Here is a 114,307-nt window from a genome sequence, read left to right as displayed (position 1 = left end):
TGGACCGCGTCCACTTCGACCACATGTCGGTCTACGTCGGCCGGGGCGTCGGCGGCGGCTCCCTGGTCAACGGGAGCATGGCGGTCACCCCGCCCCGCGCCTACTTCGCGGAGCAGTTCCCCACCGTCGACGCCGCCGAGATGTACGGCACGTACTTCCCGCGCGCCCGCGCCGCCCTCGGCGTCAACACCGTCGACCCCGCCTGGTTCGAGTCGACGGACTGGTACCGCTTCACCCGTGTCTCCCGCAGGCACGCCGAACGGGCCGGCCTGCGCACCACCTTCGTGCCGAGCGTCTACGACTTCGGCCACATGCGGCGCGAGGCGGCCGGCACCGCCCCCAGGTCGGCGCTCGCCGGCGAGGTCATCTACGGCAACAACCACGGCAAGCGCAGCCTCGACCGGACCTACCTCGCCGCCGCCCTCGGCACGGGCGAGGTCACCCTGCACACCCTGGAGAAGGTCCGCGCGGTCGGCAGAGCACCGGACGGCACCTGGATCCTGACCGCCGACCGCCTCGACGACACCGGCCGGGTCGTCGGGACCAAGGAGTACGGCTGCACGTACCTCTTCCTCGGCGGCGGCAGCCTCGGCACCACCGAACTGCTGCTGCGCGCCCGGGAGACGGGCACCCTGCCCGACCTGCCCGCGAGCGTCGGCACCGGCTGGGGCACCAACGGCAACGTGATGCTCGGCCGGGCCAACCACCTGTGGGACACGGTCGGCGCCGACCAGTCGACCATGCCGGTCATGGGCATCGACGACTGGGCCAACGCCGCCAACCCGGTTTTCGCCGAGATCGCCCCGCTGCCGACGGGCCTGGAGCACTGGGTGAGCCTCTACCTGGCGATCACCGGGAACCCGGAGCGGGCGTCGTTCTCCTACGACACCGCCTCGGGCGCGCTGCGGCTCGGCTGGACGGCCGCGCACAGCGCGGTCTCCGTCGCCATGGCCAGGAAGCTGTTCGACCGCATCAACGCGGCCAACGCCACGATCTACCGGTACGACCTGTTCGGCCCCGGCAGCAAGGTCTTCGCCGACGACTTCACCTACCACCCGCTGGGCGGCTGCGTGCTGGGGAAGGCGACCGACGACTACGGCCGGGTGAAGGGATACTCCCGCCTCTACGTCACGGACGGCTCGCTCGTGCCCGGGTCGCTCGGGGTCAACCCCTTCGTCACGATCACGGCGCTCGCCGAACGCACGATGGCGCGGGTCCTCACCGAGGACACCGCGCCATAACCGGCCCCGTGCGGGTTACGTCGCGTAGATCGCCTCGATCTCGTGTGCGTAGTCCTTCGCCACCACGTTCCGCTTCAGCTTCAGCGAGGGCGTCAGGTGGCCCGACTCCTCCGTGAACTGGGAGGACAGAATGCGGAACTTCCGCACCGATTCCGCCTTCGACACCGCGGCGTTGCCGTCGTCGACCGCCGCCTGGATCGCGGCCAGCAGGTCGGGGTCCTCGCACAGCGACGCCGCGGTGGAACCCGCCGGCTTGCCGTGCTCCGCGCACCAACGGCCCAGGAACTCCTCGTCGATGGTGATCAGCGCGCCGACGAACGGCCGCCCGTCGCCCACCACCATGCACTCCGCGACCAGCGCGTGGGCCCGGATGCGGTCCTCGATCACGGCCGGGGCGACGTTCTTGCCGCCCGCGGTGACGATGATCTCCTTCTTGCGGCCGGTGATCCTGAGATAGCCGTCCTCGTCGAGCGTGCCGATGTCGCCGGTGTGGAACCACCCATCGGCCAGCGCCTCCGCGGTCGCGCCGGGGTTGTTCCAGTACTCCTTGAAGATGTGCTCGCCGTGCAGCAGCACCTCGCCGTCGTCCGCGATCCGGATCACCGAGCCGGGCAGCGGCTGGCCGACCGTGCCGATCTTCTGCCGGTCCCAGGGGTTGAACGCGGTGGGCGCGCAGGACTCGGTCAGACCGTAGCCCTCCAGGACCGTGAAGCCGATGCCGCGGAAGAAGTGCCCGAGCCGCTCGCCGAGCGGGGCGCCGCCGGAGATGGCGTACTCGCCCCGGCCGCCGAGGACCGCGCGGAGCTTGCTGTAGACGAGCTTGTCGAACACCTTGTGCTTGACGCGCAGGCCCAGGGACGGGCCCGAGGGGTCGTCCAGCGCCTTGCTGTAGGCGATCGCCGTGTCGGCGGCCTTGTCGAAGATCTTGCCCTTGCCGTCGGCCTGCGCCTTGGCGCGCGCGGAGTTGTAGACCTTCTCGAAGACGCGCGGCACGCCGAGGATCAGCGTCGGGCGGAACGCGGCCAGCTCGTCGGTGAGGTTCCTGATGTCCGGCACGCAGCCCAGCTTGATCGGCGCCATCATCGGCGCGATCTGCACCAGCCGCCCGAAGACGTGCGCGAGCGGCAGGAAGAGCAGCACGGAGCACTCGCCGGTACGGAACAGCGGCCGCAGCCGCTCCACCACGTTCCCGCAGTCCGCGAAGAAGTTGCGGTGGGTCAGCACGCAGCCCTTGGGGCGGCCGGTGGTGCCGGAGGTGTAGACGATGGTCGCCGGGTCGTCGGCCTTGGCGACGGAACCGCGCTCCTCGACCGTCTCGTCCGTGACGTCCTGGCCGAGCCGGCCCAGCTCGTCGAGGCCGCCGCCCTCGATCTGCCACACGTGCTTGAGCGCCGGCAGCCCGTCGCGCACCGACTCGACGGCGGCCGCGTGGGCCGGCGTCTCCACGACGCAGGCGGTCGCCCCCGAGTCGCCGAGGATCCAGCGCACCTGCTCCGGCGAGCTGGTCTCGTACACCGGCACGGTCACCCCGCCCGCGCTCCAGATCGCGAAGTCGAGCAGCGTCCACTCGTAGCGGGTGCGGGACATCAGGCCCACCCGGTCGCCCGGCTGGACCCCGGCGGCGATCAGGCCCTTCGCGGCCGTGTGCACCTCGGCGAGGAAGGCGGTGGCCGAGACGTCCTGCCAGGCGCCCCCCACCTTGCGGGCGATCACGGCGACGTCCGGGTGCTGCGCGGCGTTTCTGCGGACGATGTCGGTCAGGTTCCCGTCGGCGGGGACCTCGTACAAGGCCGGAAGGCTGAACTCGCGCAAGACTGCTGCTCCTCATAGGGCGCCGGCGCCACGACGGTGTGTGCTGCGACGGTGCGGTCCAAGGCTCGGGCAGGTGCTCGGGCACTCACTTGTTGAAATGCAGAGCACGACTGGACTGCCCGGACGTTACCCGCCGGTATGGCTTCTCCGACAGGGGGTCCCGTCGAGATGTTCGCTGCGTCACACAGTTGGGTATTCCTTCGCGCACAGTAGTCCACGGGCTGAATCACTGGCCAGTAACCGCAGGTAGGACCGCCACTGTTCACGTATGCGGCACACGCTTACGCTTGATCGTCATGGCACCCACACCCGCCGCAGACAGAAGGACGCGCGTGCACGTGGTCAGCGACGTGCACGGCAACGCCCGCGACCTGGCCCGCGCCGGCGAGGGCGCCGACGCGCTGATCTGCCTGGGCGACCTCGTCCTCTTCCTCGACTACGCCGACCACTCGCGCGGCATCTTCCCCGACCTGTTCGGCGTCGAGAACGCCGACCGCATCGTCGCGCTGCGCACCGCCCGCCGCTTCGAGGAGGCCCGGGAGTTCGGGGCCCGGCTGTGGGCCGGCATCGGCGCGGACCGGGCCTCGGTGATCGAGAAGGCGGTGCGCAAGCAGTACGCGGAGCTGTTCGCCGCCTTCCCCACTCCTACGTACGCCACCTACGGCAACGTCGACATGCCGCACCTCTGGCAGGAGTACGCCGGCCCCGGCACGACCGTCCTCGACGGGCGGCGCGTCGAGATCGGCGGACGGGTCTTCGGCTTCGTGGGCGGCGGCCTGCGCACGCCGATGCGCACGCCGTACGAGATCAGCGACGAGGAGTACGCGGCGAAGATCGAGGCGGTCGGGGAGGTCGACGTGCTGTGCACGCACATCCCGCCCGAGGTCCCCGAGCTCGTCTACGACACCGTCGCGCGCCGCTTCGAACGGGGCAGCCGGGCCCTGCTGGACGCCATCCGCCGCACCCGGCCCCGCTACTCCCTCTTCGGGCACGTGCACCAGCCGCTGGTACGCAGGATGCGCATCGGGTCGACCGAGTGCGTGAACGTGGGGCACTTCGCGGGGACCGGGAAGCCCTGGGTGCTGCAGTGGTGAGGACGCCCCGGGCGGGGTGAGATCGGCGGGTCCCGTGCGCGGTAGCCTTCACGCTGCACACAGTGCGCACGACGACCTCTCACCGGCCCGCATCTGGAGGAGCCACGGCGATGGCGGAACACACCAGCTCGAGCATCACCATCGAGGCGGCCCCGGCCGATGTCATGGCGGTCATCGCCGACTTCGCGCGCTACCCGGACTGGACCGGCGAGGTGAAGGAGGCGGAGGTCCTCAAGACCGACGCCCAGGGCCGGGCCGAGCAGGTCCGCCTCGTCATGGACGCCGGTGCCATCAAGGACGACCAGGTGCTCGCGTACACCTGGACCGGTCAGAACGAGGTCTCCTGGACGCTGGTGAAGTCCCAGATGCTGCGCTCCCTCGACGGCACGTACCTGCTGAAGCCGGCGGGGGCGGGCGGCACGGAGGTCACGTACGCGCTGACCGTCGACGTCAAGATCCCGATGCTCGGCATGATCAAGCGCAAGGCGGAGAAGGTCATCATCGACCGGGCGCTGGCGGGGCTGAAGAAGCGCGTGGAGTCGGGCACATAGGGGGCGCGCCGCGGGAGTGTCCGTGCTCTGCCGGGTGCGGGCGCGCCGGGGCCGGTCGCGCACGCGGCGGAGCCGCACGGTCCGCACGGTCTCGCGCCCCTCGGGGCGCGGCGGCACCGGTACCGTTCACCCCCATGCGCACCCTCCTGATCACCGGCCCCGGCGGCAGCGGTCGTACCACCCTCGCGGCCGCGACCGCCCTGGCCGCGGCGGCGCGGGGCACCGACACCCTGGTCCTCGGCACCGACCGCACCGACACCCTCGGTGCCGCCCTCGGCGTGCCGACCGGCCCGGTCCCGGTCGAGGCCGCCCCGCACCTCACCGCCTGGCGCCCCGACCCCGCGCGGGACTTCCGCCGGGACCTCACCGCCCTCCAGGAGCGCGCCTCCTCCGCCCTGGACCTCCTCGGCGCCTCCCGGCTCGACGCGGAGGAACTCACGCCCCTGCCCGGCGCGGAGGAACTCGCCCTGCTGCGCGCCCTGCGCGACGCCGCGCTGTCGGAGAAGCACGAGCTCCTCGTCGTCGACCTGCCCCCGGTCCCGCAGGCCCTCGCCCTGCTCGCCCTGCCCGAGGAACTCCGCCGCTACCTGCGCCGCCTGCTCCCGCCGGAACGGCAGGCCGCCCGCGCCCTGCGCCCCGTCCTGGGCCGGCTCGCCGGGGTCCCGATGCCCGCGGAGTGGCTGTACGAGACGGCCGCCCGCTGGGACGTGGAGCTGGCCGCCGTGGAGGCCGTCGTCGCCGACCGCGACACCGTCGTACGGCTGGTCGCCGAGCCCGGCCCGGCCGGCGCCGACGCCCTGCGCACCGCCGGCCTCGGCCTCGCCCTGCGCGGGCTGCGCACCGACCTCGTGGTCGCCAACCGGGTCCTGCCCGAGGCCTCGGCGGACACCTGGCTGGCCGGCCCGGTCGCCCAGCAGCGCAAGGCGCTGGACGAGTGGCGTGAGTCCCACGACGTCCGCACGGTCGCCCACCTCGGCCGCGACCCGCGCGGCGGCGACGACCTCGCCGCCCTGGCCGTGCCCGGCCCCGACGCGAACGCCCCGGCCGCCGAGTGGCCCGTCACCGACCGGCTCGGCGAGGACGGCGTGCTCGTCTGGCACATCCCGCTGCCCGGCGCCGTACGCGAGGAACTCGACCTCGTGCGGCGCGGCGAGGAACTCGTCGTCACGGCGGGCCGCTTCCGCCGGATCGTCCCGTTGCCTGCGGCGCTGCGCCGCTGCACCGTCGCCGGGGCCGCCCTGCGCGACGGCGCGCTGCGCATCCGCTTCGCCCCCGATCCGAAGCTGTGGCCGCGGGCCCGGTGACGAAGGCCGGTGCGCCCGCCCCGGCCGCTCCGGCCGGCCGGCCCGTTCGGGTAACGTCGTAGGGACGAACCGTAGGCAGGAGTCCGTCATGAGCGAACAGCTCCCCCCGTCCGGTGACGCCCCCGACGAGGCCGTGGACGAGACGCGGGCGACCGACGCCGACGCCTGGGCCACCGCGTGCGCCGAGGACCTCGAAGCGGAGAAGGCCCGCCGGCGCACCGAGTACGGCCCGCCCCCCGGGTCCGCGGCCGAGGAGCTGAAGAAGCTCGTCGACGCCGTCGCGGACCGGCTCTCGGGCCTGCAGTCGCCGCTGTTCGGCGCGGTCGCGGGGCCCGCCGCCCAGCAGGTCGTGCGGCAGGTCGTCGAACAGGCCCGGGCCGCCGTGGAACCGGTCGTCGAGCGCAATCCGGACGTCTTCGACCACCTGGCGGCCGCCGGGAACGAACTGCTCGCCGCCTACCGCTCCGCCGTCCAGGCCCAGGAGCGCCGCTGGACCGGCCGCGACGACCAGGACGACCCGCGCGACCCGCACGAACGCCGCGACCCGGGTGACGATACAGGCCCGGGCGAGCGCATCGACCTGGACTGAGCCCGCGGTTCCGGCCGAGCGGCCCCGGCGCGGTGCCGCCGGAGCGTGCCCACCGGGCGGACGACAGGAACCCGAGGGCAAGGGCTCGGGTACCGTTGGCCGTAGCGGGGCTCGACCGAAACTGAGGGATTCATGGGACTCACCATCGGCGTCGACATCGGCGGCACGAAGATCGCGGCCGGCGTGGTCGATGAGGAAGGCAACATCCTCTCGACCCACAAGGTGCCGACCCCGGGTACGCCCGAGGGCATCGTGGACGCCATCGCCTCGGCGGTGGACGGCGCACGCGTCGGACACGACATCGTCGGCGTGGGCATCGGCGCCGCCGGCTACGTCAACCGGCAGCGCTCCGAGGTCTACTTCGCGCCCAACATCCACTGGCGCAACGAGCCGCTCAAGGAGAAGGTCGAGGCCCGTGTGGGCCTCCCGGTGGTCGTCGAGAACGACGCGAACGCGGCGGCGTGGGGCGAGTACAAGTTCGGTGCCGGCAAGGGCCACCGCAACGTCATCTGCATCACGCTCGGCACGGGCCTCGGCGGCGGCATCATCATCGGCAACAAGCTGCGCCGCGGGCACTTCGGCGTGGCCGCCGAGTTCGGCCACATCCGCATGGTGCCGGACGGCCTGCTGTGCGGCTGCGGCTCGCAGGGCTGCTGGGAGCAGTACGCCTCGGGCCGGGCGCTGGTGAGGTACGCCAAACAGCGTGCCAACGCCACCCCGGAGAACGCCGAGATCCTGCTCGGCCTGGGCAACGGCACGCCCGACGGCATCGAGGGCAAGCACATCTCCATGGCCGCCCGCCAGGGCGACCGGGTGGCCGTCGACTCCTACCGCGAGCTGGCCCGCTGGGTCGGCGCGGGCCTGGCCGACCTCGCCTCCCTCTTCGACCCCTCGGCGTTCATCGTCGGCGGCGGCCTCTCCGACGAGGGCGAACTGGTCCTGGGCCCGATCCGCAAGTCCTACAAGCGCTGGCTGGTGGGCGGCAACTGGCGCCCGGTGGCCGAGGTCCGCGCCGCGGAACTGGGCAACAAGGCGGGCCTGGTGGGCGCCGCCGACCTGGCCCGGGAGCCCGACCCGATCATGTAGGACGCCCCTGCCCGCTTCCGGGGCGCGGGCAACCGCGCGATCAGCCGCACACGACCGGCACGCGCGCACCGGCCCGCGCCCCGAGCCCCGGGGCGTAGATTGATCACATGTCGCTGCTCCCCAACTCCCGTACCGAACCCGACGGTTCCGCGGTCATCAGGGTCCTCGGCTACAACATCCGTTCCCTGCGGGACGACACGGAAGCCCTGGCCCGTGTCATCAGGGCGTGCGAGCCCGACCTGGTGCTCCTCCAGGAAGCCCCCCGCTTCTTCCGCTGGCGCAAGAAACTCGCCCGGCTGGCCCGGGCCTGCGACCTGGTCGTCGTCACCGGGGGCGCCACCACCACGGGCCCGGCGATCCTCAGCTCGCTCCGGGTCGGCGTCGAACGCACTCAGGACGTCCTCCTGCCCCCCACCCCCGGCCTGCACCGCCGCGGCTTCGCCACCGCCGTCGTCCGCGTCGCAGGCGCCCGCCTCGGCGTGCTGAGCTGCCACCTGTCCCTGCAGAAGGACGAGCGCTACCAGCAGGCCGGCCTCCTCCTGGACCGGCTCGCCGGGCTGGGCGTGGAGCACGCGATCGCCGGCGGCGACCTGAACGAACGCCCCGACGGCCCCGCCTTCCGCCGCCTGGCCGGCACCCTGACCGACTGCCGGGTCGCGGCCCCCTGGGGCGGCGAGCACACCTGGACCCCCGCCGACCCCTACCAGCGCATCGACGCGATCTTCGCGACCGGGGGCATCGAGGTGCTGGGCTGCGGCGTGCCGACCGGCCTGCCCGGGGTGACCGGGACGGACCTGGAGGCGGCCACGGACCACCTCCCGGTCCTGGCCGCCCTCAGAGTGCCGGCGGCCTAGACGACCGCTCCCCGCCCGGGGTCGTCGTCCTCCTCGTCGTCCGTGCGCATCCGCATCACCAGCGTCGCGCACCCGCCGATGAACCCGCCGATCCCCAGCGTGGCCAGCCACCAGGTCATGTCCCAGCCGAGCAGCACGGCCAGCAGGAGCAGCACCGGGCCGCCGAGCACCCCGAGCCAGGCGAACTTCGCCGTCGGGTCCGCGTTCGGCAGCGGCGGCGGCTCCGGCGGTACGAAGTGGCCCTCGTCGTCCGCGTCGAAGTCGTCCTCGGTGGGCTCGGGCGTGGTGTAGTCGCGCGGGCCGACGCCGGGCGCGAAGGAGACCGAGCCGCCCAGCGGCCCGGCCGGCTTGTCCGGCCGGTCCGCCGACGGCTTCGGACCCGGCCCGTCCGGCTCCCCGGGCTTCCCTGCCTCCGCGGGGGCCGTCCCGGTCCCGGCGGCGGTGTCCACCCGGTCGTCGTTGGTCGGGGACTCCAGCAGCGCGAGGTCCTCGACCGACTTGAACGGCTTGGCACCCGGCGGGTCCGGCGGCTCCTCGCCGTACCCGGCGACGATCGCCGCCCAGGCGGCCTCCTCGTCGAACGGGGCGCCCTTCTCGTCCGGCTCGCGGCCCTCGCGGTCGGAGTCGTGCTCAGCCACCTGCGGTCGTCCCTTCCTTGCCGAGACCGGGCTCCTTGACGAGGCCGGGCGCGAGCCGGCCGAGGAACGCGAGGCTCTCCTCGTGGATCCGGTCCGCGTCATGGTCCAACGTGGCGACGTGGTAGCTCTGTTCCAGGATGACCTCCCGGACGTCCGTCGACGAGATGCGGCTGAGGACACGGGCCGAGTCGGCGGGCGGCACGACGTGGTCCTGCGGGCTGCGCAGCAGCAGCACCGGCTGGGTGACCTGCGGCAGCTCGCGGTCGACGATCCGGAAGAACTGGCGCAGCGAGTGCGCCGCGTGCAACGGCACCCGGTCGTAGCCCAGCTCGCGGCTGTCCGGCTTGGCGATGTCGCTGGCGATGCCCTTCGTCGCCGGGACGAGGTGGCGGACCACCGGCAGGGCGTGCGCGGCCAGGCCGTGCACCTTGTTCGCCGGGTTGACGACCATCACGCCGCTGACGGCGTCGCCGTGCCGGGCGGCCAGGCGCAGGGCCAGGGCGCCGCCCATGGACAGACCGGCCACGAAGACCTTCGCGCGGCGCTCGCGCAGGGCGCGCAGCTCGCGGTCCACCTCCGCGTACCAGTCCTGCCAGCCCGTGATCCGCAGGTCCTCCCAGCGGGTGCCGTGCCCCGGCAGCAACGGCAGCGAGACGGTCAGGCCGTGCTCGGCGAGGTGCTCCGCCCAGGGGCGCAGCGACTGCGGTGAACCGGTGAAACCGTGGCAGAGGAGGACGGCGACCTCCCCGCCCTCGTGGCGAAACGGCTCGGCTCCGGCAAGGACCGGCACCTTCGGCCTCCAGGTCGTGAGAAGGGACGGACACGATCACGAATCGTCACGGAACGTCATGGAAGGGGTCGCACGTCGTTCGCGGGACCTTCACCGTACGCGACCGCACTGACACCGACCAGGGCCGTCGGCGCCTTTGACGGCGCTCCGGGTTAAGGTCTGACCGACACATACAGGAGGCACTCGGTTGTTGTACGGCGCGATGAAGGTCGCTGTTGGGGGACCGCTCAAGGTCGCCTTCAGGCCCTGGGTGGAAGGCCTGGAGAACGTTCCCGCCGAGGGCCCCGCGATCCTGGCGAGCAACCACCTGTCGTTCTCCGACTCGTTCTTCCTGCCCGCGGTCCTGGACCGCAAGGTCACGTTCATCGCGAAGGCCGAGTACTTCACCACGCCCGGGGTCAAGGGCCGGCTGACGGCCGCCTTCTTCAAGGGTGTCGGCCAGCTGCCCGTGGACCGCTCCGGTGCGCGCGGCGCGGGTGAGGCCGCGATCAGGAGCGGCATCGAGGTGCTGGAGCGCGGCGAGCTGTTCGGGATCTACCCGGAGGGCACGCGCTCGCCCGACGGACGGCTCTACCGGGGCAAGCCGGGCGGCCTCGCGCGCGTGGCGCTCGCGACCGGCGCGCCCGTCCTCCCGGTCGCCATGATCGACACGGAGAAGATCCAGCCGCCCGGCAAGGTGATGCCCAAGCTGATGCGGCCCGGCATCCGCATCGGCAAGCCCCTGGACTTCGGCCGCTACCAGGGCATGGAGCACGACCGCTTCGTGCTGCGCGCGGTGACCGACGAGGTCATGTACGAGATCATGAAGCTCTCCGGCCAGGAGTACGTCGACATGTACGCCACGGCCATGAAGCGGCAGCTCGCGGAGGCGGCGAAGGCGGAGAGGGAAGCCGACAAGGCGGCCCGGGCCGCGCTCGCGCGGGCGGAGAAGGAACAGGCCGAGAAGGAGAAGGCCGAGAAGGAGAAGGCCGAGAAGGCCGCGAAGGACCAGCAGACCGGGGAGCCGCGGACCTAGCCCCGCACGGGGCGGGCCGGGGGGTGGGGGACATGGCCGGACGCGAGCGCGTGATGAGGATGTCGGTCGAGCAGCCGCTGTGGCGTGCGCTGACGGCCTACCGGGTGCTGACGATGCTGTACGCGGTCGGCCTGTTCGCCACCGCCTACGAGGAGTTCACCCGCCCCTGGCTCGCCGTCGCCTACTTCGCCGTGCTGGCCGCGTGGACGCTGGCCACCCTGCCCCGGGTCGCGAACGCGGCCCGCTGCACCAGGCGGTTCCTCGCCGCCGACCTGACCGTCGCCCTCACCGGCATCCTGCTCACGCCCGTCGCCGACGCGCACGAGCGGGTCCAGGCGGGCGGCCCGACCCTGCCGTCGATATGGACGGCCGGTGCCGTCCTGGCCTTCGCCATCAAGGGCGGCTGGCGCTGGGCGGCCCTGGCCAGTGGCCTGGTGGCCGTCGCCAACCTCATCGAGCGGGGCAGCCCGGCCCGCGACACCGTCCACAACGTCATCCTGGTCTGCATCGCCTCCATCGCCATCGGCTACGTCGTCGAGGTCGCCCGCGCCTCCGAGCGCACCCTCGCCCGCGCCCTGGAGATCGAGGCCGCGACGCGGGAGCGCGAGCGCCTGGCCCGGGACATCCACGACAGCGTGCTCCAGGTGCTGGCCATGGTGCAGCGGCGCGGTGCGGTGATCGGCGGGGAGGCGGCCGAGCTGGGCCGGATGGCCGGCGAGCAGGAGGTCGCCCTGCGCACCCTGGTCTCCGGCGGTCTTGTGCCCGTCTCCCGGGTCTCGGAGGACGCGGCCCAGGGCGCGCTCGTCCGCGCCGTCGAGGACGGCCCGGACGGGGACCACCCGGACGAGGACGATCCGGCGGGCGGCGGCCCGGTCGACCTGCGCGCCCTGCTCGCGCCGTACGCGGGCGCCAGGGTCAGCCTGGCCGAGCCGGGCGCGCCCGTGCCGCTGGCTCCGGCCGCCGCCCGGGAGGTGGCCGCCGCGGTCGGGGCCGCCCTGGACAACGTCCGCAAGCACGCCGGGGAGCAGGCGCGCGCCTGGATCCTGGTCGAGGACGAACCGGACGAGGTGATCGTCACCGTCCGGGACGACGGGCCCGGCATCCCCGAGGGGCGGCTGGCCCAGGCCGAGGGCGAGGGGCGGCTCGGCGTCGCCCTGTCGATCCGCGGCCGGCTGCGCGACCTCGGCGGCAGCGCGGAACTGGTCTCGGTGCCGGGCCAGGGCACGGAGGTCGAACTGAAGGTACCGAAGAACGTGACGGACGCGCGGGGGAAGGCGGAGCGGCGATGACGGACGGCGGCGGGGACCGGCGGCACCCGGTCAAGGTCATGGTGGTCGACGACCACCCGATGTGGCGCGACGCGGTCGCCCGGGACCTGGGCGAGTCGGGCTTCGATGTGGTCGCGACCGCCGGCGACGGCGACCAGGCGGTGCGCCGCGCCAAGGCCGCGGTCCCGGACGTCCTGGTGCTCGACCTGAACCTGCCCGGCAAGCCGGGCGTCCAGGTCTGCAAGGAGGTCGTGGCCGCCAACCCCGCGCTGCGGGTGCTGGTGCTGTCCGCGAGCGGCGAGCACGCCGACGTGCTGGAGGCGGTGAAGTCCGGCGCGACGGGCTACCTGCTGAAGTCGGCCTCCACCGAGGAACTCCAGGACGCGGTCCGCCGCACGGCCGCCGGCGACCCCGTCTTCACGCCCGGCCTCGCCGGACTGGTCCTCGGCGAGTACCGCCGCCTGGCCTCCGAACCGGCCCCGGCGCCCGACACGGACGAACCGAAGGCACCCCGGCTCACCGACCGCGAGACCGAGGTGCTGCGCCTGGTCGCCAAGGGCCTGAGCTACAAGCAGATCGCCGAGCGCCTCGTCATTTCCCACCGCACGGTGCAGAACCACGTCCAGAACACCCTGGGCAAGCTCCAGTTGCACAACCGCGTCGAACTGGTCCGGTACGCGATCGAGCGCGGCCTCGACGACGAGTGAGAGGCACGTCACACTGACCTTTCGTCAGGCACCTGCGGCGAAGGGACTGTTCCATGCGCGTCGGAGTACTGACCGGAGGCGGCGACTGCCCCGGCCTCAACGCCGTCATCCGCGCCGTCGTCCGCAAGGGCGTGCAGGAGTACGGCTACGAGTTCACCGGTTTCCGGGACGGCTGGCGGGGCCTGCTGGAGAACGCCGCCGTCCCGCTCGGCATCCCCACCGTGAGGGGCATCCTGCCCCGCGGCGGCACGATCCTCGGCTCCTCGCGGACCAACCCGCTGAAGCAGGAGGACGGCATCCGCCGGATCAGGGAGAACCTCGCCGCGCTGCGGGTCGAGGCGCTCATCACGATCGGCGGCGAGGACACCCTGGGCGTGGCCGCCCACCTGTCCGACGAGCACGGCGTGCCCTGCGTGGGCGTCCCGAAGACCATCGACAACGACCTGTCGGCCACGGACTACACCTTCGGCTTCGACACGGCCGTCGGCATCGCGACCGAGGCCATCGACCGGCTGCACACCACCGCCGAGTCCCACATGCGGGTCCTGGTCGTGGAGGTGATGGGCCGGCACGCCGGCTGGATCGCCCTGCACTCGGGCCTGGCCGGCGGTGCCAACGTCATCCTCATCCCCGAGCAGCGCTTCGACGTGGAGCAGGTGTGCGACTGGGTGACGTCCCGCTTCCGGGCGTCGTACGCGCCGATCGTCGTCGTCGCCGAGGGCGCGATGCCCAAGGACGGGGACATGGTCCTCAAGGACCAGTCGCTGGACTCGTTCGGGCACGTCCGGCTGTCCGGGGTCGGGGAGTGGCTCGCCAAGGAGATCGAGAAGCGCACGGGCAAGGAGGCCCGCACGACCGTCCTGGGGCACGTCCAGCGCGGCGGCACCCCCAGCGCGTTCGACCGCTGGCTCGCCACCCGCTTCGGCCTGCACGCCGTCGACTGCGTCCGCGACGGCGCCTTCGGCATGATGGTCGCCCTGCGCGGCACGGACATCGTCCGCGTCCCCCTCGCGGACGCCACGGCCCGCCTGAAGACGGTGGACCCCGCCCTGTACGAGGAGGCCGGGGTCTTCTTCGGCTGACCCCGGGGCCCGCGGTGCCGGCCGGGGCGCGCGGCCCCGGCCGGCCGGGTCAGAGCGACGGCGCGCCCGTGCCCCGCAGCTGCGCCACCAGCTCCCGCACCACCCGCGCCCCGTTGAGCGTGAGCACCGACTCGGGGTGGAACTGCACACCCGCGAACCCGGGCCCGCGCAGCGCGTGCACCTCGCCGTTCGCGGCGCGGGAGACCTCGACCCCGTGGGCCGCCAGCTCGGTGGCCGTCTCGTCGTCGCAGCGGGCCACGTAGCTGTTGTAGAACCCGACCGTCTCGGGCCGCCCGAACAGGTCGATCTCCGTCTGCGCCCCCTGGTACGGCACGTCCTTGCGCACGATGTCCAGCCCCAGCTCGGCCGCGATCAGCTCGTGCCCGAGGCAGACGCCCAGCACCCCCTGCCGCTCGGCCCGGATCACCTCGGCGGTCAGCGAGCGCAGGAACCGCATCTTCGGATCGGCCGGGTCGGACGGGTCGCCCGGCCCGGGGCCCAGCACCACCGGGCCCTCGTGCGCGAGCACCGCCTGTCGCAGCCCCGGCTCGTCGTACCGCCGCACGCTCACCGCCAGGCCGCCGGAGCGCAGCACGTGCGCGAGCATCGCCGTGAAGGTGTCCTCCCCGTCGACGACCAGGGCGTGCCCGGCGAGTTCCCCGGAGCGCTCCTGCATCCGCAGCCAGAACGGAGCGAGCGAGGCCCGGCGCCCGTCCAGGGCCGCACGCACGCGCGGATCGTCGGCGAGCCGTGCGCGCGCGTGCTCGGCACGCGGCCGCGGCGGCCGTACGCCCAGGGCCGCCAGCACGCCGGCCGCCTTGGCGTGGGTCTCGGCGACCTCGCCCGCCGGGTCCGAGCCGCGTACCAGGGTCGCGCCGACCGCCACCCGCAGGTGCCCGCCGGCGGAGATGTCGGCGGTGCGGATGAGGATGGGGGAGTCGAGGGTCTGCGCGCCTCCCGCGTCCCGGCCGAGGAGGGCCAGCGCGCCGGCGTAGTAACCCCGGCCGCCGGTTTCGTGCCGTCCGATGACCCGGCAGGCGTTCTGCACCGGCGAGCCGGTGACGGTCGCGGCGAACAGGGTCTCCCTCAGCACCTCCCGCACGTCCAGCGAGGACTTCCCGCGCAGCTCGTACTCGGTGTGCGCGAGGTGGGCCATCTCCTTCAGCCGGGGCCCGACGACCACGCCGCCCATGTCACCGACGGCGCACATCATCTTGAGCTCCTCGTCGACGACCATCGACAGCTCCTCGGTCTCCTTGCCGTCGGCGAGGAAGTCCAGCAGGTGCTCGGGCGTCGGCCCTTCGGCGGGGTAGCGGTAGGTGCCGCTGATCGGGTTCATGACGACCGTGCCGCCGGACATCCGCACGTGGACCTCGGGACTGGCCCCCACCAGCGTGCGGTCGCCGGTGTGCACGACGAACGTCCAGTAGGCGCCCCGCTCGCCCTCCAGCAGCCGCCGGAACAGCGCGAGGGCGTCGGCCCGCCCGAACCCGGGGATCTCGCCCCGGTAGGTCCGCCGGATGACGAAGTTGGCGCCCTCGCCGCGCCCGATCTCCTCCTCCAGCACCCGCCCGACGATCCGCTCGTACTCCTCGTCGGCGACGTCGAAGCCCCCGCCGTCGACGCGGACGTCGTGCACCGGCAGCTGTTCCAGGGCCTCGGCCAGCGGGACGGTGTACGACTCCTCGGGCGTCAGGGCCAGCAGGGGCGTGCCGTCGTCGCGGACGTCGAAGCCGCGCTCGCGGATCTGCCGGAAGGGCACGAGCGCGAGGCTCTCGTCGGGGAGGCCGGCCAGCCGCTCGTGGGCGGCGACGGGGCCGATCAGGACCTCGACCAGCGCGTGGTCGTGGCCCGGGGTGCGGCGGTGGAGCAGGGCGAACGGACGGGGATCGTCCGGCAAGCCGAGCAGGTTCATGGGTCCGTGCTCCTTCTCGGAGAAACTCAGAGGGAGAGGAACGGACCCCGGAAACACCGAAGGCCGCCCCTCGGGCGGCCTTCGCGACGTCGTGGGTACGCGCAGTCAGCGGGCCGCCGGATGAGCGGTCCACCACCAGGTCTGGGTCGAGTGCGCGAACATGCCGGGCACCCTACCCCATGTCCGGGGGCGTGCCCGGTGTCTCACTTCCTGGGCATGGGTCTGGACCCCCGACACGACCCCGTAATGTTGAGACCGTGACCGTGAACGCTAAGACCAGCGCGAGTGCTGGCAACACCTGGCGAGACCTGCCCGCGGCGCAGCAGCCCGAGTACCCCGACCCCGAGGCTCTGCGCGCAGTGATCGCGGACCTCGAGTCGTATCCGCCGCTCGTCTTCGCGGGCGAGTGCGACCAGCTGCGCGCCCGGATGGCGGCCGTCGCCAAGGGAGAGGCGTTCCTCCTCCAGGGCGGCGACTGCGCCGAGGCCTTCGACGCGGTGTCCGCGGACCACATCCGCAACAAGCTGAAGACCCTGCTCCAGATGGGCGCCGTGCTGACGTACGCCGCGTCCGTGCCGGTCGTGAAGGTCGGCCGGATCGCCGGCCAGTACTCCAAGCCGCGCTCGAAGCCGACCGAGACCCGCGACGGCGTCACCCTGCCCACCTACCGCGGTGACTCGGTCAACGGCTTCGACTTCACCGAAGAGGCCCGCGTCCCGGACCCCGAGCGGCTGAAGCGGATGTACCACGCCTCCGCCTCCACGCTGAACCTGGTGCGCGCCTTCACCACCGGCGGCTACGCCGACCTGCGCCAGGTCCACGCCTGGAACCAGGACTTCGTGAAGTCGTCCCCGTCGGGGCAGCGCTACGAGCAGCTGGCCCGCGAGATCGACCAGGCGCTGAACTTCATGCACGCCTGCGGGGCCGACCCCGAGGAGTTCAAGACGGTCGAGTTCTACGCCTCGCACGAGGCGCTGCTGCTCGACTACGAGTCCGCCCTGACCAGGGTCGACTCGCGCACCGGGCAGCTGTACGACGTCTCCGCGCACATGGTGTGGATCGGCGAGCGCACCCGGCAGCTGGACCACGCGCACATCGAGTTCGCCTCCAGGATCCGCAACCCGATCGGCATCAAGCTGGGTCCGACGACCACGGCCGAGGACGCGCTGCAGTACATCGAGCGCCTCGACCCGGAGCGGGAGCCCGGCCGGCTGACGTTCATCGTCCGCATGGGCGCCGACAAGGTCCGCGACAAGCTCCCCGAGCTGGTCGAGAAGGTCACCGCGTCCGGCGCGACCGTGGCCTGGGTGACCGACCCGATGCACGGCAACACCTTCGAGGCGGCCTCCGGGCACAAGACCCGCCGCTTCGACGACGTGCTCGACGAGGTCAAGGGCTTCTTCGAGGTCCACAAGGCGCTCGGCACGCACCCGGGCGGCATCCACGTGGAGCTCACCGGCGACGACGTCACCGAGTGCGTGGGCGGCGGCGACGAGATCTTCGTCGACGACCTGCACCAGCGCTACGAGACGGCCTGCGACCCGCGGCTCAACCGCAGCCAGTCGCTCGACCTGGCGTTCCTCGTGGCGGAGATGTACAGGGACCAGTAGCGGGTCCGCCTGTTACCGGGCATCGACTGGGGCGCGGATCACATGCGATCCGCGCCCCTCCCGGCTTTTGTGCCTCTCACCCGGCGGGTAAGGTTAGGTTAGCCTCACCGATCAACGGGGCGGCAGCAGAGAACGACCCCGTCGGGAGGTGGACCGCGTGTACGTCTGCAGTTGCTTCGGGATCACCGAGCAGCAGGTCAAGCAGCACGCGGACGGCGGCGCCTGCACTCCCCGCCAGATAGCCTCCGCCTGCAAGGCGGGCACGGACTGCGGGTCGTGCGTGCGCCGGATCCAGGCGATCCTGGGCAGGGGCGCCTGCCCCCGCCGTGAGCTGGCCGACCGGGGCGAGCCGGTGCTCGCGGAGCTGGAAGACGCCGCCTGACGCCGGTCCCCGGCTAGCTCGGCTGCTCGATCTGCTGGGCGATGTACAGCGCCTCGCCGAGCTTGTCGATCAGCTCCAGCTGTGTGTCCAGGTAGTCGATGTGGTGCTCCTCGTCGGCGAGGATCTCCTCGAAGAGGTTCGCGGACGTGATGTCGCCCTTGCTGCGCATCACCTCGATCCCGCGCTTGAGGCGGTCGATGGCCTCGACCTCGATCTGCCGGTCGGCCTGGAACATCTCGGTGACCGTCTGGCCGACCCGTACGTGGAAGAGCCGCTGGTAGTTGGGCAGCCCGTCCAGCATCAGGATGCGTTCGGTGATCCGGTCCGCGTGCTTCATCTCGTCGATGGACTCTTCACGCGTGTACTTGGCGAGCTTGGTCCAGCCCTTGTTGTCCTGGATCCGGTAGTGCAGCCAGTACTGGTTGATCGCCGTCAGCTCGCCGGTCAACTGCTCGTTCAGGAATTCGAGGACCTCGGGGTCGCCCTGCATCGCAGAGGCTCCTTCCAACGCGGGGGAACTGCCAGGTTGCGCCGCATGATTTCACCGGTGACGAAGATCGTCCAGTAAGTCTTCACTTAGTAAGTAAGGGCATGCTTAGTTCCAATTGCCCGAGTTTGCGGTGCCCCGGGTCAGGGGCACCGGCCGAGGTCTGTCAGGATGGAGTCATGGGTCAGCCGCTGGGACACGCATCGGGAGAAGGGCGCGACGCGGCAGGAGAGACGCAGCCCGGCCTCCCCCCGGGGCAGCGGGTGCAGCGCGGCTGGCCGGTCACGCACTACGGGCCCGTCCCCAAGTTCCGGCCCGAGCGCTGGGAGTTCCGGGTCTTCGGCGCCACCGCCGACGGGGGCAAGCACTGCTGGTCCCACGAGGAGTTCACGGCCCTGCCGCACACCAGCGTCGTGGCCGATCTGCACTGCGTCACGAAGTTCAGCATGCTGGGCGCCGAGTGGGGCGGCATCCCCGCGCGCACCATCCTCGACCTCGCCCCGCCCGCGGACGACGTCACCCATGTGATGGTGTGGGCCGAGTACGGATTCAGCTCCAACCTGCGGCTGTCCGACTTCGCGAACGAGCGGGTGCTGTTCGCCACCCACAAGGACGGCGAACTCCTCACCGCCGAGCACGGCTTCCCGCTCCGCCTGATCGTGCCCCACCTGTACGCCTGGAAGGGCCCCAAGTGGGTGCGCGGCGTGGAGTACATGACCGCCGACCGGCGCGGCTTCTGGGAGGAGCGCGGCTACCACAACATCGGCGACCCCTGGCGGGAGCAGCGCTACTCGTACCAGGAGGGGCCCGGGGACGGCCCCGAGCTCTGACCCCGCGCCCGCCCGGAGCGTCAGCCGTCGCGCAGTTTCTTCAGCCGCTCCACGTCTGCGGCGTGCCCCTCCTTGCCGCCCGGCGTCTCGATGACCAGCGGCACGCCCTCGGTCGCGGGGTGCGTCATCAGCGCCCGGAACGGGTCCTCGCCGATGTGGCCGAGGCCGATGTTCTCGTGCCGGTCCTTGTGGCCGCCCACCACGTCCTTGGAGTCGTTGGCGTGGATCAGCTTCAGCCGGCCCTCCCCGACCGTGTCCACCAGCAGGTCCAGCGTCTGGTGCATGCCGCTCGGGCCGGTCAGGTCGTGGCCCGCCGCGAAGACGTGGCAGGTGTCCAGGCACACGCCCAGCATCGGATGGGCGTCCAGCGCCTCGAAGTACGGGCCGAAGTCCCACGTCCGCGAGCACAGGGAGGCGCCCTGCCCGGCCGTCGACTCCAGCAGCAGGAACGGGTCGTCGTCGTGGGTCAGCTCGTCCAGCAGCGGCAGCAGGTGCTCGCGCACCTGCTTCAGCGCCACGGACCGCTCCCGGCCGCCGGTCGCGCTGCCCGTGTGCACCACCACGCCCCGCGCGCCGATCTCCCGCCCCCGCCGCAGCGCGTGCCGCAGCGACTCCGCCGACCGCTCCACGGTCGCCTCGGTGTGCGAGCCGAAGTTGATCAGGTAGGGGGCGTGTACGTACACGGGGATGGACGCGGCCTCGCACGCCGCGCGGAACGCCTCGTCCTGCTGCGGGTTCCCGGCCGGTGTGGCCCAGCCGCGCGGGTTGGCGACGAAGACCTGGACGGTCTCCGCCTTCAGGTCACGGGCGTACGACAGGCCGACGCGGTGGAGCCCGCCGGCCACCGGGACATGGCCGCCCACGGGGTTGCGGATCGGGCCGGACAGCTGATTGTTCACCCGTTCAGGGTGTCATGTCCCCGGCCGTGCCCCGGCCACGGGCGGGGGCGCCCGGCCGTCACCTGATCTCGATCGTGATCGACGAGCCCTTGGGCGCCGTCTCGCCGCCCTCGACCGACTGGCCCTTGACGGTGTCGCCGAACAGGCCGAGCAGCCCGCGGTCCTCGTCGACCCGGAACCCGGCGCCCTCCAGCGCCCGCCTGGCCTCGCCGACACTGTCGCCGACCACGTCCGGCACCTCGACCATCTCGGGGCCCTTGGACAGCGTCAGGGTGACCGTGTCGCCCTCGGCCGCCCGGCCTCCGGGGCCGGGGCTCTGCCGCACGACCTGGCCCTTGCCGAACTCCGAGGAGTGGACCCGCTCGGCGGCGATGCGCACCTTCAGACCGGCTTCCGCCAGCTCGGCCCGGGCGTCGGCCTCGTCGTCACCGGTGACGTCCGGGACGTCCACGGGGCTGCCCTTGCTGACGACGAGCGCGACGGCCGTGCCCGCGCGCACCTTCGTGCCGTCCGCCGGCCGCGCCGAGACCACCGAGCCGCGCGGCACGTCCTCGCTGAACTCCCGCGTGACCATGCCCGGCTCCAGCCCGTCCTGCTTCAGCAGGGACCGCGCCTCGTCCAGCTTCCGGCCGGCCAGGTCGGGCACCCGCACGGTCTCGGGGCCGTCCGAGACGGTGATGCTCACCGCGTCGTTGCCGCGGATGCGCGTCCCGGCCTCGGGGTCGCTGCTGATGATCCGGCCGCGCTCGACGGTGTCGCTGTAGGCGTGCTCGACCTCGCCGAGCTCCAGACCGGCCTGAGCCAGCCGCTCCTCGGCCTGGGCCTGGGTCTTGGCCAGCAGCGGGGGGACCTCGGTGAACTGGCCCGAGTTGATGTACCAGATGCCCGTGCCGAGACCGAGCACCAGCAGGACGGCCACCACGATCGTCATCGGGCCGCGCCGGGGCCCCGTGCGGCGCCGGGGCGCGGGCGGCGGGGAGGCGAAACGGCTCGTGCGGTCGAGCTCCGCCCCGGGCGCCTCGTCCTCGTCGACCGGCAGCGGGCGCGGTGTGGTCAGCGCGCGCGGGATCACGCTCGTGCGGTCGTCGGCGTTGTCGTGGCCGGCCGCGAGCGCCTGGGGCGGCACGGAGTCCAGCTGCTCCTCGCTCAGCCGGCCGCGCCCGTCGCGGACCTGCGCGAGCAGGGCCACCGCGTCGTGGGGCCGGATCTCCGGCGTGCGGGCGGTCGCCGAGGCCACCATCTCGTCCAGCTCGTAGGCCAGGCCGGGGACGGCGGCCGAGGGCGGCGGGACGTCCTCGTGCAGGTGCTTGTAGAGGATCACGGCGGGGGAGTCCCCGTCATGCGGCTTGTCGCCGGTCAGCATCTCGTAGAGCATCACGCCGCACGCGTAGACGTCGACGCGGGGGTCGGCCGTGCCGTTCTCTATCTGCTCCGGGGCGAGGTACGAGACCGTGCCGAGCACCGTGCCGGTGGTGTTGGTCACCGTGTCCACCGCCCGGACGAGTCCGAAGTCGGCGACCTTGACCCGGCCGTCGTCCCCTATCAGGACGTTCTCCGGCTTCATGTCGCGGTGCACGAACCCGGCGCGGTGCGCGGCGCCCAGGGCGGCCAGCACCGGCTCCAGGATGTCCAGGGCGGCCCGCGGCTGCAGCGCCCCGCGCTCGCGCAGCACGTCCCGCAGGGTGCAGCCCGCGACGTACTCCATGGCCAGGTAGACGTACGAGCCGTCGGTGCCCTGGTCGAAGACCTGCACCACGTTCGGGTGGGCCAGCCGGGCGACCGACTTCGCCTCACGGATGAACCGCTCGACGAACGAGGCGTCGACCGCGAGGGAGGGGTGCATCACCTTGAGCGCGAGGATCCGGTCCAGGCGGGTGTCCACGGCCCGGTAGACCGTGGCCATCCCGCCGACCGCGATCCGCGCGTCGACGCGGTACCGGCCGTCGAGCACCTGCCCGACCAAGGGGTCCTGAAGGGTCGTGTCCACGCAGGGGAGTCTACGAGCCACGACCGGCAGCCCCGTCCGCCCGGCGGATTCGGGGCGGGACTGCAGCCGTCCTGTGACGTGTCCCCTACCGGAAGGCGGGACGCTCCGGATCGAGCGCGGCCAGGCCCTCCGCGGGCGACGACGCCTGCGCGAAATGCCGCCGCGGGATCCGGCCCGCCCGGTGGGCCAGCCGCCCCGCCTCCACGGCGTGCCGCATGGCGTCGGCCATCAGCACCGGCTCCTGCGCCCGCGTCACGGCCGAGGCGAGCATCACACCCGCGCAGCCCAGCTCCATCGCCAGCGCCGCGTCCGAGGCCGTCCCGGCCCCCGCGTCCAGGATCACCGGGACCCGCGCCCGCTCGACGATCAGCTGGAAGTTGTGCGGGTTGCGGATGCCGAGCCCGGAGCCGATCGGCGAGCCGAGCGGCATGACCGCCGCGCAGCCCACGTCCTCCAGCTTCCGCGCCAGCACCGGGTCGTCGTTGGTGTACGGCAGCACCGTGAACCCGTCGTCGACCAGCGTCTCGGCCGCCTCCAGCAGCTCGATCGGGTCCGGCAGCAGCGTGCGCTCGTCGGCGATGACCTCCAGCTTGATCAGGTCGGTGCCGAGGGCCTCGCGCGCGAGACGGGCCGTGAGGACGGCCTCGCCGGCGGTGAAGCAGCCCGCGGTGTTGGGCAGCACCCGGATGCCGAGCCGGTCGAGGACGGACAGCACCGAGCCGTGCACCGAGGGGTTCACGCGGCGCATCGCGACCGTCGTCAGCTGCGTCCCGGACGCCACCAGCGACCGCTCCAGCACGTCGAGGCTGGGCGCCCCGCCCGTGCCCATGATCAGCCGGGAGGTGAAGGTCGTACCCCCGAGGACGAAGGGATCGTCGGCCATGGTCAGCCTCCTTGGACGGCGGTGAGGACCTCCACGCGGTCTCCCTCGGAGAGGGGCGTGGACGGCCACTGGGCGCGCGGGACGACGGTTTCGTTGAGGGCGGCGGCCACTCCCGAGGGCGACGCGGTGAGCGACCGCACGACGGCGTCGAGAGCCGTGCCGGGCCGGACGTCCCGGGGCTCCCCGTTGACGGAGATGTTCATGCGGGCTGCTCCGTGAGTGCGGTGACGGTACTGAAGCGCTTGGGGGTGAACGGGCGGGCCTCCTCGGGGAGTTCGCCCGTGGTCAGGGCGTGCGCCAGGGCGTCGCCGGTCACCGGCGTGAGCAGGACGCCGTTGCGGTGGTGCCCGGTGGCCAGCAGCAGGCCCTCCAGACCGGTCGGGCCGAGCAGGGGCGCGTTGTCGGGGGAGCCGGGACGCAGCCCGGCCCGGGTCTCGGTGAGCGGCAGCTCGGTGATGCCGGGGACCAGCTCGTGCGCGTCGCGCAGCAGCTCGTAGACCCCGCCCGCGGTCACGGTGGTGTCCCAGCCGAGCTCCTCGCTGGTCGCCCCGACGACCAGCTCCCCGCTCTCGCGCGGCACCAGGTAGACGTGGCTGCCGCGCACCACCGCGCGCACGGTCCGGCTCAGGAACGGCCCGTGCCGCCCCGGCATCGTCAGCCGCAGGACCTGCCCCTTCACGGGCCGTACGGGCGGCAGCACTTCCGGTGGGACGCCCGCCAGGCGTCCGCTCAGGCTGCCCCCGGCGAGTACCACCTGCCCGGCGCCCAGCCCGGTGCCGTCGGCCGTGACGGCACCGGCGGCCCGCTCCCCGGCGACGGTGAGCCGCTCGGCCCACACCCGGTGGAAGACCACACCGGCCCGCTCGCAGGCGGCGACCAGCGCCCCGGCCAGCCGCCGGGGGTCGACCTGGTGATCGCCGTCCACCCGCAGGCCCCCGCGCACGCCCGGCGCGAGCATCGGCTCCAGGCGCCGGCACTCGCGCCCGGACAGCCACTGGGAGTCCAGGCCCGACTGCCGCTGCAGGGCGTGCAGCTCGCGCAGGTGGGCCCGGTCGTCGGCGTCCAGGGCCACGGCGAGGGTGCCGCAGCGGCGGTAGCCGAGGTCGTGGCCGGTCAGCTCGGTGAGCTCGGCCGCGAAGTCCGGGTAGCGCCGGGCGGAGGCGAGGTTCAGGCCGAGCAGGGTCTGCTCGCCGTAGTGCAGCTCCGTGACGGCGGCCAGCATCCCGGCCGCCACCTGCGCGGCCCCGCCGCCCGGCTCGGGGTCCACCACCGCGGTGGCGAGCCCGCGCTGCGCGGCCCGCCAGGCCGTGACCAGTCCGATGATCCCGCCCCCGATGACGAGGACGTCTGAGGTTCGCGTACGCGACATGGGCGTCCAGCCCCTCCCTTCGCCGGCATGACCCGGATCAGGTTCGTACGGTCGGAGGCCGCCAGCCTCCCTCTCAGCCCGGTGCGTCCGGGCTCCCGCGAGTCTTTGCGTGAGCCACCCTAGCCGGACGCCGCGGGGGGCAGTAAGGGAGCCTCCCCCGCGGATCCGGCCGCGGCGGCGTCGTAGGCGGCCCGTTCCGGGGTATGCGCAAGGACGGACCCGGGCGGCGGGACGGGCGCTGTGGAGCAGGTCACGGCGCAGGAGCACTGACTGACGGAATGTCAGTTGACTATGGTGATTAGGTGAGCGAGCAGACGCAGGAACCAGGGTCGTCCGGGGCACGGCGCGTGGTCGTGGCGGGCGCGGGCATGGCCGGTGTGCAGACCGCGGTCGCGCTGCGGGAGCGGGGCTTTCCCGGCGCGGTGCTCCTGATCGGCGCCGAGCCCCACCAGCCCTACGACCGGCCGCCGTTGTCCAAGGCCGTCCTGCTCGGCAAGTCCGAGGGCTCCGCCTTCGACGTCGACTTCGAGGCCCTCGGCATCGAGCTGCGACTCGGCTGCGAGGTGCTGGGCGTGCGCCCCGCCGAGCACGAACTGGACACCGAGGACGGGCCCGTGCCCTACGACGTCCTGGTCGTCGCCACCGGTGCCGAACCGGTCCGGCTCCCGGGCGCGGAGGGCGTGCCCGGCGTGCACCTGCTGCGCACCCTGGACGACGCGGAGCGGCTGCGCCCGGTCCTCGCCCGCCAGCAGGCCATCGTGGTCGTCGGCGCGGGCTGGATCGGCGCGGAGTTCGCCACCGCCGCGCGGGAGGCGGGCTGCGCGGTGACCGTGGTGGAGGCCGCCGAACGGCCGCTCGCCGGGGCGCTGCCCGCCGAGGTCGCCGCACCGATGGCCGGCTGGTACGCCGACGCGGGAGCGGTGCTGCGCACGCACGCGCGCGTGGAGCGTGTCGAGCCCGGCGCGGTCCTCCTGGACGACGGTTCGCGGCTGCCCGCGGGCGCGGTCGTGGTCGGCATCGGCGCCCGCCCGGCCACCGCATGGCTCGCCGGCTCCGGGATCGAGCTGGGCGCGCACGGCGAGATCGTGGCCGACGAGCACCTGCGCGCGTCCGTGCCGGACGTGTACGCGGTCGGCGACTGCGCCTCCTTCCCCTCGGGGCGGTACGGCGAGCGCCTGCTGGTGCACCACTGGGACAACGCCCTCCAGGGGCCGCGCACGGTCGCGGCGAACATCGTCGGCCGGGCCACGGGCGAGACGCCGGCGGTCTACGACCCGGTCCCGTACTTCTGGTCCGAGCAGTTCGGCCGGTTCGTGCAGTACGCCGGGCACCACGCGGACGCCGACAGGACCCTGTGGCGCGGCGACCCGTCCGGTCCGGCCTGGACGGTGTGCTGGCTGCGCGGCGGGCGCCTGGTCGCGCTGCTGGCGGTGGGCCGTCCCCGGGACCTGGCGCAGGGGCGCCGTCTGATCGAGTCGGGCACGCCGATGAACCCGGTGTTGCTGGCGGACCCGGCGCGGCCGATGAAGGCGGCCGTGGCGTAGGGCCCGCGGCCGGTGCGGCCGTGGCGTGGGGCCCGCGGCCCGCTGTCCGGGCGGGTGCCGGGCCCGGCGCGTCCGCCCGGGTGGACCGGGCCGGCTTCCGACTGTCAGTGGCGGATGGCAGGCTGGTTCCCGTGACCGAGATTGACGCAAAGATCGATGCTCTCGTCCCTGCCTGGCTCACCCTCCCCGACATCGCCGAACAGTTCGGCGTCGAGGTGACGCGGGTGCGGCAGCTGGTCAAGGAGGGCCAGCTCATCGCCGTACGCCGCGGTGAGAACCGCGCGCTGCACGTCCCCGCGGACTTCATCGACGGGGACAAGGTCGTCAAGGGCCTGTCCGGGACCCTGACGCTCCTGCGGGACGACGGCTTCACGGTCGAAGAGATGCTGGAGTGGCTCTTCACCCCCGACCCGTCCCTGCCCGGCACCCCGGCGCAGGCACTCCGTGAGAACCGCGGCACGGAGGTGAAGCGCCGCGCCCAGGCGCTCGCGGTCTGACCGACCCCGACCGAACAACCGTCCGGCGCCGTGCGAGCGGGGCCGGACCCGAACAACCGCCCGTAGGGGGCCGTGACCCGTGGGGTCACGGCCCGGGGACCAGCCGCGCCCCTTCCGGGCCCAGGGGGGTGTCCCGGCCGGCCGGGGGACAGGCGTAGGGTGCCCGGGGCGTCGTGGCGGACAGGCGGCCTGCCCGTACCGTGCGCCCCCGTGCGGCCACCGGCGTACCGCACACACGGGTACGGCACCGGCGCAGCGCACGCACGCCCACAGCGCCGACGCACCGCACACCCGTACGGCACCGACGTCCCGCGGGCGCACCCGCGGCACCGACCTCCAGGGGGACATCCATGCCCGGCACCGCCACCACCACCGCCCGCGCCCGGCTCGCCGACGCCCGGGTCTACCTGTGCACCGACGCCCGCAAGCGGCAGGGCGATCTCGCCGAGTTCCTGGACGCCGTGCTGACGGGCGGTGTCGACATCGTGCAGTTGCGCGACAAGGGCATGGAGGCCGCCGAGGAGCTGGAGCACCTGGCCGTCTTCGCCGACGCCTGCGCCCGGCACGGCAAGCTGCTCGCGGTCAACGACCGCGCGGACGTCGCCCACGCCGCCGGCTCGGACGTGCTGCACCTCGGCCAGGGCGACCTCCCGGTCCCCGCGGCCCGCGCGATCCTCGCCGACGACGTCCTGATCGGCCGCTCCACCCACGCCGAGTCCGAGGCCGCCGCGGCCGCCGCCCAGGACGGCGTGGACTACTTCTGCACCGGACCGTGCTGGCCCACCCCCACCAAGCCCGGCCGCCACGCCCCCGGCCTGGACCTCGTCCGGTACACCGCGGCCCTCGGCACCGACCGCCCCTGGTTCGCCATCGGCGGCATCGACCTGACCACGCTCGACCAGGTCCTGGAGGCGGGCGCCCGGCGTGTCGTCGTCGTCCGGGCGATCACCGAGGCCGACGACCCCGGCGCGGCGGCGGCCGAGTTCGCCAAGCGGCTGCGGCAGGAGTAGCCCGGGCGGCTCCTCCCGGAAGCGCGGTCGCGGGGCGGACCTGTTCCTGTTCAAGGGGCGGACCTGTCCAAGGGGTGGACAGTAAGTAGACAAATAGGGCAAACCGCGGCGCCCGGTTGGGGGACCGTCCGCCCCTGGCTAACCTGCCGATATGGCCCTCGGCACCGCATCCATCAGGTCGGACCACGCGCGCACCGTCCGTGACATGCTCGCGACCGGCAAGACGACGTACTCGTTCGAGTTCTACGCCCCGAAGACGCCGAAGGGCGAGCGGATGCTGTGGAACGCGCTGCGGCGCGTCGAAGCCGTGGCACCCGACTTCGTCTCCGTGACCTACGGCGCCGGCGGCTCCACCCGCGCGGGCACGGTCAAGGCGACCGAGGCGATCGCCTCCGACACCACCCTCACGCCGATCGCCCACCTCACCGCGGTCGACCACTCGGTGGCCGACCTGCGCAACATCATCGGCCAGTACGCCGACGCCGGGATCCGCAACATGCTCGCCCTGCGCGGCGACCCGCCCGGCGACCCGATGGGCGAGTGGGTGCCGCACCCCCGCGGCCTCGCCTACGCCGCCGAACTCGTCGAACTGATCAAGGCGTCCGGCGACTTCTGCGTGGGGGTCGCCGCCTTCCCGGCGATGCACCCGCGCTCCACGGACTGGGACACCGACGTCCGTCACTTCGTCGACAAGTGCCGCGCGGGCGCCGACTACGCCATCACGCAGATGTTCTTCCACCCGGAGGACTACCTCCGGCTGCGCGATCGCGTCTCGGCGGCCGGCTGCGACACCCCGATCATCCCCGAGGTCATGCCGATCGCCAGCGTGCGGACGCTGGAGCGGATCGGCTCCCTCACCAACGCCGCGTTCCCGGTCGCCCTGAAAGAGCGGATCCTCACAGCACAAGACGATCCGGCCGCTGTACGCTCCATTGGGATCGAATTCGCCACGGAGTTCTGTGCGCGGCTGCTCGCCGAGGGTGTGCCCGGCTTGCACTTCATCACGCTCAACAACTCCACCGCGACGCTGGAGATCTACGAGAACCTGGGCCTGCACGACCGACAGCAGGCCTAGACCGTTCGCACCGGTATACGACACACTGCGTAGCGGCCACTGGGAGAGGGGCGTACATGGGCTGGGCGGTCCTCTACATCGCGTTCGGCATCGTCGCGCTGTGGCTGCTGGGCGAGGTGCTGCTGCAGTACAAGGCGCGGCTGCGCTGGCGGCTGCTGGCCTTCGTCGGCTTCCTGGGCGTCGTGGTCGGCGTGCTCATCCCGTCCGTCGTCGTGATCGGACTGGGCGCGGCCGCCTTCGCGGTCGGGCAGACCTATGTCACCCTCTCCTTCCGCAGCGGCTTCTCGGCCGGCTGGGCGATGAACGCCCCGATGCTGGGCGGCAGCAAGCGCCGGCGCGGTGAGCGCGGCCGCCAGGAACCGACCCTCGAGGTCTCCGGCCTGGAGGCGGCCGACGGCGGCTACGGCGACGACGCCGGTGACCACCGCCGCGACACCGGCGCCTACGGCCACGACGACGACTACGACCGCGACGACGTCTTCACCCCGGCCCGCCCCGCCCGGGAGACCGCGGCCGAGGCCACCGCCGTCTACGAGCCGCAGCCCGTGCCGGAGGACACCGGCTCCTACGGGCTCTACGGCGACAACGGCTACGCCCAGCCGGGCGACCCGTCCCACGGCCAGTACGCCGCCCAGCACACCGACCCGTCCCACGCCTACGACTACTCCGGCTACGGCCCGCAGCAGGACTACGACGCGGGCGGCCGGCAGCAGTACGCCGCCTACTCCGACCCGTACATCGGCTCCTCGAACTACGGCCAGACCCCGTACGACACCGGATACGGCGACCAGCAGTACTACGGCCAGCAGCAGCCGTACGGAACGGACCAGTACGCCGGGACGTACGGCGGCGAGACCCCGCCCGGCGGGGTGTGGGTGCCGCAGCAGCGCAACACCGACGAGTACGGGCAGGAGCTGCCGCCCGAGCAGGCCTACCCCTACCAGGGCGGCGGGCAGCAGCCGCACGGCAACGGCTTCGACGAGCAGTACCGTTTCTGAAGCGCCCGGACCCGGGAACCGGGCCGGTCACTGAGAGCCACGGAAGTCCGGCCCCTCCACGATCAGTCCCGCCACCAGCGCGCCCGACATGCCCGCGTGCGGCAGCCCGCCGCCCGGGTGCGCCCAGCCGCCCACGGCGAACAGGCCGGGCACGCGCGTGCTGTTGGACGGGTGCAGCAGCCGCCCCCCGGACGCCGCCAGCGCGGGCACGGGCACGGCGCCGCCCTCCGCCCCCGTCTCCTCGGCGGTGTCGGCCGGAGTGCGCACCTCCTGCCACAGGAGGCGGTCGCGCAGGTCGGGCAGGGCGCGTGCGGCGGCGCTGACCATGCGTGCGGCGAGAGCGTCCCAGGGTCCGTCCAGCCGTGCGGGCACCACCGACGTCAGCGTCACCGCCTCGTGGTTCTCCGGTGCCGACCGCGGATCGCCGGGCCGCAGGACCGTCACGGTGGGCTGCGTGTCCCGCGCCGCCGCGCCGGACAGGGCCGCCAACTCCGCCTCCCGCTCCGGGGCGTGCACCACCGTGCGGTGGGCCGTGCCCTCGGGGCGTGCGCCGCGCAGGGCGAGCAGGACGGTCAGCCGGCCGGCCGTGGCCGGCCGCGGCGGCACCTCGCCGCCGGACCGCACCCCGTGGCCCGCCGTCAGCCGCTCCAGGACGCCGGGGGCGATCCCGGCGACCACGAAGTCGGCCTGGGCGACCGTCCCGTCGGACAGCTCGACCCCACAGGCCCGGCCGTCCTTCTCCCGGACGGCCGTGACGTCGGCGCCGAAGTGGAACTCCACCCGCCGGGCCACGCACCGCTCGTACACCGCCCGGGCCAGCTCGCGCATCCCGCCGCGCACGTACCAGGTGCCGAAGGCGTGCTCCATGTACGGCAGGACGGCCGCGCTGGCCGGGGCGGTCCGGGGGTCCAGACCCCAGGCGAGGGCGTACCCCTCCAGCAGGGCCGTGAGCCGGGGATCGCGCAGCTCCCAGGCCCCGACCTCGGCGAGCGTGCCGGCCCGGCGGGTGCGCAGCAGGCGCTTGTGGGGCACCGCCGGGTAGGGCTCGCGCTCGGCCAGCACCTGCCAGTTGGGCCACAGGGGCTCCTCCAGGAGGGGGCGGCGGGTCCGGTCCCAGGCCTCGCGGGCCCGCACCAGGAAGTCGCCCCACCGCTTCCCGGCACCCGCGCCGAGAGCCTCGTCCAGGGCGGCGACGACACCCGCGCGGGAGGCGTTCGGCAGCGACACCGCCGTGCCGTCCGCGAACACGTGCCGGGACGAGGGGTCGACCTGGACCAGCTCGACGCACGCCTCCAGCGGCTCCTTGCCGGTCTTGACGAACAGGTCGCGGTAGACGGCGGGCAGCGGCAGCAGGCCGGGCCCGGTGTCGAAGGAGAAACCGTCGCGCTCGAAGCGGCGCAGCGCTCCGCCGTACGTGTCCGTCCGTTCGTACACCGCCACCCGGTGGCCCGCGACGGCCAGCCGGGCGGCGGCCGCCAGCGCGCCCATCCCGGCGCCGATCACCGCAATCCGTGCCATGCCAGGGACTTTATCGGCCGCCCCGGCGGGCCGGCCGGGCCACCCGGCGAGTACGGGCGCGGACGCGTTCGGGACCAGGCGGCGGCACAGCGCCGTGGGCCCGCGCACGCAGGACTGAGTACTCGTACCTAGTGGGGGAGTTGAGTACGCGCGCGGATGGGGCGGGACCCGCGTGCAGGAGAGAGTGGAGACACGGAGAGGGGCTCGGCTCCGGCACCGGCGACACGGGGCGCCGGAACGGGGCCGGCCCGCGATCCGCTCCTTCCGCCGACGGCGTGTCGGCGGGAGCGAGGCACGGGGGAGAACCGGGGGACGACCGCAACGGGGGCCCTGCGGGGGGACGCACGGGGGAGCAGGGGAAACGGGGGAGCACGGAAGGCGCCGGTTCGAGGTGGCCCGCGGGGGACGCGGCCACAGCGGACCGGCGCTTTCGTCCGGGCACCGGCGGCGCCGTCAGCGGCAGCCGCTGACCCGCCCCTGGAGCAGCCGCGACAGCGCCGCGTGGACGTCGTCCAGGGAGCGCTCCGGCTGGAAGGACTTCCAGTCGAGCGCCGCCACCAGGACCATGCCGACCAGGGCCGCCGCCGTCAGCGGCACATCGATCTCCTCGCTGAGCTCACCGTTGCCGACACCCTCGCGCAGGACGCCCTCCACGACCGCGACGGCCTCCTGCCGCACCACCATCAGCGTCGACTGCCAGGCCCGGTTGGTGCGCCACAGCTCGGCCACGTACAGCTGTGTGAAGGCCGGGTAGCGGTCGATGAAGACCAGGCCCGCGCGGATCATCGCGTCCAGTGCGTCGACCTTGCCGCCGCCGTCCCGGGCGGTGCGCTCGGCCGCTTCCCGGAGCGAGGCGGTGAGGAGGCCCACCCCGTGCCGCAGCAGTTCCTCGAAGAGGACGGACTTGCTCGCGAAGTTGTAGTAGACCGTGCCCTTCGCGACCCCGGCACGCTCGGCGATCTCGTCCACGGTGGTGGCGGAGAACCCCTGCTCGGCGATGAGCGTGACGGCCGCCTCGTAGAGCTTTTGCCGGGTGGCCTCGCGGCGCGTGCTGCCGCCCGACGCGACACTGCTGCTTTCCATGGCCCTGATTGTCACAGGAACCTTTCCGGGAGACGTGACGGAAGGGGTCACAGGCTCAGCTCCGGGTGCAGCCGGTCCAGCGTCCACACCTGGCGCCGGCGGGCCGCCACGGCGGTCAGCGCGAGCGCGCCGGCGGTGAACGCCGTCAGCACTACGCACCCCTGCCACACCGGTTCGAGACCACCGCCGGTGATGAGCCGCCGCAGCGCCTCGACGACGTAGCTCATCGGCAGGAACGGGTGCAGCGCGTTGAAGAAGCCCGGGCTGGTCTGCACGGGGTACGTGCCGCCCGCCGAGGTCAGCTGGAGCATCAGCAGCGCGAGCACGAGGATCCGGCCCGCCGCCCCGAAGCGCGCGTTCAGCCACTGCACGATCGCCGCGAAGCACGCCGTCACCAGGAACAGGAAGCCCACCGTCCCGGCCGCCCGCACCATCTCCAGGCCGACCGCCCAGTGCAGCACCGCCATCAGCGCCACCGTCTGCAGCACCCCGATCGCCACCACGGGCAGCCAGCCCGCCAGCGCGATCCGCCACGCCGGCGCGCCCGCGGCGAGCGCGCGCCGGTTCATCGGCGCGATCAGCATGTACGCCACCATCGCGCCCACCCACAGGGACAGCGGGATGAAGTACGGCGCGAACCCGGTGCCGTAGTTGGGCGCCTTGTGCAGGTCCTGGGAGGCGAGCCGCACGGGGTCGGCCATGACCTCGGTACGCCGCTCGCGGTCCGGCTTGTCGTAGTCGGGGATCTTCTCCGCCCCGTCGTGCAGCCCGCCGGCGAGCCGGCCGGAGCCGTCGACGAGCTTGAAGATGCCGCCGTTGAGGTCGTCCGCGCCGGTCTTGAGTTCACCGACGCCCTCGTCCAGGTCCACGGCCCCGGTCTTGGCCTTGCCGAGCCCGGTGTGCAGCTTCTTGGCGCCCGCGGCGACCCGGGCGGCCCCGTCGTTGAGCTTGTTGATCTTCTTGACGGCGTCGTCGAGGTCCTCGGACAGGTGGGGCGCGCGGTCGGCCAGCGCCTGGGACTGCTTCTGCAGGATGGCGAGGTTCTTGTCCAGCTCGTCCAGGTCGCCGTCCTGGTCCGCGATCAGCGTGTTGAGGTCGTCGGCGATCAGGGTCACGTCGGCGGCCGCGTCCTTGGCCTTCTCGAGGTCGGCGCAGGCGGCGTCCGGCAGGGCGGGGTCCTCGCAGCGCCGGGTGTGGACGTCGGTCAGCGTGGCGGACGCCGCGCGGGCGCCCTTGGCCGCGGTCGGGGCCCTCTTCACCAGGGCCTCCAGGTGCTTGCGGACCGCCCCGGAGGAGTCGGCGACGAGCTGGGCCGTGTCACCGATGGCCTTCTCGTTGCCCTTCAGGAAGGGACGGACCTTGCCCGCGGTGCCGTTGACCTTGCCGGCGAGCGTCTGCGTGCCGTCCGCGACCCCCTGGGAGCCGTCCTTCAGGTCGCCCGCGCCCTTGGTGAGCTTCTTCAGGGCACTGGCGAGCCTGCCGCTGCCGGCCTCCGCGTCCTTCAGGCCGTCGGCGAGGTCCTTGGAGCCCTTCTCCGCCTTGCCGATGCCGCTGTTGAGCCGGTCGGCGCCCTTGGCGGCCCGGACGGTCCGGCCGTGGATGTCGGAGAACGACACGAAAATCCGGTCCAGGAAGGAGCGCGAGGTCTTCGTGGACGCGGCCTGCCGCACCTCGCCGAACACCGTCCGGGAGATCTGGCCGACGATGTAGTTGTTGGCGTCGTTGGTGCGCACCTGCAGGGCGCCGGTCTCCGGGGTGTTGCCGGAGCTGGAGGCGATCCGCTCGCTGAAGTCGGCGGGCATGGTGAGCGACAGGTAGTACGTGCCGTCCTCGACGCCCCTGCGGGCCTCGGCGGCGCCGACCTCGTGCCAGTCGAAGGTCTTGCTGTCGCGCAGGCCCTTGGCGATGTCGTCGCCCGCCGTGATCCTCCTGCCGTCGGCGGTCGCTCCCCTGTCGTCGTTCACCAGCGCCACGGGGATGCGGTCCAGGCGGCCGTACGGGTCCCAGAACGACCACAGGTACAGCGCGCCGTACAGCAGCGGCAGCACCAGCAGCGCGACGAGTGCGGCGCGCGGCAGCTTGCCCCGGCCGAAGCGGCGGAGCTCAAGAGCGGCCAGTCTCGGCGAGCGCATCGGCCTTCCCCTCTCCCTGATCTCCCTGATCTGCGTTCTCGCCGACGCTGGACTGCCGGTCTCCGGCGGATTCCCGGTCTGCGGCGGGCTGCCGACCCCCGGCGGTCCGCCCGCCCCCGGTGCCCCGGTCCTCCTGCGGGGACTGTTCGCCCTCGGTGCCCGGGTCCTCCTGCGGGGACTGTTCGCCCCCGGTGCCCCGGCCCTCCTCCCGGGACTGCTCGCCCCCGGTGCCCGGGGCGTGCCCGGTGGCCTGCGCGTCCCGGTCCTGGGTGGACACCCGCAGGGCGTCCGCGGGCGCCTCGCTGCACACCGCCACGACCGTCGTCCCGGCCTCCGTGAGGGACCTGAGCAGGGCCCAGACCTCGACCCGCTCGGCGTCCGAGAGCTTGAGGTCGGTGTCGTCGACGCCGAGCAGCCGGGGGCGGCCGACCAGTGCGAGCGCGACCGACAGCCGCAGGGCTTCGAGGCGCTCCAGGTCCCGTACGGCGGTACGCGGCCCCTTGGGCAGGCTCTCCAGGTCGAGACCGGCGGCGGCCAGCGCCGCGCCGACGCGCCGTCCGGCCTCGGCCGCCCGCTCGCCGCGGGGCCGCAGCAGGCCGCGCAGGGAAGCGCCGAAGCGGCGCTGGAGCAGGGCCCGCTCCCGCAGCTGCTCGCCGACCGTGAGCGCCGGATCCAGGTCGGTGACCCCCGGCACGTGCGCCAGGGCGCTGACCCGGCGCACCGCCGGCATCTGCTTCGGCAGCCGGGCGTCGCCGATCGCCGCCGTGCCCTCCGTGACCTTCATCCGCCCCGTCAGCGCCAGCAGCAGACACGTCCGGCCGGACCCCGACGGACCCTCCAGCGCGACGAGCGTCCCAGGCGCGGCCTCCACCGAGATCCCCCGGACCGCCCACCCTCTGGGCCCCTTGATCCCGAGACCCTCGGCGGCGATCCGCACCCCTCCCGTCGGTTCCCCCACAAGACTCCCCACAAATTGAACTGACTGGTCAGTGCAAAAATTACTCCGAACCTACGAGCGAGGCAAAACGGCAGGTCAGATCGGATTGTCAGTGCCATACCTCACGATGGGTCACATACGGCACTCCGTAACGGACGCGCCGTCACACAGACGACAGGAGGTTCGTCATGGCCAGCTACCACGCAGCAGCCGCCCGCCGGCGCCGCGCCACCGGCCCTGCCCCCTCACTGACCGGCCCGGCGAGCGACGTGCACCCCGTGCTGCGCCGGGCCTCTGCCCCGCCCGCCGCCCTCGACCTGCTCGCCCAGGCCCGCGCCGGTCTGGACGAGGCCGCCGTCCTGGAGACCCCCAACGAGCGCTACGCGAGGGCCCACCTGGCCGCCCTGCGCACCGCCGCCGCCGTGCTCGCCGCCCGCGGCAGGCCGGAGACCTCGCCCCGGGCGCGGGCCAAGATCCGAAGCGCGTGGGAAGTGCTCCCCGAGATCGCGCCCGAACTGTCCGAGTGGAGCGCGCTGTTCGCCTCCGGCGCCCGGCGCCGCGCCCGGGCCGAGGCGGGCATCCAGGGCGCGGCCACCGATCGGGACGCCGACGACCTGATACGCGACGTGTCGATGTTCCTGCGCCTCGTCGAGCGCATGCTGGTCCTCCAGCCGGTCCTCCCGCAGCCCCGGCCCGACCAGGACCGGCCCGACGACCGGGGAGCGGGGGCGGACATGCCGGACGCGGGCTGACCGGCCGCGAAGGTGCCGGCACCGGGCATGCCGGGCGCCGGGCCGGAGGCAATAGGGTGGGGGACGCCTGAAGTCTTCCCTCCCCGAGGCCGGGGCCGGGGAAGGCAGCCCGTTCGCTCCGCCGCGCAAGAGGCGGTGCCGCGCCGAGGAGTCAACTGCCGTGTCGGACCCGATGCGCCCCCGCGCCTCACTCCGTACCGCCGTGGTCTGGGATGTCCTCCAGGACGCCCTGGACCGCCGCGTCAAGGCCACGGGCCGGGAGTCGCTGGACGTCCTCGACACCGGAGGCGGCAGCGGCCACTTCGCCGTGCCCGTCGCCCGTCTCGGCCACCGGGTCACCGTCGTCGACCCCAGCCCCAACGCGCTGTTCGCGCTGGAGCGCCGCGCCGCCGAAGCCGGTGTCGCCGACCGCGTCAAGGGCGTGCAGGGCGACGCCCACGGCCTCTTCGACGTGGCCGAGCGCGGCGGCTACGACGCGGTGCTGTGCCACGGCGTCCTGGAGTACGTGGACGACCCGGCCGAGGGTGTGCGCAACGCGGTCGCGGCGCTGCGCGGGGAGGGCGTCCTCAGCGTGCTCGCGGCCGGGCTCGGCGGCGCCGTGCTGGCCCGGGCCCTCGCCGGACACTTCAAGGAGGCCAGGCAGGCACTCGACGACCCGAACGGACGATGGGGCACGGGTGACCCGGTCCCGCGCCGCTTCACCGCCGAACAGCTCACCGGTCTGGTCGAGGGCGCGGGTCTCAGGGTCGGCGCCGTGCACGGCGTGCGGGTCTTCGCCGACCTCGTCCCGGGCGTCCTCGTGGACACCGAGCCGGGCGCCCTGGAGGCGCTGCTGAAGCTGGAGGAGGCGGCGGCGGAGCTCCCGGCCTTCCACTCGGTGGCCACGCAGCTGCACGTGCTGGGCGAGAGCGGCGAGACCGGTGAGACCGGCGGGGTCAACGAGACGCCGGGGGCCGGTGAGGCATGAGCCGCCTCCTGGGGTACCGCCGCTGATCAGCGGCTCGGCGGCGCATGGAGTACGCCACAGGCCCCCCGAATGGGGGCTTGGCGCCGTATGATCGAGGGAGACCGTTCCGGCATGACGGGTCGGCCGCCGGGGAATGACAGCCTCAGCGAGCCGGGACGTCCGTGGCGGATTCCGGTTGGCCAATTGGCGCAGAGGGGCGGGTTTCACGGGGGCGATTCCCTGCCTATCCTGAAGGGACCCCCCGGGTCGCCCCGGCGACTGCACGATGAGGAGGACTCCGTGCCGCTCTCGGAGCACGAGCAGCGCATGCTCGAGCAGATGGAGCGAGCGCTGTACGCCGAAGATCCCAAGTTCGCGTCGGCGCTTGAGGGAAGCGGGCTGCGTACGTACACCCGGCGGCGGGTCTACCAGGCGGTCGCGGGCTTCCTCGTAGGTATTGCGCTCCTCATGGCCGGTATGGTCGCCAAGCAGGTCTGGCTCAGCGTCGTGGGCTTCCTCGTCATGCTGGGATGTGCGGTGCTCGCCGTGACCGGCTGGCGCAAGGCCCCCAAGCCGGGCGAACAGGCCGCCGGTACCGCCGCGGGCCCGCAGGGCCGGCGTCAGGGCCGGCCACGGCGCTCCATGATGGACCGCATCGAGCAGCGCTGGCAGAAGCGCCGCGACGAGCAGGGCGGTCATTAGCCGCGCGTCCTTCCCAGGACCCCATGAACACATCGTCAGGGGGTGACCACCGAGTCGTGGTCACCCCCTGACGCATGCCCGGGGATACGAGCCTGGGAGGCGGGCGCATACCTGGGGACGCATACCTGGGGAGGCATGCCCAGGAACGCAGGTCCGGGGGCGGCGCACGCCGGCGGGGCGGTGCCCGGCACGGGCCGCGACCGGGCGATGCCGGTGATGTCCGCGGCTGGGCGCCGCGGGCGGTGTCCACGGGGCAGTACGGGTGCGGCCAGGCGTTGCAGGGCCCTGGGAGTGCGGCCCGGCGATGTCGCAGGGCCGGTGCGGAGGCGGTGCGGAACGGTGCGGCACCCGGAGCCCGCACGGGAAGCCGGTCGGACGGGATCAGGTCCCACCGGCTCTGCCGCTCAGCCCTCAGTCGTACGGCCTCAGCCGGCAGCGCAGCCGACCACTGGCAGCGACAGCTCCCAGCGGACACGCGGCAGCCGACCCTCCTCAGCGGACAACCGGCAGCCGTCCACCCTCATCCGACAGCTCCCAGCGGACAACCGGCAGCCGAGCGCCCTCATCCGACAGCTCCCTGCGGACAAGCGGCAGCCGAGCGCCCTCATCAACGGCTCTCCGCCGACAACCGGCAGCCGCACGGCCTCGGCCGACAGTCCTCAGCCGTACCGGCCCTCGCCGCGCGACTCCCGGTCGTACCGCCCTGGTGAGTGCCGCCCTCGTCGGGCGCGGCCGCAGGCTTCGGTCCGTGCCCGGCTCCCGCTGGGTCTCAGCCGTGCCTGCCCCAGTTCGGGCGCAGCGCCACGGCCCGTGCCCGGACCCCCGACCACCAGTCCGAGACCGCCCACAGCACCCGCGCCGTGGAGCGCGGGGCGAGGACCGCGCGGAGCCTCGCGGTACGGCCGGCTCCGGCGCTCAGGCCCGCCGCCACCCGCCGGACGTCGTCCGTCAGGCCGGGCGTGAGGCGCGGGTGCGGCGCGTACAGCACCTGTTCCACCGCGTCCGCCACCCGGTGCACCGACGCCGCCGCCGAGCCGTCGAGACCGCCCGTGCGGACGATGCGGGCGGCCGCCTTGCGCGGGGTCAGCGACTCGTCCGGCGGGACGCCGAAGTCCCACGCGGTGTCGGTCAGCTCCTGCCAGACGGCCAGGGTGTGCGGCGCCGCGTCCGCCTCACCGCGGCCGTGCGCCCCGAGGCGGACCGAGCGGGTGCGCAGGCGCCACAGCATCGGTGCCAGCGGGAGTGCCAGCACGGCCAGGCCGGCCAGGGCCCAGGCGAGGAAGGCGTACCACCGGGGGCCGTCGTCGCCGGTGGGCAGCACCGCCTGGGGCGACTCGCTGCCGCAGCCGCCGTCCAGCTTCTTCTGCTCCGCCGTGCAGGTCTCGCTCGTCGAGGGCGTCGCGGACGGCGCGGCGGACGCCGACTGGGTCGGGCGCACATCGTCCGGCACCGAGCTGCCCGGTGTGTCCGGCAGCGTGTACTGCGGCATCGACCCGCGGTTGGGAGTCGGCTCGAAGCGGGTCCAGCCCACGCCCTCGAAGTACAGCTCCGGCCAGGCGTGCGCGTCACGCAGCCCCACCGACACCGAACCGTCCGCCTGCGGGGAACCGGGCGCGAAGCCCACCGCGACCCTGGCCGGTATGTCCAGGGAGCGGGCCATCGCCGCCATGGCGAAGGAGAAGTGCACGCAGAAGCCCTGCTTGTCCCGCAGGAACCGGGCGATCGCCTCCGAGCCGCTGCCGACCTGCACCTGCGTGTCGTACTCGAAGCCGCCGGTCACGGCGAACCAGTCCTGCAGCTTCACCGCCTGGTCGTACGGGTCGGCGGCGCCCGAGGTGACCTGGCGGGCCGTGCGCGCCACGACGGCCGGGAGCGAGTCGGGCAGCTCGGTGAAGTCACGCCGGATGGCCTCGGGCGGCGGCCCGGCCGAGGCGAGCTGCTCCGCCGTCGGCTGCACGTCCAGGCTCCTGACCTGGTAGGTCAGGCCCCGTGTGTTCTGCCCGTGGTCACCGACCAGGGTCATGCCCAGCGGCTCGTACCGCCAGTTGCCGCTGATGCGCACGCCGCTCGGCGGGTACGGCATCGGCAGCCAGTCCTGCGCGTACCAGTCGGCCGCGGAGATCGAGGTGTCGACCTCCGCGCGCTTGACGTCGGGGGAGAGGCCGATCGGGGCCGGGAACGTGCCGTCGGGGACGGCGGTGATGGACCGTCGCGACGGCTTCCAGGTGGTGCCGTCGAAGTCGTCCAGGGACACGATCCGCAGGTACAGGTCCGAGACGTCCGCCATCTCGGTCTTGACGGACAGGACCTGCTGGTCCTCGTCCGCGTTCAGGCTGTCCCGCAGCGACACCAGCGGGTTCACCGCGGAGATCGTGCCGCCGCCGCCCGAGCCGGCGCCCGCGCCCGCCCCGACCGAGTCCAGCAGCCCGCCGTTCATCGTGGGCAGGCCGAGCGGCACCACCAGGGCGATGCCCAGCGCGACCACGCCGATGCGCCGGCCGGTGCGCACCGGGGCCGCGGCGCCCCCGCTCGGCTCGCCCGTCGTCGTGTGCGCGGCGCCGCCGAAGACCCGGCCCCACTGCGAGAGCCGGTCCCGTCCCTCGGCCAGCAGCAGCATAAGGTAGCCGGCGGCCGCGACCAGGAACCACAGCCAGTCGGTGCCCCCGTCGGACAGTCCCGCCGCGACCGAGTACAGCGCGAGCAGCGGCAGGCCGGCCGGGGCGGCACTGCGGAAGGTCACCGCGAGCGTGTCCACCAGCAGCCCGATGACCAGCACCCCGCCGATGAGCATCAGCCTGATGCCGTCGGACTCCAGGGGCGCCGGGATCGCGTACCGCGCGATGTCCTGCCCGCCCTGCTCCAGCAGGAGCGCGAAGCGCTCGAAGGCCTGCGGTCCGGGGACCAGCCCGGCCAGTGCCTGCTCGCGGGCGAACACGAAGGTCAGCAGCAGCAGGGTCACCAGGGCCTGCGCCGCCACCGTGAGCGGCCGGGCCAGCGGCACCCGGCGGGCCGCGGCGCCCACGCCCGCCTGCACGGCCAGCAGGAACGCCGCCTGGACGATCCAGGTGGCCGGCTCGACCAAGGGCAGCAGGGCGCACGCGGCCATCAGCGTGGCCGCCCACGCGCCCAGCGTCAGTCGTACCCGCCCGCTCATCACGGTCCCTCCCCGCCGCTCGCGGCGGCCACGCCCCGGCGCTCCCGGTCGGCCTGCCGCCACAGCTCGTCCAGCGAGGCGCCCCGCGGCACGCCGAGGACCGTCCACCCCGCCTCGCGCAGCATGCGCAGCCGTTCCCCGCTCCCGTCCAACGGACCGGGCACGTCGCTCGGTTCCCGCGTCCAGGTGTCGCTGTCCAGTACGAAGGCCACCGCGCCGCCGCTGCGCTGCCGCATCCGGGCGACCACGGCCGCCTGCTCCTCGTCCAGGTCGCCGAGGAAGGCCACCAGCAGCCCCTCGTTCCCGCCGCGGATCACGTCGTAGGCCCGGGACAGGCCCGCGCCGTCGGAGTGGTCGACCACCGCGAGGGTGTCCATCATCAGCCCGGCCGCGTCCGCCGACTCCTGGCTCGCGCCCGCGAAGCCGTCGCCGCCCTCACCGGGCACCGCGTTGCCGGTGTCCGTCAGCAGCCGGACCGAGAAGCCGCGTTCGAGCATGTGCACCAGCACGGAGGCGGCGCCCCCGACGGCCCACTCGAAGGCCGAGTCGGGGCCCGCGCCCTCGTAGGCGATGCCGCGGGTGTCGAGCAGCACCGTGCAACGGGCGCGCTGGGGCTGTTCCTCGCGGCGCACCATCAGCTCGCCGTAGCGGGCGGTCGAGCGCCAGTGCACGCGGCGCAGGTCGTCGCCGTAGCGGTAGCCGCGCGGGATCACGTCGTCCTCGCCGGCCAGCGCGAGCGAGCGCTGCCGCCCGTCGCCGTACCCCTTCGCCTCGCCGCTCATCCGCACCGGCGCCAGCGGCTCCACGCGCGGGATCACCGTCAGCGTGTCGTACGAGGAGAAGGACCGGGTCAGCTCGCACATGCCGAACGGGTCGGTCAGGCGCAGCTGGAGCGGGCCGAGGGGATAGCGGCCGCGCAGGTCGGACCGGACCCGGTAGGACACCTCGCGGCGCCCGCCCGCCTCCACCCGGTCCAGGACGAAACGGGGCCGGGGACCGAGCACGTACGGCACGCGGTCCTGGAGCATCAGCAGGCCCGTGGGCAGCCGCGAGACGTTGTCCATCCGCAGGTGCACCCGCGCCTCGCTGCCGGCGGGCACCCGCGCGGGGGAGAGCCGGCGGCTGCCCGCGACCCGGTAGCGCGTGCGGTACAGCACCGCCGCGCACACCAGCGGCAGCACCGCCAGCAGCAGCCCGACGCGCAACAGGTCGGCCTGCCCGAGCACGTACGAGCAGACGGCGGCCGCGACACCGGCGGCCAGGAAGGAGCGCCCGCGGGTGGTCAGACCGGCCAGGGCGGTGCGGACGCCGCCCTTCTCGCCCCGGTCGGCCTCCGCCTGCCCCGTCCCCGCGGTGGTCATCACAGCCTCCGCGGCGGGTGCGAGGGATAGACCGGCGCGGCGCGGCCCACGGCGCCGAAGCCGCTCTGCTGCTGGGGCGACGCCGGCACCGGCGTGCGCTGCAGGATCTCCTCGACGACCTGCTCGGCCGTGCGGCGGTTGAGCTGGGCCTGCGCGGTGGGCAGCAGGCGGTGGGCCAGGACGGCGACGGCGAGGGCCTGCACGTCGTCCGGCAGCGCGTACTCCCGGCCGCTCAGGGCCGCGGAGGCCTTCGCCGCGCGCAGCAGGTGCAGCGTGGCGCGCGGGGAGGCGCCCAGTCTCAGGTCGGGGTGCGTGCGCGTGGCGCCGACCAGGTCGACCGCGTAGCGCCGGACCGGCTCGGCCACGTGCACCCCGCGCACCGCCTCGATCAGCTTGAGGATCTCGTGCGCGTGCGCCACCGGCTGGAGGTCCTCCAGCGGCGAGACGCCGCCGTGCACGTCCAGCATCTGCAGCTCGGCCTCCGCGCTCGGGTAGCCGACCGAGACACGGGCCATGAAGCGGTCGCGCTGGGCCTCCGGCAGCGGGTAGGTCCCCTCCATCTCGACCGGGTTCTGCGTCGCCACCACCATGAAGGGACTGGGCAGCTCGTAGGTCTTGCCGTCGATGGTGACCTGGCGCTCCTCCATCGACTCCAGCAGCGCGGACTGCGTCTTGGGCGAGGCGCGGTTGATCTCGTCGCCGATCACCACCTGCGCGAAGATCGCGCCCGGCTTGAACTCGAAGTCCCGGCGCTGCTGGTCCCAGATGGACACACCGGTGATGTCCGAGGGCAGCAGGTCGGGCGTGAACTGGATGCGCCGCACGGAACAGTCGATGGACCGCGCCAGCGCCTTGGCCAGCATCGTCTTGCCGACGCCCGGGACATCCTCGATCAACAGATGCCCCTCGGCGAGCAGTACGGTCAGCGAGAGCCGTACGACCTCGGGCTTGCCCTCGATCACGCCTTCCACCGAATCCCGCACGCGCTCCACCACGGCGGTCAGATCAGTGAGGCTCGCTCGATCGTCATAGGTCGTCACCCGGCCCTCCTCGGCCTTTCCCCTGCTCCCAGGAAGCACGGGATACCCCATTTTCCCGGGCCGACGCCGCATGACGCGGGCCTGCCCACCCCGAACACGGACAGCACGCGGGAAAAGTTCCGCGCGACGCCACTCCCGCATTCTTGCTGCCGTTACCGATTCGTGTCACTCGACTGTGGACAACTGGCCGCGATATGTCGGTCTTACGGCCATTCGAACGCGTGACTGACAGGGTTTCGACAGCTACGGGCGGTTGCGGGACGGGGTGGGCCGCGAGGTCAGGAGGCGGGATCGACCTCGCGCAGCAGGCCGGTCTTCACGTCGAAGACGAATCCGCGCACGTCGTCGGTGTGCAGCAGGAACGGCGAGGTGCGCACGCGCTGCATCGACTGCCGGACGTCCTGGTCGACGTCCCGGAAGGACTCCACGGCCCACGCCGGGCGCTGGCCGACCTCCGCCTCCAGCTCGTTGCGGAAGTCCTCGGTGAGGCTCTCCAGGCCGCAGCCCGTGTGGTGGATGAGGACCACGCTGCGGGTGCCCAGCTTGCGCTGGCTGATGGTGAGGGAGCGGATCACGTCGTCGGTGACCACACCGCCCGCGTTGCGGATCGTGTGGCAGTCACCGAGCTCCAGACCGAGCGCGGCGTGCAGGTCGAGGCGGGCGTCCATGCAGGCCACGACGGCGACGTGCAGGACGGGGCGGGCGTCCATGCCGGGATCGGTGAAGGCCTCGGCGTAGCGCTGGTTCGCTTCGACGAGCCGGTCGGTGACGGTGCCGCCGGTGGTCGCGGCGTGGGGGCCAGTGGGAACCGATGCAGAAGTCGTCATAACCATGACGTTACTGGTCACCGGTGTTCTCGTCCCGCTGTGAGAGGGGACAAAGAACGCCATCGTGGCTTGTAGTGAGGTAACCCACAGGGGTGGTGTGCCGTGGGTTGCGACGCGCAGGCCGGTTGATTGACCGCGACACAGGGTGGACTAAAGTGACGCGAAGCGGGAGGCGAGACTCTCCCCGCTGGACTGAATTCCCGGAGACCCCGGCGACGACCGGAGATCTCCCCGCGTGCGCGGCGCGTACGTACGGCTCGGCCTCCTCCCGCTCCCGGTCGACTGACGCTTCCGGCGCCGGCAGGCCTCCTCCCGAGCGGGCGGTCACCCGGCGGTGCGTACGGGCCCGCCGGATCTGAGAGGGCCCCTTGAGCGAGAGTCGACACGTCCCGGTGATGCTCCAGCGGTGCCTGGACCTGCTGGCACCCGCCCTTGAGGGCCCGGACGCCGTGGTCGTCGACTGCACCCTCGGCCTCGGCGGCCACAGCGAGGCACTCCTGGAGCGGTTCCCGCAGGTCCGCCTCGTCGCCCTGGACCGCGACAAGGAGGCCCTGCGCCTGTCCGGCGAGCGCCTCGCGTCCCACGGCGAGCGCGCCACCCTCGTCCACGCCGTCTACGACGAACTCCCCGACGTGCTGCGGCGGCTCGGCATCGCGCGCGTGCAGGGCGTCCTGTTCGACCTCGGCGTCTCCTCCATGCAGCTCGACGAGGCCGGCCGCGGCTTCGCCTACGCCCAGGACGCCCCGCTCGACATGCGGATGGACCAGACGACCGGGGTCAGCGCCGCGGAGGTCCTCAACACGTACCCGCCGGGCGAACTGGTCCGCATCCTGCGGGCGTACGGCGAGGAGAAGCAGGCCAAGCGGATCGTCAGCGCGATCGTGCGGGAGCGGGAGAAGGAGCCGTTCAGCACCAGCGCGCGGCTGGTCGAGCTGATCCGCGACGCCCTGCCGCAGGCGGCCAAGCGCACCGGCGGAAACCCCGCCAAGCGCACGTTCCAGGCCCTGCGCATCGAGGTCAACGGCGAACTCGCCGTCCTGGAGCGGGCGATCCCGGCCGCCGTGAAGGCGCTGGACGTGGGCGGGCGGATCGCCGTGCTGTCGTACCACTCGCTGGAGGACCGCCTGGTCAAGCAGGTGTTCGCGGCGGGCGCCGCCAGCACCGCGCCGCCCGGGCTGCCGGTCGTGCCCGAGCGCTACCAGCCGCGGCTCAAGCTGCTCACCCGCGGTGCCGAACTCCCCACCGAGGAGGAGATCGCCGAGAACCGGCGAGCGGCACCGGCGCGGCTGCGCGGCGCCGAGCGCATCAGGGAGGACGTCGAGTGAGCCACGGGTGGTCCCGCACCGGGGCAGCGCGGATGCGCGACGCGCTGTTCTGCCGGGCCGGTGAAGCGCGAGCGTGTGACGCGCGGTCGTCCCGGGCGGGTGAAGCGCGAGCGTGCGACGCACGATCGTCCCTCACCGGAGAGGCGCGGGCGCGTGTCGTGCGGTCGTTCCGGGCCGGTGGTGGGCGAGCGTGCGGCGGGTGGTTGGCCTGGTCCGATGCGGCGCGGAGGTGCGACGCACGGTCGTTCCGTACCGGAGAGGCGCGGGCGCGTGTCGCGCGGTCGTCCCGGGCCGGTGGTGCGCGGTCGGGGGGCACGTGGGTGTCCTGGGCCGGTGGTGTCCGTGAAGGCGACGGGCGGTCGTCCCGGGCCGGTGGTGCGCGGGCGCGCGGCGCGTGTCCGTCCTGGGCCCGCGGCGCGTGCGCGAGTCATGGGCCGGTGTGCCGGAGCCGAGGGAGTGCGCGTGAGCAGTAGACCCGAACTGACGGGCCGGGCGGCACGGCTCGCGCGGCTCCTGCCCACCGGCCCGGGGCAGGCCGCCCGCACCCCCTTCGTCCTGCTGGTCGTCCTCCTCCTCGGCGGCGGTCTCATCTGCCTCCTCGTGCTGAACTCGGCCGTCAGCGAGGGCGCGTTCCAGCTCGACGACCTCCAGCGCGAGACCAAGAACCTCACCGACGAGGAGCAGGCCCTCCAGCGGGACATCGACGCCTACTCCGCCCCCGAGGCCCTCCAGCGCCGCGCCCGGGAACTCGGCATGGTCCCCGGTGGTGACCCCGCCTTCCTGAGCCCCGACGGCACGGTCAAGGGCGTCCCCAGCCCCGCCCCCGGCGTCCGGCCGGCCTCCGCCCACGTCCCCCTGGTGCTCGCCCCCGAGGCCATGTCCGACGGCACCGCATCGACCCCCGGCAGGTGACGGAAGTGTCCGACAGGGAACCGCCACGCCGCCGCGTGCCCGGCCCCGCCAGGCCCGCCCGCCCCGACGCCCGGCGCCGGCCCGGGCCCGGTGCCCGGCCGGCCCGGCGGCCCGGACCGGGACGCCCGGCCCCGCCCAAGCCGCTCCGCCTAGGCAGCCCGCGCCCGCGACTGCGTCTGATCGGGCTCGCGCTCACCCTCGTGCTGATCGCCTTCGTCGTACGGCTGTTCCAGGTGCAGGCCGTCGACGCGAGTACGTACGCCGCCAAGGCCGAGCAGAACCGCTACGTCGGGCAGGTGCTGGCCGCGGACCGCGGCGAGATCACCGACCGCTCCGGAGTCGCCCTGGCCACCAGCGAGGACGCCTACGACATCACGGCCGACCCCACCATGTTCGCGCCCGGCCACCTGAAGATCGGCGACGGGCCCGAGCAGGCGGCCGCCCTGCTCGCGCCGATCCTCGGCCAGGACCAGGAGACCCTGGTCGAGAAGCTGCGGCCGAAGAACAAGGCCCTGCGGTACGTCAAACTGGCCTCCCGCCAGACGCCGCAGGTCTGGAAGCAGATCAAGGACCTGAAGTCCGCGCTCGCGAAGAAGGAGGAGACGGACGAGTCCGTGCGCAACGTGCTGGCGGGCGTCTTCTCCGTCGCCACCAGCAAGCGCGTGTACCCCAACGGCGACCTCGCCGCCGGGATACTGGGCTGGGTCAACGGCGAGGGCAAGCCCGGCGGCGGCATCGAGCTGCAGCTCGACAAGCAACTGGCCGGCAAGGACGGCAAGATCCGCTACGCCCAGTCCGGCGGCCGGCTCGTCCCCACCGCGGGGGGCGCCACCGAGACCCCCGCCGTGCCCGGCAGCGACGTCGAGCTCACCATCGACCGCGACATCCAGTGGGCCGCGCAGAACGCCATCACCGAGCAGGTGAAGGAGTCGGCGGCCGACCGCGGCTACGTCATCGTCCAGGACACCCGCACCGGACAGATCCTGGCCATGGCCAACTCGCCCGGCTTCGACCCCAACGACCTGTCCGACGCCGACCCGGCCGCCCTGGGCAACGCCGCGCTGCAGGACGCCTTCGAGCCCGGCTCCACCGCCAAGGTCATGTCGATGGCCGCCGTCCTCCAGGAGCGGGTCGCCACCCCGATGACCCACGTCGTCGTGCCCAACCGGCTGCACCGCGGCGACCGGCTCTTCAAGGACGACGTCGACCACCCGACCTGGTACCTGACGCTCAACGGCGTCCTGGCCAAGTCCAGCAACATCGGCACCATCCTCGCCACCGGCCAGCTCGGCAAGACCCAGGCGCAGGCGAACAAGGTCCTCTACGACTACCTGCGCAAGTTCGGCCTGGGCAGCTACACCGGCCTCGGCTTCCCCGGCGAGACCAAGGGCATCCTCGCCCCGCCGGACAAGTGGTCGACCTCGCAGCAGTACACGATCCCCTTCGGCCAGGGCGTCTCCATCAACGCCATGCAGGCCGCCTCCGTGTACTCGACGATCGCCAACGGAGGCGTCCGCGTCGAACCCACGCTGGTCCGCGGCACCAAGGGCCCCGACGGCCGCTTCACGCCGGCCCCCGAGCCCGAGAGGACACGGGTCGTCAGCGCGCAGACGGCGAAGACCCTCGCCCGGATGCTGGAGTCCGTCGTGGACGACGAGGAGGGCACCGGCACCAAGGCACGCATCCCCGGCTACCGCGTCGCGGGCAAGACGGGCACGGCCAACCGCGTGGATCCGGCCACCGGCAAGTACCACGGCTACACCTCCTCGTTCGCCGGGTTCGCGCCCGCCGACAAGCCCCGCATCACCGTCTACTGCGCCATCCAGAACGCCACTCAGGGCAGCTACTTCGGCGGGCAGATCTGCGGCCCCGTCTACAAGCAGGTCATGGAGTTCGCACTGAAGTCCCTCCAGGTCCCGCCGACCGGGGCCAAGCCCGCCAAGCTCCCGGTCACCTTCCAGCGCTGAGCGGCCAGGAGCGCCGGTCAGCACCGAAACAGCCAGGAACCACCTCGTGACAACGATCACCCCGGACCCCGGGAACCAGAGCACCCCAGGCCCCTCACTTCGCCCGGAGGCGGGTACGCCCGGTACGCTCACCGCCGTGCCACACGCTGATCAGTCCCAAACCACCCAGAAGGGGCATCCCGTGACATACCCCGGGCCGCCCAGGCCGGTGCAGGTCTCCGCCACATCCCTCGCGGAACTCGCCGATCAGCTGGGTGCTCCCGCGCCACAGGGCGCCGCCGCGGTCACGGGCATCACCCACGACTCGCGGGCCGTGCGCCCCGGCGACCTGTACGCCGCCCTCCCGGGCGCCCGCCTGCACGGCGCGGACTTCGTCAACCAGGCCGCGGGCCTGGGCGCCGCCGCCGTGCTGACCGACCCGACCGGCGCCGAACGCGCCGCCGCGTCGGGGCTGCCCGTCCTGGTCGTCGACGACCCGCGCGGGCGGATGGGCGAGCTGGCCGCCACGATCTACGGCCACCCCGGCCGGGACCTGCTCCAGATCGGCATCACCGGTACCTCCGGCAAGACCACCACCGCCTACCTCGTCGAGGGCGGCCTGAAGACCGTCAGGACCACCGGCCTGATCGGCACGGTCGAGATGCGCATCGGCGACGAGCGCATCAAGTCCGAGCGGACCACGCCCGAGGCCACCGACCTGCAGGCCCTGTTCGCCGTCATGCGCGAACGCGGCGTGGAGGCGGTCGCCATGGAGGTCTCCAGCCACGCCCTGGTCCTCGGCCGCGTCGACGGCTGCGTCTTCGACATCGGCGTCTTCACCAACCTGAGCCCGGAGCACATGGAGTTCCACTCCGACATGGAGGACTACTTCCAGGCGAAGGCGCAGCTGTTCACCCCCCGGCGCGGCAGACTCGGCGTGGTCAACGTCGACGACGAGTACGGCCGCAGGCTGGCGAAGGAGGCCACCGTCCCGGTCGTCACCTACTCCGCCGAGGGCCACCCCGACGCCGACTGGCGCGCCGAGGACGTCCGGGTCGGCCGCCTGGACTCGACGTTCACCGTCGTCGGGCCCAAGGGCGAGCGGATCAGCGCCAAGTCGCCGCTGCCGGGCCCCTTCAACGTGGCCAACACCCTGGCCGCGATCGTCGCCCTCGCCGTCGCCGGGCTCGACCCGCAGGCCGCGGCCGACGGCGTGGCCGCCGTCCCCGGCGTGCCGGGCCGCCTGGAGCGCGTGGACGCCGGGCAGCCCTACCTCGCGGTCGTCGACTACGCGCACAAGACCGACGCCGTCGAGTCCGTGCTGCGCGCCCTGCGCAAGGTCACCGAGGGCAGGCTGCACATCGTCCTCGGCTGCGGCGGCGACCGGGACAAGACCAAGCGCGCGCCCATGGGCGCCGCCGCGGCGCGGCTCGCCGACACCGCCGTACTGACCTCCGACAACCCCCGTGGCGAGGACCCCCTCGCGATCCTCGCCACGATGCTGCAGGGCGCGGCCTCCGTGCCCGCGCACGAGCGCGGCGAGGTGCAGGTCTTCGAGGACCGGGCCGCCGCTATCGCCGCCGCCGTGGCGCGCGCGGAGCCGGGCGACACCGTGCTGGTCGCCGGCAAGGGCCACGAGCAGGGCCAGGACATCGCCGGGGTGGTCCGTCCCTTCGACGACCGCCAGGTGCTGCGCGAAGCCATCCGGAAGACCCAGGGATGAAAATCCAGAAGACCCAGGGGATGAACTTGTGATCGCCCTCTCCCTCGCCGAGATCGCAGAAGCCGTCGGCGGGCAGACGCACGACATACCGGATCCGTCCGTCCAGGTCACCGGCCCGGTCGTCCGGGACTCCCGGGAGGCGGTGCCGGGCAGCCTGTTCGTGGCCTTCGCCGGGGAGCGCGTGGACGGCCACGACTTCGCGGCGGCGGTCGTCGAGGCGGGAGCGGTGGCCGTGCTCGGCACCCGTCCCGTCGGCGTGCCCGCGATCGTCGTGGACGACGTCCAGGCCGCCCTCGGCGCCCTCGCGCGGCACGTCGTACGACGCCTCGGTGCCACTCTCGTCGCCCTCACCGGCTCGGCGGGCAAGACCAGCACCAAGGACCTCATCGCCCAGGTCCTCCAGCGCAAGGCGCCGACGGTGTTCACGCCCGGCTCGCTCAACAACGAGATCGGGCTGCCGCTGACCGCGCTCAGCGCCACCGAGGAGACCCGCTTCCTCGTCCTGGAGATGGGCGCCCGCGGCATCGGGCACATCCGCTACCTCACGGAACTGACCCCGCCGAGGATCGGCCTGGTGCTCAACGTCGGATCCGCCCACATCGGCGAGTTCGGCGGCCGCGAGCAGATCGCCCAGGCCAAGGGCGAGCTCGTCGAGTCCCTGCCGTCCGAGGCCGACGGCGGAACGGCCGTCCTCAACGCGGACGACCCCTACGTACGGGCCATGGCCTCCCGTACGAAGGCGAAGGTGATCTTCTTCGGAGAGTCCGACGAAGCGGACGTTCGCGCCGAGAACGTGCGACTCACGGACACCGGACAGCCCGCGTTCAGGCTTCACACACCCTCCGGTGCAAGCGATGTGACCATGCGCCTGTACGGTGAGCACCACGTGTCGAACGCGCTCGCCGCGGCCGCCGTCGCCCACGAGTTGGGCATGTCCGCAGACGAGATCGCCGTCGCGCTCTCCGAGGCGGGCTCCCTCTCCCGCTGGCGCATGGAGGTCACCGAGCGCCCGGACGGCGTGACGGTCGTCAACGACGCCTACAACGCGAACCCCGAGTCCATGAAGGCCGCGCTGCGCGCGCTGGCGGCCATGGGCAAGGGACGTCGTACGTGGGCGGTGCTCGGCAAGATGGCCGAGCTCGGGGACGAGGCTCTCGCCGAGCACGACGCGGTCGGGCGGCTCGCCGTCCGGCTCAACGTCAGCAAGCTCGTCGCGGTCGGCGGCAGGGAAGCCGCCTGGCTGCAACTGGGCGCATATAACGAGGGTTCGTGGGGTGAGGAGTCGGTGCACGTGTCCGACGCACAGGCGGCGGTCGACCTGTTGCGCAGCGAGTTGCGCCCGGGGGACGTCGTGCTCGTGAAGGCGTCCCGTTCGGTCGGGCTGGAAAGCGTTGCCCAGGCGCTGCTCGAGTCCGGTGCCGAGGGTGAGGTTGCCGCCCGATGATGAAGCAGATCCTGTTCGCAGGAGTCATTGGTCTCTTCCTCACGCTGGTCGGCACCCCGCTGCTGATCAAACTGCTCGCGCGCAAGGGCTACGGGCAGTACATCCGTGACGACGGCCCGCGCGAGCACGCCAGCAAGCGCGGTACGCCGACCATGGGCGGCATCGCGTTCATCCTGGCGACGGTGGCCGCGTACTTCCTGGCGAAGGTCATCACGGGCTATCTCGACCCGGAGGCGGACGCGGCGCCGACCTTCTCGGGCCTGCTGGTGCTCGGGCTGATGGTCGGCATGGGCCTGGTCGGTTTCCTCGACGACTACATCAAGATCGTCAAGCGGCGTTCGCTGGGCCTGCGGGCCAAGGCGAAGATGGCCGGCCAGCTGATCGTCGGCATCGGTTTCGCCGTGCTGTCCCTGCAGTTCGCGGACAACCGCGGCAACACCCCGGCCTCCACCAAGCTGTCGTTCATCACGGACTTCGGCTGGACGATCGGACCGGTGCTGTTCGTCGTCTGGGCGCTGTTCATGATCCTCGCGATGTCGAACGGCGTGAACCTCACCGACGGTCTGGACGGTCTGGCCACCGGCGCCTCGGTCCTGGTCTTCGGCGCCTACACCTTCATCGGCGTCTGGCAGTTCCAGGAGTCCTGCGCCAACGCGCAGACCCTCACCAACCCCGGCGCGTGCTACGAGGTGCGCGACCCGCTCGACCTCGCGGTCGTCGCCTCGGCGCTGATGGGCGCCTGCCTCGGCTTCCTGTGGTGGAACACCTCGCCGGCCAAGATCTTCATGGGCGACACCGGTTCGCTCGCGCTCGGCGGTGTCCTCGCCGGCCTCGCGATCTGCTCGCGCACCGAGCTGCTGCTCGCCATCCTGGGCGGCCTGTTCGTCCTGATCACCATGTCCGTGGTGATCCAGGTCGGTTCGTTCCGCCTCACCGGCAAGCGCGTCTTCCGGATGGCGCCACTGCAGCACCACTTCGAACTCAAGGGCTGGTCCGAAGTGCTCGTCGTGGTCCGCTTCTGGATCATTCAGGGCATCTGTGTGATTGTCGGACTGGGCCTCTTCTACGCAGGATGGGCAGCGGACAAGTGACCTCCTCGGAGCCCTTCGACTTCCAGGGCAAGCACGTCACCGTCGCCGGGCTCGGCGTCTCCGGCGTCCCGGCGGCCAAGGTGCTGCACGGCCTCGGCGCGCGCGTCACGGTCGTCAACGACGGCGCCGACGAGCGCGCCCGGGCGCAGGCAGCCGAGCTGGAGGCGCTCGGGATCACCGTCCGCCTCGGCGACGGGGACAGCCTCCCGGAGGGCACCGAGCTGATCGTCACCGCGCCCGGCTGGAAGCCGGACAAGGCGCTGTTCACGGCGGCCGAGCGGGCGGGCGTGCCGGTGTGGGGCGACGTCGAACTGGCCTGGCGCCTGCGCGGCCCCGACGCGGCTGACTGGCTGGCCGTCACGGGCACCAACGGCAAGACCACCACCGTCCAGATGCTCGCCTCGATCCTGAAGGCGGCCGGGCTGCGCACCGCCGCAGTCGGCAACATCGGCGTATCGCTGCTGGACGCGGTGCTCGGCGAGGAGCGGTACGACGTCCTGGCCGTGGAGCTGTCCAGCTACCAGCTGCACTGGGCGCCCTCCCTGCGCGCCCACTCGGCCGCGGTGCTCAACCTCGCCCCCGACCACCTCGACTGGCACGGCTCCATGGAGGCGTACGCCAAGGACAAGGGCCGCATCTACGAGGGCAATCGGGTCGCCTGCGTCTACAACGTGGCCGACAAGGCCACCGAGGACCTGGTCCGCGAGGCCGACGTGGAGGAGGGCTGCCGGGCCATCGGCTTCACCCTGGGCACGCCCGGCCCCTCCCAACTCGGCGTCGTCGAGGGCCTCCTGGTCGACCGCGCCTTCGTCGAGAACCGGCAGAAGAACGCCCAGGAGCTCGCCGAGGTCGCCGACGTGAACCCGCCGGCCCCGCACAACGTCGCCAACGCCCTCGCGGCGGCGGCCCTCGCCCGCGCCTACGGCGTGCCCGCCAGGGCCGTCCGGGACGGGCTGCGGGCCTTCACCCCGGACGCCCACCGCATCGCACACGTCGCCGACGTGGACGGCGTCGCCTACGTCGACGACTCCAAGGCGACCAACACCCACGCCGCGGAGGCCTCGTTGGCGGCGTACGAGTCGATCGTGTGGATCGCGGGCGGACTCGCCAAGGGCGCCACCTTCGACGAACTGGTCGCCAAGTCGGCGAAGCGGCTGCGCGGGGCCGTGCTGATCGGCGCGGACCGGGCGCTCATCCGCGAAGCCCTGGCGCGACACGCCCCGGAAGTACCCGTCGTCGACCTCGACCGGACCGACACTGGGGCGATGCGCGCGGCGGTCCACGAGGCGCGAGGGCTCGCGCACGCGGGCGACACGGTGCTGCTGGCCCCGGCCTGTGCCTCCATGGACATGTTCGCCGACTACAACAAGCGCGGGGACGCTTTCGCGGACGCCGTTCGCGAGCTCGGCTCCGTCGAGGGCTGACCCGGGTCCGCCTCGCCCGGCGGCGACGCCGGGCGTACCTGGGAGGGACGCGTGAGACGGATGTGGCTGGTGCCCGAGCGGCCGGGGAGCGTGCGCGGCACGCCGTCCCCCTCCGGCAAGGCGGGGTGAGCGGCGATGCCCACCAGCCGCACCGGACGGCCCCCCACTCCGCGCGCCCCCAAGCGCCCCGTCACGCCCCGGACCCCGCGGGACGGTGGCGTCCTCGGCCTGTACACCCGTGCCCGCCGGGGCTGGGACCGGCCGCTGACCGCCTACTACCTGATCCTCGGCGGCAGCATGCTGATCACCGTGCTGGGCCTGGTGATGGTGTACTCGGCCTCCCAGATCACCGCGCTGCAGATGTCGCTGCCCGGCTCGTACTTCTTCCGCAAGCAGCTGCTCGCGGCGGTCATCGGCGCCGGTCTGCTGTTCGCCGCCTCACGCATGCCGGTGAAACTCCACCGGGCCCTGGCCTACCCGATCCTCGCCGGAGCCGTCGTCCTCATGGCCCTGGTGCAGGTGCCCGGGATAGGAGTCTCGGTCAACGGCAACCAGAACTGGATCGCCGTCGGCGGCTCCTTCCAGCTCCAGCCGAGCGAGTTCGGCAAGCTCGCGCTGGTGCTCTGGGGCGCCGACCTGCTCGCCCGCAAGCAGGACAAGAAGCTGCTGGCCCAGTGGAAGCACATGCTCGTCCCGCTGGTACCGGCCGCCTTCATGCTGCTCGGGCTGATCATGATCGGCGGCGACATGGGCACGGCGATCATCCTCACGGCCATCCTGTTCGGCCTGCTCTGGCTGGCCGGAGCGCCCACGCGGCTGTTCGCCGGCGTCCTGTCGATCGCCGCCGTGCTGGGGCTGATCCTCATCAAGACCAGCCCCAACCGCATGGCCCGCCTGCAGTGCCTCGGCGCCACCGAACCCCAGTCCGGACCGGTTGACTGCTGGCAGGCCGTGCACGGCATCTACGCCCTCGCCTCCGGCGGGATCTTCGGCTCCGGGCTGGGGGCGAGTGTGGAGAAATGGGGCCAACTCCCCGAAGCCCACACCGACTTCATCTTCGCCGTCACCGGTGAGGAACTGGGCCTGGCGGGGACGCTGTCGGTCCTCGCCCTCTTCGCGGCTCTAGGCTATGCGGGTATCCGCGTGGCCGGACGCACGGAGGACCCCTTCGTGAGGTATGCCGCGGGAGGCGTGACCACCTGGATCACGGCCCAGGCCGTGATCAACATCGGTGCGGTGCTCGGTCTGCTGCCGATCGCCGGCGTGCCTCTCCCGCTGTTCTCCTACGGAGGATCCGCCCTGCTGCCGACCATGTTCGCCATCGGGCTGCTGATCGCCTTCGCGCGCGACGAGCCCGCTGCGCGGGCAGCGCTTGCGATGCGGCAACCTCGCTTTGGTAGAAAGCGGGGGGCCGGGGGAACCGGTTCGGGTCGGAGTCCCCGGAGATGGAACACGATGCGACGGCGCGCCACGGCGGCGCGTCCGTCCGGAGAGCGGTGAATTTCGGTGCATGTCGTACTCGCCGGCGGAGGAACCGCGGGCCACATCGAGCCCGCGCTCGCCCTCGCGGACGCCCTGCGCAGGCAGGACCCGACCGTGGGCATCACGGCCCTGGGCACGGAGCGAGGTCTGGAGACACGTCTCGTACCCGAGCGCGGTTACGAGCTGGCGCTGATCCCCGCCGTACCGCTGCCACGCAAGCCCACCCCCGAGCTGATCACCGTCCCGGGCCGGCTGCGCGGCACCATCAAGGCGACCGAGCAGATCCTGGAGCGCACCGAGGCGGACGCCGTGGTCGGCTTCGGCGGCTACGTCGCCCTGCCCGGCTACCTCGCGGCCAAGCGCCTGGGCGTGCCGATCGTCATCCACGAGGCCAACGCCCGCCCGGGCCTGGCCAACAAGATCGGCTCGCGCTACGCCAGCCAGGTCGCCGTCTCCACCCCGGACAGCAAGCTGCGCGGCGCCCGCTACATCGGCATCCCGCTGCGCCGCTCCATCGCCACCCTGGACCGGGCCGCCGTACGCCCCGAGGCCCGGGCCGCCTTCGGGCTCGACCCGAACCTGCCCACGCTGCTGGTCTCCGGCGGCTCCCAGGGCGCCCGCCGCCTCAACGAGGTCGTCCAGACGGTCGCGCCCTGGCTGCAGCAGGCCGGCATCCAGATCCTGCACGCGGTCGGACCGAAGAACGAACTGCCGCAGGTCCAGCAGATGCCGGGGATGCCCCCCTATATCCCGGTAAGTTACCTGGACCGGATGGACCTCGCGTACGCCGCGGCCGACATGATGCTCTGCCGCGCGGGCGCGATGACCGTCGCCGAACTCTCCGCCGTCGGGCTCCCGGCCGCCTACGTCCCGCTGCCCATCGGCAACGGCGAACAGCGGCTCAACGCCCAGCCGGTGGTCAAGGCCGGCGGCGGCCTGCTGGTCGACGACGCGGAGCTGACCCCCGAATGGGTCCAGCAGAACGTCCTGCCCGTGCTCGCCGACCCGCACCGGCTGTACCAGATGTCCCGCGCCGCCGCCGAGTTCGGCCGCCGGGACGCCGACGACCTGCTCGTCGGCATGGTGTACGAGGCGATCGCCGCCGCTCGTGCACACCGCTAGGCCCGTATGACGGAAGGCAGGGGAGCGTGGCCGGATCGACCACCGCCGAGCGCGGTGAACGCCAGCAGAAGTCGTCCGGCCCGCCTCCCGCCAGGCGTCTGAGGCGGCGTCACGTCCGTCTGATCATCATCCTGGGTCTCGTCCTGGTCTTCCTGGGTACCCCGACCCTGTGGCTGTTCTACGGATCCGACTGGCTGCGCGCCGAGCAGGTCTCCGTCTCGGGTACCCGGGTGCTGACGCCGGCTCAGGTCAGGACGGCCGCCGAGGTCCCCCTCGGCGAGCCGCTGATTTCCGTCGACACGGATGCGATCGAGACCCGGCTGCGCCGGAAATTGCCCCGGATCGACACGGTTGACGTGGTCCGTTCCTGGCCCCACGGAATCGACCTGAAAGTGGTCGAGCGGACTCCGGTTCTGCTTGTCCAAAAGGGCGGAAAGTTCATCGAAGTGGACGATGAAGGTGTCCGTTTCGCCACGGTTTCTGAGGCGCCGAAAGGGGTGCCCGCACTGGAATTGACACTGTCGCGCTCCGGCTCGGCCGGCGCCAGCCTGCGCCGCTTCGGTGAGGCCCGGCTGGTGCGCGAGGCGGTCGGCGTCGCCCGCGCCGTTCCGGCCGCCGTCGCCCGCGGCACACGGGCCGTCAAGGTCCGCTCCTACGACGACATCTCGCTGGAGTTGAGGGACGGCCGTACCGTCGTGTGGGGCAGCAGTGAGAACGGGGCGGCGAAGGCCCGCGCGCTGACCGCCCTGATGAAAGCCTCCCGCGATGCGCGGCACTTCGACGTGAGCGTCCCCACCGCGCCCGCGTCATCAGGGAGTTGACGCACATCCGCGCAGGCCAGCACCCTGGTTGGGCAGTGCTACGGCTGATCACATAGGGTGAAAAGAAAAACGGGAGGTTCGGCGTGTTCGTTGAACGTGCGCCACTTGTCGACTTAGTGTCCTGTTCAGAAGACTCCAAGGAACGGACACACTGGTAACCCTAAACTTCAGGGTTAGGGTTCGGGTCGGCGATACGGACCGTCCCATTCGGCATCAGTCGTCGGGTCGCGGGGCGCAGGGCGTCACGGGGATTCGGCGACACGTAACTCGAGGCGAGAGGCCTTCGACGTGGCAGCACCGCAGAACTACCTCGCAGTCATCAAAGTCATCGGTGTCGGCGGCGGTGGTGTCAATGCCATCAACCGGATGATCGAGGTCGGTCTCAAGGGCGTCGAGTTCATCGCCATCAACACCGACGCGCAAGCTCTGTTGATGAGCGACGCCGACGTCAAGCTGGACGTCGGCCGCGAACTCACCCGCGGACTCGGCGCCGGAGCCAACCCGGCCGTGGGCCGCAAGGCCGCCGAGGACCACCGCGAGGAGATCGAGGAGGTCCTCAAGGGGGCCGACATGGTCTTCGTGACAGCCGGTGAAGGCGGCGGCACCGGCACCGGCGGGGCGCCCGTCGTGGCCAACATCGCGCGCAACCTGGGTGCCCTCACCATCGGTGTGGTCACGCGCCCGTTCACCTTCGAGGGGCGGCGCCGCGCGAACCAGGCCGAGGACGGCATCGCCGAGCTCCGCGAAGAGGTCGACACCCTCATCGTCATCCCGAACGACCGGCTGCTGTCCATCTCGGACCGCCAGGTCTCGGTGCTCGACGCCTTCAAGTCGGCCGACCAGGTCCTGCTCTCCGGCGTCCAGGGCATCACCGACCTCATCACCACCCCCGGCCTCATCAACCTCGACTTCGCCGACGTCAAGTCGGTCATGTCCGACGCCGGTTCGGCCCTGATGGGCATCGGCTCCGCCCGCGGGGACGACCGCGCGGTGGCGGCCGCCGAGATGGCGATCTCCTCCCCGCTGCTGGAGGCCTCCATCGACGGCGCCCGCGGGGTGCTGCTCTCCATCTCCGGCGGCTCCGACCTCGGCCTGTTCGAGATCAACGAGGCCGCCCAGCTGGTCAGCGAGGCCGCCCACCCCGAGGCCAACATCATCTTCGGCGCGGTCATCGACGACGCCCTCGGCGACGAGGTCCGGGTCACCGTGATCGCCGCCGGCTTCGACGGGGGCCAGCCCCCGGCCCGCCGGGAGAACGTGATCGGCTCGGCCTCGGCCAAGCGCGAGGAGCCGGCCCCGGTCCGGCAGACGGAGAGCCGTCCGGCCTTCGGTTCGCTCGGCAGTGTGACGCCGAAGGAGGACCCGGAGCCCGCCCCGAAGCCGGTCGAGGACATCCCGGTCGCCCCGCCGGTCCCGCCGGCGCCGCGCGCCTACTCGGACAGCGCGGCCGAGGAACTGGACGTACCGGACTTCCTCAAGTGATCCTTCTGACGTGATAGGACAGCGCGAGAGCGTGAGCGGCGCGCACTTCGCCTTCACCGACCGGTGGGGCGGGGTGAGCGCCGCTCCGTATGAGGAGCTCAACCTCGGCGGAGCGGTCGGAGACGACCCCGGCGCCGTACGCACCAACCGGGAGCTGGCCGCCAAGTCCCTGGGCGTCGCACCGGACCGGGTGGTCTGGATGAACCAGGTGCACGGGGCGGACGTGGTGGTCGTGGACGAGCCGTGGGGATCTTCGCCGGAGATCCCGCCGGTCGACGCGGTCGTCACCACCCGGCGGGGGCTCGCCCTCGCGGTACTCACCGCCGACTGCGTGCCGGTGCTGCTGGCCGACCCCGTCGCCGGGATCGCCGCCGCGGCCCACGCGGGCCGTCCCGGCATGATCGCCGGTGTCGTCCCGGCCGCGCTACGCGCGATGACGGACCTGGGCGCCGACCCCTCCCGGATCGTCGCCCGCACCGGGCCCACCGTGTGCGGCCGGTGTTACGAAGTGCCCGAGGCGATGCGCGCCGAGGTGTCCGCCGTCGAGCCGGCGGCGTACGCCGAGACGAGCTGGGGCACACCGGCGGTCGACGTGAGCGCCGGAGTGCACGCCCAGCTGGAACGGCTGGGGGTGCACGACCGGGAGCGGTCACCGGTGTGCACGCTGGAGTCGCACGATCACTTCTCGTACCGGCGCGACCGCACCACCGGGCGGCTCGCGGGCTATGTGTGGCTGGACTGACAGGCATGACGGACCGTAAGGACGAACTCGCCACGAACCTGGCGAAGGTGGAGCGGCGCATCGCCGACGCGTGCGCGGCCGCGGGGCGCCCGCGTGAGGACGTGACCCTGATCGTGGTCACCAAGACCTACCCCGCGAGCGACGTGCGGATCCTCGCGGAGCTCGGCGTGCGGCACGTCGCCGAGAACCGCGACCAGGACGCGGCGCCCAAGGCCGCCGCGTGCTCGGATCTGCCCCTGACATGGCACTTCGTGGGTCAACTCCAGACCAACAAGGTGCGATCCGTGGTCAATTACGCGGATTACGTGCAGTCCGTCGATCGCTCCCGGCTCGTCACCGCCCTCTCCAAGGAGGCCGTGCGGGCCGGTCGCGAACTGGGGTGCCTGCTGCAGGTCGCGCTCGACGCCGGGGTGAGCGGGCGGGGCGAGCGCGGGGGCGTGGCGCCCGAGGGCGTCGAGGAGTTGGCCGGTCTCGTCGCCGGCGCACCCGGGCTGCGGCTCGCCGGTCTGATGACCGTCGCGCCGCTCACCGGCGAGTACGCGGGACGCGAACGGGCGGCGTTCGAGCGGTTGATGGATTTGTCGACCGACCTGCGCCGGAGTCATCCGGCTGCCACCATGGTCTCGGCAGGGATGAGCGCGGACCTCGAACAGGCCGTGGCGGCCGGAGCGACACATGTGCGCGTCGGCAGCGCGGTACTCGGAGTCCGCCCCCGGCTCGGGTAACGTCGCCAAGAAGTCGGACCACAGCAGAAAATATGGTCATTGCCGCCGAAAGGCGGATTCAAGGACCACGTGGATCGCGGGCACTTGGCAGTCGTCAGCCGATCCACCACAGAGCGGAGGACTCAGAGCATGGCCGGCGCGATGCGCAAGATGGCGGTCTACCTCGGCCTCGTGGAGGACGATGGGTACGACGGCCGCGGATTCGACCCCGACGACGACTTCGAACCCGAACTGGACCCCGAACCCGAACGGGATCACCGTCGGCACGAGCCGTCCCACCAGCCGCATGTCTCACATCAGCCCCAAAGGGACGAAGAGGTACGAGTCGTACAACCGCCCGCACCGCGCGAGCCGGCCCCCCGCTCCACTTCGCTCCCCGCGGAATCCAGCCGCCCGGCGCGCATCGCGCCCGTGGCATCCATCACACAAGAACGCGCAAGTCTGGAGAAGAACGCACCGGTGATCATGCCCAAGGTCGTGTCGGAACGAGAGCCTTACCGGATCACCACACTCCACCCGCGGACCTACAACGAGGCCCGTACCATCGGGGAACACTTCCGTGAGGGCACCCCGGTGATCATGAATCTGACTGAGATGGATGACACAGACGCGAAGCGACTTGTCGACTTTGCGGCCGGTTTGGTGTTTGGTCTTCACGGCAGTATCGAGCGGGTGACGCAGAAGGTGTTCCTGTTGTCGCCTGCTAACGTCGATGTCACGGCGGAGGACAAGGCCCGCATCGCAGAGGGCGGGTTCTTCAACCAGAGCTGAGACGCACCACCGGAAACATCAGTACACAGCACTACACAGCAGGGCACAGGGGAGAGGGAAGCAAGAGGTCATGAGCGTGGTCTTGGATGTCGTCTACATCGCGCTGATGTGCTTCCTCATCGTGCTCATCTTCCGGTTGGTCATGGACTACGTCTTCCAGTTCGCCCGCTCGTGGCAACCCGGCAAGGCGATGGTGGTCGTTCTGGAGGCCACCTACACTGTCACCGATCCACCGCTCAAGCTTCTGCGGCGGTTCATTCCGCCGCTGCGTCTCGGGGGCGTGGCGCTCGACCTGTCCTTCTTCGTACTGATGATCATCGTCTACATCCTGATCTCGATCGTGAGCCGGCTGTGAGCGATGTGAACCATGGTCTTGCCGAATGCCGACGACTACGTTGAGGTGAAGAGATGCCGTTGACCCCCGAGGACGTGCGGAACAAGCAGTTCACGACCGTCCGCCTCCGAGAAGGCTATGACGAGGACGAGGTCGATGCCTTCCTCGACGAGGTCGAAGCCGAATTGACCCGCCTGCTCCGCGAGAACGAGGACCTGCGCGCCAAACTGGCCGCGGCCACGCGCGCTGCTGCCCAGAACCAGCAGAACATGCGCAAGCCGCCGGAGCAGGACCAGCAGCAGCAACAGCAGCAGCAGGGCATGCGAGGTCCGGGTGGTCCCGTACCCGCCGGCATATCGGGCCCGCCGCAGCAGCAGATGGGTGGCCCCATGGGTGGCCCGCCCCAGCTGCCGAGCGGTGCCCCGCAGCTGCCCGCCGGTCCCGGCGGTCAGGGTGGTCCCCAGGGTCCTGGTGGTCCCGGTCCGATGGGCCAGGGTCCGGGTCCGATGGGTCAGCCCCCGATGCAGCAGCAGATGGGTGGTCCGATGGGCGGCCCCATGGGCGGTCCGATGGGCGGCCCCGGTCAGGGAGGCCCCGGCGGCGACAGCGCCGCGCGTGTCCTCTCGCTGGCCCAGCAGACCGCCGACCAGGCGATCGCCGAGGCCCGTTCCGAAGCCAACAAGATCGTCGGTGAGGCGCGTTCGCGTGCCGAGGGTCTGGAGCGTGACGCCCGTGCCAAGGCAGACGCCCTGGAGCGGGACGCGCAGGAGAAGCACCGCGTCGCGATGGGCTCCCTGGAGTCCGCCCGCGCCACGCTGGAGCGCAAGGTCGAGGACCTGCGCGGCTTCGAGCGCGAGTACCGCACGCGCCTGAAGTCGTACCTGGAGTCGCAGCTGCGTCAGCTGGAGACCCAGGCCGACGACTCGCTGGCCCCGCCGCGCACTCCGGCGACCGCGTCCCTCCCGCCGTCCCCGGCGCCTTCCATGGCACCGGCCGGCGCGAGCGCCCCGTCCTACGGTGGCAACCAGACGATGGGCGGCCCCCCCTCGCCGTCCGCTCCGTCCTACGGTGGCCAGCAGCAGATGTCCCCGGCGATGACCCAGCCGATGGCGCCGGTGCGTCCGCAGGGTCCGTCCCCGATGGGGCAGGCGCCCTCGCCCATGCGGGGCTTCCTGATCGACGAGGACGACAACTGACGGCCTGATGGCCAGTAGTACGGCGTAGACGTCGGCGGCGTTCAGGGCGAGGCCCCGGGTTCACCCCCGGGGCCTCGCCCTTTGCCACGTCCGTTCGTACCCGTGCGAGCGCGTTCGTGCGAACGCGCCCGCGGTCGGGCGCACGCAACGCCGAAGGCCCGGGCCCGCCGAGATTTTTTCGGCGGGCCCGGGCCTTCGGTGCGAGAGGTCCCGGGGGCGTTACGCCTTGCGCAGGCGGAACGTCAGGGACAGGCCCTCGTCGGTGAACGGCTCGCCGTAGCCGCCGTCCGCCTCGCCCTGGGCGAAGTCCGTGGCGAGGACCTCGTCGGCGATCAGCGGCGCGTGCTCGGTGAGGGCCTCGGTGACGGCCGGGTCGGTCGCCGTCCAGCGCAGGGCGATGCGGTCGGCCACGTCGAGACCGCTGTTCTTGCGGGCCTCCTGGATCAGGCGGATCGCGTCACGGGCGAGGCCCGCGCGGCGCAGCTCCTCCGTGATCTCCAGGTCCAGGGCGACCGTCGCCCCCGCGTCGGACGCCACCGACCAGCCCTCGCGCGGGGTCTCGGTGATGATGACCTCGTCGGGGGCCAGCGTGATGGTCTCGCCGTCGACCTCGACGGATGCCGTGCCCTCGCGCAGAGCCAGGGACAGGGCGGCCGCGTCCGCGTTCGCGACGGCCTTCGCCACGTCCTGGACGCGCTTGCCGAACCGCTTGCCCAGCGCGCGGAAGTTGGCCTTCGCGGTGGTGTCGACCAGGGAGCCGCCGACCTCGCTGAGCGTCGCCAGGGACTCGACGTTCAGCTCCTCCGTGATCTGCGCGCGCAGTTCGGGGTCCAGCGCGTCGAAGCCGGTGGCCGCGATCAGCGCCCGGGAGAGCGGCTGGCGGGTCTTGACGCCCGACTCCGCGCGCGTGGCCCGGCCCAGCTCCACCAGGCGGCGCACCAGCACCATCTGCTGCGACAGCTCCGGGTCGATGGCGCTGAGGTCCGCCTCCGGCCAGGACGACAGGTGCACCGACTCGGGGGCGCCCGGGGTGACCGGGACGATCAGGTCCTGCCAGACCCGCTCGGTGATGAACGGGGTCAGCGGGGCCATGAGCTGCGTCACGGTCCGGACGACCTCGTGCAGGGTGCGCAGGGCCGCCTTGTCGCCCTGCCAGAAGCGGCGGCGGGAGCGGCGCACGTACCAGTTGGACAGGTCGTCGACGAACGCGGACAGCAGCTTGCCGGCGCGCTGGGTGTCGTAGGCGTCCAGCGCCTGGGTGACCTGGTCGGTCAGCGCGTGCAGTTCGGACAGCAGCCAGCGGTCCAGGACCGGGCGGTCGGCCGGGGCCGGGTCGGCCTCGGACGGGGCCCAGCCGGCCGTGCGGGCGTACAGGGCCTGGAAGGCGACCGTGTTCCAGTACGTCAGGAGCGTCTTGCGGACGACTTCCTGGATCGTGTTGTGGCCCACGCGGCGGGCCGCCCAGGGGGAGCCGCCGGCCGCCATGAACCAGCGGACCGCGTCGGCGCCGTGCTGGTCCATGAGCGGGATCGGCTGCAGGATGTTGCCCAGGTGCTTGGACATCTTGCGGCCGTCCTCGGCGAGGATGTGACCGAGGCAGACCACGTTCTCGTACGACGACTTGTCGAAGACGAGCGTGCCGACCGCCATCAGCGTGTAGAACCAGCCGCGGGTCTGGTCGATGGCCTCGCAGATGAACTGCGCCGGGTAGCGGGTCTCGAACAGCTCCTTGTTCTTGTACGGGTAGCCCCACTGCGCGAACGGCATCGAGCCCGAGTCGTACCAGGCGTCGATCACCTCGGGCACGCGCGTGGCCGTCCTCCCGCAACCGCCCTGCGGGCAGGCGAAGGTGACCTCGTCGATGAACGGGCGGTGCGGGTCCAGGCCCGACTGGTCGGTGCCGGTCAGCTCGGTCAGCTCGGTGAGGGAGCCGACGCAGGTGAGGTGGTCGTCCTCGCAGCGCCAGATGGGCAGCGGGGTGCCCCAGTAGCGGTTGCGGGACAGCGCCCAGTCGATGTTGTTGTTGAGCCAGTCGCCGTAGCGGCCGTTCTTGACCGTGTCCGGGAACCAGTTGGTGTTCTCGTTCTCCGCGAGGAGGCGGTCCTTGATCGCCGTGGTGCGGATGTACCAGGACGGCTGGGCGTAGTAGAGCAGCGCGGTGTGGCAGCGCCAGCAGTGCGGGTAGCTGTGCTCGTACGGGACGTGCTTGAAGAGCAGGCCGCGCTCGTCGAGGTCGGCGGTGAGCTTCTCGTCGGCCTTCTTGAAGAAGACGCCGCCGACCAGCGGGACGTCCTCCTCGAAGGTGCCGTCGGGGCGGACCGGGTTCACGACCGGCAGGCCGTAGGAGCGGCAGACCTTGAGGTCGTCCTCACCGAAGGCGGGGGACTGGTGGACCAGACCCGTGCCGTCCTCGGTGGTGACGTACTCGGCGTTGACGACGAAGTGGGCCTCGGCCGGGAACTCCACCAGCTCGAAGGGGCGCCGGTAGGTCCAGCGCTCCATCTCGGCGCCCGTGAAGGTCTGCCCGGTGCTCTCCCAGCCCTCGCCGAGGGCCTTGGCGAGCAGCGGCTCGGCGACGACGAGCTTCTCCGTGCCTTCCGGGCCCTTCGTCGCGACGACGTAGGTGACCTCGGGGTGCGCGGCGACCGCGGTGTTGGACACCAGGGTCCAGGGGGTGGTCGTCCACACCAGCAGCGCGGCCTCGCCGGCGAGCGGGCCGGAGGTGAGCGGGAAGCGGACGAAGACCGAGGGGTCGACGACCGTCTCGTAGCCCTGCGCCAGCTCGTGGTCGGACAGGCCGGTGCCGCAACGGGGGCACCAGGGGGCGACGCGGTGGTCCTGGACCAGCAGGCCCTTGTTGAAGATCTCCTTCAGGGACCACCAGACCGACTCGATGTACTCGGGGTCCATCGTGCGGTACGGGTCGTTCAGGTCGGTCCAGTAGCCCATGCGGGTCGTGAGTTCTTCGAAGGCGTCCGTGTGCCGGGTCACCGACTCGCGGCACTTCTCGTTGAACTCGGCGATGCCGTACGCCTCGATGTCCTGCTTGCCGGAGAAGCCCAGTTCCTTCTCGACGGCGAGCTCCACCGGGAGGCCGTGGCAGTCCCAGCCGGCCTTGCGGGCGACGTGGTAGCCGCGCATGGTGCGGAAGCGGGGGAAGACGTCCTTGAAGACGCGGGCCTCGATGTGGTGGGCACCGGGCATGCCGTTGGCGGTGGGCGGGCCCTCGTAGAACACCCATTCGGGGCGGCCCTCGGACTGCTCCAGGCTCTTGGCGAAGATCTTCTGCTCGCGCCAGAAGTCGAGCACGGCGTGCTCGAGGGCGGGCAGGTCGACCTGGGCGGGGACCTGGCGGTACGTCGGCGATGTCATCAGCGGGCTTCCTCCGGCGGACTTGCTGCCTTCCGTCCGGAGGGACGAGAGCTACGTCTGCCTGCGCCGCCTTCGGCGCGCTCCCGCGGTACCACCCTCCTTGACCCCCCGGCACGGGGTGTGCGCCGGTGAGCCCCCTCATTGGGGTCGCGATGCCGGGTCTACTGGCCGCTGCCTTCGCTGCGGCGTTCTTCCGGCGGCTCCGGGGTGATCTTCACGTCGCGCTCGCCCCCGGGCTCCCACCGTCCCCGGGTCGCTCTGGGCTGCGTACGCCGCTACTCGTCCCCATCCACGCTTTTCGCTCCGCCCAGTGTACGGCGCCCGGCGGACAGCGGCCGACCGCTTTTCGGGACTCCGGGGGACGGGGTGTCGAGGGGCTTTTGGGTTTGATGACCTGAATGGGGTGGTATGGGTGTTCGGATCCTGGGACGTCCGGCTCGGCGGATTACCGGACGGGGAGCTGGGCACAACCGATGCAGGTTCGCCGCGCGGCGTGCGCGAGGCGGGCGAATCGGGCGGTGTGCCCCGTTGCCGCGGGACTCGAGTCGATTTATCGTCCCAGCACGATTCACGAGCAAGATCACAATATGTGAAGGGGCCGCGGCCATGGTGGCGAAGAAGACCGCCGTACAGCAGCCGGCGTCCGGCAGGCCGGGGGAGGCCTCCGGCGGTGCGGCCAAGGGCGTGGGCGGGAAGAAGTCCGCGCAGGGGGGCGCGGCGGGGCGTGCGGTGAAGGGGGCGGTGGAGAAGGCGGCCGGGGGGACGAAGGCCGCGGTGCAGAAGACCAAGGCGGCGGTCAGGAAGGTGGCACCGGCGCAGACGGATTCGGCCGCGAAGGCGGAGAAGGGGAAGGCACCGGCCGCGGGGACGGCCTCGGAGGAGAGGGCGGCGGCGGAGAAGAGGCCGGCGAAGAAGGTGCCGGCCGGGGAGGCGGCCGCGAAGAAGACGGCGGCCTCGAAGAAGACGTCGCCGGTCAAGAAGGCGTCGGCCAAGAAGGCGCCGGCCAAGAAGGCGCCGGTCAAGAAGGCGCCGGTCAAGAAGGCGGTGTCGAAGAAGGCGGTGGCGGGGCGGGGGGCCTCGACGGCGGTGGCCGGAAGCGAAGCGGCGCAGCCCGGGAAGACGGCCGGAACGAGCGAACCGGCGGCGGCCGAGGAGACGGCCGCGAAGCAGGCTTCGGCCGAGCCGACGCCGGTCAAGAAGGCGGCGTCGAAGAAAGCAGGCGCCAAGAGGGCTGTGGCGGGGAAGGCTCCGGCCAGGAAGGCGGCGGCGGGGAAGGCCGCCGGCGGTGCGGGGAGGACCGTGGGGGCCGGGGCCGGGAAGAAGGGCGCTGAAGGCGTTGCCGGGCAGGGCGCCGCAGGCGGGAGCACCACCACGGGGAGCACCACCACGGGGAGCACCACCACGGGGAGCGCCGGCGCGGGCACCGCCCGCACCGGCGCGGTCACACAGGACACGGCCGGGAGCAGCACGGCCAAGAAGGCGGGCGCGGCAGGGGCCGCACCGCAGACGGGAGCGACGACGGTGGGTGCGAAGAAGACTCCTGGCACGGCCACGGCGGCGAAGACCGCCGTTCCGAAGGCACGGGCGGGCGCGGCGGAGCCCGGTGAGCTCGCGGTACGCCCGGGCGAGGACCCCTGGACGGCGGAGGAGGTCGAGGAGGCCAGGTCCGAGCTGATGTCCGAGGAGGCGCGGCTGCGGGAGGAGATCACCTCGTCGGAGCGGTCGCTCGCCGGTCTGATGCGGGACTCCGGGGACGGTGCCGGCCACGACGAGGCGGACACCGGCAGCAAGAACATCACGCGCGAGCACGAGCTGGCCCTGGCCGCCAACGCGCGCGAGATGCTCGACCAGACCGAGCGCGCCCTGGACCGCCTCGACTCCGGCACCTACGGCCTGTGCGAGAACTGCGGCAACCCCATCGGCAAGGCCAGGATGCAGGCCTTCCCACGGGCCACGCTGTGCGTGGAGTGCAAGCAGAAGCAGGAGCGCCGGTACTGACCCCCGCCGAATGCCTCCTGAGCACGTGCGTCGCGCGAGGCGTGACGTACCCTCGTGCTCAGTCAGGCACCTAGGTTGAGGGACTCACGTGGCAGAGGCGGAGCGCATCATCGGTACGCCGGACACACCGGACGCGGCCGGGGACGGACGGGAGCGGCCCGGTGCAGACGACACCGGCGCCCGGGCGGGCGAGTCCGGCACCGAACCGACGGGGCCGGTGGCCGCCGGGGCCTCCGGCGCCGGCGAGCCGCGGACCGCGGCCGGCCCGGGCCGGGGCAAGCGCCGGATCGCCGTGCTCTTCGGGGTGGCCATGTTCGCCTACGCCCTCGACCTGATCAGCAAGATGATCGTGGTCGCCAAGCTGGAGCACCACCCGCCGATCGAGATCATCGGGGACTGGCTGAAGTTCGAGGCCATCCGCAACGCGGGCGCCGCCTTCGGCTTCGGCGAGGCCTTCACCGTGATCTTCACGGTGATCGCCGCCGCGGTGATCGTGGTGATCGCCCGTCTCGCCCGCAAGCTGTACAGCCTGCCCTGGGCGATCGCGCTCGGCCTGCTGCTCGGCGGTGCGCTGGGCAACCTCACGGACCGGATCTTCCGGGCGCCGGGCGTCTTCGAGGGCGCGGTCGTGGACTTCATCGCGCCCAAGCACTTCGCCGTCTTCAACCTGGCCGACTCGGCGATCGTGTGCGGCGGCATCCTGATCGTGCTGCTGTCCTTCAAGGGGCTCGACCCGGACGGCACCGTCCACAAGGACTGAGCGCGCGGAGGTTGTCCACAGGCGCGTACGGGGGTACCGGGCCCGTCCGGCATACTCGACGGGTGAGCACGCTTCCCGAGATCCGTACCCTGCCCGTGCCCGACGGCCTGGAGGGCGAGCGCGTCGACGCCGCCATCTCCCGCATGTTCGGCTTCTCCCGTACCAAGGCGGCCGAGCTCGCCGCCTCGGGGAAGGTCACGGTCGACGGATCGGTGGTCGGCAAGTCGGAGCGGGTGCACGGCGGGGCCTGGCTGGAGGTCGAGATGCCCCAGGCGCCCGCGCCGGTGCAGGTGGTGGCCGAGCCGGTCGAGGGCATGGAGATCGTGCACGACGACGATGACGTGGTCGTCATCGTCAAGCCGGTCGGCGTGGCCGCGCACCCGTCGCCCGGCTGGACCGGGCCGACCGTCATCGGAGGCCTCGCCGCCGCCGGGTACCGCATCTCGACCTCCGGCGCCGCCGAGCGCCAGGGCATCGTCCACCGCCTGGACGTCGGCACGTCGGGGCTGATGGTCGTGGCCAAGTCGGAGTACGCGTACACGTCGCTGAAGCGCCAGTTCAAGGAGCGCACGGTCGACAAGCGGTACCACACGCTCGTCCAAGGCCACCCCGACCCGACCAGCGGCACCATCGACGCGCCCATCGGACGGCACCCGCAGCACGACTACAAGTGGGCCGTCACCGCCGAGGGCAAGCCGTCGGTCACGCACTACGACCTCATCGAGGCGTTCCGCGCGGCGTCCCTGCTGGACGTGAAGCTGGAGACCGGCCGCACCCACCAGATCCGCGTCCACATGGCCGCCCACCGGCACCCCTGCGTCGGCGACCTGACCTACGGCGCCGACCCCACGCTCGCCAAGCGGCTGCGCCTGACCCGGCAGTGGCTGCACGCGGTGCGGCTCGGCTTCGAGCACCCCGGCGACGGGCAGTGGGTGGAGTTCTCCTGCGACTACCCGGAGGACCTGCGGAACGCCCTGGACCAGGTGCGGGAGGAGACGTACGCGTGAGCGTCCCCGGCTACGCGGTGCGGGTCGCCGAGGGCCCGGCCGACCGCGAGGCGTGCTTCGCGGTGCGCAAGGAGGTCTTCGTCGGCGAGCAGGGCGTGCCGGAGGACCTGGAGTACGACGCGTACGACGCCGGGGCCGTCCACGTCCTGGCGGTCCGGCCGGACGGTGTGCCCCTCGGGACCGGGCGGCTGCTGGTCGGGGACGCGGCCGTGGCGCAGACTGGGGCCGGTCCGTCCGTGGGTTCCCTCGGCCGGCTCGCCGTGGCCGCTCACGCGCGCGGGCTCGGTGTCGGAGCCGCCCTGGTGCGGGCCATCGAGGAGGCGGCACGCGCGCGGGGGCTCACGGCCGTGGACCTGCACGCCCAGACGCACGCACTCGGCTTCTACGAGCGGCTCGGTTACGTGGCCTACGGGCCGGAGTACCTGGAGGCGGGGATTCCGCACCAGGGGATGCGGCGTTCGCTCTAGCCCTGCCGCGGCGGGTGCCGAAACGGTTTGTCGCGGGAGTTGCGTGGCAGGCTTGAGATCAGTCGTGTGACCGTCTGACCTCCCGGAGCGCTGACCGTGGATCAGTTGGCCCTGTTGTTCGTGCTGCTGCTCGGGGCCGTGATCAGCGTCCCGGTGGGGGACCGGCTCGGGATGCCCGCGCCGGTGCTGATGACCCTGCTCGGCATAGTCCTGGCGCTGCTGGACTTCGTTCCGAACGTCGACATCCCGCCGGACCTGATCCTGCCCCTGCTGCTGCCGCCCCTGCTGTACGCCGCCGTGCGGCGCACCTCGTGGCGGCAGTTCGCGGCGAACAAGAGACCCATCTTCCTGCTGGCCGTGGCGCTGGTGTTCGTCACCATGGCCTGCGTGGCCGCCGCGGCGAACGCGATCGTGCCGGGGCTGCCGCTCGCCGCGGCGTTCGCGCTGGGCGCGCTGGTGGCACCGCCCGACCCGGTCGCGGCCACCGCCGTCGCCGGGCAGCTGGGGCTGCCGCGCCGGCTGGTGTCGATCCTGGAGGGCGAAGGGCTGTTCAACGACGTGACGGCCATCGTCCTCTACCACGTGGCGATCGCCGCCGCCGTGAGCGGGACCTTCTCGCCCTGGCAGGCCGGGCTGGACCTGGTGCTCTCGGCCGTCGTGGCGATCGCCGTCGGGCTCGCGCTCGGCTGGGGCACGAACAAGCTGATGGAGCTGCTCAACGACGCGACCTTGCAGATCGGGCTGACGCTGCTGGTGCCGTACGCCTCGTACGTGATGGCCGAGGAACTGCACGGCTCGGGGGTGCTCGCGGTGCTCACCACCGCGTTGTTCCTCGCGGAGTACGGTTCCGACGCCGACGACGTCATGACGCGGCTGGCCGGGCACACCTTCTGGAACATCGTCGACACGCTCGTCACCGGCGTCGCGTTCGGCCTCGTCGGGCTGGAGCTGCACAACGCGATCAACACCGCGGCCGGCCGGTGGGGCCAGCTGCTCGGGTGGGCGGCGCTGGTGGTGTGCGTGGTGGTGTTCGTACGGCTGCTGTGGCTGCTGCCGGCGACCTGGCTGACCAAACGGCTGCACGCGCGGCGGGACTACGACGAGGACATCCCGGTGAGCTGGCGCGAGACCGTGGTGATGTGGTGGTCGGGGATGCGGGGTGTGGCCTCGGTCGCGCTGGTGCTGGCGATCCCGCTGGAGACGGACTCGGGGGCGCCGTTCCCCAACCGGGACGAAATCATCTTCATCGCGTTCGGCGTGATCATGGTCACGCTGGTGGTGCAGGGGCTGACGTTGCCGTGGCTGGTGCGGCGGCTCGGGGTGAAGGCCGACACGGACGCGGAGAAGGAGTTCGCGAAGGCCCTGGCGATCCGGGCGTCGAAGGCGGCGAAGCGGCGGTTGCGGGAGATCGAGGAGGACGAGGAGCTGCCGGAGGAGCTGTCCGAGCAGATGCTGCGGCGGGCGTTCGACATCGGGGTGCGGATCAGCCCGGAGGTGGCGGAGGACGAGCGGCGTGAGGCGCACCGGGAGCGGGCCCGCCAGCTGAAGCGGATGCGGCGGATCCAGCAGGAGATGCTGAGCGCTGCGCGGCACGAGGTGCTGGCGGCGCGGAGTGAGCCCGAGGCGGACCCCGAGGTGGTGGACCGGGTGCTGCGCCATCTCGACGTGCGGAGCCTGCGGTGAGTTTCCCGCGCGCGCACCGCCCGTAAGGGTGCTCCAGGGGTCCTGGTCTCCGGGGGACGTGCTCGCCGCCGGCGGTGGGCGGCCGTCGGGCGGTCGGTGATGGGCGGTGGGTGGTGGGCGACGCGATGGGCGCGGGGCGCCGGGACCGGCTGGTCGGCGAGGCCCCCGAAAGGCGGGCCGGGACGCCCGGGGACGCTGCCGAGACTCCGTACTGGCTCGCCTGGCCGGCGGACACGAGGACGGCTGCCCGCGCCGCGGGCAGCCGTCCTGCCATCGTTCTTCGGTGTGCGCGCCCCGGGCGCGTCAGCGCTCCGACCGGGACGAGCCGTGGTACCGGCGCTGGACGGGGACCCCGTCCGGGGACGGCCGCGCGCCGTCGTGCGACGGATGGCCGCCGTTGCGGGACGGCGGCAGTACCGCGTCCGCCGTGTTGACCCTGGGCAGGGCGTACGGGTGCTCGTCGGCCAGCCAGCGGATCATCCGCTCGCGGACCGCGACCCGCACCGTCCAGATGTCGTCGGCGTCCTTGGCCGTCACCAGCGCGCGCACCTGCATGGTGCTCGGCGTGGTGTCCGTGACGGACAGGTCGTAGGCGCGGCCGTCCCAGGCCGGGCACTCGCGCAGGATGTCGCGCAGCTTGTCGCGCATCGCGTCCACGGGGGCCGTGTGGTCGAGGTGCCAGAAGACGATGCCGGTCATCTGCGGTGTCCCGCGCGACCAGTTCTCGAAGGGCTTGGACGTGAAGTACGACACCGGCATGGTGATCCGGCGTTCGTCCCAGGTGCGCACGGCCAGGAACGTCAGTGTGATCTCCTCCACCGTGCCCCACTCGCCGTCCACGACCACGGTGTCCCCGATGCGCACCATGTCGCCGAAGGCGATCTGGAACCCGGCGAACATGTTGCTCAGCGTGGACTGCGCGGCGACACCGGCGACGATGCCGAGGATGCCGGCCGAGGCCAGCAGCGAGGCACCGGCCGCCCTGAACGCCGGGAAGGTCAGCAGCATGCTGGCCGCGGCCACCACACCGACGATCGCGGACACCACCCGCATGATCAGCGTCACCTGGGTGCGCACCCGGCGGACCCTGGCCGGGTCGCGGTGGGCGCGGGCATGGGCGTACCGGCTGTAGGACGTCTCGACGATCGCCGCCGCGATGCGGATGATCAGCCACGCGGCCGACCCGATCAGCACCAGGGTCAGCACCCGGCCGACGGCCTCCTCGCGGCTCTGCAGCAGTTGCGCCTCCTCGTACGAGCCTCTCAGCAGGGCGGCGCACAGCACGAGCTGGTAGGGGATGCGGCCACGGCGGAGCAGACCCCACAGCGGGGTGTCGTGGTGCCGTTCGTCGGCCTTGCGCAGCAGGAAGTCGGTGGCCCAGCCGATCACCAGCGTGAGCACGACCGAGCCACCGACCACGAGCAGCGGTCGTAGCAGGTTCTCCATGCACCCGAACCTAACCGGCTCACCGGGGGCATGAACATGTGACTTCGGCGGCGTCCTGGGTACTGCCGCGATCCCGGCTCGTCACACCCGGCTGGCACCATGGCCTCATGAACATCATGCTCTTTCACTCGGCGTTCGGGCTGCGGCCCGCGGTGCGCCAGGCCGCCGACCGGCTGCGCTCGGCCGGTCACGAGGTGTGGACGCCCGACCTCTTCGAGGGGCGTACGTTCGAGACGGTCGAGGAGGGCATGGAGCACAAGGAGAAGATCGGCAAGGACGAGCTGCTGAGGCGGGCCGTGCTGGCGGCCGCGCCCTACTCGGAGCGCGGGCTCGTCTACGCCGGCTTCTCGCTCGGCGCCTCCATCGCCCAGACCCTCGCCCTCGGCGACGACAAGGCCCGCGGGCTGCTGCTCCTGCACGGCACGTCGGACATCGCGCCGGGCGTCCAGGCGGACGAGCTGCCGGTCCAGCTGCACGTGGCGGAGCCGGACCCGTTCGAGACGGACGACTGGCTGAGCGCCTGGTACCTCCAGATGGGCCGCACCGGCGCCGACGTCGAGGTGTACCGGTACGCCGGGGCCGGTCACCTCTACACCGACCCCGACCTGCCCGACTACGACGCGGAGGCCGCCGAGGCCACCTGGCGGGTGGCGCTCGGCTTCCTCGACAGCCTCTGATTCCTCGACAGCCTCTGAGGGACGGCTCAGACCGGGTCGTAGACGCGTTCGAGCTTCTGCGTGCCGCTGCGCGTGCGGTACGAGCGGGACCACTTGGCCGTCGCGTCGCGCCGCGCGCGGTCGGAGACGACGTAGAAGTCCATCTGCGCGCGCTCGGCCGTGATGTCCAGGACGCCGAAGCCGTGGCGGTCGGTGTCGACCCAGTGGACGTGCCGGTTGGCCGCGCGGATGACCGGTGAGGCGACCGCGGAGACCGTGCCCTCGGGAACCTTGACGATGTCGTCGAGGTTGTCCGAGGTGACGGAGGTGACCACGAACTCCGTGGCGGCCGAGGGGGAGAGCGGGTACGTGCCGGCGTCGACCGGGACGTCGTTGGCCCAGGCCATGTGGATGTCGCCGGTGAGGAAGACCGTGTTGCGGATGGCGTTCGCGCGCAGGTGCGCCAGGATCTCCCGGCGGTCGTCGGTGTAGCCGTCCCACTGGTCGGTGTTCAGGGCGAGGCCCTCCTGCGGCAGGCCCAGCAGCTTGGCGAGCGGCTTGAGCAGGTCGGCGGAGAGCGAGCCGATGGCGAACGGCGAGATCATCACCGAGTTGCCGACCAGCCGCCAGGTGGTGTCGGACGCCTTCAGGCCCGCCTTGAGCCAGTCGAGCTGGGCGCGGCCGGTGAGGGTGCGGTCCGGATCGTCGACCTCGCCGTTGCCCACCTTGACCTGCTGGGAGCGGAACGAGCGCAGGTCCAGCAGCGAGAGGTCGGCCAGCTTGCCGAAGCGCAGCCGGCGGTAGGTGGTGCCGGCGATCGCGGGACGCACGGGCATCCACTCGAAGTAGGCCTGCTTGGCGGCGGCCTGACGGGCCGGCCAGGTGCCCTCGGCGCCCTCCGTGTGGTTCTCGGCGCCGCCCGACCAGGCGTCGTTGGCGATCTCGTGGTCGTCCCAGATGGCCACGACCGGGGCCGCCGCGTGCAGGGCCTGCAGGTCCGGGTCGGTCTTGTAACGGGCGTGCCGCACGCGGTAGTCGGCGAGGGTGAGGATCTCGTGCGCCGGGGCGTGCGGGCGGACGACCGTGCCGCGGGTGCCGTACTCGCCGGTGCCGTACTCGTAGATGTAGTCGCCCAGGTGCAGCCAGGCGTCCAGGTCGCCGCGGGCCGCGAGGTGGCGGTACGGGGAGAAGTAGCCGGCCTCCCAGTTGGCGCAGGAGACCACGCCGAAGCGCAGGCCCGGGACGGCGGCGTCGTGCGCGGGGGCGGTGCGGGTGCGGGCGGCGGGGGAGTCGGTGCCGCCAGCGGAGAAGCGGAACCAGTACTCCGTGCCCGGCTCCAGGCCGCGGATGTCGGCCTTCACGGTGTGGTCGGAGGCGGCGGTCGCGAGGGTGGAGCCCTTGGCGACGACATGCGTGAACGCCTTGTCCCGGGCGACCGTCCAGCTCACCTCGGTGTCCGGGCCGAGCCCGGAGCCGGGTATCGCCTCCGGGGCGGGCGTCACGCGGGTCCACAGCAGGATGCCGTCCGGCAGCGGGTCACCGGAGGCGACGCCGTGCAGGAAGGCGGGGGCCTGGCCTACGGCGCGCGCGGGCAGGGTTGCCGCCAGCGGCCCGGCCAGGACAGCGGTCGCCGCCGCGGCCTTGACGACCGTACGGCGGCGCGGGGTGAGGGAGTTGAGGCCCTCGGACGTGTTCGATGATCTGTATCGACTGGTCACGAGCCATCAGGTTACTGGTCGGTATGCGCCGGAGCGGGCGAACTCCGGAAGTTCGCCCGCTCTTCACATGCCGGCCGGTCCCCGGCCCGGCGTCACTTCTTCAGGGCCTCGCCCACGACCCGGTTGAAGTCGGCCACCGTCATCAGCGGCGTGCCCTGGCCGTCGGCGGTGAGCTGCTTGCCGTCCATGACGAGGCCCGGCGTGCCCGTGACGCCGTCCTTGTTGTCGTCGAAGGTCTTCGACATGGCCATCGCCCAGGCGTCGTAGGTGCCCTTCTCGACTGCGTCCTGGAACTTGTTGTTGCCCTTCAGCTCCGGGACGCTGTCGGCGACCTTGATCAGGTAGCTGTCGTCCTTGAACTTGTCGGTCGTCTCCTCCGGGTGGAACTTGGCGGAGTACAGCGCGGCCTTGTAGTCGAGGAAGGCCTGGTCGCTGACGTTCAGGGCGGCGCCCAGGGCGCTCAGCGCGTTCTTGGAGCCCTCGCCGTTGTCCTTGTCGTCGATGAAGGTGGCCCCGATGAACTGCATCTTGTACTTGCCGTCGTCGATGTCCTTCTTCATGGTCGGGCCGACGACCTGCTCGAACTGGGCGCACACCGGGCAGCGCGCGTCCTCGTAGACCTTCAGGGTCTTCTTCGCCGAGTCCTTGCCGATGACGACCGTGGTGCCGTCGGTGCCCGTGGTGTTGGCCGGGGCGACGACCTCGGCGTCCTTCTGGGACTCCCAGTAGGAGGGCTTGTTGCCCTGGACGACCGCGTAGCCGATGCCGCCGGCTATCGCCAGGACGCCGACGACGGAACAGGCGACGATGATCTGCCTCTTGGCCTTCGCCCGCTTGGCCTCGCGCTCACGCTCGACACGCAGCCGCTCGCGGGCCGCCGTCTTGGCCGCCTGGCTGTTCCGCTTGCTCATGGTGATGTTCTCCGTGGGGGACGCGCACACGTCGTGTGCGGAATACGTAAGGGGGACTGCTCGTGCTCGGAAGTGCCGCGCGCGAGGCGGTGCCGCGCGCGAGGCGGTGCCTGATGCGAGGGCGGTGCCTCACGCGACGGCGGGTGCCTCAAGCGACGGTGGGTGCCTCAGACGAGGGCGGGTGAGCACGGCGGTCCGCGCCGCCCCAGGGAGTACGCCAGGACCAGGTCGCGGGCGGTGGACGTGCGGCCTGCGGTGCGCGAGGGCAGCCGGCGGCCGGCCGGACGCCGCCGCACCGTCACCGCGGCGAACGCCAGGAGCAGCGGCCGGAACGTCGTCGCCGTCACCGCCCGCAGCAGCTGGGCCAGGGCCCGCTCGCCGCGGCGCAGCCAGACGGCGGCGCTGAGGCCGACGCCGAGGTGCGCCCCGAGCAGCAGCCAGGCCGTGGCCGGGTCGGCGTGGGCGACCACCGCCGCGAGCCGCTCCGTGCCGGTGGCCCCGGCCATCCGGGCCAGCGGCGTGCCCACCTCGCCGCCGCCGCACAGCACCTCCAGGCCGACCGAGCGCAGCGGACCCGCGACCGGGCCGCCCGCGCGGCCGTAGCAGGCGTGCTGCCCCGTGGTGAACACCGTGTCGGCGGCCAGCTCCAGCGGGATCAGCAGGGCGGCGATCCGTCCGAAGGAGCGCTCGCGGCCCGCCAGGGCGTACGCGAGGGCGAACACGGCGGCGGCGACCGCCGCCACCGTGCCCACCGGCAGCGGGACCCGGGACAGCAGCACGTGCGACGCGGTGCTGAGCGTCACGACCACGGCCGTGAACAGCGCCGCGCGCACGGCTCTGAGCGGGATCCCGGATATGTCCATAGCGAGAGAAGAGTCTGTCACGGAGCCCTGTAAGGGACCCCTAAAGGATGCCTGTGTGAGCCGTTTCCGTCACAGACCCGGGATCCGGCCGTTGCGGAAGAGGTCCACGAAGGTCTGGTGGTCGGCACGCGCGCGTGCGCCGTAGCCGTGCGCGAAGTCGACCAGCAGGGGCGCGAAGCCCTCCTCGTCGGCCGCGATCGCCGCGTCGATGGCCCGCTCGGTGGAGAACGGCACCAGGGACTCGCCGGACTGGTCGTCGGCCGCCGCGTGCATCGCGGCCGTCGCCCGGCCGAGGTCGGTCACCACCTGGGCGATCTCCTCCGGGTCGTCGATGTCGCCCCAGTCGAGGTCGACCGCGTACGGCGAGACCTCGGCGACCAGCTGGCCCGCGCCGCCCAGCTCGGTCCAGCCCAGCCAGGGGTCGGCGTGCGCCTGGAGGGCGCGCTGGGAGATGACCGTGCGGTGCCCCTCGTGCTGGAAGTAGTCGCGGATCGCCCGGTCCGTGACGTGCCGGGAGACGGCCGGGGTCTGGGCCTGCTTGATGTAGATCACGACGTCGTTCTCCAGGGCGTCGCTGTGGCCCTCCAGGAGGATGTTGTACGACGGCAGCCCCGCCGAGCCGATGCCGATGCCGCGGCGGCCGACGACGTCCTTCACCCGGTAGGAGTCGGGGCGGGCCAGGGAGCTGTCCGGGAGCGTCTCCAGGTAGCCGTCGAAGGCCGCGAGGACCTTGTAGCGCGTGGCCGCGTCCAGCTCCACGGAACCGCCGCCGGGCGCGAAGCGGCGCTCGAAGTCGCGGATCTCCGTCATGGACTCCAGCAGCCCGAAGCGGGTCAGCGACCGGGCGTCGCGCAGCGCGTCCAGCAGCGGGCCCTGGGCCGTGTCCAGCGTGAACGGCGGCACCTCGTCGCTCTTCGCGCCCGTGGCCAGGGCGTGGATCCGCTCCCGGTACGCGCCCGCGTACACCCGCACCAGCTCGGTGATCTGCTCGTCGCTGAGCGCCTTGGCGTACCCGATCAGCGCGATCGACGCCGCGAAGCGCGCCAGGTCCCAGGTGAACGGGCCCACGTAGGCCTCGTCGAAGTCGTTCACGTTGAAGATCAGGCGGCCGTTGGCGTCCATGTACGTGCCGAAGTTCTCCGCGTGCAGGTCGCCGTGGATCCACACGCGCGAGGTGCGCTCGTCCAGGTAGGGGCCGCTCAGCAGGCCCTGGCGCTCGAGGTCGTGGTAGAAGAGGCACGCCGTGCCCCGGTAGAAGGCGAAGGCCGAGGCCGCCATCTTCCGGAACTTCACGCGGAACGCGGCCGGGTCGGCGGCCAGCAGCTGGCCGAAGGCGGTGTCGAAGACGGCGAGGATCTCCTCACCGCGGTGCTCGCCGTCGAGCTGCGGGAACGACATCGCTGGGTGCCTCCTGGTGCGTGCGTCTCAGGGCGGCAGGTCCGCCCTCTGCCTAACGTGCGGGGCCACGCCCGAGTGCCCGCGGCCCCCGCACGACGGTACGCGGGTCAGGCCCCCGCGTGTCAGTGCCGAGGCATAGACTTCGACGCTGTCCCCCAGACTGTCCGCAGCCTGTCGGACCCCATTCGACCCGTGTTCTTCCTGGAGGCCGCAGCCGTGTCAAAGCCGCCGTTCACGCACCTGCACGTCCACACCCAGTACTCGCTGCTGGACGGTGCCGCGCGGCTGAAGGACATGTTCGAGGCGTGCAACGAGATGGGCATGACGCACATCGCCATGTCCGACCACGGCAACCTCCACGGGGCGTACGACTTCTACCACTCCGCGCAGAAGGCCGGGATCACCCCGATCATCGGCATCGAGGCGTATGTCGCGCCCGAGTCGCGCCGCAACAAGCGCAAGATCCAGTGGGGCCAGCCGCACCAGAAGCGGGACGACGTCTCCGGTTCCGGCGGTTACACCCACAAGACGATGTGGGCGGTGAACAAGACCGGTCTGCACAACCTCTTCCGGCTCTCCTCCGACGCCTACGCCGAGGGCTGGCTGCAGAAGTGGCCCCGGATGGACAAGGAGACCATCGCCCAGTGGTCCGAGGGCATCGTCGCCTCCACCGGCTGCCCCTCCGGCGAGGTGCAGACCCGGCTGCGCCTCGGCCACTTCGACGAGGCCCTCAAGGCCGCCGCCGACTACCAGGACATCTTCGGCAAGGACCGCTACTTCCTGGAGCTGATGGACCACGGCATCGAGATCGAGCACCGGGTCCGCGACGGCCTCCTGGAGATCGGCAAGAAGCTCGGCATCCCCCCGCTGGTCACCAACGACTCGCACTACACCTACGCGCACGAGGCGACCGCCCACGACGCGCTGCTGTGCATCCAGACCGGCAAGAACCTCTCCGACCCGGACCGCTTCAAGTTCGACGGCACCGGCTACTACCTGAAGTCCACGGACGAGATGTACGCCATCGACTCCTCGGACGCCTGGCAGGAGGGCTGCGCCAACACCCGGCTGATCGCCGAGATGGTCGACACCACGGGCATGTTCGAAAAGCGCGACCTCATGCCCAAGTTCGACATCCCGGAGGGGTACACGGAGGTCAGCTGGTTCCGCGAGGAGACCATGCGCGGCATGCACCGCCGCTTCCCGGACGGCATCCCGGACGACCGCATGAAGCAGGTCGAGTACGAGATGGACACCATCATCTCGATGGGCTTCCCGGGCTACTTCCTCGTGGTCGCCGACTTCATCATGTGGGCCAAGAAGCAGGGCATCGCGGTCGGCCCCGGCCGTGGTTCCGCGGCCGGCTCGATCGTCGCCTACGCCCTCGGCATCACCGACCTCGACCCCATCCCGCACGGCCTGATCTTCGAGCGGTTCCTCAACCCCGAGCGCATCTCCATGCCCGACGTCGACATCGACTTCGACGAGCGCCGGCGCGTCGAGGTGATCCGGTACGTGACGGAGAAGTACGGCGCCGACAAGGTCGCCATGATCGGCACGTACGGCACCATCAAGGCCAAGAACGCGATCAAGGACTCCGCGCGCGTGCTGGGCTACCCGTACGCGATGGGCGACCGCATCACCAAGGCCATGCCCGCCGACGTCCTCGGCAAGGGCATCAACCTCGACGGCATCACCGACCCGAGCCACCCGCGCTACTCGGAGGCGGGCGAGGTCCGGGCGATGTACGAGAACGAGCCGGACGTGAAGAAGGTCATCGACACCGCCAAGGGCGTCGAGGGCCTGGTCCGGCAGATGGGCGTGCACGCCGCCGGCGTGATCATGTCCAGCGAGACCATCACCGACCACGTCCCGGTCTGGGTCAGGCACACCGACGGCGTGACGATCACGCAGTGGGACTACCCGAGCTGTGAGTCGCTCGGCCTGCTGAAGATGGACTTCCTGGGCCTGCGCAACCTCACGATCATGGACGACGCCGTCAAGATGGTGAAGTCCAACAAGGGCATCGACATCGATCTGCTGTCGCTTCCGCTGGACGACCCCAAGACCTTCGAACTGCTCCAGCGCGGCGACACCCTCGGCGTCTTCCAGTTCGACGGCGGCCCGATGCGCTCCCTGCTCCGGCTGATGAAGCCGGACAACTTCGAAGACATCTCCGCCGTGTCGGCCCTGTACCGCCCGGGCCCGATGGGCATGAACTCCCACACGAACTACGCGCTGCGCAAGAACGGCCAGCAGGAGATCACGCCCATCCACCCCGAGCTGGAGGAGCCGCTCAAGGAGGTCCTGGACGTCACCTACGGCCTGATCGTCTACCAGGAGCAGGTGCAGAAGGCCGCCCAGATCATCGCCGGCTACTCGCTCGGCGAGGCCGACATCCTCCGTCGCGTGATGGGCAAGAAGAAGCCCGAGGAGCTGGCGAAGAACTTCGTCCTCTTCCAGGAGGGCGCCCGCAAGAAGGGCTACAGCGACGAGGCCATCCAGGCGCTGTGGGACGTGCTGGTCCCCTTCGCCGGCTACGCGTTCAACAAGGCGCACTCCGCCGCGTACGGACTCGTCTCGTACTGGACGGCGTACCTCAAGGCGAACCACCCCGCCGAGTACATGGCCGCCCTGCTCACGTCCGTGAAGGACGACAAGGACAAGTCGGCCGTCTACCTCAACGAGTGCCGCCGCATGGGCATCCGGGTGCTCCCGCCGAACGTCAACGAGTCGATGTCCAACTTCGCGGCCCAGGGCGACGACGTGATCCTCTTCGGCCTCTCCGCCGTCCGCAACGTCGGCACGAACGTGGTCGAGTCGATCATCCGGTGCCGCAAGGCGAAGGGGAAGTACACCTCCTTCCCGGACTACCTCGACAAGGTGGAGGCGGTGGTCTGCAACAAGCGCACCACCGAGTCCCTGATCAAGGCGGGTGCCTTCGACTCGCTGGGCCACACCCGCAAGGGCCTCACCGCCCAGTACGAGCCGATGATCGACAACGTGGTCGCGGTCAAGCGCAAGGAGGCCGAGGGGCAGTTCGACCTCTTCGGCGGCATGGGCGAGGCCGAGACCAGCGAGCCGGGCTTCGGGCTCGACGTGGAGTTCTCCACCGACGAGTGGGACAAGACCTACCTGCTCGCCCAGGAGCGGGAGATGCTCGGTCTGTACGTCTCCGACCACCCGCTGTTCGGGCTGGAGCACATCCTGTCCGACAAGGCCGACGCGGGCATCTCCCAGCTGACCGGCGGCGAGCACGCGGACGGGGCGGTCGTCACCATCGGCGGCATCATCTCGGGCCTGCAGCGCAAGATGACCAAGCAGGGCAACGCCTGGGCGATCGCCACCGTCGAGGACCTCGCCGGCTCGATCGAGTGCATGTTCTTCCCCGCGACCTACCAGCTCGTGTCGACGCAACTCGTCGAGGACGCCGTGGTGTTCGTCAAGGGCCGCCTCGACAAGCGGGAGGACGTGCCGCGGCTGGTCGCCATGGAGCTGATGGTCCCGGACCTGTCCAACGCGGGCACCAACGCGCCCGTGGTCCTGACGATCCCGGCCACCCGGGTCACGCCGCCGCTGGTCAGCCGCCTCGGCGAGGTGCTCAGCCACCACAAGGGCGACAGCGAGGTCCGGATCAGGCTCCAGGGGCCGACCAAGACGACCGTGCTGCGCCTGGACCGGCACCGGGTCAAGCCCGACCCGGCGCTCTTCGGCGACCTGAAGGTGCTGCTCGGCCCGTCCTGCCTGGCGGGTTGAGCCGGCCGTCCCGTCCGGCGGGGTGATCCGGTCGGCGGGAGGCGCTCGACGCGCGTGAGGGGCGTACCCGGTACCTGGTACGCCCCTCGCGCATGTGCGCGGGTTGCAAAACCCGTCACACAGATGTCAGTTGTGGCCGAAGCTGCGCTTGCGCTTGCGGGAGACCACGTCGCCGGGGGTCAGCTCGACCTCGGTCTGGGGCTCCGCCTCCGCCACGGGGCTGCGGTCCGCCCGCTGCCCGCGGTCGGTCGGACGCTGCTGCTTACGGTCACGGTTCTTGTTCTTGGCCATGGTGATGCCTCCTGTGGGGGATCTAGGGGCCAGGGCCGGGACCAGATTCACACAGGCCGACAACGATCGCATGTCGGACAATTACCCTGCGTGACAGGGGGAGTCGGAGCAGGGCGGCGCGAAACGCCACGCCGAAGATCGAGTTCCGGCCGTTAACCTCCGCACCGTCGGGCAGACTCGAAGGAAGCCCGAAACTAACCTCCTGGGAAGAGGGTGAGTCGCGTGGACCGCTGCATCGTCCTGGTGGACGCCGGGTATCTGCTGGGAGCCGCGGCGAGTCTCCTCGCCGGGGAGCCCTCGCGGTCCCGCATCACGGTCGACCACACAGCCCTCATCCAGGCCCTGCGCGAGCGCGCCGAGGCGGACACGCAGCAGCCGCTGCTGCGCATCTACTGGTTCGACGGCGCCCCCGACCGCGTCCCGCAGCCCGAGCACCGCCGGCTGCGGGTGATGCCCCGGGTCACCGTCCGGCTCGGCGCCCTGACCCGCAGCGACGGCCGCTGGGCGCAGAAGGGCGTGGACGCGGCCATGCACGCCGAGCTGACCGAACTGGCCCGCAACCGCGCCTGCTCCGACGTCGTCCTGGTCACCGGCGACGGTGACCTGCTGCCCGGCATGATGGCCGCCAAGGAACACGGCGTCGCCGTCCACCTCTGGGCCGTCCAGGCCGCCGACGGCGACTACAACCAGTCCGAGGACCTGGTGGCCGAGGCCGACGAGCGGCGCGTGCTGGACCGCGCGTGGATCACCAAGGCCGTCCGCGCCAAGGAGTACACGGGGGTGTGCGCCCCGCAGCCCGCGCCCCGCCCCGAGATCGCCGCGATCCTCTCCGCGCCGCTGCCCGACTCCGCCCTCACCGCCCCGGCCGAGCGGCCCGCCCCGCAGCCCCCGCACCCGGTGCCCGGCCCCGGGGCGAACGGCAGCGAGGAACGGGTGCCCGCCGCCAAAGGGGTCCCCACGCCCAAGGACCTGGCCGCCCTGCGCGCCCCCAGTCCCCCGCCCGCCCAGCCCCCCGCCTCCGCCACCCTCCGCTGGTCCTCCGACAAGGGCTGGGTCGACCGGCCCGCGGCCGAGCCCCCCGAGGCCGCCTCGATGCCGACGCTCGCCCAGCTGACCACCGCCGAGCAGCGCTGGGCCGACCGCGAGGAGGACATCACCACGGTCGGCGGCGACCCCTTCGAGGTGGGCCAGGTCTTCGCCCGGCGCTGGGTCGAACGCCTCGGCGACCCGAGCCACCTGCAGAAACTGTCCGGGATGTACCCGCGCATCCCGCACCGGGTCGACGGCGAGCTGCTGCGCTACGCCGCCCGGTTCGGCCTGCTCGCCCACAAGGACGACCAGATCGACGAACGCGACCGTTACGCCATCCGGGCCGGCTTCTGGAAGGAGATCGGCGTGCGCACGGGCGTGGAGCACGCCCCGGTCGGTGATTGAGGCGTTCGCCGACGGATGTGCCGTGGTCGGCCGACCCGGGAGCGGACCGGGGTCGCCGACCCCGTAGTCTCGTCCCTTGTGAGTACGCGCGCGGCACAGGCATTTCGGCACGATGGCGACATCGTGTGCGCGGTGCGCGGGCTGACCAAGACCTATCCGGCGGTCCGGGGCCGGCGCGGCGCGCCCGCGACCCCCGAGGTCCGGGCCACGGACGACGTGCGGCTGGAGATCCGCCGCGGCGAGATCTTCGGCCTGCTCGGCCCGAACGGCGCCGGCAAGTCCACCCTCGTGCGCCAGCTCACCGGCCTGATGCGGCCCGACGGCGGCAGCGTGGAGATCCTCGGGCACGACATCGTGCGCCACCCCGAGCGGGCCGCGCGCATCCTCGCCTACCTCGGCCAGGAGTCGACCGCCCTCGACGAACTGACCGTGTCGCTGGCCGCCGAGACCACCGGGCGGCTGCGCGGCCTGGACGTCCGGCGGGCGCGGGCCGAGCGTGACGCCGTCCTCGACGAGCTCGGCCTCACCCCGCTCGCCGGCCGCCCCCTGAAGAGGCTCTCCGGCGGCCAGCGGCGGCTGGCGTGCTTCGCCGCCGCGCTGGTGGGGGAGCGGCCGCTGCTGGTGCTCGACGAGCCGACCACCGGAATGGACCCGGTGGCGCGGCGGGCCGTGTGGTCCGCGGTCGACCGGCGGCGGGCCGAGCGCGGCACGACCGTGCTGCTCGTCACGCACAACGTCATCGAGGCCGAGACCGTGCTGGACCGGGTGGCCGTCCTGGACCGCGGGCGGGTCATCGCCTGCGACACGCCCGCCGGGCTCAAGGAGCAGGTCGCCGGTGAGGTGCGGGTCGACCTGGTGTGGCGGGACACGGCTCCGCTGCACGTCCCGGAGGTGGCCGCGCTGCGGGACCGGGCCGTGGAGTCGGGCCGCCGCTGGACGCTCCGGCTCGGGCCCGAGGAGGCCCGGGCGGTCGTCGCGACCGTCACCGGAGGGGCCGCCTTCGCCGCCCTGGACGACTTCACGCTGACCACGCCGAGCCTGGAGGACGTCTACCTGGCCCTCGGCGGTGCCGCGCAGCAGGGGCTGGTGAGGGCGTGAGGCACGTGAGGATGACCGAGACCTTGAGTGCGCGGGCCGTCGCGTACGTACCGAACAGGGCGACTGCCGCAGTGGACCCGACGAAGGGGAGCAGCGCGACGTGAGTGTCGTACCCGCCGATGTCCTGCCGGGCGGTGCCCTGGCCGTGGAGGAGCCCGCCGCGGGCGCCGCCGAGCTCGGCCCCCGGGCACGGCTGTGGCCGTCGCTGGCGGCCGTGTACCGCGCGCAGCTCTCCCGGGCGCGGGTCGCGCGGATCCCGCTGCTGTTCGTGGCGACCTTCCAGTCGGTCGGGATCATGGTCCTGATGCGCGGGGTCGTGGACGACGGGGCCGAGGCGCAGGCCGTGGTCGCCGGGTCGTCGGTCCTGGTGGTCGCCTTCGTCGCGCTGAACCTGCTCGCGCAGTACTTCGGGCAGCTGCGCGCCAGCGGCGGACTCGACCACTACGCGACGCTGCCGGTGCCGCCCGCGGCGGTGGTGCTCGGCGCGGCGGGCGCATACGCGTCCTTCACCGTGCCCGGGACCGTGGTGACGGCGGTGTTCGGCTGTGTGCTGTTCGGGCTGCCGCTGGCTCATCTGTGGATCCTCGTGGCCGTCATCCCGCTGGCGGGCGCCGCGCTCGCCGGGCTCGGGGCCGCGCTCGGGCTGCTCGCGCCCCGGCCGGAGCTGGCCACGCTGCTCGGGCAGCTGGGCATGTCGGCGGCGCTGCTGCTGGGCGTGCTGCCGGCGGACCGGATGCCGGAGGTCGTGCGCTTCGCGCGGGACCTGCTGCCGTCCACGTACGGCGTCGAGGCGTTCGCGCGCACGTTCGGTAACGACCCCGACTGGGCGTTCGTGCTGGGTGATCTCGCCGTCTGCGCCGGGGTGGGCGTCGTCTCGCTGGCCGTGGCGACCTGGGCGTACCGGCGGGCGGCCGTGCGGTGAGCGGGGAGTGAGCGGGCAGGGGACGTCCGGTGCCGCGGCGCACAGGCGGGCCTGGCACGATGGCAGGGTGACCGCACCACTGACTCCGCCACCGCCACCGCATGAACGTTCCGCAGAGGGTTCGTGGCAGCCGCCGGCCGGGGCGTCCGGGGCTCCGGGCTCTCAGCACGCCCAGTACGCCGAGTACTCCGGGCACGGCTGGTACGGACAGGACGGCCCCGGGATGAAGACGGAAGTACGCGAAGCCGGCGTGGTCGCCGTGGCCGTGGCGCTCGGCGGGGTGCTGCTGGGCGTGCTGTGGTGGTGGCTCGCGCCGCACGTGCCGCTGGTCGGGGACGTGACGGACGGCAACTGGGTCGTCTACCTCGAGGACACCGAGGGGGAGCAGGCCGTCGGGGTGGACGGCACCTTCACGCTGCTCGCGCTCGGCTTCGGGGTCCTGAGCGCGCTGGTGGTGTTCCTGCTGCGGCGGCGCGGGGGCGTGCCGCTGGTCGTGGGGCTTGCCGCCGGGGGGCTGCTCGGGTCGTTGCTGGCCTGGCGGCTCGGGGTGTGGCTCGGGCCCGCGGAGGACGTCATCGCGCACGCGCGCGAGGTGGGGCGGGGGGTGACCTTCTCCGCGCCGCTGAAGCTGGGGGCGAAGGGTGCGCTGCTGGCCTGGCCGCTCGCCGCGCTGGTGGTGCACCTGGGGCTCACGGCGTTGTTCGGGCCGCGGGACCCCGAGCCGGAGTTCGACCACGGGGGTCATCCGCCGCAGCCGGCTGCTTGACAGCCGGCGGTGCGCCGGGCCGGGCGGGGCCGCGGCCCGCCGCAACGGCCAGCCTTCGTCCACGACGCACCGGGCCAGGCGAAGCCGTCCGGTCGGAGTCAGCGGGGCGTTACGGTGGGACACGAGGGCCTCCTGCGGTTGGGCGTAGATGTCGCAATCCACACCGAACCCAGAAGGCCCTCACCCGTTCAAGCACCCAGCACGCGTGTCACCAACGTCCCGGGACAGCACACCTAGGCGCGGCCGATGGGAGCCAGTACCGCTTCCGTCAGTTCCGCCAGGGTCTCCGGGGCGAGTTCCACCTCGAGGCCCCGCCGGCCCGCCGACACGCAGATCGTCGCGTGCGCCGACGCCGAGGCGTCCAGGACCGTCGGGAGTCTCTTGCGCTGGCCCAGCGGGGAGATGCCGCCCCGGACGTAGCCCGTCGTGCGTTCCGCCAGGGTCGGGTCGGCCATCGTGGCGCGTTTGCCGCCGACCGCCGCCGCCAGGGCCTTCAGGTCCAGCTGGCCCGCCACCGGCACCACCGCGACCGTCAGCGCGCCGTCGACGTCCGCGACCAGGGTCTTGAAGACGCGGTCGGGGGAGACGCCCATCGCCTGGGCCGCCTCCTCGCCGTAGGAGGGGTGCGCGGGGTCGTGGTCGTAGGAGTGGACCGTGTACTCCGCTCCCGCCGCCGTGAGGGCCACGGTGGCGGGGGTGCCGCCGGACTGCTGCTGCTTCTTCGACTTCTTCGCCATGCGATCCGCTCGCTCGGGACGTTCAGTTGAGACTGGTCGTGCCGCGCGTCAGGTCCGACGCCGGCAACGACGGCAGACTACGGATGATCGCCGTCTCGGAGCGAAGGAGTTTCAGCTCGTCGCGCAGCCGGGAGGCCGTGTCGGGGGCCTGGAGCAGCCGCTGTTTGGTCGGGGTGTCCAGCATCATCGCCGCCGCCACCAGGTACGACACCACGCCCGGCTCGTCGGGCAGGTCGGCGCCGGTCGTCAGGGAGCGTTCCCGCGCCCCGGCCAGTCGCTTCTGGTACTGCCGGAAGGACCGCAGCACCCCCTCCGCCAGGGGCGCCGCCTCGTCGCCCGGTTCCTCCGTCAGCGTCTCCAGCTCGGCCGTCAGGTACGGGCCGGACGCGTCGACCGACAGCAGCTTCACCCGCGTCGTGCCCGTCGCCAGCACCTCGAAGGAGCCGTCGGTGCGCTCCCGGATGGTCGCCGCGTCGGCGATGCAGCCGACCTTGTGGAAGGCCTTGGCCGGGTCCGTGCCGAAACCGGCCGCGGGCCCCCGCTCGGGCAGGGCCGTCGGGTCGGGCATGCCGGGCGCGCTCGGGGCCACCTCGTGGCCGTCGCGGATCGCCACGACGGCGAACCGGCGCGGCTCGTCCTCCGGCGTCTTCAGCAGTTCGCGCATCATGGCGCGGTACCGCTCCTCGAAGACGTTGAGCGGGAGCACGAGCCCCGGGAACAGCACCGAGTTCAGGGGGAAGAGGGGGAGCCGGACGGTGGTCACGACGCAGAAGCCTAATGGTCGCCGGTGCGGTGTCGTCCGCCGCGTTCACTCCGTGGATGCCGGGGCGGTTCCCCGGCCACCGCGGACCGGATGTCGTCGCGGACCCGCAGGAAGTGCCCGAGCGGGTCGTCCGACAGCCGGTCCCAGGGGAAGGAGGTCGCGTACGGGCCGTTCAGGCGCAGCTGTTCGGCGGCGTCCGGCCAGCGTTCCAGGCGCACCAGGACGTAGATGAGCAGGTTCCGCATCCGGGCGGGCCAGGGATCGGCCGGCGGCAGCAGCGGGGACAGCGCGATCGCGCGGTCGGCGGCCGCGTCCAGCCGCTCGCGCGGGATTCCGGGCCCGCAGTCGCCGGGCCCGCAGTCGTCGGTGAGGTAGCCGAAGGCCGCCCGCAGCGGGAGCGCCTGGACCAGCGCGTCGGCGGGCGCGTCCTGCGCGGCCCGGTCGGCGAAGTCGAAGCACTCGCGGTGGGAGCCGTGCCAGCAGGTGGCCAGGTAGCGCAGGGCCGCCACGTGGCAGCCGTGGTGGTGCGGGGCGCGGCGGACGGCCGCCGCCCACAGCTCCTCGAAGTACTTGTGCCCGGCCCGGGCGCCGCGCGCGTGGTCGAGCGCGAGCCGCCACGGCACCGGGTCCCGCTGGTCGCCCCGGGCCGCGGCCGTGATCAGCGGGCTCACCTCGCGCAGCAGCTCCGCCCGGGCCGGTGAGCGCCAGGCCCGGTCCACCGCCAGCTGGGCCCCGACCAGCAGCGCGTCGGGGTCCTGCGGGGCCGTGGCGAGCCAGGCGTCCAGCCACTCGGGGCGCGCGTGGGCGAAGGCGGCCAGCCGGGTCACGTACCGGTCGCGCCGCTCCCACTCGGCGGCCGCGCGTGTGGCCAGCAGCAGTGCGGCGGCGGGCCCGTGATCGCCCCGGGCGGCGGCGACCAGCGCAGGACTCAGCCGGGCGTCGGGCGCGTCGAGCAGCACCTCGTCGTCGGGTCGCGGCTCGCCGACGGGGTGGGGGGCGGTCCTTGTCATCCGGCTGGGGCGGATGAACGGCAGCTGCATGGCCATGGTGCCGACCATTGAAAGTCGGCCGGTCACGGCGGCGCCAGATCGTTCCGGGAAGTCGCGGAAAGTTGTACGGCGTTTGGTCAAGAGAAGGTAAAGGTGTGACAGTTCAACAACTGGGGTCACAGCCACACCGTCAGTTGCGCCGCAGCAGCCGGGTCGCGCCCGCCGCCACCGTCGTCGCCAGGATCCAGCCGAGCAGGATCATCGCCGTGGCCAGCCACTGCCAGGCCCCGCGCAACTGCCAGAAGCCCACCTGGCCGAGGTCGATCACCGGCAGCAGCAGGTCCAGCGTGAACAGCACCGGGTCCCACTCCGGGTGCTCGCCCCGCTTCATCGGCGGGTGGCCGGCCCGGGAGAAGGCGAGCGAGCCCGCCGCCCACAGCACCGCCATCCACACCGCGGCCCGCCCCGGCCGGTAGCCGTAGGCCACCGTCCAGTCCTGCGCGTACCCCCAGAGCTTGGCGGCGAGCGGCAGGCTCTCGCGGTGCCGGCGCTGCTTGGTGAGCAGCACCTCGCGGGCGTCCTGGTCCTCCCCGCCGGCCCGCAGCACGGCGGCGAGCCGCTCGTACGGCTCCGGGTTGTACTCGGCGGTGGCGGCGGCCACCCAGTCCAGCCGCTCGTCCAGCGGGAACGGTCCGCGCGGCACGAGGTTCTCGTAGGCGAAGCCGCCCATGTGCAGCCGCCCGGGACCGGGCCAGGCGTCCGCCCGGTCCATCAGGTTGACGATCCTCGCCCCCGACAGCACCACCCGGCCGCGCGCCGGCTGCTCGCCGAGGAAGCGCAGCTCCGGCGTCTGCACCCGGCGCAGCGACAGTTCCTGGTCGTCGGTGAGGGTGAACCTGGCCTGCTCGAAGTCGACGGCGTCGCCGAACCGCCCGTCGTCCAGCCGGATCCCGCCCTGGCAGGCGAACCGCTGGATCCGCGTGCCCCGGGCCGGGGTCATCCCGCTCATCGCCTGCGCGCCGATCCCCGCCGGGGTCAGGTACAGGCTGCGCTCGACGGTCAGCTGCGGGGCGTTCAGCGCCAGCCGCGCGTACGGGTTGGCCAGCCGCGCGCCGCGCAGGCTCAGCGACACACCCACGGTGGCGGCGCGCAGGCTCAGCTCGCCGTGCGACTCCAGCAGCTCGGCCTGTAAGTCCTGGCCGACGGTCAGGCCGTCCGCGGCGACCGAGCGGCCGCTGCGGTCCCGGTGCACGACCGCCTGGTTGAGCATCAGGTCCGTGCCGATCTGCGCGTCGGTCAGCCGGATGCCGCGGCGGAAGCGGCAGCGCGGCAGGTGCAGGTCGCCCTCGGTCTGCACCCGGGCCGCCTCCAGCCGGGGCACCGAGCAGTCCACCAGCCGCACGGTCGTGAAGCGGGCCTCCGGCAGCAGCACGTCCTGCTCGAAGCGGCACCGGTGCATCTCGACGTACGGCGTCACCGTGCCGCCCGCGAGGTCCAGGGAGCCGCGGATGTGCACACCGGCGAGCTTCAGCGAGGCCACGCGGCCGGCCAGGGCGGGCGGGCCGTCGAGGAGCAGCCAGCACACGATCCGGGCCCGCACGGTCCGCTCCTCACCCCACGGGTGACCGCCGTGCGGGTCGTCGACCACGGTGTCGCCGCTGCTCAGGTCGTAGACGGTGCCGTTGCGGAAGGCCTGCCACATCCCGGCCTCGGCCGCGGTCAGGTCGTCGGGCAGCTCTCCGGCGCGCAGGCCGGCCCCCTCGGTCACAGTGCTTCCCTTCCTCCCCGGGTACTCGCCGGTTGGGTTCTTCGTACAACTGTTCATGCCCGTTGCGTGACACGCCGAAAGCACTGTGTGACCGGGATCTTCCGTCTTCCTGCGGCGTTCCGTATCAGCCATTGATACGCGCGGACGGTGCCTCACCCGGGTCTGAGAGAATTGAGCACGTGATCTCCCGAATCGATCTGCGCGGCGACGCCCTCGTCGAGGGCCCCGCCCTGCGTGACCTGCTGCCCCGAGCCGACTTCGACGTACAGGCCGCCCTGGAGAAGGTGCGTCCGATCTGCGAGGACGTGCATCATCGGGGCGACGCGGCGCTGATCGACGCCGCCGAGCGGTTCGACGGGGTCAGGCTCGACCAGGTGCGGGTCCCGGCCGCCGCCCTCGCCCGCGCGCTGGAGGAGCTCGACCCGGCCGTGCGCGCGGCCCTGGAGGAGTCCATCCGCCGGGCCCGGGCCGTCCACCGCGAGCAGCGCCGCTCCCCGCACACCACCCAGGTCGTACCCGGCGGCACCGTGACCGAGAAGTGGGTTCCAGTCGAGCGCGTCGGGCTGTACGCGCCCGGCGGCCGGTCGGTGTACCCGTCGTCCGTGGTCATGAACGTGGTGCCCGCGCAGGAGGCCGGCGTCCAGTCCATCGCGCTCGCCTCGCCGGCCCAGGCCGACTTCGGCGGGCTGCCGCATCCGACCATCCTGGCCGCCTGCGCCCTGCTCGGCGTCGACGAGGTCTACGCGGCGGGCGGCGCCACGGCCGTCGCGATGTTCGCCTACGGCACCGAGTCCTGCGCGCCCGCGAACATGGTCACCGGCCCCGGCAACATCTGGGTCGCCGCGGCCAAGCGCTACTTCACCGGCAAGATCGGCATCGACGCCGAGGCCGGCCCCACCGAGATCGCGGTCCTCGCCGACGACACCGCCGACCCGGTGCACGTCGCCTCGGACCTGATCAGCCAGGCGGAGCACGACCCGCTGGCCGCCGCCGTCCTGGTCACCGACTCCGTGGACCTCGCGGACGCGGTGGAGAAGGAGCTGGAGCCGCAGGTCGCCGCCAGCAAGCACGTCGAGGACCGGATCGTGCCCGCCCTCCAGGGCAGGCAGTCGGCGATCGTCCTGGTGGACGGCATCGAGGAGGGCCTGAAGGTGGTCGACGCCTACGGCGCCGAGCACCTGGAGATCCAGACCGCCGACGCCGCCGCGGTGGCCGACCGGGTCAGGAACGCGGGCGCGATCTTCATCGGCCCCTGGGCCCCGGTGTCCCTGGGCGACTACGCGGCCGGGTCCAACCACGTCCTGCCCACCGGCGGCTGCGCCTGCCACTCCTCCGGCCTGTCCGTGCAGTCCTTCCTGCGCGGCATCCACATCGTGGACTACACGCGCGAGGCGCTGGCCGACGTCGCGCACCACGTGGTCACGCTGGCCGAGGCGGAGGACCTGCCGGCCCACGGCGCGGCGATCAAGGCGAGGTTCGACTGGAAGGTTCCACAGGGCAAGTGAGCGACGTACGCATCGACGACCTCCCCGTACGGGACGAGCTGCGCGGCAAGTCCCCCTACGGCGCGCCCCAGCTGGACGTCCCCGTACGGCTGAACACCAACGAGAACCCCTACCCGCTGCCCGAGCCGCTGGTCGAGCGGATCGCGGAGCGGGTCCGTGACGTGGCCCGCGACCTCAACCGCTACCCCGACCGGGACGCGGTCGAGCTGCGCACGCGGCTGGCCGGGTACCTGACCGACACCTCCGGCCACGAGGTCGGTGTGGCCAACGTCTGGGCGGCGAACGGCTCCAACGAGGTCATCCAGCAGCTGCTGCAGACCTTCGGCGGGCCGGGCCGCACCGCGATCGGCTTCGAGCCGTCGTACTCGATGCACGCGCTCATCGCGCGCGGCACGGGCACGGGCTGGATCTCCGGGCCGCGCGGCGAGGACTTCACGATCGACCTGCCCGCCGCCGAGAAGGCGATCGCCGAGCACAAGCCGGACGTCGTCTTCATCACCACCCCCAACAACCCCACGGGCAACGCGGTGCCGCGCGAGACGGTCCTGGCGCTGTACGAGGCCGCGCAGGCGGCGAAGCCGTCGATGGTGGTCGTGGACGAGGCGTACGTCGAGTTCAGCCACGGCGCCTCGCTGCTGCCGCTGCTCGACGGGCGCCCGCACCTCGTCATCTCCCGCACCATGTCGAAGGCGTTCGGCGCGGCGGGCCTGCGCCTGGGCTACCTCGCCGCGCACCCGGCCGTCGTGGACGCCGTGCAGCTCGTGCGGCTGCCCTACCACCTGTCGGCCGTCACCCAGGCGACCGCCCTGGCCGCCCTGGAGCACACCGACACGCTGCTCGGCTACGTCGAGCAGCTCAAGGCCGAGCGCGACCGCCTGGTCGCCGAGCTGCGCGCGACCGGCTACGAGGTCGTCGAGTCCGACGCCAACTTCGTGCAGTTCGGGCGGTTCGACGGCGAGGGCGGCGCGCACGCGGCCTGGCGGAAGATCCTCGACCGGGGCGTCCTGGTCCGGGACAACGGCATTCCGGGGTGGCTGCGGGTGTCCGCCGGAACCCCCGAAGAGAACGACGCGTTCCTCGACGCGGTCCGTGAACTGAAGAAGGAGCAGAGCACATGAGCCGCGTGGGACGCGTGGAGCGAGTCACCAAGGAGACGTCGGTGCTCGTCGAGATAGACCTCGACGGGTCCGGGAAGGTCGACGTGTCGACGGGCGTCGGCTTCTACGACCACATGCTCGACCAGCTCGGCCGCCACGGCCTGTTCGACCTCACCGTGAAGACCGAGGGCGACCTGCACATCGACTCGCACCACACCATCGAGGACACCGCCCTCGCCCTCGGCGCCGCCTTCAAGCAGGCCCTCGGCGACAAGGTCGGCATCTACCGCTTCGGCAACTGCACGGTGCCGCTGGACGAGTCCCTCGCCCAGGTCACCGTCGACCTGTCGGGCCGTCCGTACCTCGTGCACACCGAGCCCGAGAACATGGCGCCGATGATCGGCGAGTACGACACGACCATGACCCGGCACATCCTGGAGTCCTTCGTGGCCCAGGCGCAGATCGCGCTGCACGTGCACGTGCCCTACGGGCGCAACGCGCACCACATCGTGGAGTGCCAGTTCAAGGCCCTCGCCCGGGCCCTGCGCTACGCCTCCGAGCGGGACCCGCGCGCGGCCGGCATCCTCCCCTCGACGAAGGGCGCCCTGTGAACGGCATCTCGACCCTGCTGATCGTCGTCGGCCTGTTCCTCGTCGGCGGGATCTACTCCTTCGTCAAGCAGAAGATGCCCAAGGGCCTGATCGTCCTGCTGTCCATCGGCGCCGCCATGTGCCTGGTGGCCGGTGTCGTCAGGCTGGAGGTGTGGAATTGAGCAGCCCGCGGAAGAAGGTCGTCGTCTTCGACTACGGCTTCGGCAACGTCCGCTCCGCCGAGCGCGCCCTCGCCCGCGCGGGAGCCGACGTGGAGATCACGCGTGACTACGACAAGGCCCTGAACGCCGACGGCCTGCTCGTGCCGGGCGTCGGTGCCTTCGCGTCCTGCATGACGGGCCTGCGCGAGGCGCGCGGCGACTGGATCGTGGACCGCCGGCTGTCCGGCGGCCGCCCGGTGATGGGCATCTGCGTCGGCATGCAGATCCTCTTCGCGCGCGGCATCGAGCACGGCGTGGAGAGCGAGGGCCTCGACGAGTGGCCCGGCTCGGTCGAGCCGTTGCAGGCCGAGGTCGTGCCCCACATGGGCTGGAACACCGTGGACGCGGCGCCCGGCTCGCGGCTCTTCGCCGGCCTGGACCCCGACGCGCGCTTCTACTTCGTGCACTCCTACGCCGTCCACGACTGGTCGCTGGAGACGCACAACCCGGCCATCGAGGCCCCGAAGGTCACCTGGTCCACACACGGCAAGCCGTTCGTCGCGGCCGTCGAGAACGGCGCCCTGTGGGCCACGCAGTTCCACCCCGAGAAGTCCGGCGACGCCGGAGCCCAGCTCCTCACCAACTGGATCGGAACCCTGTGAGCAAGCTCGAACTCCTCCCCGCCGTCGACGTCCGCGACGGCCAGGCCGTGCGTCTGGTGCACGGCGAGTCCGGCACGGAGACCTCCTACGGCTCCCCGCTGGAGGCCGCCCTGGCCTGGCAGCGCTCCGGCGCCGAGTGGCTGCACCTGGTCGACCTGGACGCCGCCTTCGGCACCGGTGACAACCGCGAGCTGATCGCCGAGGTCGCCAAGGCGATGGACATCAAGGTCGAGCTGTCCGGCGGCATCCGCGACGACGACACCCTCGCCGCCGCGCTCGCCACCGGCTGCACCCGCGTGAACCTGGGCACGGCCGCCCTGGAGACCCCCGAGTGGGTCGCCAAGGTCATCGCCGAGCACGGCGACAAGATCGCCGTCGGCCTGGACGTGCGGGGCACCACCCTGCGCGGCCGCGGCTGGACCCGCGACGGCGGCGACCTGTACGAGACGCTGGAGCGGCTCAACCAGGAGGGCTGCGCCCGCTACGTCGTCACCGACATCGCCAAGGACGGCACGCTCCAGGGCCCCAACCTGGAGCTGCTGAAGAACGTCTGCGCCGCGACCGACCGCCCGGTCGTGGCCTCCGGCGGCGTCTCCTCGCTCGACGACCTGCGCGCGATCGCCGAGCTGGTCCCGCTCGGTGTCGAGGGCGCGATCGTAGGGAAGGCGCTGTACGCGAAGGCGTTCACCCTGGAAGAGGCCTTGGAGGCTGTGTCGTCATGACGTCCGAAGCCGTACGGCGAGTGCAGAGCGGAAGTCCCTGGGAAGAGTCCTTCGGTTTTGCACGCGCCGTGGCGGCGGGCGACCGCGTGCTCGTCGCGGGCACGACCGCCTTCAAGGGCGACGTGCTCTACGGCGAGGGCGACCCGTACGAGCAGGCCAAGGTGGCCTTCGCCACCGCCCTGGAGGCGATCGGCGAGTTCGGGCTCGGCGTCGAGTCCGTGATCCGCACCCGGGTGCACCTGGCCCACGCCCGGGACGTGGACGCGGTGGGACGGGCCCACAAGGAGATGTTCGACGCCGTACGCCCCGTCACGACCCTGCTGGTCGTGCAGGGGTTCATCGACTCCCGGGTCCTGGTGTCGGTGGAAGTGGAAGCATTCCGAGGGACACCCTCGCAGCGACACTGAGGGACACCCTCAGAAGAACACCGGAGGAGCACGATTCATGACCCTGGCGGTCCGAGTCATCCCCTGCCTGGACGTGGACAACGGCCGGGTCGTCAAGGGCGTCAACTTCCAGAACCTGCGCGACGCGGGTGACCCCGTCGAGATGGCCAAGGTGTACGACGCCGAGGGCGCCGACGAGCTGACGTTCCTGGACATCACCGCCTCGTCGGGCAACCGCGAGACGACCTACGACGTGGTGCGCCGCACGGCCGAGCAGGTGTTCATCCCGCTCACCGTCGGCGGCGGCGTGCGCGCCGCCGAGGACGTCGACAGGCTGCTGCGGGCGGGCGCGGACAAGGTCGGTGTGAACACCGCCGCCATCGCCCGCCCCGACCTGATCCGCGAGATCGCCGAGCGGTTCGGCCGCCAGGTCCTGGTCCTGTCGGTCGACGCGCGGCGCACCGAGTCCGGCTCCTTCGAGGTGACCACCCACGGCGGCCGCCGCGGCACCGGCATCGACGCCGTCGAGTGGGCCCACCGGGCCGCCGAGCTGGGCGCGGGCGAGATCCTGCTCAACTCCATGGACGCCGACGGCACCAAGGACGGCTACGACCTGGAGATGATCCGGGCCGTCCGCAAGCACGTCACCGTCCCGGTCATCGCCTCCGGCGGCGCGGGCCGGCTGGCGGACTTCCCGCCGGCCGTCGAGGCGGGCGCGGACGCGGTCCTGGCCGCGTCGGTGTTCCACTTCGGCGACCTGCGCATCGGCCAGGTCAAGCAGACCTTGCGGGAGGCGGGCCACCCGGTGCGGTGACGTCCTCACCCGGCCGCAGGACCCCGGTCGCGCCAGGCGGCCGGGGTCTTTCCACAACAGATGCGAAAGAGAAGTTGCGCAAAATAAGTTGTGCAATAGTTCCTCCCTGCCTACGGTCGTCGGCATGGCAGGCAAGGAGAGAGACCGCCGCATCACCGACCTGGGCACGCTCAAGGCGCTGACCCATCCGCTCCGCATCGAGCTCATGCGCGGCCTGACGCTCGCCCGGGTCGCCACCGCCTCCCAACTGGCCGAACAGGTCGACGAGGCCGTGTCACTGGTCAGCTACCACCTGCGCAGGCTCGCCGAGCACGGCCTGATCGAGGAGGCCGAGCCGCAGAGCGCCGACGGGCGGGAGCGGTGGTGGCAGCCGGCCTCGGACGGCCTCAGCATCCACGACGAGGACTTCCGGGACGCTCCCGAGAAGGCCGCCGCCCACACGGCGGCCAGCCGCCTCTTCCTCGACCAGCAGACCGGCATGTACCGGCGGTACCTCGACGAGCGCGCTCACTGGACCCCCGACTGGACCGCGGCCGCCGAGTCCGCGGAGTCGGTCCTGCGGCTCACGGCCGCGGAACTCGCCGAACTGACCGGAGAGTTGCGGGCGCTGGCCCGGAAGTATCAGGAACGGGGACGCGCGGCCGACGAGGCCGGGGACACCGAGGGCCGCGAGAACGTCGCGCTGCACACGTATGCCTTCCCGTTCCGGACCTGAGACCGCCGCGCACCGCGACCCGAACGTGCTCCGCTGGCTGGGTGCCTACACCTCCTCGGCGGTCGGCGACAGCGTCTACTACGTCGCCCTGTCCTGGGCGGCCGTGCAGGCCGGAACACCGGCCGAGGCCGGGGTGGTCACGGCGGCCAGTGCCGTGCCCCGGGCCCTGCTCATGCCGGGCGGGGGAGTGATCACGGACCGATTCGGGGCGCGCCCGGTGGTTCTCGGCAGCAGTGTCCTGCGCTGCCTGCTCGTCGTCATGGCGGCCGGGATGCTGTGTGTGACGAGCCCGGGGCTCTGGGCGCTGGGGGCGGTCGCGCTGCTGTTCGGAACAGCCGACGCCGTCTTCCTGCCGGCCGCGAGCGCACTGCCCGCACAGATCACCGGCCGGGACCAACTGGCGCGTGTGCAGGGGATGCGGGGCCTTGCCACCCGCCTCGCCATGGTCCTGGGCGGTCCGCTCGGCGGCCTCGGCATCGCACTCGGCGGTACGGCCGGGGCGTTCGGACTGGCGGCGCTGCTGACCGGCGGGTCGGTGCCGGTGCTGTGGGCCGTGCGGGTCACCGGAGCCCCGGCAGGCGCCGCGCGCCGGCCCGGTGCGACTGCGGCGGGCCTGCGGGACGGTCTGCGCCACATCAGCCGCCACCCCGTCCTGCGCCCGCTGGTGATCTCCACGGCCCTGGGCGATCTGGGTTTCGTCGGGCCGATGAACCTGGGGCTGATCCTGATGGCCCGAGAGCAGGGGTGGGGGGCGGCCGGTCTGGGCTGGCTGCTCGCCGGGTTCGGCGTCGGGGCCGGGACCGCCTCGCTGGTGCTCGTGCTGCGCGGCCGGGTGCCCCGGGCCGGGCTCGCCATCGCCGCGGGGGAACTCGTCGGCTGTTTGGCGATCGCCGGGCTCCCCCACACGCCGTCCGTCCCCGCGGCTACCGGCGTGACCCTGGTCATCGGCCTGGCGGCCGGACTCGGCGGCGCCCTGCGCGGGGCCGTGCTCCAGGTGAGCGCCGACCGGGGTTACCTCGGCCGGGTCACCTCCGTCTCCGCGCTGGCCGGGTTCGGCATCGCCCCGCTCACCTTCCCGCTGGTCGGCGCGGCGGTCGAGCGGTGGTCGACGGGCCCGGTCTTCGCGGTGTGCGCGGGGATCAGCGGCCTGGGAGCGCTCGTCACCCTCTGTTCGGCCCCGCTCCGCCGCGCCGAACTCCCGCGCTGAGCGGGTCCCGGCGCGGTGAGCGTCGGCTCAGATCCCGAGCTGCTTCGACTCGTGCAGCTTCGCGATCGCGTTCTCGTCGCCGTCCAGGTCGACCTTGGCCGCGTTCTGGCGGCCGTAGGAGAACAGGACCAGTTCGGACGGCTCGCCCGTCACCGTCACGACCGGGGTGCCGCGGTGGGCGACCGCCGTCTGGCCGTCGGGGCGGCGCAGGACCAGGCCCGTCGGCAGGCCGCGGCCCATCAGGCGGGCCGTGCGCTCCAGGCGGGACCACAGGGCGTCCTGGAAGACGGGGTCGAGCTCGCGTGGGGACCAGTCGGGCTGGGCGCGGCGCACGTCCTCGGTGTGGACGTAGAACTCGACGATGTTCGACGCCTCGTCGACCGGCTTGAGCGAGAAGGGTGAAAAACGCGGCGGGCCCGTACGGATCAGCTGGATCAGCTCCTCGTACGGCTTGTCCGTGTACTCCGCCATCACCCGGTCCAGGCGGGGCGCGAGCTGCTTGATCAGTATTCCGCCGGCCGCGTCCGGGCGGCGCTCGCGGACCACCACGTGCGCGGCCAGGTCCCGGGTCGTCCAGCCCTCGCACAGAGTGGGCGCGTCCGGGCCCGCGGTCTCCAACAGGTCGGCGAGGAGAAGTCGTTCACGCTTGGCATGGGTCGACATGCGGCCAGCCTACGGCCGCCCGCCGGGTCCGCCCAGTGGACACCCCACCTGTGCCGCCCGCGGCGCGCGGCACAATGGTCGGCATGACCATCGAGCCCAGCCGCCTCGACCCGGAGATCGCCGCCCGCCTCAAGCGCAGCGCCGACGGCCTCCTGCCCGCCATCGCCCAGCAGTACGACACCGGTGAGGTGCTCATGCTCGGCTGGATGGACGACGAGGCGCTGCATCGCACCCTCACCACCGGCCGGTGCACGTACTGGTCCCGCAGCCGCCGGGAGTACTGGGTCAAGGGCGACACCTCCGGTCACGTCCAGTGGGTGAAGTCCGTGGCTCTGGACTGCGACGCCGACACCGTGCTCGTCAAGGTCGACCAGGTCGGCGCCGCCTGCCACACCGGCGCCCGCACGTGCTTCGACGCGGACGTGCTCCTCAAGGACGGCGGACCCGCCGCCGCGGATCAGTAGGGTCGGCCGCCATGGACCTCGAGACGTTCCGCAAGCTCGCCACCGACCGCAGGGTCATCCCGGTCACCCGCAAGCTCCTCGCCGACGGCGACACGCCGGTCGCCCTCTACCGCAAGCTCGCCGCCGAACGCACCGGCACCTTCCTGCTGGAGTCCGCCGAGAACGGCCGCTCCTGGTCCCGGTACTCCTTCGTGGGCGTCCGGTCGGCGGCCACCCTGACCGCGCGCGACGGGCAGGCCCACTGGCTCGGCGCCCCGCCCGTCGGCGTCCCCACGGACGGCGACCCGCTCGCCGCGCTGCGCGCCACCATCGAGGCCCTGCACACCCCCCACCAGGAGGGCCTGCCGCCCTTCACCGGCGGCATGGTCGGCTACCTCGGCTACGACATCGTCCGCCGCCTGGAGAAGATCGGCCCCGGCGAGCGCGACGACCTGCGCCTGCCCGAGCTGACCATGCTCCTCACCAGCGACCTCGCCGTCATGGACCACTGGGAGGGCTCGGTCCTGCTGATCGCCAACGCGATCAACCACAACGACCTCGACACCGGCGTCGACGAGGCCTACGCCGACGCCGTGGCCCGCCTCGACGCCATGCAGGCCGACCTCGCCCGTCCGGTCGCCCAGCCCCCGGCCGTGCTCCCGCCCTCCGAGCTGCCCGAGTACACCGCGCTGTGGGGCGGCCCCGACTTCCAGGCGGCCGTGGAGGACATCAAGGAGCGCATCCGGGCCGGCGAGGCGTTCCAGGTCGTGCCCTCCCAGCGCTTCGAGACGCCCTGCACGGCGAGCGCGCTGGACGTCTACCGCGTGCTGCGCACGACCAACCCGTCGCCGTACATGTACCTGTTCCGCTTCGACGGCTTCGACGTCGTCGGCTCCTCCCCGGAGGCCCTGGTCAAGGTCGAGGACGGCCGGGCCATGGTGCACCCCATCGCCGGCACCCGCTGGCGCGGCGCCACCCCGCGGGAGGACCAGGCCCTCGCCGACGAGCTCCTCGCCGACCCCAAGGAACGCGCCGAGCACCTCATGCTCGTCGACCTCGGCCGCAACGACCTGGGGCGGGTCTGCGAACCCGGCTCGGTCGAGGTCGTCGACTTCATGTCCATCGAGCGGTACTCGCACGTGATGCACATCGTCTCCACGGTGACCGGCCGCGTGGCCGCCGGGCGCACGGCCTTCGACGTTCTCACCGCCTGCTTCCCGGCCGGCACCCTCTCCGGCGCACCCAAGCCGCGCGCCATGCAGATCATCGACGAACTCGAACCGTCCCGGCGCGGCCTGTACGGCGGCTGCGTCGGCTACCTGGACTTCGCGGGCGACTCCGACACGGCCATCGCCATCCGCACCGCCCTGCTGCGCGACGGCACGGCGTACGTGCAGGCCGGAGCGGGGGTCGTCGCCGACTCCGACCCGGTCGCGGAGGACACCGAGTGCCGCAACAAGGCGGCCGCCGTCCTGCGGGCCGTGCACACCGCCAACCGGCTGGGAAAGGCCTGAGATGACCCCCGGGTGACGGTTCGCCCGGGGTTCAGGCGATAGTGGGGTACGTGACTGCCGTACCTCACCCCCGTTCCCGAGCCGCCGGATCCGCCCGGGCCGGCCGCCTGAGCCTCGCCGCCGCGCTGCTGTGCGGCGCGCTCGGCGCGGCCGTGGCGCTCCTCGCCACCCGGCAGCAGTGGGCGGAGGGCACCGCGAGGGTGGCCGGCGGCGCCTTCCCGCTGACCGCCAACGGCAGCGACGTCACGGGCGTCCCCGCGGCGCTCGCCATAGTGGGCCTCGCCGCGCTCGTCGCCGTCTTCGCCGTCCGCCGCGCCGGCCGCGTCGTCGTGGCCGCGCTGCTGGCGCTCTCCGGCGCGGGCACCGTCGCCGCCGCCCTCTTCGGCGCCTCCGACAGCTCCGCGCTCGACGAGAAGGCCGCCCGGGCGTCCGGCGACAGCTCCGCCTCCGTCGCCACCCTCACCCACACCGCCTGGCCGTACGTCGCCGCCGTCGGTGGCGTGCTGCTCCTGCTGGCCGGGCTGCTCGCACTGCGCTACGGCCGGCTGTGGCCCGCCATGTCCGGCCGCTATGAGCGCGGCGGCACGCCCCAGCCGCGCCGCAAGGCCCCCGCCGCCGACCCCGACCGGCCCGAGGACCTGTGGAAGGCGCTCGACCGGGGCGAGGACCCGACCGGCGCCTGAGCCGCACGAGTGAGTCCGGGGCGCACCCCCGGTCACCGTCCCCGCGCGCGTGCGGGACAATGGCCCCGAGCGTCCTGCTCAGACACGCACACAGCAACGAGGAGCAAGCAATGGCGGGCAGCAGCCACGGTCACACCCCGGCCGCCTGGACCGGTGTCATCATCGCCTTCATCGGTTTCTGCGTCGCGGGCGCCTTCATGGTGATGGACCAGCCGGCGGGCTTCTGGGCTGGCATGGTGGTCGTGCTGCTCGGCGGTGTCGTCGGCGGCATCATGCGCATGATGGGTCTGGGCCAGCCCAAGGACCTGCACGCCCCGCACCAGATGACGGGCGACCGCGAGCCGGCGCGCGCCGAGGGCTGACCCCGGCGGACGACGCGTTCCCGCGCGAGGGGCGGCCGGCACACGGGTGGTGCCGGGACCGCCCCTCACGCGCGTCCGGGGCACAATGCCTACCGTGAACGCCGACAGCCGACGGGTGACGCACGGTCTGGCGGGACGCCTGGCGGTGCCCGCGGGGCTCCTGGCCGGAGCCGCCGCCGCCTTCGCCTACGTGGGCGCGGTGGACCCGAACGAACCCGGCCACTACCCCGTCTGCCCCCTGCTGCGCCACACGGGCCTGTACTGCCCCGGCTGCGGCGGCCTGCGCAGCGCCCACGCCTTCGTCCACGGCGACCTCGCGGCGGCCCTGCACGCCAACGCGTTCGCCGTCCTCGGCTATCTGGGCTGCGCCGTGCTGTGGACCGTATGGGTGGTCCACGCCGTGTGCGGGCGCCCGCTGCGGATCGACCCCCGCCCCGGCCTGGTGTGGGGCCTCGGAGCCTTGCTGCTGGTCTTCACGGTTGTCCGGAACCTGCCCTTCGGTGGCTGGCTCCATCCTTGATCATCTCGTGTATGTCCAGGTAGTGGGACCGGCGTCAACCGGATGCGAGGCCTACGCCTTGCTGCGGATACCATCGCAGTGACCATCGGGTGCCGACTGGTCGCTGGAACTGTCAAGAGTCTGGAAGGGGGCCGCTCGCGTGAGTGTGCTCGACGAGATCATCGACGGAGTCCGTGCCGACCTCGCGGAGCGGCAGGCGCGCGTCAGCCTCGACGAGCTCAAGGAGCGCGCGGCGAAGGCCCCCGCGGCCAAGGACGGCGCGGCCGCCCTGCGCGGTGACGGCGTCAAGGTCATCTGCGAGGTCAAGCGCTCCAGCCCCTCCAAGGGCGCGCTGGCCGCCATCGCCGACCCGGCCGGCCTCGCCGCCGACTACGAGGCGGGCGGCGCGGCCGTCATCTCCGTCCTCACCGAGCAGCGGCGCTTCGGCGGCTCGCTCGCCGACCTGGAGGCCGTCCGCGCCCGCGTGGACATCCCGGTCCTGCGCAAGGACTTCATCGTCACCTCGTACCAGCTGTGGGAGGCCCGCGCCTACGGCGCCGACGTCGCCCTGCTGATCGTCGCCGCCCTCGACCAGCCCGCCCTGGAGTCCCTCATCGAGCGCGCCGAGTCCATCGGGCTCACGCCGCTCGTCGAGGTGCACGACGAGGACGAGGTCGAGCGCGCCGTCGACGCCGGCGCCCGCGTGATCGGCGTCAACGCCCGCAACCTCAAGACCCTCGAAGTCGACCGCAACACCTTCGAGCGGGTGGCGCCGGAGATCCCCGACCACATCGTCAAGGTCGCCGAGTCCGGCGTCCGCGGCCCGCACGACCTCATCGCCTACGCCAACGCCGGCGCCGACGCGGTCCTGGTCGGCGAGTCCCTGGTCACCGGCAAGGACCCGAGGACGGCGGTCTCCGACCTGGTGGCGGCGGGCGAACATCCCGCACTCCGGCACGGCCGGAGCTGATCTTCGCTAGGCTTGTCCCGATGACTGTCACGATGACGACCGTGGACCGGTACGCCCGCCTCGCGCGCGGCTGCCGCCCCCGCGGCTGCCGCGCGCCCGCCCGCCGGGTCCACGGCCGCCGCGTCCGGTACGTCATCGGCGACGAACCGGGCCAGGTCAACGGCATGCGATGGCAGCGCGCCCGCTAGGGGCGCGGGGAACCGAGCGACCGGCCACACACGGCCCTACGGCCCGCGGTCGACAGCGAAGCCCTGCCCCCACGGCGATCAGTGCATCCCACACACACTCACCGTGAGGTATCCGCATGCCCAGCCAGTTCTTCATCCCCGACCCCGAGGGGCAGACACCCGACACCGAGGGCTACTTCGGGGCCTTCGGCGGCAAGTTCATCCCCGAGGCCCTCGTCGCCGCGGTCGACGAGGTCGCCGTCGAGTACGACAAGGCCAAGCACGACCCGGAGTTCGCCAAGGAACTCGACGACCTCCTGGTCAACTACACCGGCCGCCCCTCCGCGCTCACCGAGGTGCCCCGGTTCGCCGAGCACGCCGGCGGCGCCCGGGTCTTCCTCAAGCGCGAGGACCTCAACCACACCGGCTCCCATAAGATCAACAACGTGCTCGGCCAGGCCCTGCTCACCAAGCGCATGGGCAAGACCCGCGTCATCGCCGAGACGGGCGCCGGCCAGCACGGCGTCGCCACCGCCACCGCCTGCGCCCTCTTCGGCCTCGACTGCACCATCTACATGGGCGAGATCGACACCCAGCGCCAGGCGCTCAACGTGGCCCGCATGCGCATGCTCGGCGCCGAGGTCATCGCCGTGAAGTCCGGCAGCCGCACGCTCAAGGACGCCATCAACGAGGCCTTCCGCGACTGGGTCGCCAACGTCGACCGCACGCACTACCTCTTCGGCACCGTCGCCGGACCGCACCCCTTCCCGGCCATGGTCCGCGACTTCCACCGCGTCATCGGCGTCGAGGCCCGCCGCCAGCTCCTGGAGCGCGCCGGCCGCCTGCCCGACGCCGCGATCGCCTGCGTCGGCGGCGGCTCCAACGCGATCGGCCTCTTCCACGCCTTCATCCCCGACGAGGGCGTGCGCCTCATCGGCTGCGAGCCGGCCGGCCACGGCGTCGACACCGGCGAGCACGCCGCGACCCTGACCGCGGGCGAGCCCGGCATCCTGCACGGCTCCCGCTCCTACGTCCTGCAGGACGAGGAGGGCCAGATCACCGAGCCGTACTCCATCTCGGCCGGTCTGGACTACCCGGGCATCGGCCCGGAGCACTCCTACCTGAAGGACTCCGGCCGCGGCGAGTACCGCGCGGTCACCGACGACGCGGCCATGCAGGCGCTGCGCCTGCTGTCCCGCACGGAGGGCATCATCCCGGCCATCGAGAGCGCCCACGCCCTGGCCGGCGCCCTGGAGGTCGGCAAGGAGCTGGGCAGGGACGGGCTGATCGTGGTCAACCTCTCCGGGCGCGGCGACAAGGACATGGACACCGCCGCCCGCTACTTCGGCCTGTACGACACCGACGCCCAGGTCGCCGAGGACGCCTCCGGCACCGCCGAGATCGAGGGGGACGCCAAGTGAGCGGGAACATCCGGCTGTTGAGCGACACCCTCGCCGCGGCGAAGTCCGAAGGGCGCTCCGCCCTCATCGCCTACCTCCCGGCCGGCTTCCCGACCGTGGACGGCGGCATCGAGGCGGTCAAGGCCGTCATCGACGGCGGCGCCGACGTGGTCGAGGTGGGCCTGCCGCACAGCGACCCCGTCCTGGACGGCCCCGTCATCCAGACCGCCGACGACATCGCCCTGCGCGGCGGCGTGAAGATCGCCGACGTGATGCGCACCGTCCGCGAGGCGCACGCCGCCACCGGCAAGCCCATCCTCGTCATGACGTACTGGAACCCCATCGACCGCTACGGCGTCGAGCGGTTCACGGCCGAGCTGGCCGAGGCGGGCGGCGCGGGCTGCATCCTGCCCGACCTGCCCGTGCAGGAGTCGGCGCTGTGGCGGGAGCACGCGGAGAAGCACGGTCTCGCGACCGTCTTCGTCGTGGCCCCCAGCAGCAAGGACGAGCGGCTCGCGCAGATCACCGCGGCCGGCAGCGGCTTCGTCTACGCCGCCTCCCTGATGGGCGTCACCGGCACCCGCGCCAGCGTCAGCTCACAGGCCCAGGACCTGGTGGAACGCACCCGGGCGACCGGAACGGACCTGCCGGTCTGCGTCGGGCTCGGCGTCTCGAACCCCGCCCAGGCCGCCGAGGTCGCGGGCTTCGCCGACGGTGTGATCGTCGGCTCGGCCTTCGTCAAGGCGATGCTCGACGCCCCGGACGACGCGGCCGGCGTCGAGGCCGTGCGCGCGCTCGCCGGTGACCTCGCCAAGGGCGTGCGCCGGCAGGCGTAGAAAAGCCGCAAGTCATACGGGTCCCTCGTACGGGTGGACCTGGGGCCGGGGAGGCGCGCTGCGCCTCCCCGGTTCGTTTCCGGGGTGTGAGCGAGAAGAACCGTGAGGGAAAGCGCACCGCCCGCGAGAAGCTGGCGGTCGAGCGCGAGAAGCAGAAGTCCGCGGACAAGCGCCGGCGCGCGCTGATCGTGGGCGGTGCCGTCGTCGCCGTCCTGGGACTCGCGGCGGTGATCGGCGTCGTCGCGGCCAACGCCGGCAAGGACGACGGCGGCGAGGCCTCGGGCCCGGTCGTCGCCCCCTCGGGAGCGCAGGGCAAGGACGGCCTCGCGATCCCGGTCGGCAAGGACAGCGCCAAGTCCACGCTCACGGTGTGGGAGGACTTCCGCTGCCCGGCCTGCAAGTCCTTCGAGACGGCGTACCGGCCGGTGATCCACGAGCTGACCGAGGCGGGTCAGCTCAAGGTCGAGTACCACCTGGTCACGCTCATCGACGGCAACATGCGCGGCAGCGGCTCCCGCAACGCGGCCAACGCCGCCGCCTGCGCCCAGGACGCCGGGAAGTTCCCCGCCTACCACGACGTGCTCTTCGACAACCAGCCCGCGGAGGTCGACGACGCCTACGCGGACAACGACAAGCTGATCGAGCTCGCCGGCAAGGTCGACGGCCTGGACACCCCGGCCTTCCGCAGGTGCGTCGAGGACGGCACCCACAACGCCTGGGTGGCCAAGTCCCACCAGGCCTTCGACAAGGGCGATCTCCCGGGCACGCCGACCGTGCTGTTCGACGGCAAGAACATCTACGAGGACCGGACGATGACCCCGGCGAAGCTGAAGCAGATGGTGCAGGAGGCGAACCAGGGGTAGGGGCATCCCCCCGCCCCCGTTACGCACCCGTAGCCGGACCGCCTGCCCCGGGCCCGGTCCGGCACGGTAGCGTCGACCTTGCCATGGAACTTGCCTTCATTCCCAGCCCGTCGCGCGGGGTGCTGTACCTCGGCCCCGTTCCGCTGCGCGGCTACGCGTTCTGCATCATCATCGGCGTCTTCGTCGCGGTCTGGCTCGGCAACAAGCGCTGGATCGCCCGGGGCGGGCGGGCCGGCACGGTGGCCGACATCGCTGTCTGGGCCGTGCCGTTCGGCCTGGTCGGCGGCCGCCTCTACCACGTGATCACGGACTACGAGCTGTACTTCAGCGAGGGCCGTGACTGGGTGGACGCCTTCAAGATCTGGGAGGGCGGCCTCGGCATCTGGGGCGCGATCGCGCTCGGCGCGCTGGGCGCGTGGATCGGCTGCCGCCGCCGGGGCATCCCGATGCCCGCGTACGCCGACGCCGTCGCGCCGGGCATCGCCTTCGCGCAGGCGATCGGCCGCTGGGGCAACTGGTTCAACCAGGAGCTGTACGGCAAGCCCACCGACCTGCCGTGGGCCCTGGAGATCACGTCCTCGGCGGACGGGCGGGTCCCGGGCACGTACCACCCGACCTTCCTGTACGAGTCGCTGTGGTGCGTCGGCGTCGCCCTCCTGGTCATCTGGGCCGACCGCCGCTTCCGCCTCGGGCACGGCCGGGCCTTCGCGCTGTACGTCGCCGCGTACTGCGCGGGCCGGGCCTGGATCGAGTACATGCGCGTCGACGACGCCCACCACATCCTTGGCGTGCGGCTGAACGTCTGGACCGCCATCCTGGTGTTCCTGCTCGCGGTGACGTACTTCGTGCTGTCGGCGCGGAAGCGGCCCGGCCGGGAAGAGGTCGTGGAGCCGGGCGCCACGGACCTCGGCGCCGGCGCCGTCGACGACGAGAAGACCGCCGACGCGGGCAAGGACGGCGAGCCGGACGAGGGTGAGAGGGACGAGAAGGGCGCGAAGGCCTCGGACGAAGCCGGGGCCGGCGAGACCAGGGACGAGGCGGGGTCGGGCAAGAAGGCCTGACGGCCTTCAGGCCACGACCGACCGAGGGCGCCCGGGACACCGGGCGCCCTCGGCACGTCAGCGGCGGCCCGCCAGGCACAGGGTGCGCCGGGCCGCCGCCACCACCGCCGCGTCGACGAAACGGCCGTCGGGAAGGGCCTGGGCCCCTTGCTCCGTCGCCGCGGCCTTCAGGACCGTCTCCGCCTGCTCGATCTCCTCGCCGGTCGGCAGGTAGGACCGCTCGATGACCGGAAGCTGGCGGGGGTGGATGGCCGCGCGTCCCAGGAATCCCAGGGCGCGGCCCCGGGCGCAGGAGGCGGCCAGCCCTTCCAGGTCGCGGATGTCGGGATGGACCGACTGCGCGGGCGGCGGCAGACCCGCCGCCCGCGCGGCCGCGACCACCCGGGAGCGCGACCAGTCGAGGCCGGTGTCGTCCCGGACGCCCAGGTCGGCCCGGAGATCCGCCTCGCCGAGCGCGATGCCCCGCAGCCGCGGATGGGCCGTGGCGACGGCGTAGGCCTGCTCCACGGCGAGGGCCGACTCCAGCAGGGCGTACAGGTCGGCCGTCGTGCGGTGGGCGATGCGGGTGATCGCGGCCGCGGACGTCACCTTGGGCAGGCGCAGGCCGGACAGGCCCGGGACCTCGGCGAGCGCGCCGACGTCCCGTTCGGCCCAGGGGCTGTCCAGGGCGTTGACGCGGACGTGGACCGGCACCGGTGGCGGGTCGCCGAGCAGGTCGGCGGTGGCGTCGCGGGCGTAGGCCTTGCGGTCGGGGGCGACCGCGTCCTCCAGGTCGACGATGACGACGTCGGCGCCGCAGGTGAGCGCCTTCGCCACCACGTGCGGACGGTCGCCGGGGGCGTACAGCCAGGTGAGCGGCGGGGCCGCCGTCACAGGACGCCCTCGGTGCGCAGCTCCTTGAGGTCGGTCTCGGTCAGGCCGAGTTCGGTGAGGACCTCGTCGGTGTCCGCGCCGTGCGGGCGGCCGGCCCAGCGGATCGCGCCGGGCGTGGCCGACAGGCGGAACAGGACGTTCTGCATGCGCAGCGGGCCCAGTTCCGGGTCGTCGACGGTGGTGATGGTGTTCAGGGCCTGGTACTGCGGGTCCGCCATCACGTCCCGGACGTCCTGGACCGGGGCCACGGCCGCCTCCGCCTTCTCGAAGGCGGCCACGACGTCCGCGCGGGTGCGCTCGGCGATCCAGGAGCCGACGGCCTCGTCCAGGACGTCGGCGTGGCGGGCGCGGTCGGCGCCGGTGGCGAACCACGGCTCGTCGATCAGTTCGGGGCGTCCCACCAGGCGCATCACGCGTTCCGCGACCGACTGGGCCGAGGTGGAGACGGCGACCCAGGTGCCGTCGGCGGTGCGGTAGACGCCGCGCGGCGCGTTGTTGGGGGAGCGGTTGCCGGTGCGGGGCTGGACGTGCCCGAGCTGGTCGTACCAGAGGGGCTGCGGTCCGAGGGCGGCCAGGATCGGTTCGATCAGGGCCAGGTCGACGACCTGGCCCTCGCCCGTCCGGTCCCGGGCGGCGAGCGCCGTCATCACCGCGTACGCCGTCGTCAGACCGGCGATGGCGTCGGCCAGGCCGAACGGGGGCAGCGTCGGGGGCGCGTCCGGTTCGCCGGTGATCGCGGCGAACCCGCTCATCGCCTCGGCGAGGGTGCCGAAGCCGGGGCGGTGCGCGGAGGGTCCGAACTGGCCGAAGCCGGTGACGCGGGCGAGGACGAGGCGGGGGTTGACGGCCGACAGCTCCGGCCAGCCCAGGTCCCACCGCTCCAGGGTGCCGGGGCGGAAGTTCTCGACGATCACGTCGGCGGTGGCGGCGAGGCGCAGCAGGGTGGACCGGCCGCCGGGCCGGGCCAGGTCCAGGGTGATGGTCCGCTTGTTGCGGCCGAGCGTCTTCCACCACAGGCCGATGCCGTCCTTGGACGGGCCGTGGCCGCGGGAGGGGTCCGGCTTCCTCGGGTGCTCGACCTTGATGACCTCCGCGCCGAAGTCGCCGAGCAGGGTGGCGGCCATCGGGCCGGCGAAGAGGGTGGCGAGGTCGAGGACGCGCAGGCCGGTGAGGGGCGCGGGCTGGGCGGCGGTCATGAGCGGTGGGTCTCCCGGTGGGTGAGGTGGGCGAGGGTGTCGAAGCCGATGCCGTCGAAGTCGCCGACGGAGGTCGACAGGCGGTTCTTCAGCGGGGTCGTCCAGCGGTCGGGGAGCGCCGCCGGGTGGCCCGCCAGCAGGCCGGCGATGCCGCCCGCCGTGGCGCCGTTGGAGTCGGTGTCCCAGCCGCCGCTCACCGCGCGGCAGACGGAACCGGTGAAGTCGCCGTCGGCGTGGGTGAGGGCGGCGGCGATCAGCGCGGTGTTGGGGATGGCGTGCACCCAGTGGTGGGTGGCGGCGTGGGCGGCGTGCAGCGCGTCGACGACCGTGTCGAAGTCGTCGTGCTCGTGGGCCAGTTCGACGGCCCGGCGGACGGCCCGGGCGAGGCGGGAGCGCGGGGGGACGACCGTGAGGCCGGTGCGCAGGCAGGTGTGGACGTCGGCGGTGCCGGTCGCGGCCGTCGCGATGGCGGCCGCCGTGAACATCGCCGCGTAGACGCCGTTGGCGGTGTGGGTGAGGGTGGCGTCGCGGTGGGCCTGTCCGGCCGCGGCGGCTGGGTCGCCGGGGTTGGTCCAGCCGTGGACGTCGGCGCGGATCAGGGCGCCGATCCATTCCCGGAACGGGTTGCGGTGACGGGCGGTGTGCGGGGGTTCCAGGCCGCTGAGGAGGTTGCGGTAGGCGATGCGCTCGGCGGTGAAGGTGCGGCCGGCCGGGAGTTCGTCGAGCCAGGTGCGGGCCACGTCGGTGGTGGTGAAGGACTTGCCGTGGCGCTGGAGGAGGACGAGGTTGAGCAAGGGGTAGTTGAGGTCGTCGTCCTCCGGCATGCCGTCGATGTTCTCCGCGAGGGAGGTCGCTGCCGAGCGGCGGTTCCAGGGGTGTGCGGCGAGGAGTTCCTCCGGGACGCCCCGCTGCGTGAACCAGGTGGACAGGGGCCAGTTCCCGGTCGACCTGGCCAGGCGGCGGATGCCCTCCAGGGGCAGTTTCTCGACGGGTTTGCCGAGGAGGCAGCCGGCGGCCCGCCCCAGCCAGGCGGCTTCGAGGCGCTGGTGCGGTACGGCTGGGGCGGGAGCGGGCTCCGGCCAGTCGGCGCAGACGGCCCTGATCTTCTCCAGGTCCGTCGGTTCGTCGTCCGCCAGCGTGCTGGGCAGGTCCGCCAGCTCGTCCAGGAGGTCTTCCGCCAATTGCCGGAGGTAGCGGGACGCGGGGGTGGGGGAGGCGCCCGCGGTGGCCGGGGCCGGTGGGCCGCCCGCCGCTCGCCAGCGGGCCGCGATCGCCTTCGGCTCGCGGCCGTCCTGGCTCGCCTGGCGCAGTTCGTGGCCGAGCAGGTCCTCCGGCTGGACCCAGGTCAGTCGGAGCATTCCCGGCCTCCGAGGGACGCGAAGGCCCGTTCGTGGGCGCGGCGGCGGGAGACGTCCCGGGCGAAGATCTCGCGGGTGACCCCCGTGAGCGTGGCGGCCGGTTCCCGGAGGTCCAGGCGGCTGGCCTCCGCGACCGTCTTGGCCCAGTCCTCCGGGACCGGTGCGCCCAGGGCCCCGGCCAGCGCGCCGGCCATCGTGGCGATGGAGTCGCAGTCCCGGCCGTAGTTCACGGCGCCGAGGACCGCGTGGCGGTAGTCGCCCCGGGCGACGAGCAGCATGCCCAGGGCGACGGGGAGTTCCTCGATCGCGTGGAGGCGGGACGGGCGGCGGGCGCCCAGGGACGGGGCGCGGTAGTCGGGGCCGACCGTGTCGTAGGGGGCGACCGCGTCGCGCAGAGGGCCGAGCGCCGACTCGAACTCCGTGTGGCGGACGGCCTCTTCGCAGACGCGTTCGATCGCCGTGCGCGTGCCGTCCTTGGCGAGGACGAGGCAGGCCGAGACGACCGAGTCCGGGGTCGCTCCCGGGGTGCAGGCCGCCGCCACCGCCGCGGCCAGGACGCCCGCCGCCTCCCGGCCGTACGACGACTGGTGGGCACCGGCGACGTCCAGGGCCTCGGCGTACGCCGCGCGCGGGTCGGCCGCGTTGACCAGGCCGACCGGGGCCGTGTACATCGCCGCACCGCAGTTGACGATGTTGCCGGTGCCGGCCTCGCGCGGGTCGGCATGGCCGTAGTGGAGCCGGGTGACCAGCCATTTCTCGGCGAGGAAGACGCGGTGGAGAAGGAGGGCCTCCGTTTCCAGCTCCGGGATCCAGCGCGGCTCGGTCATCAGGTCGGGGACCAGGTGGTCGGCGATCGCGTAGGCGTCGAGGTGGTCGCGGACCCGGGCGTAGACCCGGATCAGGGCGTGCGTCATCAAGGTGTCGTCGGTGACGTGGCCGTCGCCCTTGTGGTACGGGGCGAGGGGGCGGGCCGTGCGCCAGTCGTCGCCGTGCCAGGGGCCGACGATGCCGTGGACGCGTCCGCCGTGGCGTTCGAGGATCTGCTCGGGCGAGTAGCCCTCGACGGGGCCGCCGAGGGCGTCGCCGACGGCCGCGCCGACCAGGGCGCCGGTGATCCGCTCGTCCAGTGTGCGGTTTTGGTGAGGTTTGTGCTCCATGGCCGCATCATCCACCGGGGCGGGCCGGTTGTACGGCTTCCAGCAGCTCGGCGAGTTCGACGAGGTCGGTGCCGGTGAGGCGGGGCAGGACGCAGCCGGAGAGAGTCCGGCAGGTGTCCCGCCAGGAGGCCGGGATCGACGCGCCGCCGCCGAGGGCGCCGGTGAGGGCGCCCACCAGGGCCGGGGCGGAGTCCGCGACCCGGGACAGGCAGGCCGCGGCCGGGACCGCCTCGGCGATGCGGCCGCGGGCGGCCGAGGCCAGGGCGAGGGCGACCGGAACCGTCTCCGCCGCGGCGATGCCGTAGCTGTAGACGTGGTCGACGATCTGGTGTTCCAGGGGCGGGACCAGGGCGAAGGCGCCGTCCACGGCGGCGGCGAGCCGCAGGGCGTGCCGGGCGTTGCGGCCGATCTCCGTCTGCTCGGGGAGCTCGGCGAGGGCACCGGTGACGCAGGCGTTCACGTCCGCACCCGCCAGGGCCAGGGCGAGGGCGGCCGCCATCGCGCGGGCGCCGTGGACTCCGTCGCCGTCCTGGGTGTAACGGGCGTCGAACTCGGCGAGATCGGCGGCGCGGCCGGGATCGCCGGGGTGGGCCACGGCCAGGACGCAGGCGCGGACGCAGGCGGCGTCGTCGAAGTAGTGCGGGTTGTCGTGGCCGGTGGCGGGCGGGCGCAGGCCCGTGGCGAGGTTGCCGAGGCCGGCGCGGACGGAGATGCGGGCGCGCAGGGGCAGGACGGCGGACTCGATCTCGGCGGCGCGGTCCGCCGCGGCGGCGACCTCGCAGGCGACGGCGTTCCAGGTGAGGTCGATCGCGGCGCGGGTGCGGCGGTCCCGGCCGAGGTCGTTCAGGACGGTGTCGTCGCCCGCGCGCAGCAGGGCCTCCGCGGCGAAGGCCGCCCACTCGGCGTCGTCGGAGGGGCCGAGGCGGAGGGGTTCGGGGGGCTGGTTGAGGGCGATGGGGACGGGCAGGGTGGTCGTCGCGTTGTGCTCGGCGAAGGTGTCGAGTTCGCGGGTGAGGCGCCGGGTCCAGTCGGGCATGCGGGCGGCCCGGTGCCGGGCGGCGGGCCAGCCGGCGGCGTCGCCGGCCGCGAGG

General features: G+C 72.6%; 105 protein-coding genes, 1 pseudogene and 1 riboswitch (2 of these 107 only partly in view). Of the genes and pseudogenes, 70 read left to right on the top strand and 36 right to left on the bottom strand.

All coding sequences use genetic code 11. The annotated features are described in order from the left end of the window. A protein-coding gene (locus tag AC07DA_RS10125; RefSeq protein WP_479126365.1) for a GMC oxidoreductase crosses the window boundary here: on the top strand, positions 1-1,241 show its 3' portion. 397 nt of this gene lie to the left of the window's left edge; only the last 1,241 of its 1,638 coding nucleotides appear in the window; the start codon falls outside the window, past its left edge; its stop codon occupies positions 1,239-1,241. A gap of 15 nt (positions 1,242-1,256) precedes the next feature. Here the strand turns inward: AC07DA_RS10125 and AC07DA_RS10120 are convergent, their stop codons facing one another. Beyond that, complete coding sequence (locus tag AC07DA_RS10120; protein ID WP_479126363.1) at positions 1,257-3,053, bottom strand: AMP-dependent synthetase/ligase; 1,797 nt, start codon at positions 3,051-3,053, stop codon at positions 1,257-1,259. 296 nt (positions 3,054-3,349) lie between these two features. Here AC07DA_RS10120 and AC07DA_RS10115 point away from each other — a divergent pair, with 296 nt between their 5' ends. The 6 genes from AC07DA_RS10115 (at position 3,350) to AC07DA_RS10090 (ending at position 8,531) form a co-directional block, all read left to right on the top strand. Then, positions 3,350-4,147, top strand: coding sequence for a metallophosphoesterase family protein (locus AC07DA_RS10115; RefSeq protein ID WP_479126361.1), 798 nt, complete (start codon positions 3,350-3,352; stop codon positions 4,145-4,147). A 110-nt stretch (positions 4,148-4,257) separates the two neighbouring features. Then, a complete protein-coding gene (locus AC07DA_RS10110; protein WP_479126359.1) occupies positions 4,258-4,698 on the top strand; it encodes an SRPBCC family protein in 441 nt (146 codons plus the stop codon). A gap of 134 nt (positions 4,699-4,832) precedes the next feature. Further along, complete coding sequence (locus tag AC07DA_RS10105; protein ID WP_479126357.1) at positions 4,833-6,002, top strand: ArsA family ATPase; 1,170 nt, start codon at positions 4,833-4,835, stop codon at positions 6,000-6,002. Positions 6,003-6,090: 88 nt separating this feature from the next. Beyond that, the gene (locus AC07DA_RS10100; protein ID WP_479126355.1) at positions 6,091-6,591 is read left to right on the top strand and encodes a DUF5304 domain-containing protein; all 501 of its coding nucleotides are present in this window, start codon (positions 6,091-6,093) and stop codon (positions 6,589-6,591) included. A 132-nt stretch (positions 6,592-6,723) separates the two neighbouring features. Continuing rightward, the gene (locus AC07DA_RS10095) at positions 6,724-7,677 is read left to right on the top strand and encodes an ROK family glucokinase (RefSeq protein ID WP_094052469.1); all 954 of its coding nucleotides are present in this window, start codon (positions 6,724-6,726) and stop codon (positions 7,675-7,677) included. Positions 7,678-7,784: 107 nt separating this feature from the next. Further along, positions 7,785-8,531, top strand: coding sequence for an endonuclease/exonuclease/phosphatase family protein (locus AC07DA_RS10090; protein ID WP_479126353.1), 747 nt, complete (start codon positions 7,785-7,787; stop codon positions 8,529-8,531). Here the strand turns inward: AC07DA_RS10090 and AC07DA_RS10085 are convergent. Together AC07DA_RS10085 and AC07DA_RS10080 are read right to left on the bottom strand one after the other, a co-directional pair. Then, positions 8,528-9,169, bottom strand: coding sequence for a hypothetical protein (locus tag AC07DA_RS10085; protein ID WP_479126351.1), 642 nt, complete (start codon positions 9,167-9,169; stop codon positions 8,528-8,530). The two genes, AC07DA_RS10090 and AC07DA_RS10085, sit on opposite strands and share 4 nt — an antisense overlap. Continuing rightward, positions 9,162-9,959: an alpha/beta hydrolase gene (locus tag AC07DA_RS10080; RefSeq protein WP_479126349.1), complete on the bottom strand. Its 798-nt coding sequence runs from the start codon at positions 9,957-9,959 to the stop codon at positions 9,162-9,164. Before AC07DA_RS10080 ends, AC07DA_RS10085 begins: the two co-directional genes overlap by 8 nt. 202 nt (positions 9,960-10,161) lie before the next feature. Here AC07DA_RS10080 and AC07DA_RS10075 point away from each other — a divergent pair, with 202 nt between their 5' ends. The 4 genes from AC07DA_RS10075 to AC07DA_RS10060 are packed head-to-tail and all read left to right on the top strand — an operon-like array spanning position 10,162 to position 14,031. Then, entirely contained in the window at positions 10,162-10,974 is an 813-nt protein-coding gene (locus tag AC07DA_RS10075) for a lysophospholipid acyltransferase family protein (protein ID WP_479126347.1), read from the top strand. A 32-nt stretch (positions 10,975-11,006) separates the two neighbouring features. Continuing rightward, on the top strand, positions 11,007-12,263 hold the full coding sequence (gene macS / locus AC07DA_RS10070; RefSeq protein ID WP_479126345.1) for a MacS family sensor histidine kinase: 1,257 nt from the start codon (positions 11,007-11,009) through the stop codon (positions 12,261-12,263). Beyond that, positions 12,260-12,949: a response regulator gene (locus AC07DA_RS10065; RefSeq protein WP_479126343.1), complete on the top strand. Its 690-nt coding sequence runs from the start codon at positions 12,260-12,262 to the stop codon at positions 12,947-12,949. Before macS ends, AC07DA_RS10065 begins: the two co-directional genes overlap by 4 nt. A gap of 53 nt (positions 12,950-13,002) precedes the next feature. Further along, the gene (locus tag AC07DA_RS10060; protein WP_479126341.1) at positions 13,003-14,031 is read left to right on the top strand and encodes a 6-phosphofructokinase; all 1,029 of its coding nucleotides are present in this window, start codon (positions 13,003-13,005) and stop codon (positions 14,029-14,031) included. A gap of 49 nt (positions 14,032-14,080) precedes the next feature. Here AC07DA_RS10060 and AC07DA_RS10055 read toward each other — a convergent pair whose 3' ends face one another. Together AC07DA_RS10055 and AC07DA_RS10050 are read right to left on the bottom strand one after the other, a co-directional pair. Further along, positions 14,081-15,946 (bottom strand): anthranilate synthase family protein, encoded by a 1,866-nt coding sequence (locus AC07DA_RS10055; protein ID WP_479126339.1) that lies wholly within the window; start codon positions 15,944-15,946, stop codon positions 14,081-14,083. Between the two features lie 105 nt (positions 15,947-16,051). Beyond that, positions 16,052-16,108: a trp operon leader peptide gene (locus tag AC07DA_RS10050; RefSeq protein WP_078625594.1), complete on the bottom strand. Its 57-nt coding sequence runs from the start codon at positions 16,106-16,108 to the stop codon at positions 16,052-16,054. A 95-nt stretch (positions 16,109-16,203) separates the two neighbouring features. Here AC07DA_RS10050 and AC07DA_RS10045 point away from each other — a divergent pair, with 95 nt between their 5' ends. Continuing rightward, on the top strand, positions 16,204-17,556 hold the full coding sequence (locus AC07DA_RS10045; protein WP_479126337.1) for a class II 3-deoxy-7-phosphoheptulonate synthase: 1,353 nt from the start codon (positions 16,204-16,206) through the stop codon (positions 17,554-17,556). A gap of 148 nt (positions 17,557-17,704) precedes the next feature. Then, positions 17,705-17,938, top strand: coding sequence for a (2Fe-2S)-binding protein (locus AC07DA_RS10040; RefSeq protein WP_479126335.1), 234 nt, complete (start codon positions 17,705-17,707; stop codon positions 17,936-17,938). Positions 17,939-17,951: 13 nt separating this feature from the next. On the opposite strand, the gene bfr is transcribed toward AC07DA_RS10040, so the two are convergent. Beyond that, a complete protein-coding gene (gene bfr / locus AC07DA_RS10035; protein WP_479126333.1) occupies positions 17,952-18,428 on the bottom strand; it encodes a bacterioferritin in 477 nt (158 codons plus the stop codon). A gap of 176 nt (positions 18,429-18,604) precedes the next feature. Between bfr and AC07DA_RS10030 the strand changes: the two genes are divergently transcribed. Further along, positions 18,605-19,255, top strand: coding sequence for a sulfite oxidase-like oxidoreductase (locus tag AC07DA_RS10030; RefSeq protein WP_479126331.1), 651 nt, complete (start codon positions 18,605-18,607; stop codon positions 19,253-19,255). A 20-nt stretch (positions 19,256-19,275) separates the two neighbouring features. Here the strand turns inward: AC07DA_RS10030 and AC07DA_RS10025 are convergent, their stop codons facing one another. From AC07DA_RS10025 to thiO, 5 genes are all read right to left on the bottom strand, one after another. Further along, entirely contained in the window at positions 19,276-20,154 is an 879-nt protein-coding gene (locus AC07DA_RS10025; protein WP_479126329.1) for a deoxyribonuclease IV, read from the bottom strand. A 58-nt stretch (positions 20,155-20,212) separates the two neighbouring features. Continuing rightward, on the bottom strand, positions 20,213-22,141 hold the full coding sequence (gene pknB / locus AC07DA_RS10020) for a Stk1 family PASTA domain-containing Ser/Thr kinase (protein WP_479126327.1): 1,929 nt from the start codon (positions 22,139-22,141) through the stop codon (positions 20,213-20,215). 85 nt (positions 22,142-22,226) lie between these two features. Beyond that, positions 22,227-23,024 carry a thiazole synthase gene (locus AC07DA_RS10015; protein WP_479126325.1) on the bottom strand — a complete coding sequence of 266 codons (798 nt, stop codon included), beginning with the start codon at positions 23,022-23,024 and terminating at the stop codon, positions 22,227-22,229. Positions 23,025-23,026: 2 nt separating this feature from the next. Then, on the bottom strand, positions 23,027-23,227 hold the full coding sequence (thiS, locus tag AC07DA_RS10010) for a sulfur carrier protein ThiS (RefSeq protein WP_479126323.1): 201 nt from the start codon (positions 23,225-23,227) through the stop codon (positions 23,027-23,029). Beyond that, complete coding sequence (thiO, locus tag AC07DA_RS10005; RefSeq protein WP_479126321.1) at positions 23,224-24,393, bottom strand: glycine oxidase ThiO; 1,170 nt, start codon at positions 24,391-24,393, stop codon at positions 23,224-23,226. The genes thiS and thiO overlap by 4 nt, the downstream gene beginning before the upstream one ends. After that, positions 24,391-24,502, bottom strand: a riboswitch (TPP riboswitch). Its footprint overlaps the gene before it by 3 nt. 193 nt (positions 24,503-24,695) lie before the next feature. Here thiO and AC07DA_RS10000 point away from each other — a divergent pair. The 5 genes from AC07DA_RS10000 to AC07DA_RS09980 all read left to right on the top strand — a co-directional run bounded on the left by AC07DA_RS10000 (position 24,696) and on the right by AC07DA_RS09980 (position 29,517). Beyond that, entirely contained in the window at positions 24,696-25,937 is a 1,242-nt protein-coding gene (locus tag AC07DA_RS10000) for an NAD(P)/FAD-dependent oxidoreductase (RefSeq protein WP_479126319.1), read from the top strand. A 131-nt stretch (positions 25,938-26,068) separates the two neighbouring features. Next, on the top strand, positions 26,069-26,434 hold the full coding sequence (locus AC07DA_RS09995; RefSeq protein ID WP_094052488.1) for an Rv2175c family DNA-binding protein: 366 nt from the start codon (positions 26,069-26,071) through the stop codon (positions 26,432-26,434). A 350-nt stretch (positions 26,435-26,784) separates the two neighbouring features. After that, positions 26,785-27,444 carry a thiamine phosphate synthase gene (gene thiE / locus AC07DA_RS09990; protein ID WP_479126316.1) on the top strand — a complete coding sequence of 220 codons (660 nt, stop codon included), beginning with the start codon at positions 26,785-26,787 and terminating at the stop codon, positions 27,442-27,444. Positions 27,445-27,595: 151 nt separating this feature from the next. Then, on the top strand, positions 27,596-28,519 hold the full coding sequence (metF, locus tag AC07DA_RS09985) for a methylenetetrahydrofolate reductase [NAD(P)H] (protein WP_479126314.1): 924 nt from the start codon (positions 27,596-27,598) through the stop codon (positions 28,517-28,519). Between the two features lie 56 nt (positions 28,520-28,575). Continuing rightward, entirely contained in the window at positions 28,576-29,517 is a 942-nt protein-coding gene (locus AC07DA_RS09980) for an SCO2102 family sporulation regulator (RefSeq protein ID WP_479126312.1), read from the top strand. Positions 29,518-29,544: 27 nt separating this feature from the next. On the opposite strand, the gene AC07DA_RS09975 is transcribed toward AC07DA_RS09980, so the two are convergent. The 4 genes from AC07DA_RS09975 to AC07DA_RS09960 all read right to left on the bottom strand — a co-directional run bounded on the left by AC07DA_RS09975 (position 29,545) and on the right by AC07DA_RS09960 (position 35,208). After that, positions 29,545-31,035 carry a phytoene desaturase family protein gene (locus tag AC07DA_RS09975; RefSeq protein ID WP_479126310.1) on the bottom strand — a complete coding sequence of 497 codons (1,491 nt, stop codon included), beginning with the start codon at positions 31,033-31,035 and terminating at the stop codon, positions 29,545-29,547. A gap of 453 nt (positions 31,036-31,488) precedes the next feature. Further along, complete coding sequence (locus tag AC07DA_RS09970; RefSeq protein ID WP_479126308.1) at positions 31,489-32,118, bottom strand: TetR/AcrR family transcriptional regulator; 630 nt, start codon at positions 32,116-32,118, stop codon at positions 31,489-31,491. A gap of 47 nt (positions 32,119-32,165) precedes the next feature. Beyond that, entirely contained in the window at positions 32,166-34,250 is a 2,085-nt protein-coding gene (locus AC07DA_RS09965; protein ID WP_479126307.1) for a YhgE/Pip family protein, read from the bottom strand. Further along, complete coding sequence (locus AC07DA_RS09960; RefSeq protein ID WP_479126305.1) at positions 34,222-35,208, bottom strand: ATP-binding cassette domain-containing protein; 987 nt, start codon at positions 35,206-35,208, stop codon at positions 34,222-34,224. Before AC07DA_RS09960 ends, AC07DA_RS09965 begins: the two co-directional genes overlap by 29 nt. A gap of 167 nt (positions 35,209-35,375) precedes the next feature. Between AC07DA_RS09960 and AC07DA_RS09955 the strand changes: the two genes are divergently transcribed. The 3 genes from AC07DA_RS09955 to AC07DA_RS09945 all read left to right on the top strand — a co-directional run bounded on the left by AC07DA_RS09955 (position 35,376) and on the right by AC07DA_RS09945 (position 37,587). Further along, positions 35,376-35,939 (top strand): SAV_6107 family HEPN domain-containing protein, encoded by a 564-nt coding sequence (locus AC07DA_RS09955; RefSeq protein WP_479126303.1) that lies wholly within the window; start codon positions 35,376-35,378, stop codon positions 35,937-35,939. Between the two features lie 160 nt (positions 35,940-36,099). Beyond that, positions 36,100-36,906, top strand: a complete 807-nt coding sequence (locus AC07DA_RS09950; protein ID WP_479126301.1) for a methyltransferase — start codon at positions 36,100-36,102, stop codon at positions 36,904-36,906. Positions 36,907-37,185: 279 nt separating this feature from the next. Next, a complete protein-coding gene (locus AC07DA_RS09945) occupies positions 37,186-37,587 on the top strand; it encodes a DUF3040 domain-containing protein (RefSeq protein WP_479126299.1) in 402 nt (133 codons plus the stop codon). Between the two features lie 769 nt (positions 37,588-38,356). Here AC07DA_RS09945 and AC07DA_RS09940 read toward each other — a convergent pair. From AC07DA_RS09940 to AC07DA_RS09925, 4 genes are all read right to left on the bottom strand, one after another. After that, on the bottom strand, positions 38,357-40,741 hold the full coding sequence (locus tag AC07DA_RS09940; protein WP_479126298.1) for a transglutaminase TgpA family protein: 2,385 nt from the start codon (positions 40,739-40,741) through the stop codon (positions 38,357-38,359). Continuing rightward, a complete protein-coding gene (locus AC07DA_RS09935; protein ID WP_479126296.1) occupies positions 40,741-42,102 on the bottom strand; it encodes a DUF58 domain-containing protein in 1,362 nt (453 codons plus the stop codon). The genes AC07DA_RS09940 and AC07DA_RS09935 overlap by 1 nt, the downstream gene beginning before the upstream one ends. Then, entirely contained in the window at positions 42,102-43,142 is a 1,041-nt protein-coding gene (locus tag AC07DA_RS09930) for an AAA family ATPase (RefSeq protein ID WP_479126294.1), read from the bottom strand. Before AC07DA_RS09930 ends, AC07DA_RS09935 begins: the two co-directional genes overlap by 1 nt. Positions 43,143-43,420: 278 nt before the next feature. After that, complete coding sequence (locus tag AC07DA_RS09925; protein WP_479126292.1) at positions 43,421-44,032, bottom strand: beta-class carbonic anhydrase; 612 nt, start codon at positions 44,030-44,032, stop codon at positions 43,421-43,423. A gap of 305 nt (positions 44,033-44,337) precedes the next feature. Here AC07DA_RS09925 and rsmH point away from each other — a divergent pair, with 305 nt between their 5' ends. The 16 genes from rsmH (at position 44,338) to AC07DA_RS09845 (ending at position 62,509) form a co-directional block, all read left to right on the top strand. After that, the gene (rsmH, locus tag AC07DA_RS09920) at positions 44,338-45,294 is read left to right on the top strand and encodes a 16S rRNA (cytosine(1402)-N(4))-methyltransferase RsmH (protein WP_479126290.1); all 957 of its coding nucleotides are present in this window, start codon (positions 44,338-44,340) and stop codon (positions 45,292-45,294) included. Positions 45,295-45,756: 462 nt separating this feature from the next. Continuing rightward, on the top strand, positions 45,757-46,206 hold the full coding sequence (gene ftsL / locus AC07DA_RS09915) for a cell division protein FtsL (RefSeq protein ID WP_479126288.1): 450 nt from the start codon (positions 45,757-45,759) through the stop codon (positions 46,204-46,206). Positions 46,207-46,211: 5 nt separating this feature from the next. After that, positions 46,212-48,173, top strand: coding sequence for a peptidoglycan D,D-transpeptidase FtsI family protein (locus AC07DA_RS09910; protein ID WP_479126286.1), 1,962 nt, complete (start codon positions 46,212-46,214; stop codon positions 48,171-48,173). Between the two features lie 181 nt (positions 48,174-48,354). Then, positions 48,355-49,875 (top strand): UDP-N-acetylmuramoyl-L-alanyl-D-glutamate--2,6-diaminopimelate ligase, encoded by a 1,521-nt coding sequence (locus AC07DA_RS09905; RefSeq protein ID WP_479126284.1) that lies wholly within the window; start codon positions 48,355-48,357, stop codon positions 49,873-49,875. Between the two features lie 28 nt (positions 49,876-49,903). Further along, positions 49,904-51,319, top strand: a complete 1,416-nt coding sequence (locus tag AC07DA_RS09900) for a UDP-N-acetylmuramoyl-tripeptide--D-alanyl-D-alanine ligase (protein ID WP_479126283.1) — start codon at positions 49,904-49,906, stop codon at positions 51,317-51,319. Next, on the top strand, positions 51,319-52,410 hold the full coding sequence (gene mraY, locus AC07DA_RS09895) for a phospho-N-acetylmuramoyl-pentapeptide-transferase (RefSeq protein WP_030248707.1): 1,092 nt from the start codon (positions 51,319-51,321) through the stop codon (positions 52,408-52,410). The genes AC07DA_RS09900 and mraY overlap by 1 nt, the downstream gene beginning before the upstream one ends. Next, positions 52,392-53,834 carry a UDP-N-acetylmuramoyl-L-alanine--D-glutamate ligase gene (gene murD, locus AC07DA_RS09890; RefSeq protein WP_479126282.1) on the top strand — a complete coding sequence of 481 codons (1,443 nt, stop codon included), beginning with the start codon at positions 52,392-52,394 and terminating at the stop codon, positions 53,832-53,834. The genes mraY and murD overlap by 19 nt, the downstream gene beginning before the upstream one ends. A gap of 135 nt (positions 53,835-53,969) precedes the next feature. Beyond that, positions 53,970-55,334 (top strand): putative lipid II flippase FtsW, encoded by a 1,365-nt coding sequence (ftsW, locus tag AC07DA_RS09885; protein WP_479126280.1) that lies wholly within the window; start codon positions 53,970-53,972, stop codon positions 55,332-55,334. A gap of 6 nt (positions 55,335-55,340) precedes the next feature. Next, a complete protein-coding gene (murG, locus tag AC07DA_RS09880) occupies positions 55,341-56,438 on the top strand; it encodes an undecaprenyldiphospho-muramoylpentapeptide beta-N-acetylglucosaminyltransferase (RefSeq protein WP_479126278.1) in 1,098 nt (365 codons plus the stop codon). Between the two features lie 26 nt (positions 56,439-56,464). Further along, positions 56,465-57,259, top strand: a complete 795-nt coding sequence (locus AC07DA_RS09875) for a cell division protein FtsQ/DivIB (protein ID WP_479126276.1) — start codon at positions 56,465-56,467, stop codon at positions 57,257-57,259. A 288-nt stretch (positions 57,260-57,547) separates the two neighbouring features. After that, positions 57,548-58,741: a cell division protein FtsZ gene (ftsZ, locus tag AC07DA_RS09870; protein ID WP_479126274.1), complete on the top strand. Its 1,194-nt coding sequence runs from the start codon at positions 57,548-57,550 to the stop codon at positions 58,739-58,741. A gap of 10 nt (positions 58,742-58,751) precedes the next feature. Continuing rightward, positions 58,752-59,483, top strand: a complete 732-nt coding sequence (gene pgeF, locus AC07DA_RS09865) for a peptidoglycan editing factor PgeF (RefSeq protein ID WP_479126273.1) — start codon at positions 58,752-58,754, stop codon at positions 59,481-59,483. A gap of 5 nt (positions 59,484-59,488) precedes the next feature. Then, positions 59,489-60,208: a YggS family pyridoxal phosphate-dependent enzyme gene (locus AC07DA_RS09860; RefSeq protein ID WP_479126271.1), complete on the top strand. Its 720-nt coding sequence runs from the start codon at positions 59,489-59,491 to the stop codon at positions 60,206-60,208. A 129-nt stretch (positions 60,209-60,337) separates the two neighbouring features. Continuing rightward, positions 60,338-60,979 (top strand): cell division protein SepF, encoded by a 642-nt coding sequence (locus AC07DA_RS09855; protein WP_479126270.1) that lies wholly within the window; start codon positions 60,338-60,340, stop codon positions 60,977-60,979. A gap of 70 nt (positions 60,980-61,049) precedes the next feature. Then, positions 61,050-61,334 carry a YggT family protein gene (locus tag AC07DA_RS09850; protein ID WP_007448661.1) on the top strand — a complete coding sequence of 95 codons (285 nt, stop codon included), beginning with the start codon at positions 61,050-61,052 and terminating at the stop codon, positions 61,332-61,334. Between the two features lie 53 nt (positions 61,335-61,387). Continuing rightward, positions 61,388-62,509, top strand: a complete 1,122-nt coding sequence (locus AC07DA_RS09845; RefSeq protein WP_344542267.1) for a DivIVA domain-containing protein — start codon at positions 61,388-61,390, stop codon at positions 62,507-62,509. Positions 62,510-62,728: 219 nt separating this feature from the next. Here the strand turns inward: AC07DA_RS09845 and ileS are convergent, their stop codons facing one another. Then, positions 62,729-65,881 (bottom strand): isoleucine--tRNA ligase, encoded by a 3,153-nt coding sequence (gene ileS / locus AC07DA_RS09840; protein WP_479126268.1) that lies wholly within the window; start codon positions 65,879-65,881, stop codon positions 62,729-62,731. Between the two features lie 606 nt (positions 65,882-66,487). On the opposite strand from ileS, the gene AC07DA_RS09835 reads away from it, so the two are divergent. The 5 genes from AC07DA_RS09835 (at position 66,488) to AC07DA_RS09815 (ending at position 71,796) form a co-directional block, all read left to right on the top strand. Further along, the gene (locus tag AC07DA_RS09835) at positions 66,488-67,879 is read left to right on the top strand and encodes a TraR/DksA family transcriptional regulator (protein ID WP_479126267.1); all 1,392 of its coding nucleotides are present in this window, start codon (positions 66,488-66,490) and stop codon (positions 67,877-67,879) included. Positions 67,880-67,967: 88 nt separating this feature from the next. Further along, a complete protein-coding gene (gene lspA, locus AC07DA_RS09830; protein WP_479126266.1) occupies positions 67,968-68,639 on the top strand; it encodes a signal peptidase II in 672 nt (223 codons plus the stop codon). Positions 68,640-68,701: 62 nt separating this feature from the next. Beyond that, positions 68,702-69,646, top strand: coding sequence for an RluA family pseudouridine synthase (locus AC07DA_RS09825; protein WP_479126264.1), 945 nt, complete (start codon positions 68,702-68,704; stop codon positions 69,644-69,646). Further along, entirely contained in the window at positions 69,643-70,113 is a 471-nt protein-coding gene (locus AC07DA_RS09820) for a GNAT family N-acetyltransferase (RefSeq protein ID WP_479126262.1), read from the top strand. The genes AC07DA_RS09825 and AC07DA_RS09820 overlap by 4 nt, the downstream gene beginning before the upstream one ends. A 96-nt stretch (positions 70,114-70,209) precedes the next feature. Further along, positions 70,210-71,796: a Na+/H+ antiporter gene (locus tag AC07DA_RS09815; protein WP_479126260.1), complete on the top strand. Its 1,587-nt coding sequence runs from the start codon at positions 70,210-70,212 to the stop codon at positions 71,794-71,796. A 303-nt stretch (positions 71,797-72,099) separates the two neighbouring features. Here AC07DA_RS09815 and AC07DA_RS09810 read toward each other — a convergent pair whose 3' ends face one another. Continuing rightward, positions 72,100-73,242, bottom strand: a complete 1,143-nt coding sequence (locus AC07DA_RS09810; RefSeq protein ID WP_479126258.1) for a mechanosensitive ion channel family protein — start codon at positions 73,240-73,242, stop codon at positions 72,100-72,102. Between the two features lie 62 nt (positions 73,243-73,304). On the opposite strand from AC07DA_RS09810, the gene AC07DA_RS09805 reads away from it, so the two are divergent. Next, positions 73,305-73,919, top strand: a complete 615-nt coding sequence (locus AC07DA_RS09805; protein ID WP_479126715.1) for a dienelactone hydrolase family protein — start codon at positions 73,305-73,307, stop codon at positions 73,917-73,919. 26 nt (positions 73,920-73,945) lie between these two features. Here AC07DA_RS09805 and AC07DA_RS09800 read toward each other — a convergent pair whose 3' ends face one another. From AC07DA_RS09800 to AC07DA_RS09785, 4 genes are all read right to left on the bottom strand, one after another. Next, the gene (locus tag AC07DA_RS09800) at positions 73,946-75,616 is read right to left on the bottom strand and encodes an alkaline phosphatase D family protein (RefSeq protein WP_479126256.1); all 1,671 of its coding nucleotides are present in this window, start codon (positions 75,614-75,616) and stop codon (positions 73,946-73,948) included. A gap of 92 nt (positions 75,617-75,708) precedes the next feature. Then, on the bottom strand, positions 75,709-76,527 hold the full coding sequence (locus tag AC07DA_RS09795; RefSeq protein WP_479126255.1) for a thioredoxin domain-containing protein: 819 nt from the start codon (positions 76,525-76,527) through the stop codon (positions 75,709-75,711). A 167-nt stretch (positions 76,528-76,694) separates the two neighbouring features. After that, positions 76,695-77,390: a hypothetical protein gene (locus AC07DA_RS09790; RefSeq protein ID WP_479126253.1), complete on the bottom strand. Its 696-nt coding sequence runs from the start codon at positions 77,388-77,390 to the stop codon at positions 76,695-76,697. A gap of 69 nt (positions 77,391-77,459) precedes the next feature. Then, positions 77,460-78,788 (bottom strand): DUF2252 domain-containing protein, encoded by a 1,329-nt coding sequence (locus AC07DA_RS09785; protein WP_479126251.1) that lies wholly within the window; start codon positions 78,786-78,788, stop codon positions 77,460-77,462. A 216-nt stretch (positions 78,789-79,004) separates the two neighbouring features. Here AC07DA_RS09785 and dnaE point away from each other — a divergent pair, with 216 nt between their 5' ends. Beyond that, entirely contained in the window at positions 79,005-82,544 is a 3,540-nt protein-coding gene (dnaE, locus tag AC07DA_RS09780) for a DNA polymerase III subunit alpha (RefSeq protein WP_479126249.1), read from the top strand. Positions 82,545-82,670: 126 nt separating this feature from the next. Here the strand turns inward: dnaE and AC07DA_RS09775 are convergent, their stop codons facing one another. Next, positions 82,671-82,835 carry a hypothetical protein gene (locus tag AC07DA_RS09775; protein WP_479126247.1) on the bottom strand — a complete coding sequence of 55 codons (165 nt, stop codon included), beginning with the start codon at positions 82,833-82,835 and terminating at the stop codon, positions 82,671-82,673. 222 nt (positions 82,836-83,057) lie between these two features. On the opposite strand from AC07DA_RS09775, the gene AC07DA_RS09770 reads away from it, so the two are divergent. The 4 genes and pseudogenes from AC07DA_RS09770 (at position 83,058) to AC07DA_RS09755 (ending at position 87,055) form a co-directional block, all read left to right on the top strand. Then, positions 83,058-84,269, top strand: coding sequence for an NYN domain-containing protein (locus tag AC07DA_RS09770; RefSeq protein ID WP_479126245.1), 1,212 nt, complete (start codon positions 83,058-83,060; stop codon positions 84,267-84,269). A 222-nt stretch (positions 84,270-84,491) separates the two neighbouring features. Beyond that, positions 84,492-85,367: pseudogene (locus tag AC07DA_RS09765) on the top strand (ABC transporter ATP-binding protein); the annotation flags it as partial. A gap of 100 nt (positions 85,368-85,467) precedes the next feature. Beyond that, positions 85,468-86,289, top strand: coding sequence for an ABC transporter permease (locus AC07DA_RS09760; RefSeq protein WP_479126243.1), 822 nt, complete (start codon positions 85,468-85,470; stop codon positions 86,287-86,289). A 67-nt stretch (positions 86,290-86,356) separates the two neighbouring features. Further along, positions 86,357-87,055, top strand: a complete 699-nt coding sequence (locus AC07DA_RS09755) for an AAA family ATPase (protein ID WP_479126242.1) — start codon at positions 86,357-86,359, stop codon at positions 87,053-87,055. A gap of 233 nt (positions 87,056-87,288) precedes the next feature. Here the strand turns inward: AC07DA_RS09755 and ybaK are convergent, their stop codons facing one another. The 4 genes from ybaK to AC07DA_RS09735 form a co-directional block, all read right to left on the bottom strand. After that, positions 87,289-87,792: a Cys-tRNA(Pro) deacylase gene (gene ybaK / locus AC07DA_RS09750; protein WP_479126241.1), complete on the bottom strand. Its 504-nt coding sequence runs from the start codon at positions 87,790-87,792 to the stop codon at positions 87,289-87,291. Between the two features lie 22 nt (positions 87,793-87,814). Beyond that, positions 87,815-88,555, bottom strand: coding sequence for an LON peptidase substrate-binding domain-containing protein (locus AC07DA_RS09745; RefSeq protein ID WP_479126239.1), 741 nt, complete (start codon positions 88,553-88,555; stop codon positions 87,815-87,817). Between the two features lie 11 nt (positions 88,556-88,566). Beyond that, positions 88,567-89,613 (bottom strand): hypothetical protein, encoded by a 1,047-nt coding sequence (locus AC07DA_RS09740; protein WP_479126713.1) that lies wholly within the window; start codon positions 89,611-89,613, stop codon positions 88,567-88,569. A gap of 121 nt (positions 89,614-89,734) precedes the next feature. Further along, the gene (locus tag AC07DA_RS09735) at positions 89,735-91,312 is read right to left on the bottom strand and encodes an oxidoreductase (protein WP_479126237.1); all 1,578 of its coding nucleotides are present in this window, start codon (positions 91,310-91,312) and stop codon (positions 89,735-89,737) included. Between the two features lie 179 nt (positions 91,313-91,491). Between AC07DA_RS09735 and hisD the strand changes: the two genes are divergently transcribed. The 10 genes from hisD to AC07DA_RS09685 all read left to right on the top strand — a co-directional run bounded on the left by hisD (position 91,492) and on the right by AC07DA_RS09685 (position 99,171). Continuing rightward, positions 91,492-92,817, top strand: a complete 1,326-nt coding sequence (hisD, locus tag AC07DA_RS09730) for a histidinol dehydrogenase (RefSeq protein WP_479126235.1) — start codon at positions 91,492-91,494, stop codon at positions 92,815-92,817. Next, complete coding sequence (locus AC07DA_RS09725) at positions 92,814-93,935, top strand: histidinol-phosphate transaminase (protein ID WP_479126234.1); 1,122 nt, start codon at positions 92,814-92,816, stop codon at positions 93,933-93,935. The genes hisD and AC07DA_RS09725 overlap by 4 nt, the downstream gene beginning before the upstream one ends. Further along, entirely contained in the window at positions 93,932-94,525 is a 594-nt protein-coding gene (hisB, locus tag AC07DA_RS09720) for an imidazoleglycerol-phosphate dehydratase HisB (RefSeq protein WP_030932889.1), read from the top strand. Before AC07DA_RS09725 ends, hisB begins: the two co-directional genes overlap by 4 nt. After that, on the top strand, positions 94,522-94,686 hold the full coding sequence (locus AC07DA_RS09715) for a hypothetical protein (protein WP_189729006.1): 165 nt from the start codon (positions 94,522-94,524) through the stop codon (positions 94,684-94,686). Before hisB ends, AC07DA_RS09715 begins: the two co-directional genes overlap by 4 nt. Beyond that, positions 94,683-95,327, top strand: coding sequence for an imidazole glycerol phosphate synthase subunit HisH (gene hisH / locus AC07DA_RS09710; protein WP_479126232.1), 645 nt, complete (start codon positions 94,683-94,685; stop codon positions 95,325-95,327). The genes AC07DA_RS09715 and hisH overlap by 4 nt, the downstream gene beginning before the upstream one ends. Then, positions 95,324-96,049 (top strand): bifunctional 1-(5-phosphoribosyl)-5-((5-phosphoribosylamino)methylideneamino)imidazole-4-carboxamide isomerase/phosphoribosylanthranilate isomerase PriA, encoded by a 726-nt coding sequence (gene priA / locus AC07DA_RS09705; protein ID WP_311687719.1) that lies wholly within the window; start codon positions 95,324-95,326, stop codon positions 96,047-96,049. The genes hisH and priA overlap by 4 nt, the downstream gene beginning before the upstream one ends. Then, entirely contained in the window at positions 96,046-96,456 is a 411-nt protein-coding gene (locus tag AC07DA_RS09700) for a RidA family protein (protein ID WP_479126229.1), read from the top strand. The genes priA and AC07DA_RS09700 overlap by 4 nt, the downstream gene beginning before the upstream one ends. A gap of 37 nt (positions 96,457-96,493) precedes the next feature. Then, positions 96,494-97,249, top strand: a complete 756-nt coding sequence (gene hisF, locus AC07DA_RS09695; RefSeq protein ID WP_479126227.1) for an imidazole glycerol phosphate synthase subunit HisF — start codon at positions 96,494-96,496, stop codon at positions 97,247-97,249. Positions 97,250-97,373: 124 nt separating this feature from the next. Continuing rightward, a complete protein-coding gene (locus AC07DA_RS09690; RefSeq protein WP_479126225.1) occupies positions 97,374-97,964 on the top strand; it encodes an ArsR/SmtB family transcription factor in 591 nt (196 codons plus the stop codon). After that, entirely contained in the window at positions 97,942-99,171 is a 1,230-nt protein-coding gene (locus AC07DA_RS09685; protein ID WP_479126223.1) for an MFS transporter, read from the top strand. The genes AC07DA_RS09690 and AC07DA_RS09685 overlap by 23 nt, the downstream gene beginning before the upstream one ends. Positions 99,172-99,198: 27 nt before the next feature. On the opposite strand, the gene AC07DA_RS09680 is transcribed toward AC07DA_RS09685, so the two are convergent. Beyond that, positions 99,199-99,834, bottom strand: coding sequence for a TIGR03085 family metal-binding protein (locus tag AC07DA_RS09680; RefSeq protein ID WP_479126221.1), 636 nt, complete (start codon positions 99,832-99,834; stop codon positions 99,199-99,201). 74 nt (positions 99,835-99,908) lie between these two features. On the opposite strand from AC07DA_RS09680, the gene hisI reads away from it, so the two are divergent. The 11 genes from hisI to lgt all read left to right on the top strand — a co-directional run bounded on the left by hisI (position 99,909) and on the right by lgt (position 108,632). After that, complete coding sequence (gene hisI, locus AC07DA_RS09675; protein WP_479126711.1) at positions 99,909-100,298, top strand: phosphoribosyl-AMP cyclohydrolase; 390 nt, start codon at positions 99,909-99,911, stop codon at positions 100,296-100,298. An 11-nt stretch (positions 100,299-100,309) separates the two neighbouring features. Then, complete coding sequence (locus AC07DA_RS09670; RefSeq protein WP_479126219.1) at positions 100,310-101,791, top strand: anthranilate synthase component I; 1,482 nt, start codon at positions 100,310-100,312, stop codon at positions 101,789-101,791. Positions 101,792-101,832: 41 nt separating this feature from the next. After that, a complete protein-coding gene (locus tag AC07DA_RS09665; protein ID WP_479126217.1) occupies positions 101,833-102,474 on the top strand; it encodes a TIGR02234 family membrane protein in 642 nt (213 codons plus the stop codon). 110 nt (positions 102,475-102,584) lie between these two features. Further along, positions 102,585-102,836, top strand: a complete 252-nt coding sequence (locus AC07DA_RS09660) for an HGxxPAAW family protein (protein ID WP_311687732.1) — start codon at positions 102,585-102,587, stop codon at positions 102,834-102,836. 85 nt (positions 102,837-102,921) lie between these two features. After that, positions 102,922-103,356, top strand: coding sequence for a DUF2752 domain-containing protein (locus AC07DA_RS09655; protein WP_479126216.1), 435 nt, complete (start codon positions 102,922-102,924; stop codon positions 103,354-103,356). Between the two features lie 139 nt (positions 103,357-103,495). Beyond that, positions 103,496-104,305: an indole-3-glycerol phosphate synthase TrpC gene (trpC, locus tag AC07DA_RS09650; RefSeq protein ID WP_094052545.1), complete on the top strand. Its 810-nt coding sequence runs from the start codon at positions 103,496-103,498 to the stop codon at positions 104,303-104,305. A 20-nt stretch (positions 104,306-104,325) separates the two neighbouring features. Further along, positions 104,326-104,493 (top strand): tryptophan biosynthesis modulator TrpM, encoded by a 168-nt coding sequence (gene trpM, locus AC07DA_RS09645; RefSeq protein ID WP_479126215.1) that lies wholly within the window; start codon positions 104,326-104,328, stop codon positions 104,491-104,493. Between the two features lie 116 nt (positions 104,494-104,609). Continuing rightward, the gene (trpB, locus tag AC07DA_RS09640; RefSeq protein ID WP_479126214.1) at positions 104,610-105,893 is read left to right on the top strand and encodes a tryptophan synthase subunit beta; all 1,284 of its coding nucleotides are present in this window, start codon (positions 104,610-104,612) and stop codon (positions 105,891-105,893) included. Continuing rightward, positions 105,890-106,708: a tryptophan synthase subunit alpha gene (gene trpA / locus AC07DA_RS09635; RefSeq protein WP_479126213.1), complete on the top strand. Its 819-nt coding sequence runs from the start codon at positions 105,890-105,892 to the stop codon at positions 106,706-106,708. Before trpB ends, trpA begins: the two co-directional genes overlap by 4 nt. Before the next feature lie 86 nt (positions 106,709-106,794). After that, positions 106,795-107,571: a DsbA family protein gene (locus AC07DA_RS09630; RefSeq protein ID WP_479126211.1), complete on the top strand. Its 777-nt coding sequence runs from the start codon at positions 106,795-106,797 to the stop codon at positions 107,569-107,571. Positions 107,572-107,654: 83 nt separating this feature from the next. Next, complete coding sequence (gene lgt, locus AC07DA_RS09625; protein ID WP_479126209.1) at positions 107,655-108,632, top strand: prolipoprotein diacylglyceryl transferase; 978 nt, start codon at positions 107,655-107,657, stop codon at positions 108,630-108,632. Positions 108,633-108,689: 57 nt separating this feature from the next. Here the strand turns inward: lgt and AC07DA_RS09620 are convergent, their stop codons facing one another. The 5 genes in view from AC07DA_RS09620 to AC07DA_RS09600 are tightly spaced (at most 7 nt apart) and all read right to left on the bottom strand, a layout consistent with a single transcriptional unit that may run on beyond the window. Next, positions 108,690-109,505, bottom strand: a complete 816-nt coding sequence (locus tag AC07DA_RS09620) for an HpcH/HpaI aldolase/citrate lyase family protein (RefSeq protein ID WP_479126207.1) — start codon at positions 109,503-109,505, stop codon at positions 108,690-108,692. Beyond that, a complete protein-coding gene (locus tag AC07DA_RS09615; RefSeq protein WP_479126205.1) occupies positions 109,502-110,701 on the bottom strand; it encodes a CaiB/BaiF CoA transferase family protein in 1,200 nt (399 codons plus the stop codon). The genes AC07DA_RS09620 and AC07DA_RS09615 overlap by 4 nt, the downstream gene beginning before the upstream one ends. Further along, on the bottom strand, positions 110,698-112,059 hold the full coding sequence (locus AC07DA_RS09610; protein WP_479126203.1) for an ADP-ribosylglycohydrolase family protein: 1,362 nt from the start codon (positions 112,057-112,059) through the stop codon (positions 110,698-110,700). The genes AC07DA_RS09615 and AC07DA_RS09610 overlap by 4 nt, the downstream gene beginning before the upstream one ends. Further along, positions 112,047-113,216 (bottom strand): ADP-ribosylglycohydrolase family protein, encoded by a 1,170-nt coding sequence (locus AC07DA_RS09605; protein WP_479126202.1) that lies wholly within the window; start codon positions 113,214-113,216, stop codon positions 112,047-112,049. The genes AC07DA_RS09610 and AC07DA_RS09605 overlap by 13 nt, the downstream gene beginning before the upstream one ends. Before the next feature lie 7 nt (positions 113,217-113,223). Beyond that, positions 113,224-114,307, bottom strand: partial view of an ADP-ribosylglycohydrolase family protein gene (locus tag AC07DA_RS09600; RefSeq protein ID WP_479126200.1) — the 3' portion only. The gene runs 182 nt beyond the window's last position; the window shows 1,084 of its 1,266 coding nt (coding positions 183-1,266); the start codon falls outside the window, past its right edge — the gene reads right to left on this strand; its stop codon occupies positions 113,224-113,226.

The organism is Streptomyces sp. NPDC044921, from assembly GCF_056432865.1.
The sequence above is the reverse complement of the archived record's forward strand: the minus strand, read 5'-3'. Positions and strand labels throughout refer to the sequence as shown.

What these genes read in the sequence shown, in the direction of transcription:
- AC07DA_RS09850 (WP_007448661.1), top strand. Translation starts at nt 61,050, where the DNA reads ATGAGCGTGGTCTTGGATGTCGTCTACATCGCGCTGATGTGCTTCCTC.
- AC07DA_RS09845 (WP_344542267.1), top strand. Translation starts at nt 61,388, where the DNA reads ATGCCGTTGACCCCCGAGGACGTGCGGAACAAGCAGTTCACGACCGTC.
- AC07DA_RS09660 (WP_311687732.1), top strand. Translation starts at nt 102,585, where the DNA reads ATGGCGGGCAGCAGCCACGGTCACACCCCGGCCGCCTGGACCGGTGTC.
- AC07DA_RS09855 (WP_479126270.1), top strand. Translation starts at nt 60,338, where the DNA reads ATGGCCGGCGCGATGCGCAAGATGGCGGTCTACCTCGGCCTCGTGGAG.
- AC07DA_RS09775 (WP_479126247.1), bottom strand. Translation starts at nt 82,835, where the DNA reads ATGGCCAAGAACAAGAACCGTGACCGTAAGCAGCAGCGTCCGACCGAC.
- metF (WP_479126314.1), top strand. Translation starts at nt 27,596, where the DNA reads ATGGCCCTCGGCACCGCATCCATCAGGTCGGACCACGCGCGCACCGTC.
- AC07DA_RS10105 (WP_479126357.1), top strand. Translation starts at nt 4,833, where the DNA reads ATGCGCACCCTCCTGATCACCGGCCCCGGCGGCAGCGGTCGTACCACC.
- AC07DA_RS09810 (WP_479126258.1), bottom strand. Translation starts at nt 73,242, where the DNA reads ATGGAGAACCTGCTACGACCGCTGCTCGTGGTCGGTGGCTCGGTCGTG.
- AC07DA_RS10065 (WP_479126343.1), top strand. Translation starts at nt 12,260, where the DNA reads ATGACGGACGGCGGCGGGGACCGGCGGCACCCGGTCAAGGTCATGGTG.
- AC07DA_RS10110 (WP_479126359.1), top strand. Translation starts at nt 4,258, where the DNA reads ATGGCGGAACACACCAGCTCGAGCATCACCATCGAGGCGGCCCCGGCC.
- murD (WP_479126282.1), top strand. Translation starts at nt 52,392, where the DNA reads ATGGGCAGCGGACAAGTGACCTCCTCGGAGCCCTTCGACTTCCAGGGC.
- AC07DA_RS10055 (WP_479126339.1), bottom strand. Translation starts at nt 15,946, where the DNA reads ATGAACCTGCTCGGCTTGCCGGACGATCCCCGTCCGTTCGCCCTGCTC.
- AC07DA_RS10100 (WP_479126355.1), top strand. Translation starts at nt 6,091, where the DNA reads ATGAGCGAACAGCTCCCCCCGTCCGGTGACGCCCCCGACGAGGCCGTG.
- AC07DA_RS09615 (WP_479126205.1), bottom strand. Translation starts at nt 110,701, where the DNA reads ATGACCGCCGCCCAGCCCGCGCCCCTCACCGGCCTGCGCGTCCTCGAC.
- hisF (WP_479126227.1), top strand. Translation starts at nt 96,494, where the DNA reads ATGACCCTGGCGGTCCGAGTCATCCCCTGCCTGGACGTGGACAACGGC.
- AC07DA_RS10030 (WP_479126331.1), top strand. Translation starts at nt 18,605, where the DNA reads ATGGGTCAGCCGCTGGGACACGCATCGGGAGAAGGGCGCGACGCGGCA.
- AC07DA_RS09655 (WP_479126216.1), top strand. Translation starts at nt 102,922, where the DNA reads ATGCCTACCGTGAACGCCGACAGCCGACGGGTGACGCACGGTCTGGCG.
- AC07DA_RS09685 (WP_479126223.1), top strand. Translation starts at nt 97,942, where the DNA reads ATGCCTTCCCGTTCCGGACCTGAGACCGCCGCGCACCGCGACCCGAAC.
- AC07DA_RS09790 (WP_479126253.1), bottom strand. Translation starts at nt 77,390, where the DNA reads ATGGACATATCCGGGATCCCGCTCAGAGCCGTGCGCGCGGCGCTGTTC.
- AC07DA_RS09860 (WP_479126271.1), top strand. Translation starts at nt 59,489, where the DNA reads ATGACGGACCGTAAGGACGAACTCGCCACGAACCTGGCGAAGGTGGAG.
- mraY (WP_030248707.1), top strand. Translation starts at nt 51,319, where the DNA reads ATGAAGCAGATCCTGTTCGCAGGAGTCATTGGTCTCTTCCTCACGCTG.
- AC07DA_RS10115 (WP_479126361.1), top strand. Translation starts at nt 3,350, where the DNA reads ATGGCACCCACACCCGCCGCAGACAGAAGGACGCGCGTGCACGTGGTC.
- hisB (WP_030932889.1), top strand. Translation starts at nt 93,932, where the DNA reads ATGAGCCGCGTGGGACGCGTGGAGCGAGTCACCAAGGAGACGTCGGTG.
- hisI (WP_479126711.1), top strand. Translation starts at nt 99,909, where the DNA reads ATGGTCGGCATGACCATCGAGCCCAGCCGCCTCGACCCGGAGATCGCC.
- AC07DA_RS09975 (WP_479126310.1), bottom strand. Translation starts at nt 31,035, where the DNA reads ATGGCACGGATTGCGGTGATCGGCGCCGGGATGGGCGCGCTGGCGGCC.
- AC07DA_RS09955 (WP_479126303.1), top strand. Translation starts at nt 35,376, where the DNA reads ATGGCCAGCTACCACGCAGCAGCCGCCCGCCGGCGCCGCGCCACCGGC.
- AC07DA_RS09795 (WP_479126255.1), bottom strand. Translation starts at nt 76,527, where the DNA reads ATGAGCAAGCGGAACAGCCAGGCGGCCAAGACGGCGGCCCGCGAGCGG.
- AC07DA_RS09670 (WP_479126219.1), top strand. Translation starts at nt 100,310, where the DNA reads ATGGACCTCGAGACGTTCCGCAAGCTCGCCACCGACCGCAGGGTCATC.
- AC07DA_RS09700 (WP_479126229.1), top strand. Translation starts at nt 96,046, where the DNA reads ATGACGTCCGAAGCCGTACGGCGAGTGCAGAGCGGAAGTCCCTGGGAA.
- AC07DA_RS10075 (WP_479126347.1), top strand. Translation starts at nt 10,162, where the DNA reads ATGAAGGTCGCTGTTGGGGGACCGCTCAAGGTCGCCTTCAGGCCCTGG.
- AC07DA_RS09980 (WP_479126312.1), top strand. Translation starts at nt 28,576, where the DNA reads ATGGGCTGGGCGGTCCTCTACATCGCGTTCGGCATCGTCGCGCTGTGG.
- AC07DA_RS09970 (WP_479126308.1), bottom strand. Translation starts at nt 32,118, where the DNA reads ATGGAAAGCAGCAGTGTCGCGTCGGGCGGCAGCACGCGCCGCGAGGCC.
- AC07DA_RS09690 (WP_479126225.1), top strand. Translation starts at nt 97,374, where the DNA reads ATGGCAGGCAAGGAGAGAGACCGCCGCATCACCGACCTGGGCACGCTC.
- thiE (WP_479126316.1), top strand. Translation starts at nt 26,785, where the DNA reads ATGCCCGGCACCGCCACCACCACCGCCCGCGCCCGGCTCGCCGACGCC.
- ftsW (WP_479126280.1), top strand. Translation starts at nt 53,970, where the DNA reads ATGCCCACCAGCCGCACCGGACGGCCCCCCACTCCGCGCGCCCCCAAG.
- AC07DA_RS09940 (WP_479126298.1), bottom strand. Translation starts at nt 40,741, where the DNA reads ATGAGCGGGCGGGTACGACTGACGCTGGGCGCGTGGGCGGCCACGCTG.
- AC07DA_RS09680 (WP_479126221.1), bottom strand. Translation starts at nt 99,834, where the DNA reads ATGTCGACCCATGCCAAGCGTGAACGACTTCTCCTCGCCGACCTGTTG.
- AC07DA_RS10095 (WP_094052469.1), top strand. Translation starts at nt 6,724, where the DNA reads ATGGGACTCACCATCGGCGTCGACATCGGCGGCACGAAGATCGCGGCC.
- trpB (WP_479126214.1), top strand. Translation starts at nt 104,610, where the DNA reads ATGCCCAGCCAGTTCTTCATCCCCGACCCCGAGGGGCAGACACCCGAC.
- ileS (WP_479126268.1), bottom strand. Translation starts at nt 65,881, where the DNA reads ATGACATCGCCGACGTACCGCCAGGTCCCCGCCCAGGTCGACCTGCCC.
- trpM (WP_479126215.1), top strand. Translation starts at nt 104,326, where the DNA reads ATGACTGTCACGATGACGACCGTGGACCGGTACGCCCGCCTCGCGCGC.
- AC07DA_RS09610 (WP_479126203.1), bottom strand. Translation starts at nt 112,059, where the DNA reads ATGCTCCGACTGACCTGGGTCCAGCCGGAGGACCTGCTCGGCCACGAA.
- macS (WP_479126345.1), top strand. Translation starts at nt 11,007, where the DNA reads ATGGCCGGACGCGAGCGCGTGATGAGGATGTCGGTCGAGCAGCCGCTG.
- thiO (WP_479126321.1), bottom strand. Translation starts at nt 24,393, where the DNA reads ATGTCGCGTACGCGAACCTCAGACGTCCTCGTCATCGGGGGCGGGATC.
- AC07DA_RS09965 (WP_479126307.1), bottom strand. Translation starts at nt 34,250, where the DNA reads ATGCGCTCGCCGAGACTGGCCGCTCTTGAGCTCCGCCGCTTCGGCCGG.
- AC07DA_RS10090 (WP_479126353.1), top strand. Translation starts at nt 7,785, where the DNA reads ATGTCGCTGCTCCCCAACTCCCGTACCGAACCCGACGGTTCCGCGGTC.
- AC07DA_RS09785 (WP_479126251.1), bottom strand. Translation starts at nt 78,788, where the DNA reads ATGTCGTTCCCGCAGCTCGACGGCGAGCACCGCGGTGAGGAGATCCTC.
- ybaK (WP_479126241.1), bottom strand. Translation starts at nt 87,792, where the DNA reads ATGGCGAAGAAGTCGAAGAAGCAGCAGCAGTCCGGCGGCACCCCCGCC.
- thiS (WP_479126323.1), bottom strand. Translation starts at nt 23,227, where the DNA reads ATGAACATCTCCGTCAACGGGGAGCCCCGGGACGTCCGGCCCGGCACG.
- AC07DA_RS09935 (WP_479126296.1), bottom strand. Translation starts at nt 42,102, where the DNA reads ATGACCACCGCGGGGACGGGGCAGGCGGAGGCCGACCGGGGCGAGAAG.
- bfr (WP_479126333.1), bottom strand. Translation starts at nt 18,428, where the DNA reads ATGCAGGGCGACCCCGAGGTCCTCGAATTCCTGAACGAGCAGTTGACC.
- AC07DA_RS09605 (WP_479126202.1), bottom strand. Translation starts at nt 113,216, where the DNA reads ATGGAGCACAAACCTCACCAAAACCGCACACTGGACGAGCGGATCACC.
- AC07DA_RS09835 (WP_479126267.1), top strand. Translation starts at nt 66,488, where the DNA reads ATGGTGGCGAAGAAGACCGCCGTACAGCAGCCGGCGTCCGGCAGGCCG.
- AC07DA_RS10060 (WP_479126341.1), top strand. Translation starts at nt 13,003, where the DNA reads ATGCGCGTCGGAGTACTGACCGGAGGCGGCGACTGCCCCGGCCTCAAC.
- AC07DA_RS09925 (WP_479126292.1), bottom strand. Translation starts at nt 44,032, where the DNA reads ATGGCGTTCTTTGTCCCCTCTCACAGCGGGACGAGAACACCGGTGACC.
- lgt (WP_479126209.1), top strand. Translation starts at nt 107,655, where the DNA reads ATGGAACTTGCCTTCATTCCCAGCCCGTCGCGCGGGGTGCTGTACCTC.
- AC07DA_RS09740 (WP_479126713.1), bottom strand. Translation starts at nt 89,613, where the DNA reads ATGGTCGGCACCATGGCCATGCAGCTGCCGTTCATCCGCCCCAGCCGG.
- AC07DA_RS10015 (WP_479126325.1), bottom strand. Translation starts at nt 23,024, where the DNA reads ATGGCCGACGATCCCTTCGTCCTCGGGGGTACGACCTTCACCTCCCGG.